Origin of the sequence: Streptomyces sp. NPDC026092 (assembly GCF_040638605.1) — a bacterium.
Taxonomy (GTDB): domain Bacteria; phylum Actinomycetota; class Actinomycetes; order Streptomycetales; family Streptomycetaceae; genus Streptomyces.
In genome coordinates, this window is the sequence record NZ_JBEZYN010000008.1 from 54,276 (window position 1) to 162,759 (window position 108,484).

Annotated in this window: 113 protein-coding genes and 6 pseudogenes (2 of these 119 only partly in view); 57 read left to right on the forward strand and 62 right to left on the reverse strand. The window is 72.4% G+C overall.

The genetic code is table 11. From position 1 onward, the window contains the following. Both AB0F56_RS15165 and AB0F56_RS15170 read left to right on the forward strand, forming a co-directional pair. Window positions 1-577: the 3' portion of a hypothetical protein gene (locus AB0F56_RS15165; RefSeq protein WP_362008835.1), read on the forward strand. Its footprint begins 44 nt before the window's first position; 577 of the gene's 621 nt are visible here — the last part of the coding sequence; its start codon lies beyond the left edge, outside the window; the stop codon is at window positions 575-577. A gap of 110 nt (window positions 578-687) precedes the next feature. After that, on the forward strand, window positions 688-1,611 hold the full coding sequence (locus tag AB0F56_RS15170) for a universal stress protein (RefSeq protein WP_362008836.1): 924 nt from the start codon (window positions 688-690) through the stop codon (window positions 1,609-1,611). A gap of 36 nt (window positions 1,612-1,647) precedes the next feature. On the opposite strand, the gene xylB is transcribed toward AB0F56_RS15170, so the two are convergent. Continuing rightward, a complete protein-coding gene (gene xylB / locus AB0F56_RS15175) occupies window positions 1,648-3,135 on the reverse strand; it encodes a xylulokinase (RefSeq protein ID WP_362008839.1) in 1,488 nt (495 codons plus the stop codon). Window positions 3,136-3,276: 141 nt separating this feature from the next. Between xylB and xylA the strand changes: the two genes are divergently transcribed. Next, window positions 3,277-4,464, forward strand: coding sequence for a xylose isomerase (gene xylA, locus AB0F56_RS15180; protein WP_362008841.1), 1,188 nt, complete (start codon window positions 3,277-3,279; stop codon window positions 4,462-4,464). 117 nt (window positions 4,465-4,581) lie between these two features. Next, a complete protein-coding gene (locus AB0F56_RS15185; protein ID WP_362008843.1) occupies window positions 4,582-4,794 on the forward strand; it encodes a DUF4287 domain-containing protein in 213 nt (70 codons plus the stop codon). Between the two features lie 10 nt (window positions 4,795-4,804). Here AB0F56_RS15185 and AB0F56_RS15190 read toward each other — a convergent pair whose 3' ends face one another. Genes AB0F56_RS15190 through AB0F56_RS15200 form a run of 3 tightly spaced genes read right to left on the reverse strand, consistent with a single transcriptional unit; the run spans window position 4,805 to window position 5,967 of the window. Next, window positions 4,805-5,071 (reverse strand): hypothetical protein, encoded by a 267-nt coding sequence (locus tag AB0F56_RS15190; RefSeq protein ID WP_362008845.1) that lies wholly within the window; start codon window positions 5,069-5,071, stop codon window positions 4,805-4,807. A gap of 52 nt (window positions 5,072-5,123) precedes the next feature. Further along, complete coding sequence (locus AB0F56_RS15195) at window positions 5,124-5,633, reverse strand: DinB family protein (RefSeq protein WP_362008848.1); 510 nt, start codon at window positions 5,631-5,633, stop codon at window positions 5,124-5,126. 40 nt (window positions 5,634-5,673) lie between these two features. Next, the gene (locus tag AB0F56_RS15200) at window positions 5,674-5,967 is read right to left on the reverse strand and encodes a hypothetical protein (protein WP_362008851.1); all 294 of its coding nucleotides are present in this window, start codon (window positions 5,965-5,967) and stop codon (window positions 5,674-5,676) included. 243 nt (window positions 5,968-6,210) lie between these two features. Between AB0F56_RS15200 and AB0F56_RS15205 the strand changes: the two genes are divergently transcribed. Next, entirely contained in the window at window positions 6,211-8,625 is a 2,415-nt protein-coding gene (locus tag AB0F56_RS15205) for a SpoIIE family protein phosphatase (protein ID WP_362009500.1), read from the forward strand. A 91-nt stretch (window positions 8,626-8,716) separates the two neighbouring features. Next, window positions 8,717-8,971 carry a type B 50S ribosomal protein L31 gene (locus tag AB0F56_RS15210; protein ID WP_362008853.1) on the forward strand — a complete coding sequence of 85 codons (255 nt, stop codon included), beginning with the start codon at window positions 8,717-8,719 and terminating at the stop codon, window positions 8,969-8,971. A 223-nt stretch (window positions 8,972-9,194) separates the two neighbouring features. Here AB0F56_RS15210 and AB0F56_RS15215 read toward each other — a convergent pair whose 3' ends face one another. The 4 genes from AB0F56_RS15215 to AB0F56_RS15230 all read right to left on the reverse strand — a co-directional run bounded on the left by AB0F56_RS15215 (window position 9,195) and on the right by AB0F56_RS15230 (window position 12,088). Further along, entirely contained in the window at window positions 9,195-9,413 is a 219-nt protein-coding gene (locus tag AB0F56_RS15215) for a hypothetical protein (protein WP_362008856.1), read from the reverse strand. A 148-nt stretch (window positions 9,414-9,561) separates the two neighbouring features. Further along, window positions 9,562-10,062 (reverse strand): NUDIX domain-containing protein, encoded by a 501-nt coding sequence (locus AB0F56_RS15220; RefSeq protein ID WP_362008859.1) that lies wholly within the window; start codon window positions 10,060-10,062, stop codon window positions 9,562-9,564. 98 nt (window positions 10,063-10,160) lie between these two features. Continuing rightward, entirely contained in the window at window positions 10,161-10,865 is a 705-nt protein-coding gene (locus AB0F56_RS15225; protein WP_362008860.1) for a response regulator transcription factor, read from the reverse strand. Beyond that, a complete protein-coding gene (locus AB0F56_RS15230; RefSeq protein ID WP_362008863.1) occupies window positions 10,862-12,088 on the reverse strand; it encodes a sensor histidine kinase in 1,227 nt (408 codons plus the stop codon). Before AB0F56_RS15230 ends, AB0F56_RS15225 begins: the two co-directional genes overlap by 4 nt. A 133-nt stretch (window positions 12,089-12,221) precedes the next feature. Here AB0F56_RS15230 and AB0F56_RS15235 point away from each other — a divergent pair, with 133 nt between their 5' ends. Both AB0F56_RS15235 and AB0F56_RS15240 read left to right on the forward strand, forming a co-directional pair. Further along, window positions 12,222-13,139, forward strand: coding sequence for an ATP-binding cassette domain-containing protein (locus AB0F56_RS15235; RefSeq protein ID WP_362008866.1), 918 nt, complete (start codon window positions 12,222-12,224; stop codon window positions 13,137-13,139). Further along, window positions 13,136-13,987: an ABC transporter permease gene (locus tag AB0F56_RS15240; protein WP_362008867.1), complete on the forward strand. Its 852-nt coding sequence runs from the start codon at window positions 13,136-13,138 to the stop codon at window positions 13,985-13,987. The genes AB0F56_RS15235 and AB0F56_RS15240 overlap by 4 nt, the downstream gene beginning before the upstream one ends. An 18-nt stretch (window positions 13,988-14,005) precedes the next feature. Here AB0F56_RS15240 and AB0F56_RS15245 read toward each other — a convergent pair whose 3' ends face one another. Further along, window positions 14,006-14,890: a YhjD/YihY/BrkB family envelope integrity protein gene (locus tag AB0F56_RS15245; RefSeq protein ID WP_362008870.1), complete on the reverse strand. Its 885-nt coding sequence runs from the start codon at window positions 14,888-14,890 to the stop codon at window positions 14,006-14,008. Between the two features lie 256 nt (window positions 14,891-15,146). Between AB0F56_RS15245 and AB0F56_RS15250 the strand changes: the two genes are divergently transcribed. Next, a complete protein-coding gene (locus tag AB0F56_RS15250; protein WP_362008872.1) occupies window positions 15,147-15,635 on the forward strand; it encodes a PaaI family thioesterase in 489 nt (162 codons plus the stop codon). Between the two features lie 32 nt (window positions 15,636-15,667). Here AB0F56_RS15250 and AB0F56_RS15255 read toward each other — a convergent pair whose 3' ends face one another. Continuing rightward, complete coding sequence (locus AB0F56_RS15255; RefSeq protein ID WP_362008874.1) at window positions 15,668-16,036, reverse strand: luciferase family protein; 369 nt, start codon at window positions 16,034-16,036, stop codon at window positions 15,668-15,670. A gap of 182 nt (window positions 16,037-16,218) precedes the next feature. Then, a complete protein-coding gene (locus AB0F56_RS15260; RefSeq protein ID WP_362008877.1) occupies window positions 16,219-17,418 on the reverse strand; it encodes a PP2C family protein-serine/threonine phosphatase in 1,200 nt (399 codons plus the stop codon). Between the two features lie 297 nt (window positions 17,419-17,715). On the opposite strand from AB0F56_RS15260, the gene AB0F56_RS15265 reads away from it, so the two are divergent. The 3 genes from AB0F56_RS15265 (at window position 17,716) to AB0F56_RS15275 (ending at window position 20,428) form a co-directional block, all read left to right on the forward strand. Further along, window positions 17,716-18,585 (forward strand): MoxR family ATPase, encoded by an 870-nt coding sequence (locus AB0F56_RS15265; RefSeq protein WP_362008879.1) that lies wholly within the window; start codon window positions 17,716-17,718, stop codon window positions 18,583-18,585. Then, window positions 18,582-19,976: a VWA domain-containing protein gene (locus tag AB0F56_RS15270; RefSeq protein WP_362008880.1), complete on the forward strand. Its 1,395-nt coding sequence runs from the start codon at window positions 18,582-18,584 to the stop codon at window positions 19,974-19,976. The genes AB0F56_RS15265 and AB0F56_RS15270 overlap by 4 nt, the downstream gene beginning before the upstream one ends. 83 nt (window positions 19,977-20,059) lie before the next feature. After that, window positions 20,060-20,428, forward strand: coding sequence for a hypothetical protein (locus AB0F56_RS15275; protein WP_362008882.1), 369 nt, complete (start codon window positions 20,060-20,062; stop codon window positions 20,426-20,428). 24 nt (window positions 20,429-20,452) lie between these two features. Here the strand turns inward: AB0F56_RS15275 and AB0F56_RS15280 are convergent, their stop codons facing one another. Continuing rightward, a complete protein-coding gene (locus AB0F56_RS15280; RefSeq protein WP_362008885.1) occupies window positions 20,453-20,656 on the reverse strand; it encodes a cold-shock protein in 204 nt (67 codons plus the stop codon). Between the two features lie 79 nt (window positions 20,657-20,735). Here AB0F56_RS15280 and AB0F56_RS15285 point away from each other — a divergent pair, with 79 nt between their 5' ends. After that, on the forward strand, window positions 20,736-21,320 hold the full coding sequence (locus AB0F56_RS15285; RefSeq protein WP_362008887.1) for a nucleosidase: 585 nt from the start codon (window positions 20,736-20,738) through the stop codon (window positions 21,318-21,320). A 4-nt stretch (window positions 21,321-21,324) separates the two neighbouring features. Here AB0F56_RS15285 and AB0F56_RS15290 read toward each other — a convergent pair whose 3' ends face one another. After that, window positions 21,325-22,383: a helix-turn-helix domain-containing protein gene (locus tag AB0F56_RS15290; protein WP_362008890.1), complete on the reverse strand. Its 1,059-nt coding sequence runs from the start codon at window positions 22,381-22,383 to the stop codon at window positions 21,325-21,327. Window positions 22,384-22,435: 52 nt separating this feature from the next. Between AB0F56_RS15290 and AB0F56_RS15295 the strand changes: the two genes are divergently transcribed. Both AB0F56_RS15295 and AB0F56_RS15300 read left to right on the forward strand, forming a co-directional pair. After that, entirely contained in the window at window positions 22,436-22,858 is a 423-nt protein-coding gene (locus AB0F56_RS15295) for a cupin domain-containing protein (RefSeq protein WP_362008892.1), read from the forward strand. A 357-nt stretch (window positions 22,859-23,215) separates the two neighbouring features. After that, entirely contained in the window at window positions 23,216-24,046 is an 831-nt protein-coding gene (locus tag AB0F56_RS15300; protein ID WP_362008895.1) for a hypothetical protein, read from the forward strand. 36 nt (window positions 24,047-24,082) lie between these two features. On the opposite strand, the gene AB0F56_RS15305 is transcribed toward AB0F56_RS15300, so the two are convergent. Genes AB0F56_RS15305 through AB0F56_RS15315 form a run of 3 tightly spaced genes read right to left on the reverse strand, consistent with a single transcriptional unit; the run spans window position 24,083 to window position 27,391 of the window. After that, window positions 24,083-25,186 (reverse strand): PP2C family protein-serine/threonine phosphatase, encoded by a 1,104-nt coding sequence (locus tag AB0F56_RS15305; RefSeq protein ID WP_362008897.1) that lies wholly within the window; start codon window positions 25,184-25,186, stop codon window positions 24,083-24,085. Between the two features lie 58 nt (window positions 25,187-25,244). Continuing rightward, on the reverse strand, window positions 25,245-26,732 hold the full coding sequence (locus AB0F56_RS15310) for an MFS transporter (RefSeq protein WP_362008900.1): 1,488 nt from the start codon (window positions 26,730-26,732) through the stop codon (window positions 25,245-25,247). Between the two features lie 14 nt (window positions 26,733-26,746). Then, window positions 26,747-27,391, reverse strand: coding sequence for a TetR/AcrR family transcriptional regulator (locus tag AB0F56_RS15315; protein WP_362008903.1), 645 nt, complete (start codon window positions 27,389-27,391; stop codon window positions 26,747-26,749). A gap of 300 nt (window positions 27,392-27,691) precedes the next feature. On the opposite strand from AB0F56_RS15315, the gene AB0F56_RS15320 reads away from it, so the two are divergent. The 3 genes from AB0F56_RS15320 to AB0F56_RS15330 all read left to right on the forward strand — a co-directional run bounded on the left by AB0F56_RS15320 (window position 27,692) and on the right by AB0F56_RS15330 (window position 30,648). Then, complete coding sequence (locus AB0F56_RS15320) at window positions 27,692-28,276, forward strand: TMEM165/GDT1 family protein (protein ID WP_362008905.1); 585 nt, start codon at window positions 27,692-27,694, stop codon at window positions 28,274-28,276. Window positions 28,277-28,397: 121 nt separating this feature from the next. After that, the gene (locus tag AB0F56_RS15325; RefSeq protein ID WP_362008908.1) at window positions 28,398-29,015 is read left to right on the forward strand and encodes a TetR/AcrR family transcriptional regulator; all 618 of its coding nucleotides are present in this window, start codon (window positions 28,398-28,400) and stop codon (window positions 29,013-29,015) included. After that, window positions 28,999-30,648: an acyl-CoA dehydrogenase family protein gene (locus tag AB0F56_RS15330; RefSeq protein ID WP_362008911.1), complete on the forward strand. Its 1,650-nt coding sequence runs from the start codon at window positions 28,999-29,001 to the stop codon at window positions 30,646-30,648. Before AB0F56_RS15325 ends, AB0F56_RS15330 begins: the two co-directional genes overlap by 17 nt. A 67-nt stretch (window positions 30,649-30,715) precedes the next feature. Here AB0F56_RS15330 and AB0F56_RS15335 read toward each other — a convergent pair whose 3' ends face one another. From AB0F56_RS15335 to AB0F56_RS15345, 3 genes are all read right to left on the reverse strand, one after another. Further along, complete coding sequence (locus AB0F56_RS15335; protein ID WP_362008913.1) at window positions 30,716-31,048, reverse strand: hypothetical protein; 333 nt, start codon at window positions 31,046-31,048, stop codon at window positions 30,716-30,718. Further along, window positions 31,020-31,610, reverse strand: a complete 591-nt coding sequence (locus AB0F56_RS15340) for an RNA polymerase sigma factor (protein WP_362008915.1) — start codon at window positions 31,608-31,610, stop codon at window positions 31,020-31,022. The genes AB0F56_RS15335 and AB0F56_RS15340 overlap by 29 nt, the downstream gene beginning before the upstream one ends. Window positions 31,611-31,800: 190 nt before the next feature. Further along, window positions 31,801-32,142 (reverse strand): DUF5713 family protein, encoded by a 342-nt coding sequence (locus tag AB0F56_RS15345; protein ID WP_362008918.1) that lies wholly within the window; start codon window positions 32,140-32,142, stop codon window positions 31,801-31,803. 124 nt (window positions 32,143-32,266) lie between these two features. On the opposite strand from AB0F56_RS15345, the gene AB0F56_RS15350 reads away from it, so the two are divergent. Continuing rightward, a complete protein-coding gene (locus tag AB0F56_RS15350) occupies window positions 32,267-33,550 on the forward strand; it encodes an amidohydrolase (RefSeq protein WP_362008921.1) in 1,284 nt (427 codons plus the stop codon). On the opposite strand, the gene AB0F56_RS15355 is transcribed toward AB0F56_RS15350, so the two are convergent. Next, window positions 33,547-34,461: a LysR family transcriptional regulator gene (locus tag AB0F56_RS15355; RefSeq protein ID WP_362008924.1), complete on the reverse strand. Its 915-nt coding sequence runs from the start codon at window positions 34,459-34,461 to the stop codon at window positions 33,547-33,549. The genes AB0F56_RS15350 and AB0F56_RS15355 overlap by 4 nt on opposite strands. 91 nt (window positions 34,462-34,552) lie before the next feature. Here AB0F56_RS15355 and AB0F56_RS15360 point away from each other — a divergent pair, with 91 nt between their 5' ends. Both AB0F56_RS15360 and AB0F56_RS15365 read left to right on the forward strand, forming a co-directional pair. Then, the gene (locus AB0F56_RS15360; RefSeq protein WP_362008927.1) at window positions 34,553-35,842 is read left to right on the forward strand and encodes an MFS transporter; all 1,290 of its coding nucleotides are present in this window, start codon (window positions 34,553-34,555) and stop codon (window positions 35,840-35,842) included. Beyond that, window positions 35,839-36,156 (forward strand): cupin, encoded by a 318-nt coding sequence (locus AB0F56_RS15365; protein ID WP_362008930.1) that lies wholly within the window; start codon window positions 35,839-35,841, stop codon window positions 36,154-36,156. The genes AB0F56_RS15360 and AB0F56_RS15365 overlap by 4 nt, the downstream gene beginning before the upstream one ends. Before the next feature lie 17 nt (window positions 36,157-36,173). On the opposite strand, the gene AB0F56_RS15370 is transcribed toward AB0F56_RS15365, so the two are convergent. After that, on the reverse strand, window positions 36,174-36,683 hold the full coding sequence (locus tag AB0F56_RS15370) for a tetratricopeptide repeat protein (RefSeq protein WP_362009503.1): 510 nt from the start codon (window positions 36,681-36,683) through the stop codon (window positions 36,174-36,176). Window positions 36,684-36,899: 216 nt separating this feature from the next. Here AB0F56_RS15370 and AB0F56_RS15375 point away from each other — a divergent pair, with 216 nt between their 5' ends. From AB0F56_RS15375 to AB0F56_RS15385, 3 genes are all read left to right on the forward strand, one after another. Next, on the forward strand, window positions 36,900-38,540 hold the full coding sequence (locus AB0F56_RS15375) for a PHB depolymerase family esterase (RefSeq protein WP_362008933.1): 1,641 nt from the start codon (window positions 36,900-36,902) through the stop codon (window positions 38,538-38,540). Window positions 38,541-38,648: 108 nt separating this feature from the next. Further along, on the forward strand, window positions 38,649-40,076 hold the full coding sequence (locus AB0F56_RS15380; protein ID WP_362008936.1) for a threonine/serine exporter family protein: 1,428 nt from the start codon (window positions 38,649-38,651) through the stop codon (window positions 40,074-40,076). Between the two features lie 131 nt (window positions 40,077-40,207). Beyond that, window positions 40,208-42,715, forward strand: coding sequence for an ATP-dependent Clp protease ATP-binding subunit (locus tag AB0F56_RS15385; RefSeq protein ID WP_362008939.1), 2,508 nt, complete (start codon window positions 40,208-40,210; stop codon window positions 42,713-42,715). Between the two features lie 90 nt (window positions 42,716-42,805). On the opposite strand, the gene AB0F56_RS15390 is transcribed toward AB0F56_RS15385, so the two are convergent. The 4 genes from AB0F56_RS15390 to AB0F56_RS15405 all read right to left on the reverse strand — a co-directional run bounded on the left by AB0F56_RS15390 (window position 42,806) and on the right by AB0F56_RS15405 (window position 46,129). Then, the gene (locus AB0F56_RS15390) at window positions 42,806-43,111 is read right to left on the reverse strand and encodes a CU044_2847 family protein (RefSeq protein ID WP_362008942.1); all 306 of its coding nucleotides are present in this window, start codon (window positions 43,109-43,111) and stop codon (window positions 42,806-42,808) included. Window positions 43,112-43,177: 66 nt separating this feature from the next. Next, window positions 43,178-44,518, reverse strand: a complete 1,341-nt coding sequence (locus AB0F56_RS15395) for an Ig-like domain-containing protein (protein WP_362008945.1) — start codon at window positions 44,516-44,518, stop codon at window positions 43,178-43,180. Between the two features lie 184 nt (window positions 44,519-44,702). Next, complete coding sequence (locus tag AB0F56_RS15400) at window positions 44,703-45,497, reverse strand: metalloregulator ArsR/SmtB family transcription factor (RefSeq protein ID WP_362008948.1); 795 nt, start codon at window positions 45,495-45,497, stop codon at window positions 44,703-44,705. 62 nt (window positions 45,498-45,559) lie between these two features. Further along, complete coding sequence (locus AB0F56_RS15405; protein WP_362009506.1) at window positions 45,560-46,129, reverse strand: TetR family transcriptional regulator C-terminal domain-containing protein; 570 nt, start codon at window positions 46,127-46,129, stop codon at window positions 45,560-45,562. 176 nt (window positions 46,130-46,305) lie between these two features. Here AB0F56_RS15405 and AB0F56_RS15410 point away from each other — a divergent pair, with 176 nt between their 5' ends. From AB0F56_RS15410 to AB0F56_RS15440, 7 genes are all read left to right on the forward strand, one after another. Next, on the forward strand, window positions 46,306-47,520 hold the full coding sequence (locus tag AB0F56_RS15410) for an FAD-dependent monooxygenase (RefSeq protein WP_362008951.1): 1,215 nt from the start codon (window positions 46,306-46,308) through the stop codon (window positions 47,518-47,520). Between the two features lie 41 nt (window positions 47,521-47,561). Further along, the gene (locus tag AB0F56_RS15415) at window positions 47,562-48,152 is read left to right on the forward strand and encodes a PadR family transcriptional regulator (RefSeq protein ID WP_362008954.1); all 591 of its coding nucleotides are present in this window, start codon (window positions 47,562-47,564) and stop codon (window positions 48,150-48,152) included. 74 nt (window positions 48,153-48,226) lie between these two features. After that, on the forward strand, window positions 48,227-48,682 hold the full coding sequence (locus tag AB0F56_RS15420; RefSeq protein ID WP_362008957.1) for a peroxiredoxin: 456 nt from the start codon (window positions 48,227-48,229) through the stop codon (window positions 48,680-48,682). Window positions 48,683-48,789: 107 nt separating this feature from the next. After that, complete coding sequence (locus AB0F56_RS15425; protein WP_362008960.1) at window positions 48,790-49,185, forward strand: SHOCT domain-containing protein; 396 nt, start codon at window positions 48,790-48,792, stop codon at window positions 49,183-49,185. Between the two features lie 146 nt (window positions 49,186-49,331). Continuing rightward, window positions 49,332-50,156: a hypothetical protein gene (locus AB0F56_RS15430; protein WP_362008962.1), complete on the forward strand. Its 825-nt coding sequence runs from the start codon at window positions 49,332-49,334 to the stop codon at window positions 50,154-50,156. 36 nt (window positions 50,157-50,192) lie between these two features. Then, window positions 50,193-50,645 (forward strand): Rrf2 family transcriptional regulator, encoded by a 453-nt coding sequence (locus AB0F56_RS15435; RefSeq protein ID WP_362008964.1) that lies wholly within the window; start codon window positions 50,193-50,195, stop codon window positions 50,643-50,645. Window positions 50,646-50,725: 80 nt separating this feature from the next. Continuing rightward, window positions 50,726-51,913 (forward strand): globin domain-containing protein, encoded by a 1,188-nt coding sequence (locus tag AB0F56_RS15440; RefSeq protein ID WP_362008966.1) that lies wholly within the window; start codon window positions 50,726-50,728, stop codon window positions 51,911-51,913. Between the two features lie 91 nt (window positions 51,914-52,004). On the opposite strand, the gene AB0F56_RS15445 is transcribed toward AB0F56_RS15440, so the two are convergent. The 4 genes from AB0F56_RS15445 to AB0F56_RS15460 all read right to left on the reverse strand — a co-directional run bounded on the left by AB0F56_RS15445 (window position 52,005) and on the right by AB0F56_RS15460 (window position 54,930). Continuing rightward, complete coding sequence (locus AB0F56_RS15445; protein ID WP_362008969.1) at window positions 52,005-52,373, reverse strand: peptidase inhibitor family I36 protein; 369 nt, start codon at window positions 52,371-52,373, stop codon at window positions 52,005-52,007. After that, window positions 52,370-53,083 carry a hypothetical protein gene (locus tag AB0F56_RS15450; RefSeq protein ID WP_362008971.1) on the reverse strand — a complete coding sequence of 238 codons (714 nt, stop codon included), beginning with the start codon at window positions 53,081-53,083 and terminating at the stop codon, window positions 52,370-52,372. Before AB0F56_RS15450 ends, AB0F56_RS15445 begins: the two co-directional genes overlap by 4 nt. 403 nt (window positions 53,084-53,486) lie before the next feature. Further along, window positions 53,487-54,272 carry a polysaccharide deacetylase family protein gene (locus AB0F56_RS15455; RefSeq protein ID WP_362008974.1) on the reverse strand — a complete coding sequence of 262 codons (786 nt, stop codon included), beginning with the start codon at window positions 54,270-54,272 and terminating at the stop codon, window positions 53,487-53,489. Between the two features lie 232 nt (window positions 54,273-54,504). Continuing rightward, the gene (locus AB0F56_RS15460; protein WP_362008976.1) at window positions 54,505-54,930 is read right to left on the reverse strand and encodes a hypothetical protein; all 426 of its coding nucleotides are present in this window, start codon (window positions 54,928-54,930) and stop codon (window positions 54,505-54,507) included. 221 nt (window positions 54,931-55,151) lie between these two features. Between AB0F56_RS15460 and AB0F56_RS15465 the strand changes: the two genes are divergently transcribed. Then, window positions 55,152-55,583, forward strand: a complete 432-nt coding sequence (locus AB0F56_RS15465; RefSeq protein WP_362009509.1) for a DUF6328 family protein — start codon at window positions 55,152-55,154, stop codon at window positions 55,581-55,583. Between the two features lie 2 nt (window positions 55,584-55,585). Here AB0F56_RS15465 and AB0F56_RS15470 read toward each other — a convergent pair whose 3' ends face one another. From AB0F56_RS15470 to AB0F56_RS15480, 3 genes are all read right to left on the reverse strand, one after another. Continuing rightward, window positions 55,586-57,133, reverse strand: a complete 1,548-nt coding sequence (locus AB0F56_RS15470) for an ATP-dependent DNA ligase (RefSeq protein WP_362008978.1) — start codon at window positions 57,131-57,133, stop codon at window positions 55,586-55,588. 95 nt (window positions 57,134-57,228) lie between these two features. Beyond that, window positions 57,229-58,245: a DUF6397 family protein gene (locus AB0F56_RS15475; RefSeq protein ID WP_362008980.1), complete on the reverse strand. Its 1,017-nt coding sequence runs from the start codon at window positions 58,243-58,245 to the stop codon at window positions 57,229-57,231. 83 nt (window positions 58,246-58,328) lie between these two features. Beyond that, on the reverse strand, window positions 58,329-58,733 hold the full coding sequence (locus AB0F56_RS15480) for a roadblock/LC7 domain-containing protein (RefSeq protein ID WP_362008981.1): 405 nt from the start codon (window positions 58,731-58,733) through the stop codon (window positions 58,329-58,331). 185 nt (window positions 58,734-58,918) lie between these two features. On the opposite strand from AB0F56_RS15480, the gene AB0F56_RS15485 reads away from it, so the two are divergent. Continuing rightward, window positions 58,919-59,344: a PPOX class F420-dependent oxidoreductase gene (locus AB0F56_RS15485; RefSeq protein ID WP_362008983.1), complete on the forward strand. Its 426-nt coding sequence runs from the start codon at window positions 58,919-58,921 to the stop codon at window positions 59,342-59,344. 70 nt (window positions 59,345-59,414) lie between these two features. On the opposite strand, the gene AB0F56_RS15490 is transcribed toward AB0F56_RS15485, so the two are convergent. The 5 genes from AB0F56_RS15490 to AB0F56_RS15510 form a co-directional block, all read right to left on the reverse strand. Beyond that, the gene (locus tag AB0F56_RS15490; RefSeq protein WP_315889912.1) at window positions 59,415-60,032 is read right to left on the reverse strand and encodes an ATP/GTP-binding protein; all 618 of its coding nucleotides are present in this window, start codon (window positions 60,030-60,032) and stop codon (window positions 59,415-59,417) included. Then, window positions 60,013-60,429, reverse strand: a complete 417-nt coding sequence (locus AB0F56_RS15495; protein ID WP_362008985.1) for a DUF742 domain-containing protein — start codon at window positions 60,427-60,429, stop codon at window positions 60,013-60,015. Before AB0F56_RS15495 ends, AB0F56_RS15490 begins: the two co-directional genes overlap by 20 nt. Before the next feature lie 13 nt (window positions 60,430-60,442). After that, window positions 60,443-60,877 (reverse strand): roadblock/LC7 domain-containing protein, encoded by a 435-nt coding sequence (locus AB0F56_RS15500; protein WP_362008988.1) that lies wholly within the window; start codon window positions 60,875-60,877, stop codon window positions 60,443-60,445. Next, window positions 60,874-63,693, reverse strand: a complete 2,820-nt coding sequence (locus AB0F56_RS15505) for a nitrate- and nitrite sensing domain-containing protein (RefSeq protein WP_362008990.1) — start codon at window positions 63,691-63,693, stop codon at window positions 60,874-60,876. Before AB0F56_RS15505 ends, AB0F56_RS15500 begins: the two co-directional genes overlap by 4 nt. A gap of 132 nt (window positions 63,694-63,825) precedes the next feature. Beyond that, entirely contained in the window at window positions 63,826-64,767 is a 942-nt protein-coding gene (locus AB0F56_RS15510) for an MHYT domain-containing protein (protein ID WP_362008993.1), read from the reverse strand. Between the two features lie 151 nt (window positions 64,768-64,918). Between AB0F56_RS15510 and AB0F56_RS15515 the strand changes: the two genes are divergently transcribed. The 3 genes from AB0F56_RS15515 to AB0F56_RS15525 all read left to right on the forward strand — a co-directional run bounded on the left by AB0F56_RS15515 (window position 64,919) and on the right by AB0F56_RS15525 (window position 66,983). Further along, window positions 64,919-65,521: a methyltransferase domain-containing protein gene (locus AB0F56_RS15515; RefSeq protein WP_362008995.1), complete on the forward strand. Its 603-nt coding sequence runs from the start codon at window positions 64,919-64,921 to the stop codon at window positions 65,519-65,521. Window positions 65,522-65,725: 204 nt separating this feature from the next. Beyond that, window positions 65,726-66,031, forward strand: a complete 306-nt coding sequence (locus AB0F56_RS15520) for a hypothetical protein (RefSeq protein ID WP_362008998.1) — start codon at window positions 65,726-65,728, stop codon at window positions 66,029-66,031. 100 nt (window positions 66,032-66,131) lie between these two features. Then, on the forward strand, window positions 66,132-66,983 hold the full coding sequence (locus AB0F56_RS15525) for a hypothetical protein (protein ID WP_362009001.1): 852 nt from the start codon (window positions 66,132-66,134) through the stop codon (window positions 66,981-66,983). Between the two features lie 98 nt (window positions 66,984-67,081). On the opposite strand, the gene AB0F56_RS15530 is transcribed toward AB0F56_RS15525, so the two are convergent. Next, window positions 67,082-67,264 (reverse strand): hypothetical protein, encoded by a 183-nt coding sequence (locus AB0F56_RS15530; RefSeq protein WP_362009004.1) that lies wholly within the window; start codon window positions 67,262-67,264, stop codon window positions 67,082-67,084. Window positions 67,265-67,280: 16 nt separating this feature from the next. Continuing rightward, a complete protein-coding gene (locus AB0F56_RS15535; protein ID WP_362009007.1) occupies window positions 67,281-68,384 on the reverse strand; it encodes an acyl-CoA desaturase in 1,104 nt (367 codons plus the stop codon). Between the two features lie 274 nt (window positions 68,385-68,658). On the opposite strand from AB0F56_RS15535, the gene AB0F56_RS15540 reads away from it, so the two are divergent. Both AB0F56_RS15540 and AB0F56_RS15545 read left to right on the forward strand, forming a co-directional pair. After that, window positions 68,659-71,598, forward strand: coding sequence for a DEAD/DEAH box helicase (locus AB0F56_RS15540; RefSeq protein ID WP_362009010.1), 2,940 nt, complete (start codon window positions 68,659-68,661; stop codon window positions 71,596-71,598). After that, complete coding sequence (locus tag AB0F56_RS15545; RefSeq protein ID WP_362009013.1) at window positions 71,595-72,941, forward strand: SWF or SNF family helicase; 1,347 nt, start codon at window positions 71,595-71,597, stop codon at window positions 72,939-72,941. Before AB0F56_RS15540 ends, AB0F56_RS15545 begins: the two co-directional genes overlap by 4 nt. Window positions 72,942-72,987: 46 nt before the next feature. On the opposite strand, the gene AB0F56_RS15550 is transcribed toward AB0F56_RS15545, so the two are convergent. Then, complete coding sequence (locus AB0F56_RS15550; protein WP_362009016.1) at window positions 72,988-73,587, reverse strand: hypothetical protein; 600 nt, start codon at window positions 73,585-73,587, stop codon at window positions 72,988-72,990. A gap of 140 nt (window positions 73,588-73,727) precedes the next feature. After that, window positions 73,728-74,582, reverse strand: a complete 855-nt coding sequence (locus AB0F56_RS15555) for a bifunctional 5,10-methylenetetrahydrofolate dehydrogenase/5,10-methenyltetrahydrofolate cyclohydrolase (RefSeq protein ID WP_362009018.1) — start codon at window positions 74,580-74,582, stop codon at window positions 73,728-73,730. 291 nt (window positions 74,583-74,873) lie between these two features. Between AB0F56_RS15555 and AB0F56_RS15560 the strand changes: the two genes are divergently transcribed. Together AB0F56_RS15560 and AB0F56_RS15565 are read left to right on the forward strand one after the other, a co-directional pair. Then, window positions 74,874-76,160, forward strand: a complete 1,287-nt coding sequence (locus AB0F56_RS15560; protein ID WP_362009020.1) for a GAF domain-containing protein — start codon at window positions 74,874-74,876, stop codon at window positions 76,158-76,160. Between the two features lie 45 nt (window positions 76,161-76,205). Next, window positions 76,206-77,729: an aldehyde dehydrogenase family protein gene (locus AB0F56_RS15565; protein ID WP_362009023.1), complete on the forward strand. Its 1,524-nt coding sequence runs from the start codon at window positions 76,206-76,208 to the stop codon at window positions 77,727-77,729. 29 nt (window positions 77,730-77,758) lie between these two features. On the opposite strand, the gene AB0F56_RS15570 is transcribed toward AB0F56_RS15565, so the two are convergent. Both AB0F56_RS15570 and AB0F56_RS15575 read right to left on the reverse strand, forming a co-directional pair. Next, a complete protein-coding gene (locus tag AB0F56_RS15570) occupies window positions 77,759-78,997 on the reverse strand; it encodes an MFS transporter (RefSeq protein WP_362009025.1) in 1,239 nt (412 codons plus the stop codon). Between the two features lie 5 nt (window positions 78,998-79,002). Continuing rightward, window positions 79,003-80,367, reverse strand: a complete 1,365-nt coding sequence (locus tag AB0F56_RS15575; protein WP_362009028.1) for an FAD-dependent oxidoreductase — start codon at window positions 80,365-80,367, stop codon at window positions 79,003-79,005. A gap of 64 nt (window positions 80,368-80,431) precedes the next feature. On the opposite strand from AB0F56_RS15575, the pseudogene AB0F56_RS15580 reads away from it, so the two are divergent. The 5 genes and pseudogenes from AB0F56_RS15580 to AB0F56_RS15600 all read left to right on the forward strand — a co-directional run. Beyond that, a pseudogene (locus tag AB0F56_RS15580) lies at window positions 80,432-80,755 on the forward strand (NAD(P)-binding domain-containing protein); the annotation flags it as partial. 80 nt (window positions 80,756-80,835) lie between these two features. Beyond that, complete coding sequence (locus AB0F56_RS15585) at window positions 80,836-81,528, forward strand: NAD(P)-binding domain-containing protein (protein WP_362009029.1); 693 nt, start codon at window positions 80,836-80,838, stop codon at window positions 81,526-81,528. A gap of 41 nt (window positions 81,529-81,569) precedes the next feature. Next, on the forward strand, window positions 81,570-81,938 hold the full coding sequence (locus AB0F56_RS15590; RefSeq protein ID WP_362009032.1) for a metalloregulator ArsR/SmtB family transcription factor: 369 nt from the start codon (window positions 81,570-81,572) through the stop codon (window positions 81,936-81,938). Then, window positions 81,935-82,432 carry an N-acetyltransferase family protein gene (locus AB0F56_RS15595; RefSeq protein WP_362009034.1) on the forward strand — a complete coding sequence of 166 codons (498 nt, stop codon included), beginning with the start codon at window positions 81,935-81,937 and terminating at the stop codon, window positions 82,430-82,432. The genes AB0F56_RS15590 and AB0F56_RS15595 overlap by 4 nt, the downstream gene beginning before the upstream one ends. Before the next feature lie 167 nt (window positions 82,433-82,599). Next, window positions 82,600-83,415 carry a sulfite exporter TauE/SafE family protein gene (locus AB0F56_RS15600; RefSeq protein ID WP_362009037.1) on the forward strand — a complete coding sequence of 272 codons (816 nt, stop codon included), beginning with the start codon at window positions 82,600-82,602 and terminating at the stop codon, window positions 83,413-83,415. A 46-nt stretch (window positions 83,416-83,461) separates the two neighbouring features. On the opposite strand, the gene AB0F56_RS15605 is transcribed toward AB0F56_RS15600, so the two are convergent. The 3 genes from AB0F56_RS15605 to AB0F56_RS15615 are packed head-to-tail and all read right to left on the reverse strand — an operon-like array spanning window position 83,462 to window position 85,651. Continuing rightward, a complete protein-coding gene (locus AB0F56_RS15605) occupies window positions 83,462-84,517 on the reverse strand; it encodes an ArsO family NAD(P)H-dependent flavin-containing monooxygenase (RefSeq protein ID WP_362009040.1) in 1,056 nt (351 codons plus the stop codon). Continuing rightward, window positions 84,514-85,296, reverse strand: a complete 783-nt coding sequence (locus AB0F56_RS15610) for an MIP/aquaporin family protein (RefSeq protein WP_362009042.1) — start codon at window positions 85,294-85,296, stop codon at window positions 84,514-84,516. Before AB0F56_RS15610 ends, AB0F56_RS15605 begins: the two co-directional genes overlap by 4 nt. Window positions 85,297-85,336: 40 nt before the next feature. Then, window positions 85,337-85,651 carry a metalloregulator ArsR/SmtB family transcription factor gene (locus tag AB0F56_RS15615; RefSeq protein WP_362009045.1) on the reverse strand — a complete coding sequence of 105 codons (315 nt, stop codon included), beginning with the start codon at window positions 85,649-85,651 and terminating at the stop codon, window positions 85,337-85,339. 103 nt (window positions 85,652-85,754) lie between these two features. Here AB0F56_RS15615 and AB0F56_RS15620 point away from each other — a divergent pair, with 103 nt between their 5' ends. The 7 genes and pseudogenes from AB0F56_RS15620 (at window position 85,755) to AB0F56_RS15650 (ending at window position 89,177) form a co-directional block, all read left to right on the forward strand. Then, window positions 85,755-86,174 carry an arsenate reductase ArsC gene (locus tag AB0F56_RS15620; protein WP_362009048.1) on the forward strand — a complete coding sequence of 140 codons (420 nt, stop codon included), beginning with the start codon at window positions 85,755-85,757 and terminating at the stop codon, window positions 86,172-86,174. 17 nt (window positions 86,175-86,191) lie between these two features. Further along, window positions 86,192-87,172, forward strand: a complete 981-nt coding sequence (gene trxB / locus AB0F56_RS15625) for a thioredoxin-disulfide reductase (protein WP_362009512.1) — start codon at window positions 86,192-86,194, stop codon at window positions 87,170-87,172. Between the two features lie 9 nt (window positions 87,173-87,181). Next, a pseudogene (locus AB0F56_RS15630) lies at window positions 87,182-87,493 on the forward strand (carbonic anhydrase); the annotation flags it as partial. Between the two features lie 99 nt (window positions 87,494-87,592). Further along, on the forward strand, window positions 87,593-87,766 hold the full coding sequence (locus AB0F56_RS15635) for a hypothetical protein (RefSeq protein WP_362009050.1): 174 nt from the start codon (window positions 87,593-87,595) through the stop codon (window positions 87,764-87,766). A 76-nt stretch (window positions 87,767-87,842) separates the two neighbouring features. After that, on the forward strand, window positions 87,843-88,097 hold the full coding sequence (locus AB0F56_RS15640) for a hypothetical protein (RefSeq protein ID WP_362009053.1): 255 nt from the start codon (window positions 87,843-87,845) through the stop codon (window positions 88,095-88,097). Next, window positions 88,094-88,252 (forward strand): DUF6126 family protein, encoded by a 159-nt coding sequence (locus AB0F56_RS15645; protein WP_362009055.1) that lies wholly within the window; start codon window positions 88,094-88,096, stop codon window positions 88,250-88,252. The genes AB0F56_RS15640 and AB0F56_RS15645 overlap by 4 nt, the downstream gene beginning before the upstream one ends. A gap of 361 nt (window positions 88,253-88,613) precedes the next feature. Then, on the forward strand, window positions 88,614-89,177 hold the full coding sequence (locus AB0F56_RS15650) for a DinB family protein (RefSeq protein ID WP_362009058.1): 564 nt from the start codon (window positions 88,614-88,616) through the stop codon (window positions 89,175-89,177). 373 nt (window positions 89,178-89,550) lie between these two features. Here AB0F56_RS15650 and AB0F56_RS15655 read toward each other — a convergent pair whose 3' ends face one another. The 9 genes and pseudogenes from AB0F56_RS15655 to AB0F56_RS15695 form a co-directional block, all read right to left on the reverse strand. After that, a complete protein-coding gene (locus AB0F56_RS15655) occupies window positions 89,551-89,886 on the reverse strand; it encodes a metalloregulator ArsR/SmtB family transcription factor (RefSeq protein WP_362009060.1) in 336 nt (111 codons plus the stop codon). Between the two features lie 177 nt (window positions 89,887-90,063). Next, complete coding sequence (locus AB0F56_RS15660; protein ID WP_362009062.1) at window positions 90,064-90,285, reverse strand: alkylphosphonate utilization protein; 222 nt, start codon at window positions 90,283-90,285, stop codon at window positions 90,064-90,066. A 44-nt stretch (window positions 90,286-90,329) separates the two neighbouring features. Further along, on the reverse strand, window positions 90,330-90,740 hold the full coding sequence (locus AB0F56_RS15665) for an STAS domain-containing protein (RefSeq protein ID WP_362009065.1): 411 nt from the start codon (window positions 90,738-90,740) through the stop codon (window positions 90,330-90,332). 16 nt (window positions 90,741-90,756) lie between these two features. Beyond that, a complete protein-coding gene (locus AB0F56_RS15670; protein WP_362009515.1) occupies window positions 90,757-91,161 on the reverse strand; it encodes an ATP-binding protein in 405 nt (134 codons plus the stop codon). Between the two features lie 17 nt (window positions 91,162-91,178). Then, window positions 91,179-91,601, reverse strand: a complete 423-nt coding sequence (locus tag AB0F56_RS15675; protein ID WP_362009068.1) for a pyridoxamine 5'-phosphate oxidase family protein — start codon at window positions 91,599-91,601, stop codon at window positions 91,179-91,181. Beyond that, the gene (locus AB0F56_RS15680; RefSeq protein ID WP_362009517.1) at window positions 91,598-93,250 is read right to left on the reverse strand and encodes a SulP family inorganic anion transporter; all 1,653 of its coding nucleotides are present in this window, start codon (window positions 93,248-93,250) and stop codon (window positions 91,598-91,600) included. Before AB0F56_RS15680 ends, AB0F56_RS15675 begins: the two co-directional genes overlap by 4 nt. A 74-nt stretch (window positions 93,251-93,324) precedes the next feature. Further along, the gene (locus AB0F56_RS15685; protein WP_362009071.1) at window positions 93,325-93,666 is read right to left on the reverse strand and encodes a metalloregulator ArsR/SmtB family transcription factor; all 342 of its coding nucleotides are present in this window, start codon (window positions 93,664-93,666) and stop codon (window positions 93,325-93,327) included. A 465-nt stretch (window positions 93,667-94,131) separates the two neighbouring features. Then, window positions 94,132-94,527: a hypothetical protein gene (locus AB0F56_RS15690; protein ID WP_362009074.1), complete on the reverse strand. Its 396-nt coding sequence runs from the start codon at window positions 94,525-94,527 to the stop codon at window positions 94,132-94,134. A 33-nt stretch (window positions 94,528-94,560) separates the two neighbouring features. After that, window positions 94,561-94,671: pseudogene (locus tag AB0F56_RS15695) on the reverse strand (IS5/IS1182 family transposase); the annotation flags it as partial. A gap of 34 nt (window positions 94,672-94,705) precedes the next feature. Between AB0F56_RS15695 and AB0F56_RS15700 the strand changes: the two are divergent. Then, the gene (locus tag AB0F56_RS15700; RefSeq protein WP_362009076.1) at window positions 94,706-95,251 is read left to right on the forward strand and encodes a GrpB family protein; all 546 of its coding nucleotides are present in this window, start codon (window positions 94,706-94,708) and stop codon (window positions 95,249-95,251) included. 40 nt (window positions 95,252-95,291) lie between these two features. Here AB0F56_RS15700 and AB0F56_RS15705 read toward each other — a convergent pair. The 3 genes from AB0F56_RS15705 to AB0F56_RS15715 all read right to left on the reverse strand — a co-directional run bounded on the left by AB0F56_RS15705 (window position 95,292) and on the right by AB0F56_RS15715 (window position 100,229). Beyond that, window positions 95,292-96,127, reverse strand: a protein-coding gene (locus AB0F56_RS15705) for an IS5 family transposase (protein ID WP_362009519.1) whose coding sequence is annotated in 2 segments (ribosomal slippage) — window positions 95,292-95,789 and window positions 95,792-96,127 — 834 coding nt in all. Because the reading frame shifts where the segments join, the coding sequence is not laid out codon by codon here. A 1,361-nt stretch (window positions 96,128-97,488) separates the two neighbouring features. Then, window positions 97,489-98,121 (reverse strand): hypothetical protein, encoded by a 633-nt coding sequence (locus AB0F56_RS15710; protein WP_362009078.1) that lies wholly within the window; start codon window positions 98,119-98,121, stop codon window positions 97,489-97,491. 119 nt (window positions 98,122-98,240) lie between these two features. After that, the gene (locus AB0F56_RS15715; RefSeq protein ID WP_362009080.1) at window positions 98,241-100,229 is read right to left on the reverse strand and encodes an RICIN domain-containing protein; all 1,989 of its coding nucleotides are present in this window, start codon (window positions 100,227-100,229) and stop codon (window positions 98,241-98,243) included. Window positions 100,230-100,815: 586 nt separating this feature from the next. On the opposite strand from AB0F56_RS15715, the pseudogene AB0F56_RS15720 reads away from it, so the two are divergent. Continuing rightward, window positions 100,816-101,174, forward strand: a pseudogene (locus AB0F56_RS15720) (CGNR zinc finger domain-containing protein); the annotation flags it as partial. A 338-nt stretch (window positions 101,175-101,512) separates the two neighbouring features. Here AB0F56_RS15720 and AB0F56_RS15725 read toward each other — a convergent pair. Continuing rightward, a pseudogene (locus AB0F56_RS15725) lies at window positions 101,513-102,062 on the reverse strand (aldehyde dehydrogenase family protein); the annotation flags it as partial. 187 nt (window positions 102,063-102,249) lie between these two features. On the opposite strand from AB0F56_RS15725, the gene AB0F56_RS15730 reads away from it, so the two are divergent. After that, a complete protein-coding gene (locus AB0F56_RS15730) occupies window positions 102,250-103,068 on the forward strand; it encodes a DUF427 domain-containing protein (protein ID WP_362009083.1) in 819 nt (272 codons plus the stop codon). Between the two features lie 377 nt (window positions 103,069-103,445). On the opposite strand, the gene AB0F56_RS15735 is transcribed toward AB0F56_RS15730, so the two are convergent. Then, entirely contained in the window at window positions 103,446-104,045 is a 600-nt protein-coding gene (locus tag AB0F56_RS15735; RefSeq protein ID WP_362009085.1) for an NUDIX domain-containing protein, read from the reverse strand. Between the two features lie 220 nt (window positions 104,046-104,265). Here AB0F56_RS15735 and AB0F56_RS15740 point away from each other — a divergent pair. Together AB0F56_RS15740 and AB0F56_RS15745 are read left to right on the forward strand one after the other, a co-directional pair. Then, window positions 104,266-104,542, forward strand: a pseudogene (locus tag AB0F56_RS15740) (alpha-ketoglutarate-dependent dioxygenase AlkB); the annotation flags it as partial. A 69-nt stretch (window positions 104,543-104,611) separates the two neighbouring features. Then, complete coding sequence (locus AB0F56_RS15745; RefSeq protein WP_362009088.1) at window positions 104,612-106,399, forward strand: serine/threonine-protein kinase; 1,788 nt, start codon at window positions 104,612-104,614, stop codon at window positions 106,397-106,399. Window positions 106,400-106,865: 466 nt separating this feature from the next. Here the strand turns inward: AB0F56_RS15745 and AB0F56_RS15750 are convergent, their stop codons facing one another. Both AB0F56_RS15750 and AB0F56_RS15755 read right to left on the reverse strand, forming a co-directional pair. Continuing rightward, window positions 106,866-108,434: a glycerol-3-phosphate dehydrogenase/oxidase gene (locus AB0F56_RS15750; RefSeq protein ID WP_362009090.1), complete on the reverse strand. Its 1,569-nt coding sequence runs from the start codon at window positions 108,432-108,434 to the stop codon at window positions 106,866-106,868. After that, a protein-coding gene (locus tag AB0F56_RS15755) for a helix-turn-helix domain-containing protein (RefSeq protein WP_362009092.1) crosses the window boundary here: on the reverse strand, window positions 108,431-108,484 show its 3' portion. 546 nt of this gene lie beyond the right edge of the window; 54 of the gene's 600 nt are visible here — the last part of the coding sequence; its start codon lies off the right edge, out of view — the gene reads right to left on this strand; its stop codon occupies window positions 108,431-108,433. The genes AB0F56_RS15750 and AB0F56_RS15755 overlap by 4 nt, the downstream gene beginning before the upstream one ends.

Sequence of the window (108,484 nt, forward strand, 5' to 3'; positions counted from 1 at the left end):
GGTCGCGCACGGCGCGTACGCGGCGCACACCACGCCCGCAGCGCGCGGCGCCCAGCCGACGCACGCTGTGCACGAGGCTCACGAGGTACACGACGACGAGTGGGCCGGCGAGACCCGCGCCGCCGCCGGATGCGCGGCGCTGCTGCTCGCCCTGTCCCTGACGATCGACGCCGGCACGGGCTCCCTGAACACGGCTCGCGTGGCGCTGTGGATCGGGCTCGCGGCCCTGCTGTTCGTGATCCTCATGCCCTCGCGGGTGTCCGCAGCCCCCGGCCGGCTCACGGTCCGCGGCCTGTGGACCCGGCACACCGTCCACACCGACCGCTTGCGGTCCGTCCGCTGGTCGAACGGTGTCTCCCAGCGCCTCGTGCTGCGTGACACCGAAGACAACAGAGCCGAGATCGACCCCCGCGTCCTCATCGCCAACCCCGCCCTCTGGCACCGTGTGGCGGGGGACGCCCGGATCTCCTCGGCCCAGGGCACGCTGCTCTGCGGGGCGACCGCCCTTGACCAACTCTCCCGCCGCATCGACCGGGAGACCACTGAGACCGTCTTCAAGGTCTCCGGCCTGCGGTAGCCGACCCGCCCCGGGTGCGCCCGCCGCGCCCGATCCCGTCCGGTCCCGGCCGGTCGCACGTCCGGTCACGTCCGGGCGCGGAGATCCGGTATCGGGGTGATCATTCCCCTATGGACGAAAAGCCGGTTGTCGTCGGAGTGGACGGGTCGGAGCACAGCCACCTCGCCCTGACCTGGGCCCTGGGTGTCGCGCAGCGGCTCGACGCGCCCCTGGTCGTCGCGCACGTGCGTTCCGAGGCGCTTCAGCTCGGGGAAGCCCGGATCGCCTCCCTCGGCCCGAGCCCCAACATCCCCGACACCGTCCTGAACGGAGTCGGCGCCTGGATCGAGGGGCAGGACGCGCGCGTGCCGGTGCGCTACGAGTCGCTCGACGGCACGGTCCCCGACGCCCTCCTCGACGAGGCCCGGTCGGCACGCCTGCTGGTGGTCGGCTCGCGTGGGCGCGGCGGCTTCGCGAGCCTGCTGCTCGGCTCCGTCAGCCGGTCCCTGGCCGCGTCCGCGCCGTGCCCTGTCGTCGTGGTGCCGCACGAGGAGCGGACCGTGCCGCCGGAGAGCGAGGCGGAGGCGGGGCGGGTCCTCGTGGGGCTCCACCCGGAGGAGACCGCGGACGAGGTCCTCGACTTCGCGTTCCACGCGGCACAGCAACGGGGCACCGTCCTGGAGGTGGTGACGGCCTACCGGCTGCCGCCCTCGGCGGTCCTGATGGTCGCACCGCCCGCGCCGGCCCTGCAGGTGCCGCCCTCGATGCCCTTGGACGACGAGACTCCCGAGCTCGTCCGTGAGACCGCGCGTCTCCAGGAGGAGCGGCTGCGGCCCTTCACCGAGCGGTACGGGGACGTCCAGGTCTCCCCCACCGTCGTACCGGCGGACGCGGCGGGGCGGCTGGTGGAGGGTTCACGCAGCGCGGACCTGGTGGTGGTGGGCCGCCACCGGAGGCACCGGGTCGCGACGCTCCTCATGGGCTCGGTCGCCCACGCCGTACTGCATCACGCCCACTGCCCGGTCGCGGTGGTCCCGTCGCCCACCCCTTCTTGAGGACTTCGCCCACCCCTTCCTGAGGGCGCCGAAGCGTCAGCCCAGGAGGCTCGGAATCGCGCGGGTCAGGACCGAGTCGATCCGGTTCCAGGTCTCCTCGTCGCGGGCCACCGGCGGGAGGGTCTCGCCCTCGCCCGTGCCCCACGTCGTGGCGAGACGCACCGGGTCCTCGCCGGTCGCGGCGGAGGCGGCGAGGGCGGCCGCGCCGAGGGCGACGAGCTCGGTCGCGGCGGGGATCACCACGGGCCGCCCGGAGAGGCACCGGATCGTCTCCCGCCAGGCGTGGCCCTGGGCGCCGCCGCCGATCAGGCGCAGCGGGCGGTCCCGTACGGCCGAGTCGGAGGGGTCGAGACCGCAGGCGACCAGGAGGTCGTCGAGGGCGCGCAGCACGGTGAACGCGGCGCCCTCGTAGGCCGCGCCGAGGACGGCGCGCGGGGTGGTGGTGTGGCGCAGGCCGGTCACGAGGCCGGTGGCGTGCGGAAGGTCGGGCGTGCGTTCGCCGTCGAGGTAGGGCAGGACGACCACGCCGTCGCCGGGTGCGGTGTCCTCGCGGTCGAGACCGAGCAGGCCGGCGAAGTGGTCCACGGCCTGCGAGCAGTTGAGGGTGCAGCCGAGCGGGAGGTACGTGCCGTCGGCGGCGGCGAACCCGGCGAGTCCCGCGGCGGCGGGGCGGGTACGGGTCGCGGCGAAGACGGTGCCCGAGGTGCCGAGGCTGACGACCGGGTGGTCGAGGAGTCCCGCGCCGCCGAGACCGAGGCCTACGGCGGCGGCCATGTTGTCCCCCGTTCCGGCGGCGACCGCGACACCGGCCGGCAGTCCGAGCGCGCGGGCCGCGTCCGGGGTGAGCGTGCCGACGGGGGTGGCCCCGCTCGTGGCGACGGCGGGCAGCAGGGCCGGGTCGAGGCCGAGGAGGCGGAGGATCTCCGGGTCGTAGGCGTGGGTCGCCGTGTCGTACCAGCAGGTGCCGGAGGCGTCTCCGGGGTCGGTCGCGGCGAGGCCGCAGAGGCGCTCGGTCAGGTAGTCGTGGGGCAGCCGGACGGCCGCCGTGGCCTCCGCGACGGAGGGTTCGTGGGCGCGCAGCCACTGCCAGGTGGTGGCGGTCATGGAGGCGACCGGCACCGAGCCGGTGCGGGCGAGCCAGCGGTCCGGGCCGCCGAGCGCGGCCGTCAGCTCGGCGGCCTGCGGCGCCGACCGGGTGTCGTTCCAGAGCACGGCCGGGCGGAGCGGGCGGCCCGCGCGGTCGAGGACGACGAGGCCGTGCTGCTGGCCGGCCACGGCGATGCCGGTGACGGCGCTCGGGGGTACGTCCGCGGTGGCGAGGGCCGCCGCGACCGCCTCGCAGAGGGCGGACCACCACTGCTCGGGGTCGCTCTCGCGGGCTCCGTCCTCGCCCGTGACCGTGTGCGCGGCCCGCCCGACGGCGCGTACGGCGCCGGTGGCCACGTCCACGACGGCCGCCTTGGTGGACTGCGTGGAGCTGTCCACGCCGATCACGACCGGGGGTGCGGTGCGCGTCGCCGCCATCGGTGTCACCTTTCGTCGAACCGCGTGACCACTGGCGCGGGATCGTCCCGTGCCGTATTAGTTATCTCAGAAAACAAATAGAGGGGCCAGACCTCGCCGCGCCCCTCTCCTCCCCGTGGACGCGCAGAAGAGGGACAGATCATGACGGAAGCCTTCTCCCCCGAGCCCTTCTCCCCCACCCCCGGCGACCGGTTCACCTTCGGTCTGTGGACCGTCGGCTGGCAGGGCCGCGACCCGTTCGGCGAGGCCACGCGCCCCGCGCTCGACCCCGTGGAGTCGGTCGAGCGGCTCGCCGCGCTCGGGGCGTACGGCGTCACGTTCCACGACGACGACCTCATCCCCTTCGGCGCCTCGGAGGGCGAGCGCGAGGCCGTGGTCAAGCGCTTCCGCGCCGCCCTGGAGCGCACCGGCCTGGCCGTGCCGATGGCCACGACCAACCTCTTCACCCACCCCGTCTTCAAGGACGGCGCCTTCACGGCCAACGACCGTGACGTGCGGCGCTACGCCCTGCGCAAGACGCTCCGCAACATCGATCTCGCCGTCGAGCTCGGTGCGTCCACCTATGTCGCCTGGGGCGGCCGCGAGGGCGCCGAGTCGGGCGCCGCCAAGGACGTCCGGGTGGCCCTCGACCGGATGAAGGAGGCCTTCGACCTCCTCTGCCAGTACGTCACCGAGCAGGGCTACGCGCTGCGCTTCGCGATCGAGCCGAAGCCGAACGAGCCGCGCGGCGACATCCTGCTGCCGACGATCGGTCACGCCCTCGCGTTCATCGAGCGTCTGGAGCGGCCCGACCTGGTGGGCGTGAACCCGGAGACCGGCCACGAGCAGATGGCCGGGCTCAACTTCCCGCACGGCATCGCCCAGGCGCTGTGGGCGGGCAAGCTCTTCCACCTCGACCTCAACGGCCAGTCGGGCATCAAGTACGACCAGGACTTCCGCTTCGGGGCCGGGGATCTGCGCCAGGCGTTCTGGCTGGTGGACCTGTTGGAGACGGCCGGCTACCAGGGGCCTCGGCACTTCGACTTCAAGCCCGTGCGCACGGACGGCTTCGACGGCGTGTGGGAGTCCGCGAAGAACTGCATGCGCAACTACCTGATCCTGAAGGAGCGCGCCGCCGGATTCCGCGCGGACCCCGAGGTCCAGGAGGCGCTGACCGCGTCCCGTCTGCCCGAACTCGCCCTGCCCACGGCCCCCGACGGTCTCGCCGGCCTGCTCGCGGACACCGGCGCCTTCGAGGACTTCGACGTCACGGCGGCGGCCGAACGGTCGATGGCCTTCGAGCGGCTCGACCAACTCGCCCTGGAACACCTGCTGGGCGTACGCCGCTGACCCCGACCGATCCCCACCCAAGCCGAGTGATCCACATCACTCCGCCGCGCCGATGATTCCTCGGGCTGCCCACCGTCTTCCTTACGAGAGCACACCGCACCGGAAGGAACACGCGCCATGACCGAGACCGTCAAGGGCCCCGCCAGCTACTTCCCCTCGATCGAGAAGAAGTACGGCCGTCCCGTCGCCGAGTGGAAGGAGCTCATCCACGCCTCGCCGCTCACCCAGCACATGGAGCTGGTCGGCTGGCTGAAGACCGAGCACGGCCTCGGTCACGGCCACGCCAACGCCCTCGTCGCCCACACGCTCGCCGAGTCCAAGGACCGCTGAGGCGCCGCGCCTAGCGCGTGTCGCCCTCCCAGTCCCAGTGGAGGTCATCGCCCTCCCGGGGGCCGTAGCGGGCGTGGCCCCCGGGGCCGTACGCGCCTATCTCGGTGGCGAGGGCGGCGCCCTCGTCCAGCTGGCCACGCGTCCAGCCGGTGACGTCCAGGAGGAGGCCGTCCAGGGGGCCGGCCACCAGCTCGCGGTAGTCGTGGCCGGGTAGGGGGCCGGGGTAGGGGTCGTCATGGTCGGCGCCGTACACGCGGCCTCGCATCAGCTCGTCCATACTCCGCAGCATCGCACCCGGCACTGACACTCGCCCCGTCACGGAGGTCCGTTCAGGCGCCGACGGTGCCGTCCACGCCCTCCCGCAGGAAGTCCGCATGACCGTTGTGGCGCCCGTACTCGAGCAGCACGTGCACCATGACCATCCGCAGCGAGACCTCCTTGTCCCACCGGGGCTGGTACCCGGCGAGGTCGAGGGAGCCGGCCTCCCGTTCGATACGCCGGGAGTTCTCCACCTCCGCCTCCCAGGCCGTGAAGGCCTCCGCGCGCGTCGAGCGGCTCGCGTCGTACGCAGCCTGGAAGTCGACCTTGTCCGACCAGACCATCGGGGCCTCGCCGTCCTGGAAGACCCGGCGGAACCAGGCCCGCTCGACCTCCGCCATGTGCCGGACCAGGCCGAGCAGCGTCAGCGTGGACGGGGGCATCGACCGCTCCCGCAGCTGTGCGTCGTCGAGCCCCTCGCACTTCCTCGCGAGCGTCGCGCGGTGGTAGTCGAGAAAGGCGCGCAGGGTCTCGCGTTCGTCACCGAAGTGGGGCGGCGAGACGCGCGGGTCGGCGGTCACGGGCATGGCTCCTCGTCACGATCCTTCGCGGGCCGCGAACTTACCTCGGCTCTCCGGGTGGGCGCTCCTCGTTCACGCGCCCGCGCTCCGCCGTGAGGGAGGCGACCAGCACGCCGGCCAGACCTGCCCACACCAGCACGGCGCCACCGCCGACGGTCGCCCAGCCCACGGCGCCGAGCACGCACGCCACCCCGAGCCCTGTGCCCAGTGCGCGGCGGTCGGTGGCGAAGGCCCAGACCCGTCGGCCGGCGCCGGGCGTACGCATCTCGAGCACCGCCGCGCGGCACACCAGGGCCAGGGCGGCGAGCATCGCGGTCATCACGGACGGGTCCATGCCTTCGCCCTCCCCGAACATGGTCGCGCAGACCGGCCGGATTCGCTCCGGATCGCCCGAAGGACGGCGGACGCCTCCTCGATAGCCTCCTCGGATGTCTCCTCGGCAGCCCCTCGGCGGTCCGAGATGCGGGGCCCCTTCGCCGGGGAGCATGCTGGCAGTGTGATCCCGCACGGCGTGGCCGGACAGGACCCGTCGACCGAGAACGAGGAAGCGCCCGGGAGCGTGGACACCGACGGGAGGCTGCTCGACGCGCTGCCGCTGGTCGTGGCCGAGGCCGCGCTGCGGACGATCGAGGCGGTCGGCGGCTACGCGGGATGCGTGTACTTGCGCTCCGGGACCCCGGGGCTGCTGCGGATGACCGTGCTCGCCGGGCTGCCCGGCTCCCTGTTCCGCCCCTGGTGGCGCATGCACGTGAACCGGCCGTTCCCCGTCGCGGAGGCCCATCGCTCGGGCCAGCCGGTGCACCTGGCGGACGTCGAGGAGGCCATGCGGAAGTTTCCGCAGCTCGTGGCCAGTCTGCCGTTCCCCTTCGCCTCCCTGTACGCGCCGATCGTCAGCGGCCGCGAGCGGTTCGGCGTGCTCGTGGTGCTGCGTACGCCGACCCCCGGTGTGCCGGTGAACGCCCGGGACCGGAGCCGGATGGCACGGGAGGCCCAGCGGCTCGCGGCGGCCCTGAAGGACCTCGCGGACGCCGGTACGACCGTGGAGTGGCCCGATGAGCCGGTGTGCGTCCAGCTCCCGTCCGCTGGCACGAAGCCGGTGCGGATCGGCACCTTCGACTGGGACCTGAACACCGGCGAGGTCCTCGCCGACGAGGGGCTGCGGGCGATCCTCGGCGACGACGACACCGTCCCCGGCACGATCGAGGCGCTCACGGCCCGCCTCGCCCCGGAGGACGCGTACGCGCTGTGGACGATGGCGCGCCGGGCGGCCGAGTCCGGTTCCCGGGTCGCGCGCCGGATCCGGCTCAAGGGCCCCGACGGCGGGCTGCATCTGCTGGAGGTCTCGGCCCGCGTCGCGCCGGGCGGGCCCGCGGGGCGGCTGGCCGGCTCGCTGGTCGACCTGGGCACGGGCCTGGTCGGCTCCGACGCCGTCGACCGGCTGCCCCGGGCGATCCTGGCGATCGACCGGCTCGGCCGGGTCACCTATGTGAACCATCTGACCGAGGCGCTCCTCGGCGTCCCCCGCGCCTCGCTCGCCGGGCGGAGCATCTGGGAGGTGCTGCCCTGGTTCGGCCAGCCCGCCTACGAGGAGCATCTGAGGGCCGCGCTGCTCTCGGACGAGCCGGTGCACTTCCTGGTCCACGCGGCCGAGAAGGAGTGGCTGTCGGTCTCGCTCTACCCGGGACACGACGGCGTGACCCTGGTGCTCGTACCGGAGGGGGATCCCGCCTACGAGCCCGCCTCGGTATCCCGGCCGGACGTGGGGCTGGGCTCTCCGGCGGACAAGGCGTCGGCGCTCTACCGGCCCGTGGCGCTGGCCATCGCGCTGACCGAGGCGATCACCGCCCGCCAGGTGTCTGCGGTGGTGACCGACGAGCTCCTGCCGGCGTTCGGCGGCAGGCAGCTTGCCATCTACCTGCTGAGCGACCGGCATCTGTACCTGGCGTGGGAGACCGGGTTCCCGCCCGGGTTCCTGGAGCCGTTCGACGGCGTGGGGCTGGACGCCCACATGCCGGGTGTCGAGGCGCTGACGACGGGCCGCCCACTGTTCTTCGAATCGATCGAACAGATGAGCCGGGCCTACCCGGACCTCCCGCTGGACGCACTCTCGGGTGCGCGTGCGTTCCTGCCGCTGATCGCCTCGGGCCGGCCGGTCGGCTCGTGCATCCTCGGCTTCGACCGGCCGCGCGGCTTCAGCCCGGAGGAGCGCACGGTCCTGACGGCGCTCGCCGGGCTCATCGCCCAGGCCCTGGAACGGGCCCGCCGGTACGACAGCGAGGCGGCGCTCGCCCGCGGCCTCCAGGACGCCCTTCTGCCCGCCCGGCTGCCGGTCCGCGACCACGTCGACACGGTGGCGCGCTACCTGCCCGGCACGCAGGGCATGGACGTGGGCGGCGACTGGTACGACGTCGTGGAGACCAAGCGGGGCCTCCTGGCCCTGGTGTGCGGCGACGTGCAGGGGCACGGTGTCGCCGCGGCGGCGACGATGGGGCAACTGCGCAGCGCGGTGCGGGCCTTCGCGCTCGGCGGCCATGCCCCGGAGGAGGTCTTGAAGGGCACGAACCGGCTGCTGATCGACCTCGACCCCGGGCAGTTCGCCAGCTGCTGCTACGTGGTGCTCGACCCGGCGACGGGCGTGGCCGAAGCCGTACGCGCCGGGCATCCGCAGCCCCTCCTGCGGCACCCGGACGGGACGGCGGAGGTCCTGGAGCTGGCGGGCGGTCTGGTCCTGGGCATCGATGCCGACGCCACGTATCCGGTCACGGAACTGCAGCTGGAACCCGGGGCGGTGCTCGCCCTGTACACGGACGGCCTGGTGGAGCGGCCGGGCCACGACATCGACGAGGGGATCGAATGGCTGCGCCGTACGTTCTCCGTGACGGGGTCGATCGCGCTGACGGAGACGGCGGACCGGCTGATCCGGGACGCCCGGCAGGCCAGCGACCGGCCGGACGACATCGCCCTGCTGCTCGCCGCCCGTTGGACGGACTGACCGCCCTCACCCGGTCGGCGGCGCGGCGCTGGTCGGCGGGTCCGGGGCCGGGAAGGCTGGGGCCATCGAGCAGGCATCCCGAGGAGGACGTGTGCAGCAGGACAAGCAGCCGGAGTACGGCCCCGTGGTCTTCCGTGACCGCTCCGCCGGGTTCGCCTTCCTGACCCGGTCGACGGCGACGAGCGAGCAGACCATCGAGTGGGACGACGGCAACACCTATCCCGTGGTCGACGTCGAGATCTCCTCCGAGAGCCACCCGTTCTACACGGGCAAGGCGCGGACGGTGGACGCCGAGGGCCGGATCGCGAAGTTCGAGCGGCGCTTCGGGGAGGAGTCGCCCTCCTGAGGTGACTTTCTGACGCCGCCGACAGAAACGGCCGACCGCCCCCACGTGGTGCTCTGCGGGGGCGGTCGTGCGAAGGGGTACTCCTCAGGGCCTCGGCTCGTCCTCCGGCCGCACCAGCGCCAAGATCACTATCGCCGAGTCCGGCGTCATCGAGGGCTGAGCCGTACGGCCTGCATTTCCGTCATTCCCGGTCACGCGGCGCACGCACGGGCTGCCCTTCGAGTCACGCCACCCCGCCGATGTCCGGCGTCTGGGGGAGCGCCTCGCTCACCAGGGGAGCCGCCCCGTCCAGGAGCGGGGTGACCGGGTTGTCGTTCTGCAGGAGACCCGTGGGGCCGGCCGTGCCGTGATCGGCGGCGGAGGCGTGGGGCGGCGGGGTCACGAGGGCCGTGACGACACCGGCGGCGAGGGAGGCGATGGCGAGCATGCTGCGCTTCTTCATGCCCTGGTCAACTGTTGGGACGCTCCGGGGTTACGGCCTGCGGACCAGGTGAACGGATTCGCCGGGAGCGCGCTCCACGCGCGCGTGCGCCCCGCGCGAAGGCCGTCGTGGGGACGGCCTCCGTTCACGCCTTGCTCACCGGCCCCGCTCAGAGGTCGGTGCCCGTCTCCACGTACACCGTCGTGCCGGAGCGCCGGGCGCGGTCGATCTCAGCGAGCCGGGCGAAGTTCCTCGGTGCCATCTCCCGCTCCCACTCGGCCAGGGTCCGCACGCGGAACTCGCTGTGCTCCTCGGGGTCGAGGACGACGCCCGCGAGCTGCTCGTCCGTCAGGACACCGCCGTCGAAGATGAAGCCGATGTGATTGGCGGGCCAGTCGTCGCCCCGGTGGGAGACGAAGTGGGTGCCGAGGAGCCTCGGCTCGCCCCGGAAGACGATCCCGGTCTCCTCGTGGCACTCGCGGACGGCCGTCTGCCAAGGGGTCTCCCCCGGGTCCATGTTGCCGCCGGGCCACTGCCAGAGTTCGGTGGCGTACGTGGCGCGGAGTTGGAAGGGCCTGCCGTCGGTGTCGGTGAAGTACAGGCAGGCGTACGCCGTCGCCCTCGGCAGCGTCGCGATGTACTCGGCGGGCGGCAGCCAGGTGTTCGCCATGGGTCGGCTCTCCTTCGACCGGGTGGGTGGAACCTCCATCCAATCGGTCGCGGTCGCCCGGCCCCGCTCACGACGATCATGTCCACCGGATCGTGTGATCACGGCGTCACCAGCCCCGTCTCGTACGCGATGATGACGAGCTGGACCCGGTCGCGGGCGTCGAGTTTGGCCAGCAGGCGGGTCACGTAGGTCTTGGCGGTGGCGACGCTGATGACGAGTTCGTGGGCGATCTCGGTGTTGGACAGGCCGCTGCCGATGAGGGTCAGGACCTCGCGCTCCCGCTCGGTGATCGAGGTGAGTTCGCCCCGCCGCGGCGCGCCCGTCGCCGGGCGGCCCGCGAAGTCCTTGATGAGGCGCCGGGTGACGCTCGGCGCGATCAGCGCGTCCCCGGCGGCGACGACCCGGATCGCGGCGAGGATCTCGTCGAGCCCCATGTCCTTGACGAGGAAGCCCGAGGCGCCGGCGCGCAGCGCCCCGTAGACGTAGTCGTCGTCATCGAAGGTCGTGAGGACGAGGACGCGAGTGGGGCCGGGCTCCGGCCCCTCCGGGCCGGGGTCGGACAGGATGCGTCGGGTGGCCTCGATACCGTCCATGCCGGGCATACGGAGGTCCATGACGATGACGTCGGGGCGGAGGGTCTCGGCCAGGGCGACGGCCTCGGCGCCGTCGCCGGCCTCGCCGACGACGGCGAGGTCGGGGGCCTCGGCGATGACCATCCGCAGGGCTGTGCGTACCAGGGGCTGGTCGTCGGTGAGGACGATGCGCACGGGGTGGTCGGCACGGTCGGCGGTGGGGGCGGTCATCGGACTCCTGTAGGGACGGGAGAGGCGGGAGGTACGGGGAGGCGGGCGGCGACCCGGAAGCCGCCTTCGGGGCGTGGGGCGGCGGAGAACTCGCCGTGCAGGAGGGCGACGCGTTCGCGCATGCCGGCGAGACCGTATCCGGGGCTCGTACCGGGACTCGTCCCGGATCTCTCGCCTCGGCCGTCGTCGACGACCTCGATGCGGAGCTCGTCCGCCTGGGCGTCGACGGTGACCCGGCAGGAGTCGGTGGCGGCATGGCGGACGACGTTGGTGACGGACTCCTGGATGATGCGGAACGCCGACAGGTCGATGTCCGGTGGCAGCGGGCGCCGTTCGCCGTGCCAGGTGACGTCGACGCGGACGCCGACGGCGGTCGTCGCGGCGGCGAGCCCCTCGACGTCGGCGAGTCCTGCGATGGGCTTCAGCCCGGCGCCGTCCGGCTGTTCGTGCTCGCGCAGGGCGCCGAGCATCCGCCTGAGCCCCGAGAGGGTCTCGCGGCTCGCGTGCTCCACGGCGGTCATCGCCTCGCGCGCCGCGTCCGGCTGGGTGGCGACCACCCGTGCCGCCGCGCCGGCCTGGAGGGCGATGACGCCGATGGAGTGGGCGACCATGTCGTGCATCTCCCGGGCGATCCGGAGCCGTTCGTCGGTGACGGCCCGCGCGGCGGCCTGGGCGGCCGCGTGTTCGCGTCCCACGCGGGCCTGGTGGGACGAGCGGCCGAGCAGCCAGGCGACGACCGCGGTGAGGGCCACCGCCAGCTCGGCGGAGGTGCCGGCCTCCCACCCCATCACCAGTCGGAACGACAGGAAACCGACGAGGACCGCGAGCGCGAGGGCCAGGGCGATGAACCCGGTGCGGCGGGGCCGCTGGGCGGCGATGGCGTACAGCGCCACGTCGACCGCGAGGAACTGGGCGAGGGGGATCTCCGCGACACCCAGCGGCATCGTCGCGGTCACGGAGGCGAAGAGCAGCATGCCGAGCGCCGGCAGCGGCCGACTGCTCAACAGGCGGGCCCCGGCGAGGGTTCCGGCGGTCGCAAGCGCCGTGGACAGCAGGCCGTCCCAGCGCAGATACAGGACCCCGATACGGACGGCCGGTTCGCTCTCTCCGGGCAGCCCGGTCCGCATCAGGTAGGCGAACAGCGCACCCGCGCACCACGCGAGCACCGTCCAGGTGGCGAGGGACACGCGTCTGACCAGGGGAAGCGGCGTGGTGCTGGGCATGATCCCGATCGTAGGCGGGTGCGGTCGCACGGTCATCGGACTCGGGGTGTACACCCCAAGTCGACAGCGGGCCGCGCCGAGTGTCCGCCCTGGGCCGACGACGCGCCGGCCTCCGCCCGGCACGGTGGTTCCCGTGATCGACGTCAACGAACTCACCAAGCGCTACGGCGCGACGACGGCCGTGAACGGGCTCACGTTCGCGGTCCGCCCCGGTCGCGTCACCGGCTTCCTCGGGCCCAACGGGGCGGGCAAGAGCACCACGTTGCGGATGGTCCTGGGGCTGCATGCCCCGACCAGCGGCTCCGTGACGGTCGACGGGCGCCCGTTCCGCGACCGGCCGCGCGGGCTGCGGCACGTCGGGGCGCTGCTCGACGCGGGCGATGTGCACGGCGGGCGGACCGCTCGCGCCCATCTGTCGCTCCTGGCCCGCAGCAACCGGATTCCGCCCTCTCGGGTCGACGAGGTCCTGGCGGAGGTGGGTCTCACGGGGGCGGACGGGCGGCGGATCGGCGGGTTCTCGCTCGGGATGCGCCAGCGGCTCGGGATCGCGGCCGCGCTGCTCGGCGATCCGCCGGTGCTGCTGTTCGACGAGCCCCTCAACGGCCTGGACCCGGAGGGCGTGAAGTGGGTACGGGGGCTGTTCCGGCGGCTGGCCGGCGAGGGCCGCACGGTCTTCGTCTCCAGCCATCTGATGTCGGAGATGGAGCACACGGCGGACGATCTGGTGGTCGTCGGCCGGGGCGAGCTGATCGCGGCGGAGAGCCTGGCCGCGTTCTCGGCCCGGGGCACGCAACGGGGCGTGACGGTCTCGACCCCGGACGCCGCCGCCCTGCGGGAGGTGCTTGTCGCCGAGGGCGCATCGGTCTCGACGCACGCATCGGGCGGCGAGCTGCTGGTCGTGTCGGGGATGCCGGCGGCCCGGATCGGCGAGCTGGCGCTGCGGCACCGCTTCCCGTTGCACGAGCTGACCACCCGTAAGGCCTCTCTCGAGGAGGCGTTCATGGAACTCACCGCCGACAGCGTCGAATACCTCGCAGGGGAAGGCCGATGACCTCTCTCGCCACCGTACGTCCGTCCGCCGAGGTCGCGATCGGGGAGCCGCGTCCGCGCTTCCGGGACCTGCTCGCCGCCGAGTGGATCAAGCTGTGGTCGTTGCGGTCGACCCCGTGGTCCCTGCTTCTCACGGAGCTGGTGGTCCTCGCCTTCAACGTGGGGACGGCGTACGACCACTACCGCTACTGGCCGACGTTCGACCCGGAGCATCAGGCCCTTTTCGTCGCGGACAGGATGGCGCTGTGGGACGCGTTCAACGGCAACGCTGCCCTGGTCGTCATGCTCGCCTTCGCCGCCTTCGGCTCGATGACGGTCGTCGGCGAGTACAGCAGCGGGATGATCCGTACGACGTTCGCGGCCGTCCCGGCCCGCCGGGCGGTCATGGCGGCGAAGGTGGTCGTGGTCGCCACGGTGACGACGGCCGTCGGCGCGATCGTCGCCGCCTCCTCGTTCGCCGCGACCCAGGGCATCCTGTCGGCGCGGGGCGCCGGCTTCCCGATCACCGAACCGGGCGCGCTGCGCCTGGTCGTGGCGTCGGCGCTGCTCGCGCCGGTGTCGGCGCTGGTGGGCATGGCGATCGGCGCGGTGCTGCGGCGCAGCGGGGCCACCATCGTCACCAGTGTGGTGGTGCTGCTCCTCGTCCCCGCCGTGATCACCGAACAGCGGTACTGGTCGGCTGTCGTCAGCCACACGCTCCCCTACGGGGCGTGGGAGCGGCTGGTGCAGGCCGGACCGTACGAGGTCCCCTTCCCCTGGTCACCGGGCGGGGCGTGGTGCGTGTACGGGGCGTGGGCGCTGGTCGCGGCCGTGGTCACGGTGACCGCGGTGCACCGAAGGGACCAGTGACGCCGACACTGCCGGGGCTCACGGGATCTCGTCGCCCGCCAGTTCGGCCGGCAGCCGGTCGATGCGGCGCAGGACCAGGTGCTCGTGGATCAGGCGCCCGACGAGGGCGCCGCCGTAGACCACGAAGCCGACGCCGACGAGCCAGGACTGGAGGACGAGGACGGTGCCGAACGGTCCGTAGGTGACCGCGTTGGAGGCGATCAGCGGGGAGAACACGAACTGGGAGAAGATCCGCAGCCCGAAGAGCCCCAGGGCCGTGCACAGCGCCCCTGGGGCCAGCGCGCGCCAGCGGATGCGTCCGCAGAGGAGGAAGCGCTGCGACCACCAGAAGAAGAGAAAGGCCCCGAGGACGTCCGCGACGGTGACCCCGAAGGTGACGGCGGTCGAGGACTCGGCGGGGACGGGGGCGGCGATGAAGAGGAGGAGGGCGGCGACGAGGACGGCGAGCCAGACGACGTGGCGCCACATGGTGTGCCAGCGGGCAGTCGGCAGGTCCCAGACCCGTTCGTATCCGGTCTGGACGGCCGATCCGAAGGTCACACCGAACGCGGCGAGGGCGGCGAGGCCGAAGGCGGTGGTGCGCTGCAGCGCCTCCCCCGGCTGGCCGAAGAGCATCTCGACCTCCTCCTGCGAGACCTCGGAGACGCCGAGCCCCTGGATGAGCCAGCGGGCGAAGCCCTGGCCGCTGGCGAGGTCGGCGGCGGCGACGACGATCAGGAGCGGGACGAGGGTGAGGAGGCTGAGCGCCGCGAAGCCCATCGCGCGGTGCATGAGCTCCACCTCGCGGCCTCGGTTCCAGGCGAGCCCGACGACCGACGTGAGGACGGACCGGTGGAGCCTCTGGAACCAGTGGCCGTGCTTGGCGGGGGCACCGTCGTGGGGCGCACCGGAAGTGGGGGGCATGCCACGGGGGTTACCCGCCCAGACGGTGCGACACCTCCGTCATGCCGCCGAACGGGGGGGTGGGGGCCGTCGTGGACAGAGGGTGCGCGGGGGTCTAGCGTCGATCTTCGCGTAGGTGCGCGGCGCGGGTGTGGGGAGTGAACCTCACGCTCAGGCTCAGCCTCAGCGTCAGGGTCGAGTTGAGGTTGAGAGTCGGGGTCGGGTCCGGGCTCGGCGGCAGGGTCGGTTCGGGGCGAGGGCGAGGAGTGGAGTGGGCATGAAGCGGTCACGGACGGTCGAGTGGGAGGACGCCACCGACACAGCGAAGGCGGCGGGGACGATGGCAGGGCTCGACTTCCTGCGGGAGATCGTGGCCGGGCGACTGGCTCCCGCCCCGCTCGGCTCCCTGCTGGGCTTCGCCCTCGAGGAGGTCGAGGACGGCCGCGCGGTCTTCGGCTTCGAACCGGCCGAACAGCACTACAACCCGATCGGCAGCGTGCACGGGGGCATCTACGCGACCCTGCTGGACTCGGCCGCCGGGTGCGCGGTGCACTCGACGCTCCCGCGCGGCATGGCGTACACCTCGCTCGACCTGTCGACCCGCTTCCTGCGCCCGATCACGGTCGACACGGGCAAGGTGCGCGCGATCGGGACGGTCATGAGCCGGGGCCGGCGCACGGCGCTCGCCGAGGCGGGTCTGTACGACTCCTCCGACCGGCTCCTCGGGCATGCCACGAGCACCTGCATGCTGTTCCCGACGGAGTGACCGGCGGCTGTCCGGCGGACAGCCCTCAGCCCTCAGACCCGCGCGGAGGCGAGGCAGGAGCGGGTGCAGCCGTCCGGTGCCGTGTCCGGGCGGCCGGTGGAGGCCTGCAGCGCGGCGCTCACCAGCGTCGCCAGCAGGTCGATGTCGGAGCCCATGTCGAGCCGGACCGTCACCCAGCCCGAGCCGGCGCGCAGGCGCACCGCGCTCGACCGGAGGAGTGCCGGGCGCAGCTTCGCGATCATGGCGCGCGTGAGGTGGACGTCCGCCTCGTGCTCGCTGTGGAAGTGCACGATGTCGTGCGTCGCCGTGTGCAGACCGAGCTCGGCGCCGCACTGGGCGCGGCCGGGGGCCAGCGAGGGCCAGCTCATCAGACGTTCACTGGCGTGCCGGGCGGTGTTCATACCCAGGAGCGTGCCGGGAGTGCGGGCCGTGCACAAGCGTCCTGCGCGATTAATCGCGCCCAGGCGTGAAACAGGCCTGCCCGTGGTGACGCAGCGCGCGTACGACGCCCCAAAAGCCCCTTGCGCGACGGAGGGTGGACTGCGGCGCCCCGGCGGCGACGGCCCGTCGGTTCACCCCACGTTCACTGGGCGGCCTGGCGTTCGCGGATCCGGGCGGCCAGGACGGCGACGTCGTCCTCGGCGTGGTGGGCGTCGAGGCGCTGCAGGACCTCCTCGACGAGTTCCTCGGGGTCGGATCCGGGGCGTACCCGGAGCGAGGACAGCCGGGCGAGCGAGACGTCGATGTCCTCGCCGCGCCGCTCGACCAGGCCGTCGGTGAAGAGCACGAGCGTGTCACCGGGGGCGAGGGTCCGGGTGACGGGTTCGTAGCCGCCGACGCCGGTGCCCAGGGGCGGGCCGACGGGGAGTTCGACGAGGTCGGCGGAGCCGTCCGCCGCGAAGACCGCCGGCGGGAGATGGCCGGCGCTGGCGAAGGTGGCCGAGCCGCGTGCCGGGTCGACCTGGACGAGCAGGCAGGTCGCGGGCCGCAGCCCACCGTCGTCGGCGACGACGGAGTCGAGCTGGCGGAGCACGCGGTGCGGCGGGAGGTCGGTGGAGGCCACGTCGCGCAGGGCGGAGCGGTACGCGTTCATGTCGACGGCCGCGTCCAGGCCGTGGCCCATCACGTCGCCGACGACGAGCAGGCTACGGCCGAAGTGGAGCCGTACGCTCTCGAACCAGTCGCCGCCCACCAGAGTCCTGGCGCCGACCGGCAGATAGCGGCCCGCGACCTCCAGATTGGGGTGCGGCCGGCCCGGCTCGGCCACGAGGGCCTGCTGGAGGTGGAAGGCGGTCCGCTCGGTGGCGGCGAGCCGACGGGCGTGGTCCAGGTGGACGGCGGCGAGCCGCGCCGCGTCGTGGACCGTGGCGGTCGCGTGCTCGCCGAGGGGGTCGGCCCGGGCGCTGACGGCGCTCACGTACCCGATGGCCCGGCCCTGGGACTCCAGGGGCGCCACGACCACCTGGACGTGGACGCCGCCGGGGGCCATGTCGGCGTACGCGAGGGGCGCTCCCTGCTCGTGCGGCGGGGCAACCCGGTCGATCAGCTTCGGGTCGCCGGCCACCGCCGCGCGTACCCAGCCGGGCCCGTCCTCGGGGCGGACGTCCACGGCCACCGCCTCGTACCCGTGCCGATACAGGAACCGGGCCAGATCCTCACAGACGCCCTGCTCGTCGGGGTGCGACCCGATCTCGTCGATCGCGTCCGTCACGGCTCTCAAGCGGTCCAGGACCGCCGCTTGCTCCTCGACCAGGGAGGCCTGTTCCCCCGCTCGCTCCGACAAGACACCTCCACCGCCGCTTCGGGCCCCGAGCAGCGCACACATCCATTGGACCAGCGGGGCGACGCGCCCGCCCGCCACACCGGCCGGACCAGGAGTCCATCACATTCCGTGACCCCGTAGCCAGATCTTCCGCCCCCACGCTACGCCGAGACGGTGATCTCGTCCGATCTTCACCAAATCCCCCGTGAGCTTGGCCGCACTGACGGTCCTGACGGTTGTGGAGCGGGGTGGGAGCTGATCGAGTACGCGCATGGCTACTCGCCAGTACAGGATGTCGAGGCTCCGGGGGAGACAACCATGACGACCGGGTACTTCAGCTCCGTCGACGACGTGGCGGAGCGGCTGGCCGCGACCGGCTACCTGGCCTCGCCCGCCGTCGCCACCACCGTCTTCCTCGCCGACCGGCTGGGCAAGCCGCTCCTCGTGGAGGGCCCGGCCGGTGTCGGCAAGACCGAGCTGGCCAAGGCCGTCGCCGAGGTCGCTGGCGCGCGGCTCGTACGGCTCCAGTGCTACGAGGGCGTCGACGAGTCGCGCGCCCTGTACGAGTGGAACCACGCCAAGCAGCTGCTGCGGATCACGGCGGGCCGCGACGAGACCTGGGACGAGACCCGCACGGACATCTTCAGCGAGGAGTTCCTGCTCCCCCGCCCCCTCCTCACGGCGATTCGCTCCGCCGAGTCGACCGTGCTGCTCGTCGACGAGATGGACAAGGCCGACATCGAGGTGGAGGGGCTCCTCCTGGAGGTGCTCAGCGACTTCCAGATCACCGTCCCCGAGCTGGGCACGATCACCGCGACCCGGCGCCCCTTCGTCGTCCTCACCTCCAACGCGGCCCGCGAGCTGTCCGAGGCCCTGCGCCGCCGCTGCCTCTTCCTCCACATCGACTTCCCCGAGGAGGAGCTGGAGCGCCGGATCGTCTCGACCAAGGTCCCGGGGCTCGGCGCGGCGCTGACGACATCGGTCGTACGGGTGGTGGGCGCGCTGCGGGCGATGGACCTGCGGAAGGCGCCCTCGGTCGCGGAGACCATCGACTGGGCCCGGACCCTGCTCGCCCTGGGCGCCGACGAACTGGACGAGACGGTGGTGCGGGACAGCCTGGGCGTGATCCTCAAGCATCAGGACGACATCCAGAAGGCGGCCGCCAAGCTCGACCTGGACGCGGTGTGACCACGCCGCCGGGCGGGGTGACGGACCGGCTCACCGGTCTGGTGCACGCGCTGCGGGCGCACGGCCTGTCGATCGGCACGGGCGAGAGCGTGGACGCGGGGCACGCCCTGGAGGCGGTGGGGTTCACCGACCGGGAGCGGGCGCGGGAGGCGCTCGCTGCGACGCTGCTCCACAAGGCCGGACAGCGGCCGCTCTTCGACCGGGTCTTCGACCTGTACTTCCCGCTGACCGCGGCCGCCTCCGACGGGGATCCGTCGTCCCCGGATTCCGCGCAGGCGTTCGACAGGGCGGCGCTGCGGGAGCGGCTCGCCGCCGCCCTGGCCGCCGACGACGGCTCGGCGCTGACCCGGCTGGCGGGCGAGGCGGTGGGCGGCCTCGGCGGCTACGGTTCCGCGCCGGGCTCGGACGGCTGGTCCTCGTACCAGACCCTCGATCGGCTCCGCCCGGAGACGCTGCTCGCCCGCGTCCGGGACATGCTCCGGGAGGCCGGCGGTGACGGGGCGGAGCCCGCGTTCACCGACCGGCTGACGGACGACGAGATCCGGCGGCGCATCGAGGCCTTCCGCGAACGGGTACGGGCGGAGGCCCGTCGGCGGGTCGCCGAGCGGCAGGGCCGGGACCGGGTCGCGCGGCGCGCGGTGGCGGGCACCCCGGAGAGCGTCGACTTCCTGCTCGCGGGACGGGCCCAGCTGGACGAGCTGCGCACGACGGTACGGCCGCTGGCGCGCAAGCTCGCGACCCGGCTCGCGGCCCGGCGGCGGCGCGCCGCGCGGGGCCGGATCGATCTGCGGCGCACGCTGCGCGGCTCGCTGTCGACCGGAGGCGTACCGATGCGGCCGGTGCTGCGGCGCCGCAGGCCCGCCCGCCCGGAACTCGTGCTGCTGTGCGATGTATCGGGCTCCGTCGCGGGGTTCGCGAACTTCACGATGCTGCTGGTGCAGGCGCTGCACGACCAGTTCAGCAAGGTGCGGGTGTTCGCCTTCGTCAACCGGGTCGACGAGGTGACCGACCTGATCGCGCGGGGCGCGGCGGACCCGGCAGGGCTCGGCGCGCGCATCCTCGACGAGGCCGTGGTGACGGGCTGGCACGGGCAGAGCGACTACGGGACGGCCCTGGGCGAGTTCGCGGAGCGGTACGCCGACGCCGTCGGCCCCCGTACGGCGGTCTTCGTCCTGGGCGACGCCCGTACGAACATGGCCGACCCGAACCTCCCGGCGCTGAAGCGGATCGCCGACCGCGCCCGAAGGGTCCACTGGCTCAACCCCGAGCAGCCGGCGCTGTGGTCGACGGGCGACTCGGTCGCGCACGCGTACGCCGAGCTGGTCGACATGCACTCCTGCCGCAACGCCCGGCAGCTCGGCGAGCTGGTCGGCCGCCTGCTGCCGGTGTGACCCGCCTGGCAGCTCCCCCGACTCGGCCCGACCATGGAGGGCATGGAGAAGAGCGGCACGGGCGGGACGGGTGGCGAGGTGTGATGGCGCGGGTGACGGTGGACGGCGACGACATCGTGGTCCGGCTGTCCGCGCGCGAGCGGCTCGCCGCGCGCCGCGGGCACGTGCGCGTGCCGGTGTCCGCCCTGCGCGAGGTACGGGTCGAACCGGACTGGTGGCGGGCGCTGCGCGGGCGGCGCGGACGGGGGTTGTGGATCCCCGACCGGCTGTGCGTGGGCGTCCGCGTCCTACCGGACGGCCGGGACTTCGCCGTGGTGAAGCCCGGCACGCCCGTGGTCTGCGTCGAACTCCGCGGTGACGCGCCCTTCCGTCGGCTGGCCGTCTCCGACCCCGATCCGGAACGGGCGCTCAATGATCTGCGCCCCCATGTCCCCACGGACCTGCTGGGGTGAGGCGCTGGTGACTGCTCCCGCCGATCAGCTGGGGGTGACGTTCTCGGCCTGGGGGCCCTTCGGGCCCTGCACGACGTCGAACGCGACCTTCTGGCCCTCGGCGAGTTCGCGGTAGCCGGTGCTGGCGATGGCCGAGTAGTGGACGAACACGTCCGGGCCTCCGCCGTCCTGCTCGATGAAGCCGAAGCCCTTCTCCGCGTTGAACCACTTCACTGTTCCAGTTGCCATGACGAGCTCCTCGGCTCTTGACTACACCTCCATGGTCTCTCGGGACGGGCGGGAAGTCCCGGCGGGTAGCGTGGCCGCCATGGAACTCATCGGAGACATCACCGCCGACCGGCCCCTGCTCGTCCTCGCCGTCAAGGAGGAGGCCCAGTTCCTCGACACGGATCTGCCGGTCCTGCTGGCCGGCATGGGGAAGGTCAACGCGGCGACGGCGCTGGCCACCGTCCTGGGGCGCGGCCCGCGCCCGTCCGGCGTCGTGAACCTGGGGACCGCCGGGGCGCTGCGTCCCGGGTGGACGGGAACGCACGTGGTGGGCACGGTGATCCAGCACGATCTGGACGGCGAGCTGCTGGCGACGCTGACGGGCGAGACGTACGGCGCCCCGGTCGTCCTGCCGGACGGCGGTGACGTCACCCTGGCCACCGGTGACGCCTTCATCTCGGACGAGGCGGCCCGGGTGCGGCTCGCCGCCCGTGCCGCGCTGGTCGACATGGAGGGCTACGCCCTCGCGACCGCCGCGGGCCTGGCCGGGGTGCCGATCCGGATCGTCAAGCACGTGAGTGACGAGGCGGGCGACGGCGCGGCCAGGACCTGGCGGGAGTCGGTCGCGGAGTGTGCCCGGGCGCTCGCGCGGTGGGCGGAGGAGAACACTCCGTACCGCTCGTAGCGGGTCAGGAGCGCGGCCCGACCGTCGGTGACGCCGTCGGGCCGAAGCGGCGGCGGTAGGCGGACGGGGAGAGGCCCGTCTCGCGGTTCATCAGGGCGCGCAGATGGGCCGCCGTGCCGAGGCCGCTGGCGCGGGCGACGACATCGAAGCGGGTCTCGCCGCGTTCGATCAGCCGGCAGGCGAGGGTCACCCGTTCGCCGGTGAGCCAGGCGAGCGGCGTGGTGCCGAGCTCCGCGCGGAAGCGGCGGTGCAGGGTCGCCGGGCTGACCGCCGCCCGGGCCGCGAGGTCGGCGACGGTGAGCGGGGAGCCAAGGCGCTCCTGGGCCCAGGCGAGGAGCGGGGCGAGGGACTCGTCGGGGATCTCGGGGACCGGACGCTCGACGAACTGCCGTTGCCCGCCGTCCCGGTGGGCGGCGAAGACGAGACGACGGCTGACCGCGTTGGCGGCCTCGGCGCCGTGGTCGCGGCGGACGACGTGGAGCCCGAGGTCGAGGGCGGCCGCGCTGCCCGCGGCGGTGAGGATGTCGCCGTCGTCGACGAAGAGGACGTCCGGTTCGAGGCGTACGGCGGGGAAGCGGGCGCGGAAGGCGTCGGCCCACTGCCAGTGGGCGGTGGCGCGCCGCCCGTCGAGCACGCCTGCCTCGGCCAGGGTGAAGGCGCCGCTGCAGAAGCCGACCAGCCGGGCACCGCGCGCGTGGGCGCGGCGGACGGCGTCGAGCACGGCGGGGCGGCGGGGCACCTCGACGTCGGGCCGGTTGGGGACGATCAGCGTGTCGGCGGTCTCGGCCGCGTCGAGTTCGGCGACACCGGTGAGGGTGAAGAAGCCGTCGCGCATGAGCGTGCGGGGCTCGGGCGAGCAGAGCCGGAAGTCGTACAGGTCGCGTCCGAGTTCGGGGCGGCGCAGGCCGAAGACCTCGGTGGCACAGCCCAGTTCGAAGGGGTTGGAGTTCGCGTCGACGATGACGACGACGCGGTGCGCTGTCTGTTGCGTGTTCCGGCGCGAGGGCTGCTGCTCGGACTGCTGCGAAGACGGTTGCGAGGGCTGCGAGGATCCTTGCGACATATGCTATTTCTAGCACTCACGCGGGGAGGCGGGCGCGGAGCACGATGGCCGCATGACCCAGACCCCCGCTGTGACCAGCGCTTCTCCCGCCCCGATCGCCCTCGCCACCGTGTTCGCGTCCTTCGAGGAACTGTGGAGCCCGCGCATCCTGACGCGCGTGAACGACTACGACGTCCGCGTGGCCAAGGTCGCGGGCGAGCACGTGTGGCACGCCCACGACCACACCGACGAGTTCTTCCTGGTGATCGAGGGCGAGCTCCACATCGCGCTGCGCGAGAACGGCACGGAACGGACGGTGTCCCTCCCCCGGGGGTCGGCCTTCACCGTCCCCAAGGGCGTGGAACACCGTCCGTACGCCCCCTCCGGCGCATCCCTGCTCCTCTTCGAGCCGACGGGCACCCTCACGGTCGGCGACCGCCACGACGCCGTACCCGAGCACGTGGACGCGACGACGGGTCACGCGCTGGAGGTATGAGTCCCCTGCCGGACCCTGCGAGCCGCTACGACAGAGGGCCGCCCCGGCCAAGCGCATTGCGGACAGAGCCACCAGAGAGCGCAGGAACAGCGCACGGGGCACCGAACCGGGCGTCAACGACACGCCTTGCCCGGATTTCCACGTTTCGGACGGGCGGCCCCGTGTGCCCACGCGCGCGTGACCGCCGGCCGTCCTCGCCGCTTGGCCGATGCCGGGACCATCCTTGAGGCATGGGCACCGTCCGGCAGCCGCTCCGCGGTGCGGGTGGTGCGCCTGTGCGCCCCCGATGAGGACGCGAGCGCCGGGTCGTGGTCCGCGCACGATGCCCACCTGGGGCCTTGGAGGGAGGCGGGACGCATGAGCGAGTCCGGCACAGAATGGTCCGGCGCGGGGGACACGGAGGGCATTGGCAGCAAGACACGGTTCGAGGACATCTACGACCGGCCCGACCCGAGGGCGTACTTCCGGCGCCTCGCCCCGCTGGAGTACGAGATACCGCAGCAGGCCCAGGCCGCCTTCCGGCGCGCGGCGGCCGAGCGGGACGGCGGAACGGTGCTCGATCTGTGCTGCTCGTACGGGATCAACGCGGCCCTGCTCAACCACGACGTCACACTGGCCGAGCTGTACGCGCGCTACACCGACCCCGTGGTGAGCGGGCTGACCTCGGCGGAACTCGCCGTACGGGACAAGGAGTTCTACGCGTCACGGCGCCGGCCGGACGCGGCCCCGGTCATCGGCCTCGACGTCGCGGACAACGCCGTGCGGTACGCGCGGGCGGTCGGGCTCCTGGACGACGCGTTCGCGGAGAACCTGGAGCTGGGCGTGCAGCCGAGCCCTCGGCTGCGTGCCGCGATGGCCGACGTCGGCCTGATCACGCTGACCGGCGGCGGCAGCTATCTCACCCGTCGCACGTTCGACGCGCTCCTCGGGTGGGCGGGGCGACCGCTGCGGGTGAGCGCGTTCGTCCTGCGGACGGTCTCGTACCGGCCGATCGCCGACTGCCTCGCGACCCACGGCCTGCGGACCGCCCACGACCCCTCGCGGACCTACCCGCAGCGGCTCTTCACCGACCCGGCCGAGCAGCGCTTCGCGGTGAAGGCGGTACGGAGACTCGGTGCGGACCCGACGGGCCGGGAGGAGGCGGGCCGCTTCCACACGGTGCTGTACGAGTCGGTCCCGGCGGACTAGAGGGTGTTCCCGGTGGTCTGTAGCTGGCGCTAGGAGCTACTCGCGGCGTACGACGAGCATCGCGGCCACGTCGTCGTCGAGGCCGTGGTCGCCGTAGGTGTCCAGCTCGGCGTGGAGCAGGGCGGGGACACGCTCGCCCGGCTCGTGCACCCACTGGGCCATCCGGTCCTCGAGCGGGTAGAAGGTGCCGGCCCGGTCGCGGGCCTCGCTGACCCCGTCGGTGTACAGGAGCAGCCGGTCCCCCGGCACGAAAGGAACCTCCTCGACGCGGTGGTGGGAGTCGAGGAGGCCGGAGAGGTTGATCGGCAGGGACGGGTCGGCGAACGGAACGAACCGCACCCGGTCGCCGTGCTGGAGCAGGGACGCCGGGTGGCCGCAGCTGAGGAGGCGGGCCACGGCCCCGTCGTCGGGGATCTCGACGAGGACGACGGTGGCGAAGCGTTCGGCCGCGTCAGTGTCGGGGTCCCAGGCGCCGTAGCGGACGAGGCCCTCCTCCAGGCGGTCGGCCAGGGCGGGCAGGTCGGGGGCGTCGTTGACGGCGGCGCGGAAGGAGCCGAGCAGGACGGACGCGGTCTCCACGGCGCCGAGCCCCTTGCCCTGGACGTCGCCGAGCATGAGGCGTACGGCTCCGGGTACCTGCACGGCCTCGTAGAAGTCGCCGCCGATCCGGGCCTTGGCGGCGGCCGCGACGTACAGCAGATGGAGGTCGACGGGGCCGAGCCGGGGCGCGAGGGGGCGCAGGACGACGCGCTGGACGACCTCGGCGACGGCGGTGACCTCGCGCAGGTCCCGCTCGTAGCGGGACCTCGCCCGGCTGACCCAGGCGGCGACCACGGTCACCACGCCGAGCGCCGACTCGTTCGTGGCGATGTCGGGGACCAAGGGGTCGCCGCTGGCCGTCCCTAGGATCACGCCGAGCACCATGGCGACCACACCGATCACGACGGTCCCCCGGACGCTCCAGGTGACGGCGGCGAGGGCGGGCGCCGCGGCAAGGAGCCGGTCGTAGCGCTCCTCGTTCTCGGAGAAAAGGTCGGCGAGCACCGTCAGGACCATGACCAGGACCGGCAGCGCCCGGCCGATGCTGATCTGCGTGCGCGACCGCCGCATGGGGCGGCCCCGTGGATCACCGGAGGTCATTGCGTGATCGTACGAGGCCGGGGCTGCGCGACCTCGGTGTCGCCGCCCCTCTGGCGTGTCAGGGCAGGGGCGCGGGCACCTCCGGGCGGGTCGCGGGTGCGGCGCGTCCGGGCAGCCCGAGCGCCGCGGCGACGCCGAGGGCCGCGACGGCCGCCAGGACCAGGAACGTGGTGCCCATCGCGGGGACGAGACCCGAGGGCGCGGTGACCGTCATCAGCAGGGTCGCGGCGGCGACGCCGAGCGCGGGGCCGACGTTCATGGCGGTCTGCTGGAGCCCGCCCGCGACCCCGGCGTCGGCCACGGGGGCCCGGTGCACGACGACGGCGGTCGCGGTGGCCATGACCGTACCGAAGCCGGCGCCCAGCAGGGCGAAGCAGACTCCGGTCGGCACCGCCGTCGCGGTCGCGTCGAGCCGGGACAACAGGAGCACGCCGAGGGCGAGCAGGGCGGCACCTCCGGCCGTCGTACGGCGCGGCCCGAAGCGGCGCTGCAGCAGGGCCGCGGCGGGCGCGCCGAGCACCATCAGCACGGCGAGAGGCAGGACCCACAGGCCGCTGGTGAGCGGGTCGAGTCCGCGGACGTCCTGGAGCAGGTACGTCGCCACGAACAGCGCGCCGAACAGGGCCGACGACGAGGCGACTAGGGTGGCGAGTCCGGCCAGGACGGGCCGGGACCGCAGGAGGGCGGGCGGCAGGAGCGGGCGGGCGGCGCGCCGCTCGTGCCGCGCGAGGACCACCCCGGCCGCGACGGCGGCGCAGAGGGCGAGCCCTGTAGCCGGGCTCCAGCCCGACTCCGGGACGGCGACGAGCACATGGACCAGACCGGCGAGCGTGACGGCGAGCAGCACGGCACCGGGCAGATCGAGCGCAGAGGCGGCCGAGGCCGCCGCTCGCGGCTGCGGCGGGACGGCCGACGCGGGCTCGGCGCTCGCGGTCTCGTTCTTCGCGGTCTCGGCCTGCGTGGGCTCGGCCTGCGCGGCCTCGTCCTGCATGGTCTCGTCCTTCGCAGGCGCGGCCGCCGGGGTGGTTGCCGCCAGGAGGGCGATGGCCAGGGCGGGAACGGCCGTCACGACGAAGACCGAGCGCCAGCCGTAGGCCGTGACGAGGGCGCCGCCCACGAGCGGGCCCGCCGCGGCCGCCAGGCCGATCGCGCTCATCCGGAGGGCGATCGGCATGGCCAGGCGGTCGGCTGGGAAGGCCGCGCGGAGCATGCCCAGGGTGGCCGGTTGCAGGAGCGCCCCGGCCACGCCCTGGAGGACCCGCAGGGCGACCACCCAGCCGATGCCGGGCGCGAGGGCGATCGCGGCCGAGGTCGCCGCGAAGCCGAGCGTGCCGAGGACGAAGAGCCGTCGGTGCCCGTACGCGTCGCCCAGCCGGCCCGCGAAGACGAGGAGGCTCGCCACCGCGACGAGATACCCCGTGCTGGTCCATTGGACCTGGCCGAAATCCGCGCCCAGATCGCGCTGGAGTGTGGGCTGGGCGATCGTCAGGACCGTGCCGTCGAGGGCCACGACGGCCGCGCCCACGACGCTGCAGGCGAGGGTCACCCACCGTTGACGTATCACCGCGCACCCCCGGCCGGGCCGAGGTGCGCGTCGAGGACAGCCCGCAGGAGCGGCTCGATGTCGTCGGTGCGCGTGGCGAGCCGGAGGCTCCCCCAGGCCCGGAGCTGGGCGATGCCGTGCAGGTTCGCCCAGAGGGCGGCCGCGACGACGGTCGGCTCCGGGTCCACGCCCGGACGGGCGCGGGCGACGAGCCGACCGAGGAGGTCGAAGAGCGGCAGGCTCGTCTCGCGCAGCCCGAGCCGGCCGCTCTCGAGGAGGTCGTGCCGGAACATCAGCTCGTACATCCCGCGCCGGGTCTCCGCGAAGTCGAGGTGGACCCGGGCGAGGGCGTCGAGCTGCGCACGCGCCCCCGCAGGCTCCCGCGCCTCCTCCCCCACCACGGCCGCCACCCGGTCCGCGAGCTCCGCGAAACCCTCGCGGGCGATGGCCGACAGCAGGTCGAGGTGGGTCGGGAAGTACCGGCGCGGCGCCCCGTGCGAGACCCCGGCGCGCCGGGCGATCTCCCGGAGGGACAGCGCCTGCGCGCCTTCCGCGTGCACGAGCTCGACCCCGGCCTCGACCAGTCGGCCGCGCACTCCGGCCTCCGACTCGGCCCCGGCCCCGGCCCCGGCCTGGGTCCCCGTATGCGTCTCCTCAGTCATAGACACTGTCTACCAGGTCGACGTAGACAGTGTCTACGTAGATCGATACGACTCTCCGCTACACTGTTCGACAGCGAAGGGGAGTAGCCCTGCGAACCGGTCGTCGACACACTGGAGCCCTCGGGCTCCCGGTGACCAGGTCCACGCGAACAGCGCGGACGGGCGAGACCTTCGGCCAGGCATTCGCCATGTCCGCGTTCCGTGGGCGTGGTCCGTCATGCCGGGCCGAGTGGTTCTCCCGTCGCCCACCGCGGTGCCGTGCAGATCCCGGGCCCGGAACGAGCAGAGAGCCCCCGGTACATGCATCTCGATCCCTTGGCGATTCTCACCGCCTTCGGACTGATCTTCCTCGCCGAGCTTCCCGACAAGACGATGTTCGCGTCCCTCGCCATGGGCACGCGCATGCGTCCGCTGTACGTCTGGTTCGGCACCTCGACCGCGTTCCTCGCGCATGTGGCCATCGCCGTGGGCGCCGGCAGCCTGCTCGGCCTGCTGCCGGACTGGATCGTCAAGCTCGTCTCGGCCCTCCTGTTCGGCTTCGGCGCGTTCATGCTGCTGCGCGGCGGGGGCGACGACGATGCGGACGAGGCCGGCGGCAGGACGGTGACCGGCTTCTGGCCGGTCTACTCGACCGCGTTCATGGCCGTGTTCATCAGCGAGTGGGGCGACCTGACGCAGATCACCACGGCCAACCTCGCCGCCACCAACGGCACCTGGTCCACGGCGATCGGCTCCGCCGCCGCCCTGATGAGCGTCTCCGCCCTCGCGCTCGTCGCGGGCCGGTTCATCGCCAAGCGCGTCCCGCTGAAGACCGTCCAGCGCATCGGCGGCCTGTGCATGGCCGCCCTGGCCATCTGGTCGCTCACCGAGATCTTCGTCGGCTGACCCTCCCGACCACCCACGACGCCCCGCCCGTGCGACGCCCCCGGATCGCCCCGATCCGGGGGCGTCGCGCATTCCGCGCCGAACCCTTGTTGAAGTACTGAATCGCTGCTTCACTTCTTCCATGCCCTACCGACGCACCCCCGCCGTCCAGGCCCGGCTCGACGGCCGGCGTGCCACCGTCGTCGACGCGGCGCTCGGGCTGCTCGCCGAGCACGGGTACGCGGGCTGCACGATGGCCGCCGTCGCCGCGCGCGCCGGGATCGCGACCGGCAGCGTCTACCACCACTTCCCCAGCAAGGCCGACCTGGCCGTGGAGCTCTTCCGCACCGTGGTCTCGCGCGAGGTGGCCGCCGTGGCCGAGGCGGCCGGCCGCCCCGAGCACGAGGGGGCGGCCGAGCGGGTCGTCGCGGTCATAGAGACCTTCGCCCTGCGCGCCCTGAAGTCCCCCCGGCTCGCCTACGCCCTCCTTGCCGAGCCGGTGGACCCGGCCGTGGACGCCGAACGGCTCGTCTTCCGGCGGGCGTTCCGCGATGTCTTCGCCGAGCGGATCGCCGAGGGCGTGCGGTCCGGTGAGCTTCCGCCGCAGGACGCCTCGCTGACGGCGTCCGCGCTGGTCGGGGCGGGCGCGGAGGCGCTCGTCGGTCCGCTGGCGGAGGGCACGGTCGGGCCCGAGACCGTACCCGCACTGGTCACCTTCACCCTGAGAGCCCTGGGAGTTCCCGATGCCGGCCACGCATGAGGTCACCAACCAAGTCCCGCCGCTGAGCGGTTACGACGTGTCGGCCGACCCGGCCCTCCTGGAGGGGCTGCACCGCGAGGGCGCGGGCTGGGCCGAGGCCGAGGTGCGCGAGCTCGGGGTGCGGGCCGGCGGCGAGGAGGCCCAGGAGTGGGGGCGCCTTGCCGAGCGGCACTCCCCGGTCCTTCACACGCACGACCGGTACGGCCACCGCGTCGACGAGGTCGAGTTCCACCCGTACTGGCACGAGCTGATGACCGTCGCCGTACGGCACGGGCTGCACGGGGCGCCGTGGCTCGACGAGCGACCGGGCGCGCACGTGGCGCGGGCGGCGAAGGTGTTCGTGTGGGGGCAGGCCGATCCCGGGCACCTGTGCCCGATCTCGATGACGTACGCGGCGGTGCCCGCCCTGCGCGCGGAGCCCGGTCTCGCCGAGGTGTACGAACCGCTCCTCTCCTCCCCCGTCTACGACTTCGGGCTGCGCGAGCCGACGTCGAAGGCCGGCATCATCGCCGGGATGTCGATGACCGAGAAGCAGGGCGGCTCGGACGTCCGCGCGAACACGACGCGTGCGGTGCCGACGGGCGAGGACGGCTTCTACGCGCTCACCGGCCACAAGTGGTTCACGTCGGCGCCCATGTCGGACGTCTTCCTCACACTGGCCCAGGCTCCGGGGGGCCTTTCCTGCTTCCTCGTGCCCCGGGTGCTACCCGACGGCACGCGCAACGCGATCCGGTTGCAGCGCCTTAAGGACAAGCTCGGCAACCGTTCCAACGCCTCCTCCGAGATCGAGTACGAGGGCGCGCTGGGCCGCCTCGTCGGCGAGGAGGGCCGCGGGGTGGCGACCATCATCCGGATGGTCAACATGACCCGGCTGGACTGCGCGGTCAGTTCGGCGTCCGGGATGCGGCAGGGTCTCGTCCAGGCGGTGCACCACGCCACGCACCGCAGCGCGTTCGGGGCGCGGCTGATCGACCAGCCGCTGATGACCAACGTCCTGGCCGACCTGGCGGTGGAGGCGGAGGCGGCGACGATCGCGGGCCTGCGGCTCGCAGGCGCCGTGGACCGGGCGGCTGCGGGTGACGCGGACGAGGAGCTGCTGCGCCGGATCGGGCTCGCGGTGACCAAGTACTGGGTGTGCAAGCGGGCTCCCGCGCACGCGGCCGAGGCGCTGGAGTGTCTGGGCGGCAACGGCTACGTGGAGGACTCGGGCCTCCCCCGGCTCTACCGCGAGTCCCCGCTGCCCTCGATCTGGGAGGGCTCGGGCAACGTGGCCGCGCTCGACGTGCTGCGCGCGATGGGGCGGCAGCCTCAGGCGGTCGAGGCGTTCTTCGCGGAGGTCGACCGCGCCTCGGGCGCCGACCACCGGCTCGACGCGGCGACGGCCCGGCTGCGGAAGGACGTCGGCGACCTCGGCGACGACCCGGCGGCCCTGCAGTACCGCGCGCGGCGCCTCGTCGAGCGCATGGCCCTGGTCCTCCAGGGCTCGCTGCTCGTCCGGCACGGCCACCCGGCGGTGGCCGACGCCTTCTGCGCCTCGCGCCTGGACAGCGACTGGGGCATCGCGTTCGGCACCCTGCCTCCCGGCCTGGACACGGCATCGATCATCAGCCGCGCCACCCCGCAGCCGGCCTGAGCACCGGTCCGACGCGGCGGACGGACGGTAGGTGTCTGCCGTGGCTTCTCCGAGCCACGGCAGACACCTACCGCGATATCGATGCGGTCCGGAGACGCTCCTCATGGTCCCGATCCGTATGGTCGTCCCGATCCGCGCGGGTCAGGCTGCACACCCCGTCCTCGCAGGAGCGCTGCAGGCGGCCCCGCGAGACGGTCTGGATCAGGCCGATGGTCCAGCACATCGGGCAGCCGCGCAGGGCCAGTACGCCGACCGGCAGGAGCAGCAGACTGACCGGGCCGACGACCGGAAGGAGCGCGAAGGCGCCGACGATACCGCCGAAGCCGAGTACGCCCCGGACCAGGTGGCGGGGCAGGGACGCACTCGCGAAATCAGGGCCGCCGGCACTGGTCGTCTTCATGGATGCCTCCGGGCGAGGGTTCGGGTGTGGGGTCGGTTGCGGCACGGAGCGAGCGCTGAACAGCGGTACGGGCACGGTGCAGTCGCGACTTCATCGCGGCGGTGCTGAGGCCGAGCGCGTCCGCGGTCATGCGTCCGCTGTAACCCTGGATGTCCCGCATGATCAGCACGTGGCGCTGGTCGGCCGGGAGCGCGGCGACGGCGGCCGCCACCCTGCCCGCCTCCAAGCGCTGCAGCACCACGTCCTCGGCCGAACGCACGGCGACGTCCGGCAGTGGAGCGGGTGCCCGCATCGCCCGTGCGCGCCGCAGGCATTCGTTGCGGACGATCCGGAACATCCACGACGCCAGCGCACCGGACGCCCGAAGCATCCCGATCTTCCGATAGAGGATGATCAGGGCTTCCTGCGCCGCGTCCTCGGCGTCCTCGGGAGTGGCGCAGAGCGAGCGGGCGAACCGTCGCACGTTCGGGTGCGCGCCCGAGACCAACGCGGTGAGCGAGTCGACGTCGCCGCGCTGGGCGGCGACGATCAACTGTTCACCGGGCCAGGTCGGGTCAGCCACGGGCTTGCTTCCACTTGCGGAGGGCGACGTAGCTGCACGTGCAGAGCAGCACGACTCCGACGGCGATGGCGATACCTGTGATCATGAAGACCTCCTCGTCACGTCCCGACGTCTGTCGGCACGTGTATAGGAGGCGCTGCCCCCCGGAAAGGATTCGGTCCGCGCCGGGAATTGTCGACGCGGCCGCCCGTCACCACTCGCGGGCGGCTATCAGCTCCTCCACGTCGGCGTCGGCGAAGCCGTAGGCCGTGGCGACGAACCAGAAGTTCTCGGCGATCTCCTCCCGGGCGACGGTCTCGATCTCGCTCCCGGCCTCGTCGAAGTCCGCCTCCAGGGCGTTGAACTCCTCGGTGGCCACCTCCGTGAGCGCGTACAGCGCGGTCAGGTCGGCCGGACGCTCCGCCTCGATCCGCCCGCAGAGCCGCAGCAGGATCGCCCGCCCCTTGTCGACCACGTGGTCCGGGTAGTACCCGTCCTCGTACAGCGCCTTGAGAAACGCGTACCCCGTCACCTGCTCGTTCGTGATCCTCATCCTGGCCCTTCCCCTGGTGATCACCGGACGTGTCCATCGTGCAGCACGCCACTGACAACGCCCCTGGAACGAGGTCGGGCTGGCACTCTGGAGGGGACGGTCCGACGACGACGAGGGGTGGCACTTGAGCACCGATCCGATCCACCGGGAACTGGACCGGCTCGCCGAGAAGACGGCCCCTCAGGTCGTCGCCTGGCGGCGGCATCTGCACCAGCACCCCGAGCTGTCCAACCGCGAGGCCGGGACCGCCCGTCTGATCGCGGATCACCTCCGGTCCCTGGGCCTGGACGAGGTCCGTACCGGGATCGCCGGGCACGGTGTGGTGGGTGTGCTGCGGGGCGGTGTGCCGGGCGGGCGCGTGATGGCACTGCGGGCGGACATCGACGCGCTGCCCGTCGAGGACCGGTGCGGTGAGGGCTTCGCCTCCCGGGTCGTCGACGCCGACTACCCCGGTGGCCCGTTCCCCGTCTCGCACGCGTGCGGACACGACTGCCACACCGCCATGCTCATGGGCGCGGCGACCGTGCTCGCGGGGGTACGCGAACGGCTGCCAGGGACCGTGCTGTTCGTTTTCCAGCCCGCCGAGGAGGGGCCTCCGGTCACCGAGCGGGGCGGGGCGCGGGCGATGCTCGACGAGGGCGCGTGCGCGGATCCGGTGCCGACGATGGCGTTCGGGATGCATGTCACGCCGTACCCCAAGGGGTACGTGGGCTACCGGGTGGGCAACCAGTACGGCGCCTCCACGCTGGTACGGATCGTCGTCACCGGCAAGCAGACGCACGGCTCCACGCCGTGGCAGGGCGTCGACCCCATGCCGGCCGTCGGCGCGATCCTGACGGGCATCGGGCAGCTGTACCGCCAGGTCTCCGCGTTCGACCCGATCACGGTCTCCATCGGCCACATCGAGGACGTCGGACGCTTCAACATCGTCGGCCAGACCGTCACTCTGTGGGGCACGATCCGCTGCGCGGTCGAGTCGGACATGGCGGAGGTCAAGCGCCGACTGGCCACCCTGGCGGAACACTCGGCGGCGGCGTACAACGCCTCGGCCGCGGTCGAGTACCTGCAGCCGGTCCCGCCCGTGCACAACAGCGCCGAGTGGGTCGCGGCGGGCCTCCCGACGATCCGGCGGGTGGTCGGTGAGGAGCGGACGGTGGAGACCGGGGCGACGCTCGGGTACGACGACGTGTCCGAGTTCATCGCCCGCTTCGGCGGCCTGTACGTGATGCTGGGCGTCCAGGACGCCGCACTGGACGCGGACGGCCACCCGGTCCCCGTACCGGGAGGCCGAGGCCTGGTCACCAACCACAATCCGCACTTCTACGCGGACGACGACACCCTCGTCACCGGCGTCCGGCTGCACGCGCACATGGCGTACGACCATCTGACGGGCAGCGCGACCATCTAGGGACCTTGGGAATCCCGGCCCCGCGCCGCGGCGACCGTCGCGACCTGGGCGGCGAAGGCGCGGAGGAGCGCGTTCTCGGCGGCCGTCGGCCAGACGAGTCCGTACGCGAGGGGTGGGGCGTCCCGCAGCGGTACGTAGGCGATGCCGGGGCGCGGGTGGTACGCGGCTCCGCGTGCCGCGCCGGGCGAGACGCCGCGTCCGGCGCTCACGTGGGAGAGGACCTCCTGCCAGGTGGAGGCGACGGGCCCGCGCGGGATGGCGGCACCGGAGGGGGTGCGCCGGGGGTAGTGGGCGTCCAGCCAGTGGCCGGGGTGGGCGCCCGCCGTGGTGACCATGGGGACGCCCGCGAGGTCCTCGAGGCCGACGGAGTCCCGGCGGGCGAGGGCGTGGCCGGCGGGTACGAGCAGGACTCGGGGTTCCTCGGCGAGGACCGGTCCGGCCGTGAGTCCGGGTTCGCGGGCGGGGAACACCGTCAACTGGACGTCGAGCGCGCCGTCGAGGAGCGGCCGGAAGCCGGCGTCGAGCGGTACCTCGCGCACGGTGACCTCGCAGCCGGGGTGGCCGGCGAGGAGCTTGTCGGCGGCGGCGCTGAGCAGTTCGCCGTCCCAAGGGGTGCCGAAGCCCACGCGGAGAGTGCCCCGCACACCCCGTCCGGCCGCCGTGGCCCGTTCGAGGGCGGCAAGGATCTGACGGTGGGCGGGGAGGAGTTCGTCGTAGAGGCGGCGGCCCACCGGGGTCAGCAGGACACGGCGGCTGGTGCGCTCGAACAGCGGTGTCCCGACCCTGCGTTCCAGCTTCTTGACGGTCTGGCTGATCCGGCCGGTGGAGACGCCGAGCCGCTCGGCCGTGCGGCCGAAGTGCAGCTCCTCGGCAAGCGTCAGAAACGTCTCCATTTCGTACCGTTCGAGCACCTGACACCTCCCTCATCGTTGAGCCCTGCTAAACGCCGATTGCATTGTCGCACCTTGATGGGGCGGTTCGGCGGGCAGGAGGGTGAGGGGCATGGATCTGCTGACCGGCCGCCGGCCACCGAAGGCCCCACGGCCCGAGCCCCGCCGCCTCACCCGCACCGACGTCCTCGTCATCGCGGTGGCGGGCGCCGTCACCGTGGCCAACCTCTACTTCCCGCAGCCGCTGCTCGACGCGATCGCCAGGGGGCTGCGGGTCTCGCCGCACACGGCGGGGCTCGTCGCCTCCGCCGCGCAGCTCGGCTACGCGCTCGGCATCCTGTTCCTCGTACCGCTCGCGGACACCGCCCGGCTCCGCCGGCTGACCACCGTGCTGCTCGCCCTGACCAGCGGCGGGCTGCTCGTCGCCGCGGCGTCGCCCAACGTCCTCACCCTCGCGCTCGCGACCCTGGCGGTCTCCACCACGACGGTCCTGCCGCAGATCCTCACCCCCGTGGCGGCGGCGCTCGCGGGGCCCGGCCGGCGTGGCCGGGTCGTCGGGCTCGTCGGGCTCGGCCTCACCCTGGGCTCGACCCTCTCCCGTACCGTCTCCGGCGTGGCCTCCGACGCCGGCGGGAGCTGGCGTACGGCCTACGTGCTGGCCGCGGCCGCGACAGCGGCCCTGCTGTGGTTCGTCCCGCGCGCCCTGCCGGAGCGCCTCGGCACGACCGGGGACCGGCTGCCGTACCGAAGGCTCCTCGCGAGCCTTCCGCGGCTGTTCGCCGAGCATCGGGAGGTACGCGAGTCGGCGCTGACCGGGGCCGCGGTCTTCGCCGCCTTCAGCGTCTTCTGGGCGACCCTCGCCTTCCATCTGGCCTCCGACGGCCTCGCTCTCGGTCCTGGCGTGGCGGGTCTCTTCGGGGTGCTGAGCCTGCCCGGGGCGCTGCTGTCGGCGTACGCGGGACGGCTGGCCGACCGCTGCGGAACGGGGCCGGTCCGCGCCGGTGCGCTGCTCTGCCTGGCCGCAGCGTTCGCCGTCGTCTGTCTCGGTGCGTACGAGCTGGTGGCGCTGGTGGTGGGGGCCAATCTGCTGGTCCTTGGCACGAGCGTGGCCCAGGTGACGAACCAGGCGCGGATCTTCGAACTGGATGCGCGGATCGCGGCCCGCGTGAACACGGTCTTCATGCTGTTCACCTTCGGCGGCGGGGCACTCGGCTCGCTCACGGCGGCGTGGCTGTACGGGGCCTACGGCTGGACGGCGACGGTCCTCGCGTCAGTCGGGTTCACGGCCCTGGCCGCACTGGTGGTGGCGGCAGCGCGGCGGACGGCGGCTCCGAGTTGCGGCGCGCGGGACAGGCGCGAGGCTGGGAATCGGACCCGCGTACCCCGCAGGGAGAGACGATGAAGGATCTCGCAGACCTCGCCGACGAGCATCTGGCCGCCGCGCGCAGCGCCCCGCACGGCCGGAGCGCCCAGGTGGTGATGCACGACGGGGTGCTCCGGCAGAGCGTGATCGCGCTCCTGGCCGGAACCGCGCTCGACGAGCACAACGCGCCCCCGGCGGCGAGCCTGATGGTGCTGCGGGGACGGGTGAAGCTGACGACCGCGGGATGGTCCGACGAGTTGTCGGCGGGCGAGCTGAAGATGATCCCCAAGGAGCGGCACGGCCTCCTCGCCGTGGAGGACGCGGTCGTCCTGCTGACCGCCGTCAACGACTGAGCCGTATCCCCTCCCGCTCACTCGATCGCGTCGAGGTCCTCGGCGTAGTGCTCGATGGCCCGTCGGTACCGCCGTACGGACGGGTCGTCGCTGGTCGCCGCGAGCAGCCGCAGGAGCAGCCGGGCCGACTCGTGGTGGTCGCCCGTGTTGTACAGGGCCATCGCCAGGAAGGTGCGCAGGGCGCCGTCGTCGGGGAACTCCCCGACCGCGCCGCGCAGGGTGGTGACGGACTCCTCGTACCGGCCGAGGGTGCGGAAGGTGCTGCCGAGGCCGAGGAGCGCGCCCCTGCGGTCCGCCTCGGAGAGGCCGGCGGGGCCGGTCGTCTTCAGGGCCCGCTGGTAGTGGGGGACGGCTTCGGCCTCCAGGCCGAGCACATCGTGCACCCAGGCGGTCTGGTAGGCCACCTCGGTGTCGTCGGGCCGCCGCGCCGCGAGTTCCACCAGCCGGTCCCGGGCCTCCTCCGGCCGGCCCTGCTCGCGCAGGCCGACCGCCGCCGCCAGGAGGCGGTCCCGCTCGTCGTCGCTCATCGGGGTGGTGTCCATGTCCATGGACGGCATCCTCGCAGGTCGTCGCGGAGTGCCGGGCGGCGGCTGCCAGGTGACGGAACGCCATACTCCAGGCGGCCGGTTGTGGCTGCCGGGCCCATAGGGCGCCCGCGCGGACCGCCCCTACTCTCCCGGCAACCACCTGCCATGCCCAGGGCCACGACCTTGGGCCGGCCCGAGCCGCCGGGAGATCCCCCTATGCGTCCACACCGCCCCCTCCACCCACGTCGGCGCAGGCTGACGGCCCTGCTGCTGTTCGCCGCCGTGGCCCTCTTCCCGACCGCGGCACCGGCGGCGGCCGCCGGATCCGCCGTGGTCGCGGCGCCCGCCGCCGCACCCGCCGCCGTCGCGCCCGTTCCCGGTCAGCTCAAGCCGTACGCCATCGACGCGGTCTACAGCGCCGGCATCTCGTCGGGCGGCTACATGGCCACGCAGCTCCACGTCGCGTACTCGGGGACGTTCAGCGGTTCGGCGGTGTTCGCGTCGGGCCCGTACAACTGCGCCCAGAACACGCTCTCCACCGCCCTCAACGCCTGTATGAACACCGTGCAGGACCTTCAGCTCGCGCAGTTGGAGCAGACGACCCGGACCTGGTCGTCGCAGGGGCTCGTCGACCCGGTCGCGAACCTCTCCGGCGATCCGGTGTACGTCTTCAGCGGCTCGGGCGACTCGACGGTGAAGCGTCCGGTGGCGGACGCGCTGGCCGACTACTACGGGCGGTTCGGCGCCCAGGTCCGGTACGACCGCTCGACGGCGGCCGGCCATGCCTGGATCAGCCCGCTCGGCCCCAACTCCTGCACGGTCACGCAGACTCCGTTCATCAACAACTGCGGCTTCGACGCCGAGCGTGACCTCCTCGGCCATCTGCGGGGCTCCGTCGCCGCGCCGAGCGCCACGCCCGGCGGCACCCTGACCCGCTTCGACCAGAACGCCTACGCCCCGGGCGGCGCGGCGGCGATGTCACTGGGCGCCGAGGGATTCGTCTACGTACCGAAGTCCTGCTCCGAGGGCGCGACCTGCTCGCTGATGGTGGCCCTCCACGGCTGCAAGCAGGGGTACGCCTACCAGGGCTTCGGGACCCAGTTCGTCGACCGGGCGTACCTCAACGAGTACGCCGACACCAATGACATGATCGTGCTGTACCCGCAGGCGGCGGCGACGGGCACGCTGGAGAACCCCAACGGCTGCTGGAACTGGTGGGGATACCTCGGCGACTCGGCGTACGCCCGGCACGGCGGCAAGCAGATCGAGGCGATCATGGGGATGGTGCGGGCGCTGCGCGGCTCCACTCCCCCGCCCGCGGCCGACCGGGTGACGCTGTCGAGCGTGGACGCGCAGGACGGCTACGTGAAGGCCGCGGCCGACGGCACTGGCGCGGCGGTGGGCCCGCTGGAGGACACCTACGGCCTGGCCCTCGGCCGGGGCACGGACGCCAAGGTGAACCGGACGCTGCTCTCCTTCGACACGTCCGGGATCCCTGCGGGCAAGGAGATCACGCGCGCGTACCTGACGGTGGCGCGCAGCAGCGGCTCCGGCGATCCGTGGGCGTCCCCGGCGGGCAACCGCCTCCTTGTGGACGTGAGGACGGGGTGCTTCGGCGGGTGCGCGGTCGAGCCCTCGGACTGGTCGGCGGCGCCGACGGTGGCGGGCGGGGCGACGATCGCCGCCTTCTCCTCCGGTTCGGCGACCACCACGGATCTGTCGGCGCCGGCCCTGGCGGCGCTCAACCGCGGTGGGACGACACAGGTGCGGTTGGGTTTCGAGTCCGCCCCGGCGTCGACCGCGTACCTCTTCGTGAACAAGGACACCCCGGTGACGCTGACGGTGGAGTACCGCTAGCGACGGGACCTCCGTCGGCGGCCACGCGCGCGTGCCGCTCGGGGCGCGGCTCGTGTCCCGCTGTTACGTTGCGCGAATGGGACGAATCGGCGGCGGGAGCGAGGCTCGATGAGGGCACCGCGCCTCGACGTGCGCGGCCTCGTCCGCAGGGCGGTGTCGCGGCTGCCCTGGCGGAGGCGGCGCGCGGCCACGGTCACACTGCCCGAGGCGGCCGACGTCGAGCGGGAGCGGCTGCGGGAACTCGCCGCGCTCCTGTGCGAGCTGGGGTCCGAGCTGCTGCGGGCCGGTGACCGGACGGCGGAGGTGGAGCGCGTACTGCACGACATCTCCGCCCGGTACGGCATGAGGGCCCGCTGCTTCGTCGTCCCGACCGGCCTCTTCGTCCGGGTCGGCGGCGGGCCCGACGGGCGGGGCGGGGAGCTGGACTTCGCCCCGGTCGAAGGGCCCGACCTGCGTCTGGACCAGGTGCAGACGCTGCACTCCCTGGTGGACCGGATGCGCGCGGAGGCGATGCCCTTCGAGGACGTACGGCGGGCCCTGCGAGCGGAGCGGGAGCAGCCGGAACGGTTCAGCCCGTCCGCCACCGTGCTCGGCTACGTCCTGCTCACCGTGGGGCTCGGGGTGATGCGGCACGCGACCGTGGCGGCCGTCGTCGGGTACGCGGTGCTCGGCGCCGGGGTCGGTCTGTTGCGGCTCTTCGGTGACCGGCTGCCGGCCGCGCGCACCGCGCTGCCGGTCGTCGCCGCGGTCCTGGTCACGGCGGTCTCGCTGCGCTGGGCGGGACCGCTGCTGCACGAGGTGCCGACCGTGCTCTACGTCCCGCCGCTGATCGCGTTCCTGCCGGGTGCGGCCCTCACGCTCGGCGCGATCGAACTCGCCACCGGCGCCGCCCTGTCGGGCATCGCCCGGCTCGCGGGCGCCGTCAACGTCCTGCTGCTCCTCGCGCTCGGCATCCTGGTCGGCACCGAACTGGTGAGGCCCCGCCCGCCCGGCGGCCCGCAGTCGGAGGCGCTCGGCGGGTGGGCGCCGTGGGTCGGCGTACTGCTCCTCGGCTTCGGGTTCCTGCTGTACCACTCCGCGCCGCCCCGGGTCACCGGCTGGCTCCTCGGCGCTCTGCTCCTGGAGCGCTTCGTGCAGTCGGCGGCGACGGACCTGGCCGGGGCGACGTTCGGCGCGTTCGCCGCGGGGATGCTGCTGCCGCCGATGGCCGGCTGGATCGAGCGCCGCTCGCGCACCCCGGACCAGGTGGTGTTCCTGCCCTGCTTCTGGCTTCTCGTGCCGGGAGCCGTCGGTCTCACGAGCGTCTCGGAGCTCATCGTGGAGCGCGGCACGGCCGGGCTGTCCAACCTCGTGGAGACCGTGATCACCGTCGCGGCCATCGCGCTCGGCATCCTCGTCGGCGCGGGCCTCCAGCGCCGGCCGCGCCTGCTGGTCGGTGAGCCGCTACCCAGCGGCGGCGGGCAGGCCGAGGGCGGAGTCGCTCACCCGATCGGCGGGCCGGAGGGCGGGGACGTCCCGGCGGGCGAGGCGCGCTGAAGCCGCACGCCGACGCGTCAGGGCCCTTCGGGGCCACGCTCCGTAGTCGGGCCCCGCCGGGTGGGGGTCGCCGGGATCTGGTCCAGTGAGGGGAGCAGTGCCCGGACGTCGACGCACCTGGACGGCATCACATGACCATGTCTCCCTTCGGCTCCCTCGGTGGGTCGGACCCGTTCAACGAGCTGCTCAACCGTTTCTTCGGGATGTCGCCCGCCGCTTCTCCCCCGGCTGTCCAGCGCGTGCCGATCGGCCGGCTCCTGACGGACTCGGCGCGGGACCTGATCGGCCGGGCCACCGTCCGCGCCGCCGAGGACGGCAGTGCCGACCTGGACACCGAGCATCTGCTGTGGGCGTGCACCCAGATCGACCCGGCCCGTTCCCTGCTCGCCCAGTCCGGTGCCGACCCCGACCAGCTGGGCGCGTCGATCGCCGAGGTGCTGCCCGGTGAGAGCGGCGTCCCCTCGGCGGAGCCCGGGCTGACCCCCGCGGCCAAGCGCGTCCTGCTGCGGGCGTACGAGCGCTCCCAGGAGTCGGGGGTCTCGTACATCGGACCCGAGCACATCCTCGGCGCCCTCCTCGACGACCCGAACTCGGCGGCGGCGAAGCTGCTCACGGCGTACGGGACGGACGTCGGGGGCTTGCGGTCCACGGCCGACCGCGCGACACGGGCCGCGCGGGCGGACGGTACGCCGACGGCGAAGCCGGAGAGCAGGACGCCCACGCTCGACGAGTTCGGCCGCGACCTGACCGAGGAGGCGAGGGCCGGGAAGCTCGACCCGGTGGTGGGACGGGCCAAGGAGATCGAGCAGACCGTCGAGATCCTCTCCCGCCGCGCGAAGAACAACCCGGTCCTCATCGGTGAGCCGGGCGTGGGAAAGACCGCGATCGTGGAGGGGCTCGCCCAGCGGATCGTGGCGGACGAGGTCCCGAAGACGCTGGAGGGCAAGCGGGTCATCGCCCTCGACCTGTCGGGACTCGTGGCCGGCGCGCAGTACCGCGGCCAGTTCGAGGAACGGCTGAAGAACGTCATCGACGAGGTGAAGGCCGACGCGGAGTCGACCGTGCTCTTCATCGACGAGCTGCACACCGTGGTCGGCGCGGGGGCGACGGGCGAGGGCGCGATGGACGCCGGCAACATGCTCAAGCCCGCCCTCGCCCGCGGTGAGCTGCACGTCGTCGGCGCGACCACCATCGACGAGTACCGGCGGTACGTGGAGAAGGACGCCGCTCTGGAACGGCGCTTCCAGCCCGTGCTGATCCCCGAGCCCTCGGTGCCGGAGACCATCCAGATCCTGGAGGGGCTGCGCGACTCCTACGAGGCCCACCACCAGGTCCGCTACAGCGACGCCGCGCTCGCGGCGGCCGCCGAGCTCTCCGACCGGTACGTCTCCGACCGCTTCCTGCCCGACAAGGCCATCGACCTGATGGACCAGACCGGCGCCCGTGTACGGCTGCGCTCGCTCGGCAAGTCGACCGAGGTGGTCGACCGCGAGGACCGGCTTGCGAAGCTGCGCCGCGAGAAGGACGAGGCGGTCTCCGCCGAGGACTTCGAGAAGGCGAACGAGTACAAGAAGGACATCGCCCGGCTCGAGGGCGAGCTGGCCGGGCTCGTGGAGCGCCGCGAGGGCGTGATGGAGGTGACGGTCGACGACATCGCGGAGGTGCTGTCGCGCCGTACCGGCATCCCCGTCGCGCAGATGACGCAGAGCGAGAAGGAGAAGCTCCTCAAGCTGGAGGACGCCCTGCACAGCCGGGTGGTGGGTCAGGACGAGGCCGTCACGGCCATCGCGCAGGCGGTGCGCCGCAACCGGGCGGGCATGGGCGACCCGAACCGTCCCGTGGGCTCCTTCCTCTTCCTCGGTCCGACGGGGGTCGGCAAGACCGAGCTGGCGAAGGCGCTGGCGGAGCTGCTCTTCGGCGACGAGGGCCGGATGATCCGTTTCGACATGGGCGAGTTCCAGGAGAAGCACACGGTCTCCCGGCTCGTCGGCGCGCCGCCCGGATACGTCGGTCACGAGGAGGCGGGCCAGCTCACGGAGAAGGTGCGCCGCCAGCCGTACAGCGTGCTGCTCTTCGACGAGGTGGAGAAGGCGCATCCGGACGTCTTCAACACCCTGCTCCAAGTCCTGGACGACGGCCGGCTGACGGACGCCCAGGGCCGGACGGTCGACTTCCGGCACTGTGTGGTCATCATGACGTCGAACATCGGCGCGCAGCGGATCCTGGCCCACCACGGTGACGTCTCGGAGATCCGCGACGACCTGAAGCAGGATCTGCGCGGCTACTTCACTCCGGAGTTCCTCAACCGCATCGACGAGACGATCATCTTCCACGGTCTCGGCGAGGACGATCTCGGCGACATCCTCGATCTGCTGCTGCGGCAGAGCGAGCGCCGGGTCCATGCCCAGGGTCTGGAGCTGGAGGTGACGGAGGCGGCGAAGAAGCTGCTGGTCGCCCACGGTCACCAGCCGGAGTTCGGCGCCCGGCCGCTGCGCCGGACGATCCAGGCGGAGTTGGACAACCGGATCGCGGACCTGCTGCTCGGCGGGGAGGCCGATCCCGGCGACACGATCGTGGCGGACGTCCAGAACGACGCCCTGGTGTGCCGGGTGAAGTCCCCCCGGTCCACCTCGGCCTGACCGCGGGCCGCCTCGGCCCGCCCCGGAACGCCGCGGGGCCTGAAGGGTGTTGTCCCCCGCTTCAGGCCCTGCGGCCATGTCCGGGCTCGGCTAGGAGGATTTGGTCCATTCGAGGGTGACGCGGAGGTTCGCGTGGCTGCTGCCCTTGACGATGAGGGCGGTCAGACCGCCCGCGTCCAGGCCCAGTTCGCAGCCGAACTCCACCGTCGCCCGGTCGGGCGCCGCCTGGTGCAGGGCCTGGCTGAGTTGGCCGGCGAACGAGGACAGGGCGCGCGTGACCCCGGAGAGGTCCGGGACGCGGTCGCCGAGGCCTTCGAGGTCCGAGTCGGGGCCGAGCCGCTCCGTCTCCACGTAGAGAACGGCGTCGTCGACCTCGACCCTGGTGATGTCCCGCATCACGGATCCCTCCGGAGTGGCTGGTTCACGGTGCTCCAGCAGAGCGCCAGTATCACCGAGCAGAGGTCAGAGGGCGGGCAGCAGGCTTCCCGAGGCGTGGCGGGTGTGCCCGGGCCCCGACGCGAGCGCGCTGCCGCGCTGCCAGTCCGGCCAGGTCAGGTTCCAGTCTCCGTAGCCGTTGTCGAAGGGCGTCATCGGTTCGCCGTAGCCGTTGACGACCTCGACGAGGTCGCCCTCGCGGACGGTGCGGAAGAGCCAGGCGGCGTCCTCGGTGCTCATGCCGGTGCAGCCGTGGCTGACGTTCTCGCTGCCCTGCACGTCCGTCGACCAGGGCGCCGCGTGCAGGTACTCGCCGCTCCAGGTGACCCGGGTCGCCCAGCGGACCTTGAGGTCGAAGAAGTCGTCGCTGCCGCGCGCGATGCCGATGGAGTCGCCGCGCATCCGCACCAGGGGCTCCTTGCCTAGGACGACCTTGACGCCGCCGCGGGTGCGGTAGCCGGCCTTGCCGGTGGTGACCGGGATGGTGCGGACGACACGGCCGTTGCGCAGGACGGTCATCCGGAGGGACGCCACGTCGGTGACGGCCTCGACGCGGTCGCCGGTGGTGAAGGTGAGCGGCGTCGAGGGGCCGCCCTGGAGCCGGTCGTCCACCTGTACGGCGTCGAGTCCGCTGCGGACCCGGACGGTGGCGTGGGCGGGCCAGTATCCGCGCGGCCGGTAGTGCAGGGTGGTGGGGCCCACCCAGTGCCAGGCGCCCTCGACGGCGGGCTCGGAGCGTACGACGAGCGCACGTTCGACGGTGCGGCGGGCGTCAAGGGCGGACTCGGGCACGGGGTGGCTGAGTTCGGCGGTGACCGGCTGCCCGACCCCGTACGTCCGCCCGGACGACGGTCCGAAGCTCGCGGTCAGCCGCTCCCCCGCCGGTGTCCGGCCGGTGCGGAAGTCCAGGCGCGCCGCTCTTCGTACGGAACCGCCGGGGCGGGCCTCCTCGACGGTGAGGCGCGCGGTGTAGCGGGCGTCGGCCCGGAGCGCGCCGGTCGTGGTCCAGCGGGTGCCGTCCTGGCTCGCGCTGCCGGGCACTCCGCGTCCGCGCTGGTCGGTCACCGTGACATCGGTCAGTCGGCCCGGTGTCCTGAGCGTGATCCCGACCGGTCCGGACGCCTCGCGGCGGTCGAGCACGAACGCCCGGCCCGTCAGGGCGGACGCGCCGGAGAGCAGCACGGTGTGGCGGACCGGGGCGCACGGGCCGCCGCCCGTCCCGCAGCCGCTCACCGTGACGAGCGCGGAGCCCGTGGCGGAGCCTGGTGGGAGCTGCACGGCCGGGTGCTGACCGGCCGTCGTGACGAGGACGGCCCCGATGGCCAGCGACAGCGCGCCCCAGCCCTTGATGTTCCTGCGTGACGGCACGACGCGACACTCTCCCCTTCTCGGATCCGTGGCGGTATCGGGCATCAAAACGGATCAAGAGAAGAAACGATGATCACATTTCCGGGCGTGGCGCCGGAGAGGGGCGGTAGACGACTCGAATGAACCAATCCGCCGCCCTCGTACCCCTCGTCCCGCCGGGCCTATCGCCGTGGGTCCGGTCGGCTCAGCGCGGGGGTTCCGGCAGCTCCTCGCCCGTCTCCAGGAGGGACTTGAGGCTGGAGAGGAGAGCCGGCCAGCCCTCGCCGATCATGCCGCGCATGGTGCCGTCGGGCTCCAGGTCGTCGTGGACGACGGTGAGCTTGACCGTGTCCCCGGCCGGTTCGATCTCGAAGGTCACCTTCGAGCGGCGCTCCGTGGCGAGCTTCGCGTACACGTCGTCGCCGATGCCGACCGCCTCGGCCCACTCGGGCGTGAAGGTGTGCCAGGTGTAGGAGAGCTTGCGGCCGGGCACGGCCGCGAGGACGACCTGCTCGGGGTCGCTCGTTCTGCGGCCACCCTCGTCCCAGACCATCGGCGATCCGGCGGTCCAGGTCGTCTCGAACGCCACGCCCCAGTAGCGCTTGGTGAAGGCGGGGTCGGTCAGGGCCTGCCAGAGCTCCTCGGGGGTGGTGCGGATGTAGGTGGTGTAGACGAACGCGTTGCTGTCCATCGGGTTCTGCTCCAATGCTGACTTCAGGTCGGCGAGCGCGCTGACGCGCTCGCGGGCGTACCGGCTCATCCAGCGGTCCCCGATGGCGTGGATCGGAGCGGCGTTCAGGTAGTGCAACTTCTCCCGTCCCCGCCGCACCGTGACCACCAGCCCCGCCTCCTCCAGAAGCGCCAGGTGCTTGCTGACGGACTGCCGTGCCATGTCCAGCCCCGCGCAGAGTTCGCGCAGGGTCTGGCCGTTGTGGGCGTTCAGGCTGTCGAGCAGCCGTCGCCGACTGGCATCGGCCAGCGCCTTGAACACCTCGTCCATCGCCCCACCTCAACATGCAGCCTTTTAGCTGCCTCTACGATAGGCAGCCTCCTGGCTGCATGTCAACGACCGTCCGTCGTGCCCGCACCCCGGGCAGGCCGTAGGGCCGCCACCACCAGGCCTTCCACCTCCTCCGCCGAGACGTTCCCGCCGCGGACCACCCGGTCGAGCACGAGCCCGTCCACGCACGCGAGGAGCGCGAGCGAGCGCCCCTCGGGGTCCTCGACCCCCTGGGCGGCGAGGAAGCGGCGGACCGCGTCGCGCCCCGGGTTCTCCCGTGGAACCAGGATTTCGCGGAGTTCGGGGTCGCGCACGCTCTCGACGGCGCAGGCGTAGCGGGCGAGTGAGCGGCGCCGCCCCTCGCCGGTGAGCCGCGCGGCTACGAGCCCGAGGACGCTTTCGGCGAGTTCGGCCGCCGAGCGCGGTTCGGGCAGGCGTTCACCGGCGGCGCTCAGCTCGGCCTGATCGAGGTCGACGAGCCTGCGGACGAGCGCGGTCAGCAGGGCCGAACGGGTGCGGCAGTACGCGGAGGTGGTGCCGGCCGGGAGTCCGGCGGCGGCGTCCACGGCGCGGTGGGTCAGCCCGCGCATCCCGGCGTCGGCGAGCACGCCGAGCGCGGCGTCGGCGAGCAGGGTGCGGCGGTCGGAACGGCCGGAACGGTCAGGGCGGTCGGAACGGTCAGCGCGCTTCGGGGCGGGGTGGCGTGGAGTCTCGGGAGTCACACCCCATTTCTACACCTGTAGAAGGCGCGCGCTACTCTTCTACACCTGTAGAAGCAGGTGGGACGGAGCGGGAGGGGCTGGTCGCCATGGGGAACAACGCTGTCGTCGTCGGCGCGGGCATCGGCGGACTGGCCGCGGCCATCGGGCTGCGGCGGGTCGGCTGGGAGGTGACGGTCGTGGAGCGCGCGCCCGTCCTCGACGACGCGGGCGCCGGGATCTCCCTCGCCGCCAACGGCATCCGCGCCCTCGACGCCCTCGGGGTGGGGGCCGCCGTACGCGCCGCCTCGCGGGGCCAGTACACCGGCGGCACCCGTACACCGGACGGGAACTGGCTCGCCCGTATGGACGGCGCCGCTCTCGAACGCGCCCTCGGCACGCCCATCGTCGGCATCCCGCGCGCCACGCTGCACCGACTGCTGCGCGAGGCCCTGCCTGCGGAGTGCCTGATCGTCGGGGCGGAGGTGACCGGCCTGGACCGTACGGAACGGGGGCGGGTCCGTGTCCGGGCGGCCGGCTCCGCGGACGTCGGGCTCGACACCGATCTGATCGACGCCGATCTGGTCGTGGCCGCCGACGGCGTCAACAGCCGTACGCGGGCCGCCCTCTTCCCCGACCACCCCGGCCCCGCCTATAGCGGCTCGACCGTGCTCCGCGCTCTCACGGACCGGCCGCTGGACCTCTCCTCGGACTTCGAGATCACCTGGGGGCACGGGGCCGAGTTCGGGCACATCGCCTTCGCCGACGGGCGTGCGGAGTGGCACGCCGTCCTCAACTCGCCCGCCGGGGTCCGGTACGCCGATCCGCTCGAGGTGGTCCGGGAGCGGTTCGCCGGCTGGCACCGGCCGGTCCCCGAGCTGCTCGACGCCGCCCGCCCGGAGGCCGTCCTCCACCACGACATCCACGAGTTGACGACCCCGCTGCCCTCCTTCGTCGTCGGCCGGGTCGCCCTGCTCGGCGACGCCGCCCACGCCATGACCCCGAATCTGGGCCAGGGCGCGTGCCAGGCTCTGGAGGACGCGGTCGTCCTCGCCGCGGCGCTGGCCGAGAGCCCGGACGTCGACTCCGCTCTGCGCGCGTACGACGCCGAGCGGCGCCCCCGCGCCCAGGCGGTCACGGTCGCCGCCCGCAAGGCCGGGCGGATGGGGCAGCAGCTCTCGGCGCCGGGAGCCGTGGCGCTGCGCAATGCCGCCATGCGCCTCGCGCCGTCGGGCGCGACGCTCCGGATGATCCTGCGACACGCGGACTGGACGCCGCCGAGCCTTCCGGGGCCGCCGTCCGCGCGGGTGCCCGTCGTTGAATAGGTGCGAAACCACCTGATCAACGGTGCTGCTAGCGTGTCCGGATGTCCCTGAAGCACGCTGTCCTCGCCGCCCTCCTGGAGGGCGAGGCATCCGGATACGACCTGGCCAAGATCTTCGACGTGTCCGTGGCCAACTTCTGGGCCGCCACACCGCAGCAGCTCTACCGCGAGCTCGACCGGCTCTCCGAGGCCGGTCTGATCGCCGCTCGCGTCGTGGAACAGGAACGGCGCCCCAACAAGCGGATGTTCTCCCTCACCGACGCGGGCCGACAGGACCTCACGGCATACACGGCCCAGCCGCCGCGGCCGAGCGCGATCCGCGACGAGTTGATGGTCCAGGTGCAGGCCTGCGACGAGGGCGACACCGAGGCCGTCCGGGGCTTCGTGCAGGAGCGGATGGACTGGGCGCAGGGAAAGCTCGCGCGGTGGGAGAGGCTCCGCGAGTGGATGCTCGCCGGGCGGGACGAGGCCACGTACCTGCGCGAGGCGGAGCGGATCGGCCCGTACCTGACCCTGATGCGCGGCCGTTCCCTGGAGGAGGAGAACCTGCGCTGGGGCGAGCAGGTCCTCGCGATCCTGGACCGGCGGCTGGCCGCGCGCGAGCGGGCCGAAGCGCCGCGCACCTCCCGGTGACGGGATTCCCTACCCTGCGGTAGCGTCACCGGTCGTTGACCGGAGCAGCCGGTCGGAGACAAGGGGCGGGCCGGATGAACGTCGGTGACATCGTCGAGGACTTCACTCTTCCGGATGAGACGGGGACAGCCCGTTCGCTGGTCGGCCTGCTCGCGGACGGGCCGGTCGTCCTCTTCTTCTACCCGGCGGCCATGACCGCCGGGTGCACGGCCGAGGCCTGCCACTTCCGCGACCTGGCCGCCGAGTTCCGGGCGGCGGGGGCGCAGCCGGTCGGCATCAGCTCCGACAGCGTCGCGCGCCAGCAGGAGTTCGCCGACCGCCACTCGCTCGGCTACCCACTGCTCTCCGACCCGGAGGGCACGATCCGCGAACGCTTCGGCGTCACGCGCGGCTTTTCGCTGGCGCCGACGAAGCGGGTCACCTTCGTCGTCGACGAGGAGCGGCGGGTCGTGGAGGTCGTCCGCAGCGAGCTGCGCATGAGCGTCCACGCGGATCGCGCCCTGGCGGCACTGAAGGCACGCATCGCCTGACCGCGGAGCCGCGCACGCTCTCCCCGACATGCGGGCGGGCCAAGGCTGGGCGACACTCGCTCGTATGCCCGGTCCTCCGGTGGCCGTGGCCGGAACGGAGTGCTGGCATGGACGACTATCCCCTCCTCAACGTCTTCTGGACCATGCTCTGGTTCTTCATCTGGATCATGTGGCTGTTCCTGCTGTTCAAGGTCATCAGCGACATCTTCCGTGACCACGAACTGCACGGCTGGGGCAAGGCGGGCTGGCTGATCCTGTGCATCCTGCTCCCCTACATCGGCGTGTTGATCTATGTGATCGCGCGCGGCAAGGGAATGAGCCAGCGGGACGTCAAGCAGGCGAAGGAGAGCGAGGCCGCGTTCCAGTCGTACATCCGCAAGACGGCGGGTACGGGCGAAGGCAAGAGCCATGCCGACGAACTCGCGCGGCTGGCGGAACTCAAGGACAAGGGCGCCATCACGGACGAGGAGTTCGAGAAGGCGAAGGCCAAGGTCCTGTCCTGACGAAGAACGGCACACCGGACGAACCGGCCCCGGCGGAACCGGCCCGCACCGAACCGGCCCCGGCGCTCTCCCGCTCGCTGCTGCGGGACGCACGGGCCGACCCGGGCCGGTTCCCCGAGCTGCTCGCCGCCTTCGCCCTGCGGCACATGGGTCCGGCGGCCGGGCGGAGCGTGGATCGGCTGCGCAAGGCGCGCCCGGGAGCGACCCCCGCCGAGCTCCGGGCCCTGGTCACGGAGCGCGGACGGCGCGCGGTCACCACCGAGGGGGCATTCGTGGGCGGGCCGTTCATGCTGCTCATCCCCTTCGCCTTCTGCGGGGCGCTCCTGCTCGAGGCGCGGACGATCCTCGAGCTGGCGGGCCTCGACGGCCGGGACACCACCGCCCCCGAGCGGGCCGCCGAACTGCTGGTCCTGCAAGGGGTGTACGAGGACCCTGAGGCCGCCTTGGCCGGTCTGCGCGCCCGCCCCGAGCCCACCGACGGAGAACGCCCCGGCCGGATGGCCGCGCTCTGGCGCCTGGTCCTGCGGATGGCCCGCCTCCTCGGCATTCTGACCCCGGACGACGGCGGAGTCCGTCGGGGCCGAGTGGCCCGGATCGGCCAGTGGGTGCTCCTGGTCGTGGTGATCGTGGCCGGTTTCGTGGCGCCGCTGGTGTGGCTGCCGTACATGGCGGTCTCGTACCACCGCGCCACCACCGTGCTGTTGGACCGGGCGACCCTCTTCTACTTCGGTGTCCGCGACCCCCGGGAGCCGCGTACCGGGCGGCTCCAGCCGGACATGGTGGTGGCCGGGCTGCGGGCGCTGGTGTCGATCCTGATCCCGGTCGTCGGGGTGGTCCTGATCGTCGTCACGGACATCCGGCTCGCCGGTGCGCACTGGCCTCTGCTGCTCATCGTGCTCGTCTCCACTCCCCTGGTCGTGGGCGGCCTGTGGCTCTGGCGCCGGCACTCGTCACGACGCACGCACCCTTAATAGGTGTCCGAAATGCTCATTTGATACGGTCATGGCGTGCGGTTGACAAGATTCACCGACCTGGCGCTGCGTGCCGTGATGCGCCTGGCGGTTCCCGGAGCACCTGGGCAGGAGCCCTCGGCCACGACGCGCGAAGTGGCCGAGGTGATGGCGGTCCCCTACGCCCACATGGCGAAGGTCGTCACGCGCCTGCAGCACCTCGGCGTCGTCGAGGCGCGGCGCGGGCGCGGTGGCGGCCTGGTCCTGACCGAGACCGGACGGCGCGCCTCCGTGGGCTGGCTGGTCCGGACGCTGGAGGGCGAGGAGGAGGTCGTCGTCTGCGAGGGCGACACCCCCTGCCCACTGCGGGCGGCCTGCCGGCTGCGCGGTGCGCTGCGCCAGGCGCAGGAGGCGTTCTACAGCACGCTCGATCCGCTGACGGTGGCGGATCTGGTCGAGTCGCCCACCGGACCCGTGCTCCTGTCGTTGAGCACGCGACGCGAGGACTGACGACCGTACCTTCCCGCCGAGAGCCCTCCCCCTCAGCCACACCTTTAAATACGTAGATCATCTACCACAATAGGAGTCCGATGCTGTCCGCGCAGGCCACCCCCATCGTCCGAGCCACCCTCCCCGTCGTCGGGGCCGCGCTCGGCGAGATCACCGAACGCTTCTACACGGGTATGTTCACGGCCCGCCCCGAGCTGCTCCGCGACCTCTTCAACAGAGGCAACCAGGCCAGCGGCGACCAGCGGCGGGCGCTGGCCGGCTCGATAGCGGCCTTCGCCGGGGCGCTCCTGGAGCACCCGGACAGCCGGCCGGACGTCATGCTCGGCCGGATCGCACACAAGCACGCCTCGCTGGGCGTCACGTCCGAGCAGTACAAGATCGTCCACGAGCACCTGTTCGCCGCGATCGTCGACGTGCTCGGTGACGCCGTCACTCCCGAGGTCGCGCAGGCCTGGGACGAGGTCTACTGGCTGATGGCCAACGCGCTGATCGCCCTGGAGTCCCGGCTCTACGAGGTGGCCGGCGTGCCCGAGGGCGAGGTCCGCCGCCCGATGGAGATCGTCGAACGGCATCGGCAGACGGCCGACACGGTCTCCTTCACGCTGCGGCACGTCGACGGACGCCCGACGGCGTCGTTCCGGCCGGGACAGTACGTGAGCGTGCGCGTCGAACTGCCCGACGGCGCACGGCAGATCCGCCAGTACAGCCTCTCGGCTGCGCCCGGTCGGCCGGACTGGCGGATCACGGTGAAGCGCGTGGACGGCGACCCCGCCGGTGAGGTGTCGACCTGGCTGCACGAGCACGCGCCCGTGGGCGACACGGTCGAGGTGTCCGCTCCCTTCGGCGACCTGGTGCTGCCCGAGGGCGACGGGCCGCTCCTCCTCGCCTCGGCGGGGATCGGCAGCACACCGATGCTGGCCATGCTCGACCACCTCGCCACCACCGGTTCGCGCCGCCCGGTGACCGTCGTCCACGCCGACCGCTCCCCCGCCGACCACGCGCACCGCGAGGAGCTGCTCGGCCTGGTCGACGCCCTGCCGAACGCCTCACTGCACCTCTGGTACGAGCAGTCGGGTGCCTCGGAGGCGCGCCCCGGCCGCGCGGACGTCACCACGCTCGACCTCCCCGAGGGGGTGACGGCCTACCTCTGCGGCCCGCTGCCCTTCATGCGCCAGGTCCGCGGCGACCTGCTGTCGTCCGGTGTCGCCGCCTCGGACGTCCACTACGAGGTCTTCGGCCCCGACCTGTGGCTGGCCGGCGAGAACTGACGGCGGCACGCGGCACGACCGGGACGAGCGGAAGCGGAGGGCCCGCGGCCCCACACCCTGCGCGGGTGCGGGGCCGTGGGCACGGCGTGGGTCAGCAGCTCATCGCCCAGGTGTGGGAGTCGCCGCGGTCGTTGGCGGCTCCGTTGTACCCGACCTCCTGGCCGGGGGCCAGACAGATCGTCATGGAGCCGCCCTGGTGGGCGCTCTCGTAGACGCGGACGTGGTCCTTGATGCCCGGCCCGGAGATGCCGTGGTTGGCCCAGGAGGAGTCGGTGTCGGCGATCCAGCTCTCCCACCAGCCGTCGTCGCCGCTCCAGTTGGCCCGCTGGCCGCCGAAGTCGGCGTCCTGCCAGACGCAGAACTCGCCGCTCCGGCAGTCGGCCGCCTGGACGGGAGCCGCCAGAGCGAGGCCACCGGTGAGGGCGAGGAGCGCTGCGGCGGCGGTGAGGATGCGCTTCATAGGGCGTTGGTGCCTTCCTGTGGGGTGACGGGTGCGGACAGTTCGACTGCCCGCCGCAGCGCGCGGGTGCGCAACTGCTGGTAGGTGGTGAGCTGGTCGCCGCGCAGGGCGCGCGCCTTCGCCAGCTCGACGGGTTCCAGTCGCGCCCGTACCTCGGCGAGTCCGCTCTCCTTGTCGCAGCGGGCGACGACTGCGGCGCCCGGCCGTTCGACACGTGCGGCGCTCGGGGTTCCCGGAGGTGTCGCGCACCGGTTCCAGCGGGCGAGGGCGGCCTGGTGCGCGGGGTCGCCCTTCATCCGCTGCTGGGCTTCGGCGCGCAGGTTGTCCACGGTCACCTGGGCGCGGAACCAGCGCGTCTGGTCGCCGTATAGGGTCTGCCGGGCCCGGGCGAGACAGCCGTCTGTGTGGGCGGTGACGGTGTGGCCGGTGGCGAGGGTGAGTGACAGCTCTCGGGGGCCGGCGCCGAACAGGGCCGACTGGAGGCGTCGGTCCTCCTCCGCGGTGTCCGGCCGGTGCGCGAGGGTGAGTCCGCGGGCTTCGAGGCAGCGGTCGACGAGGGTGCGCTCGGCCGTTCTGAGCAGGGCGTCCTGGGCCTGGGGTGTCGGCGGGACGGCCGGTCCGGGGACGGCGGTGACACACCCCGTGAGCAGGAGTCCGGCGGCAAGCACGCCGGCGGCGGCGCGCCGGATGCGCGTGGCGATGTCCTGCATGGCGGCCCCCTCGTGACGTCCCCGCTCGGCGGGCCGCCGACATGATCGTCACAGCCCGTGACGATCACTGCCCGGGTGGTGTGGGGGCAATGCGCGAGGTCACTCGAAGGGGTCGAACGCGCCGGAGCGTGCGCCGCCCGCGAGCGGCCCGCGCCTGTGCGCGGCTTGAGAAACAGCCCCGGCCCGACCCCGGGAACGACAAAGCCCCGGTTGGACGGGGGATTCCAACCGGGGCCGATTGCCGCGACGACGAAGAGCGGTCACCTCAAGGGGGGGACCTGGGGACCGGGCCCCTTCACCGTCACACATTGATGAACGATAAACCTTCGCGAGGCGTTCCGCCGCGCCCGAGGTGACCGATGTGAGACACCTCACCCCATTTTCACCGTTCGTGCCGCGCACGTCACGGACGGTAGACGGCTCCCGGTTCGGCCTTGCCGGGGGCGAGGAGCTGGGGCACCGTCACGAAGGTGAAGCCCCGGTTCTTCAGCTCATCAATGATGCCGGGCACCGCGGGAACGGTGCCGTCGTAGATGTCGTGGAGCAGGATGATGCCGTCCCCCTGCGACGCATCGAGCACCCGCTGCCGTATGAGCTCCGAATCTGTCGTGGAGTAGTCCTTGGCCGTGACGCTCCACAGGACCTGCGCGAGACCGAGGTCGCGGCTCACCTCGGAGACCGTGTCGTCGGTGCGCCCCTGCGGCGGCCGCATCAGGGTGGGCCGCTTCCCGGTGATCTTCTCTATCGCGTCCTGGGTGCGGGAGAGTTCCTCGCGCACCTCGCCCGGCTCCAGGTCGGTGAGGATGCGGTGGGTCCAGGTGTGGTTGGCGACCTCGTGCCCCTCGTCGGAGATGCGCTTGACGACCTTGGGGTACCGGTCGACGTGCTTGCTGCCGAGCAGGAAGAACGTGGCCGGGACCTTCTTCTCCTTGAGCACGTCGAGGAGGTGAGGGGTGTCCTTGCCGGGGCCGGCGTCGAAGGTCAGCGCTATGCACTTCGCCTTCGCGCAGTCGACCGCACCGGCCCCACCGGCCGCGCCCGCCTTGTCGTCGGACGCCGCGGCCTTGCCCCTGGCATCACCCGGGCTGATCGAGTCGACCCCGCAGCCGCTGAGCGCGAGCACGAGAGAGGCCGCCGCCAGAAGGGCGACGGCCGGAGCACGGCGCTTCCCCGTTTTCGTTCGGAACATGTTGCTGCAGACCCGCTTTCCCCGTCGATGGCATCGGAACGCCACGAACGCCTGGTCAGGGGCGTCTCCACGTGACACTCGAGCACTCTACACACGGTGTATACACACCATGCATAGGGGGGTCGGGGCAGAGATGTGCCCCGGGCGGCGCCCGTCCGCTCCGCCCGGGGTGTCAGGGTGCCGGCGGGGAAGCCGGCAGGTCAGCGGGTCAGCAGTCCGGCACGACGGCCGGTCAGCGGGAGGAGAGCAGCAGCCGGGCCTCGGTCTCCTGGTCCCCCGAGACGGACTGCATCGACTGGATGTCGAAGGTGGCCGCGAGGGTCTTCTCGACCTCGTCGACCGCGCGGTAGCCACCGGTGAGGAGCGCTCCGACCATGCCGGTCAGATGCACGGGGCCGCTCTCCTCGTGACGCCCCTCGGCCGTGTCGAACGTGGCCATCCAGACGGTGGGGGCAGGTGCGGTCGCCGCCCGCGGTCCTGGCGCCGTCATGTCCTCGAGCCGGTAGACGTGGTCGAGGACGTCGAAGACGGCCTTCGCGTCCTCCCGGTCGCAGTCGCTCAGCTGCACGGTGACGTCGGTGTCGATGTGCCTGTCGTACACGTCGCTCATCTCCTCGCTGCCGGGCGTACGGATGTCGTCCCGCCACGCTTCCAGCATCCCTCGCGGCGGGGTGTCACGCGACGTTCGGGGATTGAAGTCGCCACATGCGGATACTCGCGAGGTGGGCGACCACAGGAGGTCACGTGTCCACTCGACCGAACCAGGACCAGGACCAGGACCAGGACCAGGCACCGGACCAGGACCGGGCGGGGAGCGACAATCTCCACCGCGGTCGGCACGAGACGCCGGAGGAACGCGCGGACCGCCGGTGGGCGGAGCTGATGCAGGAGATCAGGGTCGCTCAGACCGGCGTGCAGATCCTGTTCGGCTTCCTGCTCACCGTCGTCTTCGCACCCCGGTTCACCGACCTGTCGGACACCGACCGGACCATCTACGTGGTCACGGTTTCGCTTGGCGCGGCGGCCACCGGGGCCCTGATCGGGCCGGTGTCCTTCCACCGCATCGTGGCGGGGCGCCGGATCAAGCCCGAGACCGTGGTCTGGGCATCGCGGCTGACCTTCGTCGGGCTCGTCCTGCTGCTCCTGACGCTGACCTCCGCGCTCCTGCTCGTCCTGCGGGTGGCGATGGACGACTCGTTCGTGCCCTGGCTGGTGACGGGCGTGGCCGCTTGGTATCTGCTCTGCTGGTACGCGCTGCCCCTCTGGGTCCGCAGCCGGTACACCGACCGGCCGGAGGAACCCGGGTCCTGACGTCACGCTCCGCCGAGGACCCGCTCCACCGTGTCGGCCTCGGAGGCCACCTTGTCCGGCCGGTGCCGTACGACACGGGCGAAGCGGAGCGTCACTCCGGCCGGGTAGCGGGTGGAGCGCTGCAGACCGTCGTAGGCGATCTCGACCACGAGTTCGGGCCGCACCCGCACGGTGAACCCGTCGTCGTCCACGGCGAGTTCGCCGAGCTTCTCGGTCTGCCACCGGAGCATCTCGTCGGTCAGGCCCTTGAACGTCTTGCCGAGCATCACGAACGTGCCGTCCGCGGCCCGGGCGCCGAGGTGGAGGTTGGAGAGCAGACCGGTACGGCGGCCGTGGCCCCATTCGACGGCGAGGACGACGAGGTCGAGGGTGTGCACCGGCTTCACCTTCAGCCACGTGCGGCCCCGCCGGCCCGCCACGTAGGGCGCGTCCAGAGCTTTGACGAGGACCCCTTCATGGCCCCTGGACAGGGTGTCGGTGAAGAACCGCTCCGCCTCTTGGACCTGTTCGGCCTCGTCCGCGTTGTCGACGACGAAGCGGCGCACGCGGCGCTCCTCGGGGAGCAGCCGGACCAGCGCGGCGTGGCGCTCCTGGCCCGGCCGGTCGATGAGGACCTCTCCGTCCGCCGCGAGCACGTCGAAGAAGACGGGCGAGAGAGGGACCGCGGCGCTGGCGCGCTCGACGTCGACTCGGGAGCCGACCCGGGAGGCGATGTCCTGGAACGCCATCGGCCGACGCGTGGCGGGGTCGAGCGCGATGACCTCCCCGTCGAGGATGAACGGATCGCCGGGCGTCTCCCGTGCCACGGCGACGACTTCGGGCAGCCGGCCGGTGATGTCGTCCAGGGAGCGGGTGAACACCCGCACGTCCTCTCCTCTCCGGTGCACCTGGATGCGGATGCCGTCGAGCTTCTCCTCGACGGCACACGCGCCGAGACCGGCGACGGCCTCGGTGACCGAGCCGGCGGTGTGGGCGAGCATGGGCAGGACCGGGCTGCCGACGCGCAGCGCGAAGGTGTCGAGGGCGGCGTGCCCCTCGGCGAGCACGGCGCGCGCGACGCGCGGCAGGGACCCTTCGAGCATCACGGCCCGGCGCAGCTCGTCCGAGGGCACGGTGGCGGCCCGCGCGACGCCTTCGAGCGCGATCGCGTCGAGGGCGCCCTGCCGCACCTCACCGGAGAGCAGCCGGATCAGGAACTCCTGCTCCTCCTGGGTGGCGGCGGCCATCAGTTCATGGACGAGCCGGGCGCGCTCGGCCTGCGACCCGGCCCCGGAGACGGCCGCGAGCTCGGCCATGGCTGCGTCCGTGCCGTCCAGGGTGAGGGTGGGCCGCCCGGCAGGCGGCACCGCGGGCGGGATCAGGTTCTTGAGCACGCTCCAGCCGACCCCGATCCGTCCCTGCGGGAGCCTGCCGGAGAGGTAGGCGATGACAAGCGGGCTCTCCTCGGGCGCGGCCTCCGAGAAGAGTTCGGCCAGGACCGCGATCTTCCGCGAGCGGGCGGAGACCGCGGAGACCTGGAGGGACGCGTCGGCGAGACGGGCCAGCAGCATGCGACCATCCTCCACCTGCCGGGAGCGGAGCCGCACGTCGGGTGGCCGTACCCGGTGACACCCGACCCGAGCCGTCCCCTCCCGCCAGCCTCCCGCTAGCCCTGGGTCGTCACCTCCGCCTCTGCCCCCGCGACCGCCTTGCGGCGCCGAAGGCGGTCGAGGAGTCCCAGTCGGGTGCGGCGCGCGGGTGGGCGGAAGAGCGTCGCCGCACGGGGCGGCCGCGCCGCACCCACGCCCGGCACACCGGCACCCGGCACGTCGACGGGCGGCAGCCCCGCGACCGCTCCCACGGCGCCCTCCGGGCGCGGGACCGGCCGGTACACGCGCGCCTCGTTCACGGCGAGGGCGAGGCTCATGCGGTGCCAGAGGATCTCGTCCGGGTCGTCCGCCAGCGTCAGCCGCTCCGCGATCTCGCGGGAGGCCGCCGACTCCGGCAGTCCCGAGGGAGGTTCCGGGCGCAGCCGGTAGAGGTGGGTCCGTTCGTACGGGTCGTCGACCACCTCGGCCAATTGGGCCGGGTCCAGGAGTGAGGCGATGGCCGCCGCCCGGACCCAGGGGTCCTCGGTGGCCCTGAGGAGGAGCCCGAGACGCCGGGCACGCCAGTTGCGCGGCCGGCAGTCCTCTCCTCCATCGACGCGCTCCCTGATCTCGACCGGCAGCCTGCCGGTCAGCAGGGCCGGCTGGGTGAGCGCGAACTCGCCCACCTCGGCGGCGAGATAGAGCCAGACCACCGCGCGGTAGCGGTTGAGGTAGAACCGCACCGGGCTCAGGTGCCCCGTCCTGGCAAGTCGCGTGAAGCGCTCAGGCGGTACGGAGAGCAGCGCGGCCGCCTCTGTCGTGCCGACCGTCCGGACCCGCTCGCGCAGCCCGGACGGGAAGTCCGGTGCGGCTTTGAGCCGGTCGATCTCGCCCTGCGCGACCCTGCGCCCGCCGCCCCGCGCTCCGGAGGCCGCCGGCGCGGCGCCCAAGGCCCTGGGGGTGCCGGACGCGGCCCCCGGCACGGTCCTCACCAGGCCCAGCTGCACGGCGAGCCGGAATTCGTCGCGCCTCAGCTCCAGTTCCTGCGCCGCTCGCGTCGGTGCCAGCGTGCGGGTGTCCTCTTCTCCTGCCATGACGGTCTCCCCCGTGAGTGGTGATTACTCTCGGTGACGACCGTAGCGCGGAGGAGTTCACTCCCGCTCGCCCTGTGGACAACTCAGAGGTCGGCGCCGCCCGGCTGCCGTGCCGCCACGCCGAGGTGCTCGCCGACCCGGTTGACCAGCAGCGTCATCTCGTAGGCGACCTGGCCGACATCCGCCTCCGCGCCGCTCAGGACGCAGAGGCAACTGCCCTCGCCCGCCGCCGTGACGAAGAGCAGGGCTTCGTCGAACTCGACCATCGTCTGCCGGGCGCGCCCGGCCTGGAAGTGCCGGCCCGAGCCGCGCGCGAGGCTGTGCAGCCCGGAGGAGACGGCGGCCAGGTGCTCGGCGTCCTCCCGGGCCAGGCCGCTGCTCGCGCCGGTGACCAGCCCGTCGTTGGACAGCACCAGCGCGTGTTGTATGTACTCGACCCGGCGGGTCAAGTCGTCCAGGAGCCAGTCCAGTTCCGTGTCCAGCGCCATGCGTCGGTCCTTCCCCCTGTGTGTTGCGTCCCCGTCGACCCGAAGTCCCCGCGGTCCGCGTGTCGCGGCAAGCCTTACGCACTGTCGTGGACAGGGCAAGCACCCCCGGCCGCCCGGTGTCCCATGGGGCAACGCGGAAGGCGGCGGAGTACCACGAAGGACGGCCGGTGGCGGAGCATGGGGACATGGCAAAGATGACCGAGGAACAGTGGCGGGCCTTCGTCTCCGACGGAACCCGCACCGGCAAGCTGGCCACCGTCCGCGACGACGGCAGTCCGCACGTGGTCCCGATCTGGTTCGTGCTCGACGGCGACGACATCGTCTTCAACACCGGCAAGGGCACCGTGAAGGGCCGCAATCTGGCCCGCGACGCGCGCGTGGCGCTGTGCGTCGACGACGACCGGCCGCCGTTCGCGTACGTCTCGCTCCGCGGCCGCGCCGAGATCAGCGAGGACCCGGCGGAGCTGCGCCGCTGGGCCGCGCGCATCGGAGGCCGGTACATGGGCGAGGACCGCGCCGAGGAGTTCGGCGCCCGCAACGGAGTCCCGGGCGAACTCCTCGTACGCGTACGGATCGAGAAGGTGACGGCCGAGGGCGGCGTCGCCGACTGAGCCCTCGCGCCGCGTGATGCCGACGCCGTACACGCGCGGGAGCGCGGCACCGGCATCACGGAGCGTGGCGTCACCCGACCGAGTCCAGCAGCCGCGCCGTGTGCATCCGGCCCGCGTACTCGACCAGCCTGATCAGCACCTCCTTGCCCGAGTCCCGGTCCCGCGCGTCGCACAGCACCACCGGCGTGCCCCGGTCCAGGTCAAGGGCGCGCGAGACCTCGTGCGCGCCGTAGTTCCGCGCGCCCGCGAAGCAGTTGACGGCGACGACGAACGGGATCTTGCGGTGCTCGAAGTAGTCGACCGCCGGGAAGCAGTCCTCCAGCCGCCGCGTGTCGGCGAGGACGACGGCCCCGAGCGCCCCCTGGGACAGCTCGTCCCAGAGGAACCAGAACCGGTCCTGTCCGGGCGTGCCGAAGAGGTACAGGGAGAGGCCGGACCGGATCGTGATCCGGCCGAAGTCCATGGCGACCGTCGTGGTCGTCTTCTGGTCCACGCCCCCGGTGTCGTCGACCGACTCCCCCGCCCGGCTGAGCTGTTCCTCCGTCCGCAGCGGCCGGATCTCGCTGACCGCGCCGACCAGGGTGGTCTTGCCGACGCCGAACCCGCCGGCGACCAGAATCTTCAACGCGAGGGCCGTGGAGTCCACGCCACCGCCCGCACCCGTGCTCTCAGAGCGCTCGTAGGCCATCGATGACTTCCCTCAGGATCCGTTCGTCGGGCAGCTGCGCGGGCGGCACGGGTCGGCTGACCTTGACGAAGCCCGCTTCGAGGAGGTCGCCGAGGAGGACCCGGACGACTCCGATGGGCAGGTCGGCGTCGGCGGCGAGTTCGGCCACCGACTGCGTCTCCGCGCGGCACAGGGTGAGCAGGGCCCGGTGTTCGGGGCCGAGGAGCGATTCCTCGGCCCGGCCGGGCGGGTTGTCGTCGACGACGACAAGTGCGATGAGGTCGAACCGTACGTTGCTGGGTCCCGGCTTCGTACGGCCACCGGTCATGGCGTACGGCCGGACGAGCGGACCGGCGTCCGCGTCGTACCACTGACTGCCCGGCGCGGGCTGGCCGTCGCCGGTGCTGTCCACGTTCATGGGGTGTCTCCGGTCAGCCGGCGGCCGGCGGGGTCGCGGTGAGCCGCGGCGGGGTGTGCAGATGCTCGCCGACCCGCTTCACCAGGCGGGCCATCTCGTACGCGATGAGTCCGATGTCGGCGCTCGCGGAGCTGAGGACGGCGAGGCAGGAGCCGTCTCCCGCGGCGGCGACGAACAGGAATCCGTCGTCCATCTCGACCATCGTCTGCCGGACTCCGCCGGTGTGGAACTGGCGGCCGGCGCCCTTGGCGAGGCTGTTGAAGCCGGAGGCGATGGCGGCCAGGTGCTCGGCGTCCTCGCGGCTGAGCCCGCTGGAGGAGCCGACGGCGAGGCCGTCGTTCGAGAGCACGACCGTGTGCCGTACTTCGCGGACTCTGACGACGAGGTCGTCGAGGAGCCAGTCGAGTTCACCGGAGCGGTGGTGGGACATCCTCTCGTGGTCGATCATGCGTGGTCTCCTTCACTGCCGGGGTCGCGGCCGTGGTCGGGGCCGAAGTCGCGTCCGTGGTCGGGGGCGTTGCCGTGGTCATGGCCTGAGCCGGTTCCGAGGGGGCGTCTGGTGCCGGGGGCCGCGCCGCCGCCCCGCGTCCAGCCGTCGCGGTAGGCGGTCATCCGGTCCCTGACCTGTTCGGGGGTGCGTTCGCCCGCGCCCTGGACGGTCGGCGTGGGCGGAAGGTCGGTCGACGGAGCCTCGCGCAACTGCGGTACGAGGCTGGCCTGACGGACCCGCCGGGGCAGGTCCCCGGAGTCGTCGGCGGGAGTGCCCTCCTGGGCCGGGACGGGCGGAGTCCGGGGCGCCGACCGAGTCTGCGGGGGCGGCGCGCTGTGCGGGGCCTGCTGGCCCTGCGGGGAGGGGCGGCCGCGCCCGCGGAGACTGGTCACCCCGGCTTGGGTCTGGTCGGGCGCGCCCTGATCCGCCCCGTCCGGCTGCCCCGCCAGGGCGGGGATGCGGGGCGGGCGAGGCAGCGGCGGGGGCGCAGGCGCGGCCTTGGGGCGGGACGGGGGCAGGGACTGGGCGGATACGGAGCCCGCGGTGACGGACTGCTGCTGCGGGTGCTGGTGGCGCGGGAAGGCGGAGTCCGGACGCTCCCGGTGGACGGTGTGCCCGTACGACCCGTCCCCGAAGGCCGGTTCGGACGTCCGGGCGTTCGGGACGCCCTTCCCGGGCGGGAGCGCGCCCTGCAACACGTCCATGGGCAGCAGGACGACGGCGGTCGTCCCCCCGTACGGCGAGGTCCGCAGGTGGACCTTGATGTCGTGCCGGGAGGAGAGCCGGCTGACGACGAAGAGGCCGAGCCGGTCGCTGTCGAAGAGGTCGAGAGCCTCGGACTGCGCGATCCTCGTGTTGGCCTCGGCGAGGCTCTCCTTGCCCATGCCCAGGCCCCGGTCCTCGATCTCCAGGGCGTAGCCGTTGCCGACGGGTTCGCCGCTGATCCGCACCTTGGTGTGGGGCGGCGAGAACTGGGCGGCGTTCTCGATGAGTTCGGCCAGCAGGTGGGTGAGGTCGGCGACCGCGCCGCCGACGACGGACGTCTCCGGGAGCTGGCGCATCTCCACGCGCGCGTAGTCCTCGATCTCGGAGACGGCGGCGCGTACGACGTTGGTCAGCGGAACGGGCATCCGCCAGGCGCGTCCGGGGGCGGCGCCGGACAGGATGATCAGGCTCTCGGCGTGGCGTCGCATGCGGGTGGTGAGGTGGTCGAGCCGGAAGAGGTCGCCGAGTTCGGAAGGGTCGTCCGCGCGGCGCTCCATGCTGTCGAGCAGGTTGAGCTGACGGTGGACCAGGACCTGGCTGCGGCGGGCGAGGTTGACGAAGACCCCGGAGATGCCGCTGGCGAGCTCGGCGCGTTCTACGGCGGCGGAGAGGGCGGCGCGGTGGACGGTGGTGAGCGCCTCGCCGACCTGGCCGATCTCGTCCTGCGGGGCGGGTCCGGGTGGCGCCTCGGCCTGTACGTCGATCTCCTCGCCGGCCCGCAGCCGGCGCATGGCAGAAGGAAGCTTTCGCCGGGCGATGCCGAGGGCCGTGTTGCGGAGGCTGATCAGCTCGATGACCAGGCCGCGGCCGATGCGTACGGAGATCACCAGGGAGGCGGCCACGGCGGCGAGACCGAGCAGGACGGCGGCGCCACCGGCGGTGAAGACGCCGCCGCCGAAGGGGGCCGCGCGGTCGGCCGCCGCGTGCCGGGCGTCGGTCTCGATGGTCGCAAGCCCGCCGCGTACGACGGCCATCGCGTCGTCCCAGGTGGTGGCGGGCACGGCTTGGAGCGCCTTGCGGCCCGGGGTGGCGGCGCCGATCCGGTCCTCGGCGGCGGTGAGCTGCAGGTAGCCGCGCTCGTCGGCGAGCTTCTCCCAGGCGGCCCGCTCGGGGCCGCGCAGGTCGGCGGTGGCGGACTCGGTGAGGGTGCGCCGGGTGGCGACGGCGCCGGTGAACAGCCGTTGCCTCTCCGCGCTCAGTTCGCCGCCGAGGTACGCGGAGCCGAGCAGGGCGTCCTCGCGGGCGAGCATCTCGCCGACCCGGCCGAATTCGAGGAGCACGCGCGCGTGGGCACCGACCTCGGCGTCCTGGATACCGGCCAGGGCGCCGCCGACCGCGAAGGCGGCCGTGATCGTGGCCGTGTACTCCGTGTACACCTCGTTCCAGTCGGCCTTCCCGGCCGCGGCGGCGGTGCGCAGCGCGGCCAGACCCTCGACCTCGGTCACGAAGCGGCCGACCCGCTCGGCGACCTCGCGGGGAAGGTCGCCCGTGGCGCCGACGGTGTGCCGCTCGTCGAGCCGGAGCCGGGCGACCGCGGCGTCGGTGCGCCGCGCCTGGTCCTTGAGCTCCGTGGCGCGCCCGGTGCCGGGCGAGGCGACCTGCCGGACGGCGGCCCGGCGTTCGGCCTGCAGCGCGGTGACGGTGGCGGCGACGGGTTCACGGATCTCGGCGTCGACCTGCTGGAGCTGGCGCAGCCGGGCGATGTCCTGGGCGGTGGTGACCGTGGCGAACCCCCAGAGGGCCAGCAGCGAGACCACGGGAACCATCAGCAGCGAGACGATCTTCGCCCGGACGGTACGGGGGCGCAGTCCCCGCCGCCGTGGTGGGGCCGGGGCGGGGCTGACGGGCGGTGTGCCCGGGCCGAACGGGTCGGCCGCCCCGGGCGGGGCTTCGGGGGCGCGCTCGGACGGTTCGTCGGCGGGCGGCCCCGCGTGCGCGCGCCGCCCCCGCGCCGCCTGCTGCTGCGGCGGCGTCGTCCCGGCGTCCTGGGTCTTGCGGGGAGTTCGCATGGCCTCCTCGTTCCGGCTGCGTCTGTCGTGCTGCGGTGTGCGTCGGGTGCGTGGGTGGCGTCGGTTCCGTGGCGTGGCGTCAGTTGCGCCGAGTGCGGCGGGCGGTCTGCGGCGGCGCGGGACCGAGGAGTCCTACGTCCCGGGCGGACCGGCGTCCACGGGTCCCGCCGGGTAGGCGTACGACGGAGTGGCACCGGACGACGAGCCGGACGAGGTCCCCGCGGCCGCCGTCTGCGGTCGGCCGGCCTCCGGCACCCGTCCACCGCCCGCCGCGCGGAAACCGGGCGGGGCCACGTCCACCGCCCGCTCGTCCGGTTCGGTGAGCAGTTCGGCGGAGGCGTACGCGGCACGCTCCCTGGCGGTCGGGGAGAGCGCCACGAAGGCCGACGTGATGAAGAGGTAGGAGCCGAGGCCCACGGCGAGCGGGAAGATGAACTGCATCGCGGTGGCCCCGGGAAGCTCCGCCGAGGAGGGCGCCACCTCCACGTCGACCGCGAGCATCCCGGTGTAGTGCATGCTGCTGACGGCCACTCCCATGACCAGGGAGGCGAGGGCCACGGCGGCCGGCGCGTGGATGTTGAGCGCGGCCCACAGCGCGGCCGTCGCGGCGACGACGGCGATGGCGACGGAGAGCCCGACGAGCATCGGGTCGTACGTCACCTGGCCGTGCAGACGCAGGGCGGCCATGCCCATGTAGTGCATGCTCGCGACGCCGATGCCGGTCGTCAGACCGCCGATCAGCAGGGAGCGGCCCCGGTCGCGGCCGTAGCCGACCGCGAAGACGCCGACGCCGACGACGGCCATGGCGATGAGCAGGCTGAGGATGGTCAGCGGAACGTTGTAGCGGATGTCCGTTCCCGTGACGCCGAAGCCGAGCATCGCGACGAAGTGCATCGTCCAGATGCCGGTGCCGATGGCGGACGCGGCGGTGAGGAGCCAGTTGCGGCGCGAGCGGCCGGTCGCGTCGAGCGCTCGTACGGTGCAGCGCAGCCCGAGGGCGGCGCCTATGCAGGCCATCGCGTACGACAGCACAGGTGTCAGCCAGCCGAAGGCGGCGTGGTCCAGGTGTCCCATGACTCAGGGACGCTAGTCCGGACAAGGGGGCGCATCAGGGGCGCATTTCGAAAGCTGATGGAATATGACGCAGAGATGTTCCAGAACGATCGTGCCGCGCTCGAACGTGGACACAGGACGTTCACCCCAGGGACTGAGGCATCATGCACGCATGAGCGATGACCCCACCCATGTCCAGGAGTTCTTCGGCCCCCGCGCCGCCGGCTGGGACACCCGCTTCCCCGACGACGCCCCCGCGTACGCGGCGGCCGTCGCCGCGCTCGGCCTGCGACCCGGTGCCGCCGTGCTCGACGCGGGGTGCGGGACCGGACGGGCGCTGCCCGCGCTGCGCGCGGCCGTCGGCCCGACGGGGACCGTCGTCGGCGCGGACCTGACCCCCGAGATGCTCGCCGCGGCGGTGCGCGCCGGGCGCGACGGGGCCGGCGCCCTGCTCCTGACCGATGTCGCCCGGCTGCCGCTGCGCACGGGGGCGCTCGACGCGGTGTTCGGCGCCGGGCTCGTCTCCCATCTGGCGGATCCGGCCGCGAACCTGCGCGAACTCGCCCGGGTCGTACGCCCCGGCGGACAGCTCGCCCTCTTCCACCCCGTGGGCCGGGCCGCGCTCGCCGCCCGCCACGGACGCCTCCTCACCGAGGACGATCTGCGGGCCGAGCACAATCTCCGCCCCCTTCTGTCGGGTTCGGACTGGCGGATGGTCAGTTACGTGGACGAGGACGACCGTTATCTGGTGCTCGCCCTACGCCAGGACCGGTGAGCGCGCGCGAAGCGCAGGAGGTCGGCCGGGCGCGAACCAGACATGAGCGGAGCATGAGCGGGGTGTGAACCGCGCGTGAGCCGGACCTGAGCTGACCCGAGCCTGACCTGATCACGCCAGCCGTGCTCCGCGCCCTTCTGTCCCGGCACCTCCCTGTCTACGGTGGAGAGGCCGGGCAGCCGTGTCCGGGAAAGGTGGCAGGCCATGGCCCGTGTCCGAGCGCTCCTGAACTCCCTCCTCCCCTCCGCGCGCCGGACACCGGGCGAACGGCGCGAGCGCGGCGAGGTGCGACGGCAGCACAACATCTTCGAGGCCGCGGCGACCTACGTCACGGGATGCGTGGAGGACGACCAGGACCGGATCGACGAAGCCGTCACGTGGGTGTCGCCCGAGGCCCTCACCTTCGGCATCAACGAGCTCGCCTGCCGGGCGGTGATCGCGCTCGCCCGCGAGCGGGACGAATCCCCGGAGACCGTGGCCCGGCACCTGCTCGGGCTTCCGCCCGCCTGACCTCGGGCGGAACGGGCCGCGCCACTTTCCTTCCGAAGACTCTCGACGGGCGGGTTACCCACTGGTTAAGGTGCGCCGACGACCAGATGGGGAGGCTGCCGTGGCTACCGCCGACGACGACGCGCTGTATGTGCTGACCGCCGTGCTGCTGACGCCCGCGCAGTTCCCGAGCGTGCTCGGCGACGACTACCCGGCGGCGTGCGCGGCGCTCGGCCTCGAACCGTACGCCGAGGGGTACGGCCTCGTCCTCGGCCAGGACGGCGCGGGCGCCCGGTGGACGGTGATCATCGACGACGTGTCGCTGGTCGCCGTGGCGATCGCCTCCTGGGACTGCGGGATGGAGTACGACCTCTCCCCCGACGAGCGTACGGTCGTGGCGGCGCTCCCCGGCTGGCCGCTCGACGTGGCCACGGCCGCGCCCGGCCTTCCGGCCCCGCACGACCCGGAGCACGAGGAGGGCGACCGCGCTCCCCTGTCCCCGCCGGACGGCGAGGGCTGGGGCCCGGCACAGCGTCGGCTCGGCGCCGACGAGGTCGCCCTGCAGTGGGCGGACTGGCGGGCGCAGATGGGCGCGGACCAGGGGCAGGACCAGGAATCGGACACGGCCTCGGAGTCCGCATCGGACGGCGACGGCGCTTCAGAGGCCTCCCCGTCCGCCGCCGGGACCGTTCCCGTACGCGACCCCTACGACGGTGTCCGGCGCGCGCTCGTCGAGCTGCGCGGCTACCTGGAGGACGCGCCGCCGGTGGGCCGGGTGCGCTCCGCCTTCGCCACGGGTGAGGCGCGGATGCTCCGCGCCGACGGGCCGGGCTGGTCGCTGGTCGCCCGGACCGACGACATGGCCTTCGTCCTCCTGGACGACGAACCCCGCGAGGTCCTCCCGGTGGCTCGCGGCCCCAAACTGCCCGCGCTCCTGGAGGCCCTGGACGCGATGGCCGTACGCCCCTCCTGATTTCGCGCCGCTCGCACGTCCCCCCGGACGCCGGGACCCGCGAGCAGCGTGATGCTGTCGCGGGTCGGCTTCGTGCACGAAGAGCGGTGTGAGTGGCGTCAGCGATTGATCTCCTTGCGGGAGATCCGGCGGAGCCTGCGCCGCTGACTGGGGTCGAGGGCGAGGTAGGCGACGGCGGGTACGCCGAGCACCACCAGCAGGGACAGCCAGAATCCGATGAGAGGCATCAGGAGGAGGCCGACGGCCACTCCCCCGATGACGACCTTCGTCCGTGTCGACATGTGCGACGCCTCCTTCTCACGCTGCCGAGCGCAGCGGCTCGCCGACCTCGTGCAGATGTCCGAGCGCCTGTCGGTAGGACTCGACGAAACCGGTCTCTGTGTAGGGGATACCCACCGTACGGCAGTGCGCACGCACGGCGGGCTGGGCGAGTCGAAGATGCGGGCGCGGCATGCTCGGGAAGAGGTGGTGCTCGATCTGGTAGTTCAGTCCGCCGAGGAACCAGTCGGTCAGGAACCCGCCCCTGATGTTGCGCGAGGTGAGCACCTGGCGGCGCAGGTGGCCCCAGCTGTCGCCGTCGGGGTGGGCGTCGGGCGTCTCCATGCCCTTGTGGTTGGGGGCGAAGGCCATCCCGAGGTGGAGGCCGAGGAGCATCTGGTGGATCAGGGCGAAGAGCAGCGCCTGGACGGGCGTGAGGGTGGCCAGCAGGAGAGCCGCGTAGCCGGCGACGTGGGCGAGGAGGAGGGCACCTTCGACGACCCGCTCGCGCCGGGTCCGGAAGGGCCCGTCCTTGGAGAACAGCGCCTGGAATCCGTACACCTTGAGCGCGATGCCCTCCAGGGTGGTCAGCGGGAAGAAGAGCCAGGCCTGGTGGCGGGTGAGCCAGCGGCGGAATCCGGTGCGGTCGGTGGTCTGGGCTTGCGCGAAGACGAGGATGTCGGCCGCGACGTCCGGGTCCTTGTCGAGGTGGTTGGGGTTGGCGTGGTGACGGTTGTGCTTGTCGTTCCACCACTCCTGGCTCATCCCGAGGAGGAGGTCGGCGTGGACGAGCTGGATGATGCGGTTCCAGCGCCGGTCCGCGCATATCTGGGCGTGTCCCGCGTCGTGACCGACGAAGGCCACGCGCGCGGAGAGCAGCGCGAGCGGTACGGCGAGGAGGAGGGCCCACCAGGAGGGGCCGAGCAGGACCAGACCGGCGACTACGGCGGCGAGTCCCAGGAAGTTGACCGCCATACCGCGCGCGTACCAGCCGGTCCTCCGCTCCAGGAGTCCCTGTTCCTTGATGGTGCGCAGCAGCGGCCCGAACTCGCTGCCCCGCGGGGTGGTTCCCTGTGCGCCCGCCGGACCCGCGGTGGCGGCGATCCGATCGGGCTCCGTGAGCGTTGCGGTGGCCTGGGGCATGGCGGTCTCCGGGGTCCGTGGGCGGGGTCCCGGCGCGTACCGCCCGGACTCCCTCGAACCTACGGACCGGTGATCCTCCGCAACCATGACGTCACCCCCCGAGATTCCAGGGGGATTCCCCGGGGGCGGGGGTAGGGCTGGCTCCACCCCTCGTGCGGCGCCGGGCGGCCGGCGATCGGAACGTGATCCAGGTCACCGCGATTTCGCTCACGGGTGGGCCGGGCGTTCCTGTACCCTCGGCCGCTCGGCCCAGTAGTCAAATTTGAGGAATGTGTTGTCGCCGTCCCTGAGACTCGATGAACTCGTCCGTTGTTCCACCGTTTTCCTGCCCGCCGACCCGCCGCGCACCGGGCGCATCGCCTTCTGGTCCCCCGAGCACCTCCCGGCGACGGCCGACCGGCTGACCGTGGTGGCCGACGACGTACGCCCGCGGGAGGTTCCGGCCGTGCTCGTACCCGTACGGGACGCCCTGCCGCTCCTCACCCGCGCCCGGTTCTCGGACGTGGCCTCGCCCGCGGCCGCGTTCTGGGGCGCCGCCTCCCTCTTCGCCCTGCACCTGGCGGCGAAGGGGCTCCTGCTGCCCGGCCTCACGCCCACCGACCGCGACGCCTGGCGCGCCGGGCCGCTGGGCGCCGAGGAGTTGACCGACCTCCGGTCCCTGGCAGCCTCGATGCCGCCGGCCGCCCATGCCGTACCGCTCTCCGCCGACAAGCCCGTGCTCCTCCCTGAGCCGGAGGGGCTGCTGCGCGCCTTCGTGGACGCGGTCGTGGACGGGCTGCCCCGTACCCCGGCCGCCCCCCTGGCCGCCGGCGGGCCCGCCTTCGCGGCCGACGAGCCCCAGGAACTGCCCGCGCAGCGGGCCTGGGCGGCGGACGTGGCGGCCGGTCACGACGCCGGCGTACGGCTCTCCCTGCGCCTTGAGCTGCCCGGTCTGAGCGAGGGGGCGGCCCCGGCCTTCCGCGCCGTGCTCCAGATGCACAGCGTCGCCGACCCGACGCTGGTCGCGGACGCGGCGGAGATCTGGGCCGGCTCGGGCCCGGCGGCCGCGACCTTCGGGCCCCGCGCCCGGATGGACGCCCTGCTCGCTCTGCGCCGCGCCGCGCGCGCCTGGGCCCCGCTGGCGCCGCTGCTCTCGGCGGCCGTCCCGGACGCGGTCGACCTGGCCGACGACGAGGTCACGGACCTGCTCCGCCCGGCTGCCCGGGCGCTCGCCGCGACAGGCGTCCAGATCCACTGGCCGCGCGACCTGGCCCACGGGCTGACGACAAGCGCCGTGATCGGCCCGGCGGGCGGCGACACCGCCGAACCCACGCGCGGCACCGATCCCCGAGGCGCCACCACCGAGGGCACCGGCTCCGATGCGGACGGGGACTCCGGACGGCGGTCGTCCGCGCTCCCCTCCTTCCTCTCCGCCGACGCCCTCCTCGCCTTCAACTGGCGCTTCGCCATCGGCGACCAGGACCTCACCCGCGCCGAGCTGGACCAGCTCGCCGAGGCCGCTCGCCCGGTCGTCCGGCTGCGCGACCAGTGGGTCCTCGTCGACCCCGCGGAGGTCCGCCGCGCCCGCGCGTCCCAGGACCGCAAGGTCACCCCGGTCGACGCGCTCGGAGCCGTACTCACCGGGACGGCCGACGTGGACGGCACGCGCGTCGAGGTCCGGGCGTCGGGCTGGCTGGAGCAGTTGCGCGCCCGCCTCGCCGACCCGGAGGGCGGTCCGCAGGAGGTTCCCCAGCCCGCCGCTCTCGCCGCGACGCTCCGCGACTACCAGCTGCGCGGGCTCAACTGGCTGCATCGGATGACCTCGCTCGGACTCGGCGGCTGTCTCGCCGACGACATGGGTCTGGGCAAGACCATCACGCTCATCGCGCTCCATCTGCACCGGCAGAGCGACCCGTCGGCCGCCGGTCCCACCCTCGTCGTCTGCCCGACCTCGCTGATGGGCAACTGGCAGCGGGAGATCGAGAAGTTCGCGCCCGGCACTCCCGTGCGCCGCTTCCACGGCCCGTCGCGCAGTCTGGAAGACCTGGCCGACGGCGAGTTCGTCCTCACGACGTACGGCACGATGCGGCTCGACACCGACCGGCTGGCCGAGCGGACCTGGGGCATGGTCGTCGCAGACGAGGCCCAGCACGTCAAGAACCCGTACTCGGCCACCGCCAGGCAGCTCCGCACGCTCGGCGCCAAGGCGCGCGTCGCCCTGTCGGGCACCCCGGTCGAGAACAACCTCTCCGAGCTGTGGGCCATCCTCGACTGGACGACTCCCGGACTCCTCGGCCGGCTCGGCACGTTCAGGACCCGCTACGCCTCGGCCGTCGAGGGCGGCGAGGATCCGGCGGCCGCCGAGCGCCTGGCCGCCCTCGTCCGCCCGTTCCTGCTGCGCCGCCGCAAGTCCGACCCGGGCATCGCGCCCGAGCTGCCGCCGAAGACCGAGACCGACCGCGCCGTCGCCCTCACCGAGGAGCAGGCGGGGCTCTACGAGGCGGTGGTGCGCGAGACCCTCGCTGCGATCGCCGAGGCGGACGGGATGGAGCGGCGCGGCCTGGTCGTGAAGCTGCTGACCGGGCTCAAGCAGATCTGCAACCACCCGGCGCAGTACCTCAAGGAGGAGCGGCCCCGGATCGCGGGCCGTTCCGGCAAGCTGGAACTGCTCGACGAGCTGCTCGACACGATCCTCGCCGAGGAGGCGAGCGTGCTGGTCTTCACCCAGTACGTCCAGATGGCACGGCTGTTGGAGAGGCATCTGGCAGCGCGGGGCGTGCGCACGCAGTTCCTGCACGGCGGCACGCCGGTCGCCGAGCGCGAGCGGATGGTCGCGCGCTTCCAGAGCGGTGAGGTGCCGGTCTTCCTGCTGTCGCTCAAGGCGGCGGGCACGGGCCTCAACCTGACCCGGGCCGGACACGTCGTGCACTACGACCGCTGGTGGAACCCTGCCGTGGAGGCCCAGGCCACCGACCGCGCGTACCGGATCGGGCAGACCCAGCCGGTGCAGGTCCACCGGCTGATCGCCGAGGGGACGGTGGAGGACCGGATCGCGGACATGCTGCTGCGCAAGCGCGCGCTGGCCGACTCCGTGCTCGGTACGGGCGAGGCGGCGCTGACCGAACTGACCGACTCCGAGCTGGCGGACCTCGTGAGCCTGCGCGGGACCGGGGCCGGGAGCGGGGAAGGCACCGGAAGCGGCAACGGCAACGGCAACGGGGAGGACGGTCGATGAGCGACTACGGATTCGGCGACGAGCACGAGCACGACCGCGGTGACACCCACGGCGGCCGCCACCACCGTCCCGACGAGGAGCGGACTTTCGCCGCGCTGCCGCCCGCCCCGGGCTCGGCCTTCGCCCGCACCTGGTGGGGCCGCGCCTGGCTCAAGGCCCTGGAGGACACGGCCCTCGACGGCCAGCAGGTCAAGCAGGGGCGCCGGCAGGCACGCGCCGGCGCGGTGGGCACGGTGTCGGTGCGCCCGGGCCGGATCACGGCGGTCGTCAAGGACCGTGACGGTTCCTCGTACCGCAGCGATGTCCTCCTCCAGGAGCTCTCGGAGGGCGACTGGGACCGGCTGCTCGACCTGGCCGTGGAGAGCGCCGGGCACATCGCGGCGCTGCTCGACCACGAGATGCCGCCGCACCTGGTGGAGGACGCGGCGGCGGCCGGGCTCGAACTCCTGCCGGGCATCGGCGACCTGGACCCCGAGTGCGGCTGCGAGGCGTGGGACCACTGCCCGCACACGACCGCCCTCTGCTACCAGGTGGCACGGCTGCTGGACGAGGACCCGTTCGTGCTGCTCCTGATGCGGGGGCGCGGTGAGCGGGCGCTGGTGGACGCGTTGCAGGAGCGCAGCGCGGCGCGGGCGGCGACGGGATCGGAGACGGGCCCGAGCACCCGCCGGTCCGCCGCGGGCGTACCGGCCGAGGAGGCGTTCGCCGGGCGGGACATCCTGCCGCCGCTGCCCGCTCCTCCGGTGCTTCCGTCCGCCCCGGGCGAGCCGCCCTCGCTGGACACCGAGACCGAGCCGGCGCCGGGGCTCGACCCGGCGGCGCTGGAGTTCCTCGCGGCGGACGCGGCCGCCCGTGCCCACCGGCTGCTGGCCGAGGCGCTCGCACCGGGCGGCCATGAGCGCCCCTGGCCGGAACCGTTGCTGACGCCCGCTCAGGACGCCGTGCGGATGGCGGCCACGGGGGCTCCGCCGTCCTGGGTCGCGGCGCGGCTCGCGGAGGGGACGGGGCGGCGCCGGACGGACCTCGGCGCGGCCACGCGCGCGTGGCGGTTCGGGGGCACTGCCGCCCTCTCCGTACTGGACGAGGAGTGGACCCCGGGTCCCGAGGCGCTGGCCCGCGCGAAGACGGTGCTCGCGGAGGCCTGGGAGGAGGCCGAGCGGCCGGCTCTGCGGCAGTCGGGGGCGGCGCGCTGGACGGTGGTGGACGCGGACGCGCAGCTGCGCGTCGGCGCCGACGGCCGCTGGTGGCCCTTCCGCAAGGAGCGCGGCTCCTGGGTCCCGGCGGGCCCCGCCGACCAGGACCCCGCCGCCGCGCTCGCGAGCCTTGCGGCGCGAGAGGACTGACGGCGCCTCCGGACAGCACGGGCAGGCAGTCAACGCCGTCGGGTGATCAGCGCAGGCGGGCCGTGAGCGGGCGGGCGGCCTTGCCGGGGGCGGCGTGCGCGGTGAGGCTGCAGGCCACGGTGTCGGCGCCGAGGAGGTAGCCGGAGCGGTACGGGTACTGGACGAAGGTGGTCCAGCGGGTACCGCGCGGCTGGGCGGAGGCCTTGCGGCGGAGCGGCTCGCGGCACAGGGCCGCCGCCGCGTCCCGGATCTGCCGGTCGGTGCGGTGCTCGCCGGTCAGGCGGACCACGGTGACGAGCTGGGCGTCGTGCGGCCGGTCGCACCCGCGCCGTACGACGGAGCCGGGGGCGGCCCGGTCGATGTCGAAGCACTCCCCCGGCTTGAGGCGGTGGTACGGGAGGACGGCGGCGGTCCCGTCCGTTCCGCCCTGCGCGGCGAGCTGGTCACCGGCGGCCGGCGCACCCACGGCGGTCGCGCCGACGGTCGCGCCGGCCCGCTGCCGCGCGGTCGCGTCCCACCGGCTCTGGCCCTCTTGGCGGACGGCGAAGGCGAGGGCAGCGACCAGGACGAGGATCGGCACGATGAGGTAGCGGGCCGGCGAAGGCGAAGCGATCGACGGCGATTTCTCGCCGGAGAACGGGGACATGGTGACCAGGGTCACCCGAGAAGCCTCAACAGGGTTGGTTCGACTCCGAGTTGAAGCACGGCCCGTACAGAACTGTGACACTTCCCGCTCCTGTACGGGCCGTTCGGAACCCCTCGCCGTGCTATGAGGCCGCGGCCCGTCTACAGACCGAGCTGACGTTCGGCGCCCTCGACCGTCTGGGCGAGGAGCACGGCGATCGTCATCGGGCCGACACCGCCGGGTACGGGGGTGATGAGGGAGGCCCGCTCGGCGGCGGTGTCGAAGTCCACGTCACCGACATTGCCGGGGTTGTAGCCGGCGTCGATCACGACGGCGCCGGGCTTGATGTCCTCGCCCCGGATGAACCGGGGCTTGCCGACGGCCGCGACGAGGATGTCCGCCTCGCGGACGACCTCGGACAGTTCCGTGGTGCGCGAGTGGCAGTACGTGACGGTGGCGTCGCGGCCGAGGAGCAGCAGACCGGCGGGCTTGCCGAGGATCGCGGAGCGGCCGACGACGACGGCACGCTTGCCGCGCGGATCGACGTCGTACGCGTCGAGCAGCCGCATGATGCCGCCGGGCGTGCAGGAGACGAAGCCGGGCAGCCCGAAGCCCATGGCGGCGAACGAGGCCATGGTGACTCCGTCGACGTCCTTGGCCGGATCGATCGCCTCGAAGGCGGCCCGCTCGTCGATGTGGGGACCGACCGGGTGCTGGAGCAGGATGCCGTGGACGTCGGGGTCCTGGGAGAGCGCGGTGATCGCGGCGACGAGTTCCTCGGTCGTCGTCTCGGCGGGCAGCTCGACGTGCTTGGAGCGGATTCCGGCCTTCGCGCAGCGGTTCTGCTTCATCTTCACGTACGTCACGGAGGCGGGGTCCGCCCCGACGAGCACCGTGGCGAGGCAGGGCGTGACGCCGGTGCGGCGGGTGATCTCGGCGGCGCGCGCGGCGGTCTCCTCGACCGTACGGCGAGCGAGGGCGGTGCCGTCCATGAGGGAGGCGGTACTGGTGGACATGGGCCACTCCTGGGCGTCGTCGAGGACAGGGTGATCGCCCAGGCGCACGGCAGCGTCGGATCCGCGCGGGTGCGCGGGGTCCGCGGGGCCGCTCCCCGGTGGTGATCCACCTCAAGCGCCAGTCACGGCCCGAGCCTCACTCTACGCGAGGCCTGGGCAGGGCCCCAGGGCGGTGTTCGGACAGGGCGCATATGCCGGGGTGTCGGGACGCTTGTCGGCGACCGCGGCGAGCACGACGATGACGACAACCAGGCACACCCGGAAGCCTGGGACCTCGACGTGGAGGCCGAGTTGAGCGATGCATGGCCGGCGGCGGAGCCGGACGCCGGGGCGCTGCGGCGGGCGCACGAGGTGTTCACCGGCGGCAACGGCGGCCAGGTCCCCCTCCCCTCGGTGCGGCCGCTTGTCGCGGAGTCGTGGCGGCGCTCGGCGCGGGCCCGGGTGAGTCCGGACGGCGCGGCCTGTGTGGAGCTGGCGGACGACGAGCTCGCCGACCACCGCGCGGGGCATCCGCTGTCCGCCGCCATGCCGGTGATCCGGGAGCTGATGGGCACGTACGCGGCGGACGGCGAGCACCTCCTGGCGGTCTGCGACGCGTCGGGCCGGATGCTGTGGGTGGAGGGCCATCCGGGGACGCTGCGGCGGGCGCGGGCGATGAACTTCGTCGCCGGGGCCCGCTGGTCGGAGTCGGTGGCCGGGACGAACGCTCCGGGGACCGCGATCGCGGTGGATCGCCCGGTGCAGGTGTTCAGCACCGAGCACTTCCAGCGGCCGGTGCAGGCGTGGACCTGCGCCGCCGCTCCCGTACACGATCCGCACACCGGGCGGCTGCTCGGCGCCGTCGACATCACCGGCGGAGACGGCCTCGCACACCCGCACAGTCTGGCGTTCGTCCAGGCCGTGGCGCGGGCGGCGGAGTCGCAGTTGGCCCTGCTGTCGCCGCCGCGCGCCACGGACCGGATACGGCTGACCGCGCTCGGCCGGGACGAGGCGCTGCTCACCGTGACGGGCCGCCGACTGCGGCTGAGCCGCCGACACAGCGAGATCCTGGTGGTCCTGGCCCATCGCCCGGAGGGGGTGGGCGGCGACGAACTCCTCACGCTCCTGTACGAGGACGAGTCGGTCACCCCGGTCACGCTGCGGGCGGAGCTGTCCCGGTTGCGCGGGCTCCTGGGGCCGGAGGCGCTGCGCTCGCGCCCGTACCGGCTGGCGGCCGAGGTCGACGCGGACTTCGCGACGGTGGACCGGCGCCTGGGCTCGGGTGCGGTGTCGGCGGCGCTCGCCGACTACGCGGGGCCGCTGTTGCCGGCGTCCCGCGCCCCCGGGGTCGTACGGCTGCGGGAGCGGCTCGCGGGCAGGCTGCGGGCCTCGCTGGTGGACCGGGGCGACGCGGCGCTGCTCGCGGACTGGACGTACAGCGCGTGGGGCGAGGACGACGTGGAGATGTGGCGGGCGCTCGCGGAGGTGGTGCCGGCTTCGGGCAGGCCTCCGGTACTGGCCCGCCTGCGCGCCCTGGACGAGGAACTGTCCGCGGGCGCAACGGGGTTGCAACGTAGGGCTCCGCAGACTCGGCGGTGAGCGCCGGCCAGGGACGGCCGGCGCGGTCCGAGGGAGGCCATGTCCATGACCCGTTACGCCGCGCCCGGTACCGAGGGCGCGCTCATGTCGTACCTGCCGCGCTACGACCACTGGATCGGCGGTGAGTACGTGGCCCCGGCGCGGGGCCAGTACTTCGAGAACCCGAGCCCGGTCGACGGCCGCCCCTTCACCGAGGTCGCCCGCGGCACCGCGGAGGACGTGGAGCGGGCCCTCGACGCGGCGCACGCGGCGGCTCCGGCGTGGGGTCGTACGGCGCCGAACGAGCGGTCGAACGTCCTTCTCAGGATCGCCGACCGGATGGAGGCGAAGCTGGCGGAGCTGGCGGTCGCGGAGAGCTGGGAGAACGGCAAGCCGGTCCGCGAGACGCTGGCCGCCGACATCCCGCTGGCGATCGACCACTTCCGCTACTTCGCGGGGGCGTTGCGCGGCCAGGAGGGCGCGCTGAGCGAGATCGACGACGACACGGTGGCGTACCACTTCCACGAGCCGCTGGGGGTAGTCGGGCTGATCATCCCGTGGAACTTCCCGATCCTCATGGCGGTATGGAAGCTGGCGCCCGCGCTCGCGGCGGGCAACGCGGTGATCCTCAAGCCTGCCGAACAGACCCCGGTGTCCGTGCACTTCTGGATGAGCCTGATCGCCGATCTGCTGCCGCCGGGCGTGGTCAACATCGTCAACGGCTTCGGAGAGGAGGCGGGCAAGCCGCTGGCGTCCTCGCCGCGGGTGGCGAAGATAGCGTTCACGGGCGAGACGGCGACGGGGCGGCTGATCATGGGGTACGCCTCCGAGAACCTCAAGCCGGTCACGCTCGAGCTGGGCGGCAAGTCCCCGAACATCTTCTTCGACGACGTGTGGGCGTCGGACGACGACTTCCGGGACAAGGCGCTGGAGGGCTTCGCCATGTTCGCCCTGAACCAGGGCGAGGTCTGCACCTGCCCGTCGAGGGCCCTGATCCAGCGCGGCCACTACAGCGAGTTCCTGGAGGCGGCGGTCGCCCGCACGGAGCGGATCGTCCCGGGTCACCCGCTGGACACCGACACGATGATCGGCGCCCAGGCCTCCGACGACCAGCTGCGGAAGATCCTGTCGTACCTGGAGATCGGCCAGCAGGAGGGCGCGAAGATCCTCACGGGCGGTCAGCGCATCGAGTACGACGGCGAGTTGGCGGGCGGCTACTACGTCCAGCCGACCATCTTCGAAGGCGACAACCGCATGCGGATCTTCCAGGAGGAGATCTTCGGCCCGGTCGTCGCGGTCACCTCCTTCACGGACTTCGACGACGCGATCCGCACGGCGAACGACACCCTCTACGGCCTCGGCGCGGGCGTCTGGACCCGCGACACCAACACCGCCTACCGCGCGGGCCGCGCGATCCAGGCGGGCCGCGTCTGGACGAACTGCTACCACGCCTACCCCGCCCACGCCGCCTTCGGCGGCTACAAGCAGTCGGGCATCGGCCGCGAGACCCACAAGATGATGCTGGACCACTACCAGCAGACGAAGAATCTGCTGGTGAGCTACTCGCCGAAGAAGCTCGGGTTCTTCTAAAGCGGCAAGTCGACCTCCTGGAATAGCCATTACCCTCCCGGCGCCCGTACCGGCACGACACCCTTCGGCGCGGACCCGAGGGCTGTGACGGCGGCAGCGATCGAGAGTCCGGCGAGCAGCGAGAACAGCGCGGGGTAGCCGCCCAAGGGCCCGGCCAGGACTGCGCCGGCGAAGGGGGCGAGGGCGGCGGCTGCGTGGGATGGCGCTCCGAGGAGTCCGGAGAGGCGGCCGTAGTGGGTGGTTCCCCAGCGGTCGGTGACCGCGGTGGCCTGGAGGAGGGTGAGGTTGCCTCGGATGATCCCGGCGAGGATGGATACGGCCACGAGTACGGCGTAGGGGCCGGCGACGGTGGCAAGGGCTGCGGTGGTGAGGGCGCCGAGTGCGATCAGGCTGATGGTGCGGGCGGTGACGCCGAGATGGCGGGCGAGGGCTGCGTACAGGGTGCGGCCGAGGGTCTGCCCCGCGCCGCCGAGGCCGAGGGCCCACGCCGCCTGGGTGGTGGTGTAGCCGCGTTCGAGGAAGAGGGGGACGAGGCCGATGACGACGGCATACATCGCGAAGGCGGACAACGTGAAGGTGATGGCCAGCATCCAGAATGCCCGGCTGCGCACGACTCGTTCGTGGCCGCCGGCGACGTGCGGCGGGCTCGGAGGGGCCGGTGGCCAGGGTGCTTTGAGGGCGAGGGCGTGGGCCGGGACGGTCAGGGCCGCGAGGATGCCGGCGAGTACGGCGTAGGTGGCGCGCCAGGACAGTTGGTCGGCGAGGACGGCGGTGAGCGGTGCGAAGACTGTGGAGGCGAGCCCGCCGGCGAGGGTGACGATGGTGAGGGCGCGGACGTGGTCGGGGGCCCACCAGCGGGTGAGGGCGGCGAAGGCGGGCTGGTAGAACGTCGCGGCCATCGACGCCCCGGCCAGCAGCCACCCGGCAGTGAAGACGACGAGGTTGGGGGCGGCGGCCACGACGAGGAGGCTGAGGGGGCCGAGGACGGACCCGGCCGTCATGACGCCGTGGGGGCCGCGGTGGTCGAGGATGCGGCCGACGTAGATGCCGACGATGGCGGAGACGATGAGGGCTGCGGAGAACGCAGCGGCGGTCGCTCCTGCGGGCCAGCCGGTGTTCATCGTGATGGTCGGGTTGAGGACGGGGAAGGCGTAGTAGAGGACGCCCCAGCTGGTGATCTGCGTGGCGCAGAGGGCGGGCAGGACGGCGCGTGGCCGCGACCGGACCCCCGTCCCAGTCGCGGTCACGTCGGCCTCGGTGTCGGGCATGTGGGTCAGCAGCCGCCGGAGGAGGCGGGCGCGCCGATGGTGAGGGTCGCGGGCGCTGCGCAGCAGCCGCCGCCGGCCGGTTCGGTGGTCTCGGGCTGGTCGAAGAGGCCGGCGCCGCCGCAGACGCCGGTCTCGGGGAGGATCAGCTCGACGCGCTCGGCGGCTTCCTGGTCGCCTGCGAGGTGGGCGGCGATGGAGCGGACCTGCTCGTAGCCGGTCATCGCGAGGAAAGTGGGGGCGCGGCCGTAGGACTTCATGCCGACGAGGTAGACGTCCTTCTCGGGGTGGGAGAGCTCGTTCACACCGTGCGGGTAGACGGTGCCGCAGGAGTGCTGGTTGGGGTCGATCAGCGGCGCCAACTCGACAGGGGCCTGCAGGCGCTCGTCCAGGCCCAGACGCAGCTCCTCGAGGAAAGTGAGGTCGGGGCGGAAGCCGGTCAGGACGATGACCTCGTCCACGACGTCCAGGCGGCGGCCATCCTCGCCGACCAGGACAAGGCGCCCGTCGCCGTCGCGCTCGATGGCGTCGGTGCGGAAGCCGGTGACCGCGTCCGCGTACCCGTTGTCGACGGCGGCCTTGGCCGCCAGGCCGAGGGCGCCTCGGGCGGGGAGCTGGTCGGCTTCGCCGCCGCCGAACGTGGAGCCCGAGATGCCGCGCCGCAGGACCCACAGCGCCTTGGTGCCCGCGCTGTCCTCGGCCTTGGCCAGGTCGGCGAGGTAGGCGAGAGCAGTGAAGGCGGAGGCACCGGAGCCGATCACGGCGGTGCGCTTGCCCGCATAGCGGGCTCGAACGGCGGGGTCCTTGAGGTTGGGGACTCGGTAGGTGATCCGGTCGGCGGCCGACTTCTCGCCCAGGGCGGGCAGTCCGCTGCCGCCTGCCGGGCTGGGGGTGGACCAGGTGCCGGAGGCGTCGATGACGGCGCGGGCGAAGAGGCGCTCCTCACGGCCGTCGGCGTGCTCGACGTGGATGACGAACGGCTGGGTGTCACGGTCGGCGTCGACGATCCGGTCGCGGCCGGTACGCGAGACGCCGGTGACGCGGGCGCCGAAGCGGACGCGCTCGCCGAGGACGCGGGCGAGGGGCTGGAGATAGCGCTCGGCCCAGTCCCCGCCGGTCGGGTAGGCCGTCGGATCCGGCTTGACCCAGCCGGTGGACGCGAGGAGCCTCTCGGCGGCCGGGTCGACGACCTCACCCCAGCGGGAGAAGAGGCGTACGTGGGCCCAGTCGCGGGTGGCGGCGCCGGCGTGTGGGCCCGCCTCGAGGACGAGGAAGTCCAGGCCGCGGTCTTCGAGGTGGGCAGCGGCGGCCAGACCGGCGGGACCGGCCCCGATCACGACGACGGGCAGGTCGGGAGTGGCAGGCGCGGTCATGGTCGGCTCCTCATTGATTCGATGTCTGTCGATGGCTTGCGCGATCAGCATGACACCTGTTTCGATGTACGTCAACATAGACATTCATCGAATCCGTGGGGTCGTGGAGTACGTGGAAGCGGTCGTCATCGGGGGCGGACAGTCAGGCCTTGCCGCCGCGCACGCGCTGGTCAAGCAGGGTGCGGCGCCGGTCGTACTGGAGGCGTCGGACCGGGCTGCCGGATCATGGCCGCGGTACTACGACAGCCTGACCCTGTTCTCCCCGGCCCGGTTCAGCTCACTGCCGGGCCTGGCGTTCGGCGGAGATCCGGAGCGGTACCCGCACCGGGACGAGGTCGTCGACTATCTCGACCGCTACGCCGCACGCCTGGACGCCGACATCCGCACCCGCAGCCAGGCCGTTCACGTCGAGTCCGATTCCGGAGGCTTCGGCGTCGACCTGGAGGACGGGGCGAGCATCAGGGCAGGGTGGTGGTCGCCGCGTCCGGGAGCTTCGGCCGCCCGTACCGGCCCTCGCTGCCGGGGCTGGAGGCTTTCACCGGGCAGGCGCTGCACGTCGCCGACTACCGCGATCCCGCCGAGCTCGCCGGGCAGCGGGTCGTCGTGGTCGGCGCGGGCAACTCCGCGGTCCAGGTCGCCGCCGAGCTCTCCCGGGCGAGTCGCACGACGCTGGCGACGCGGGCGCCGGCGAAGTTCGCCCGCCAGCGACTGCTGGGGCGCGACCTGCATTTCCGGCTCATCCGCACCGGCCTCGACACCGCCCCGCTCGGCGGGCTGCTGCGCACCCCGCCCGCGCAGCCGGTGCTGGACGACGGCCGCTACCGGGCCGCGCTCGCTGCCGGTCTCCCGGACCGCCGCCCGATGTTCACCGGTCTGGACGGCGGCAAGGTCACGTGGGCGGACCGGAGCACGGAAGCCGTGGACTCGATCATCCTCGCTACCGGTTACCGCCCCGACCTCCCGTACCTCGCTCACTTGGACGAGGCCCTCGACGCCTCTGGCCGGCCCCGGCACCGCGACGGCGCCTGTCTCGCGCATCCGGGACTGGCGTTCGTGGGTCTGGAGTGGCAGCGCAGCCTGTCCTCGAACTCCCTGCGCGGGTGCGGGCGGGACGCCGAACGGGCGGCCCGCCGTCTGGCCGGCCACCTCGCCCGATCCTGAGGCCCTTCCCGCATTGGTTCGACGTATGTCAACATAGACGTATGTCGAATGCGAAGGTGTTGCCGCTGCTGGAGCCCGAGGCCGTCGCCGCGTGCTGCCCGCCGCTGAACGAGCGCCCGATGTCGGCGGACGAGGCCGAGGTCGCGGCGAAGATGTTCAAGGCCCTCGGCGATCCGGTACGCCTGCGCCTGTTCTCCGCCGTCGCTTCCCACGAGGGCGGCGAGGCGTGCGTGTGCGACATCTCGGACGTCGGTGTCTCCCAGCCGACGGTTTCCCACCACCTGAAGAAGCTGAAGGAAGCCGGACTGCTGTCCTCCGAGCGGCGCGGTACTTGGGTGTACTACCGGGTCGAGCCCTCCGTGCTCGCCGCCATGGGCGCGCTGCTGGCCGGCGCTGCCAAGGCGGCATGACCCCAGTGCGCATCGCCCCGCTGCTGCCCGAGCACGCCGACCAAGTCCTCGCGATCTACCAGGCCGGAATCGACGAGGGCAACGCCACCTTCGAGACGACGGCACCCCAGTGGGCGGTGTTCGACACCGCGAAACTGGCCGAGCACCGCTTCGTCGCCTTGGACACGGACGGGGCGGTGCTGGGTTGGGTGGCGGCGAGCGCGGTCTCGGACCGCTGCGCGTATGCCGGGGTGGTCGAGCACTCCGTCTACGTCCACCCCGATGCCCGCGGCCGGGGCGTGGCCGGCGCCCTGCTGGACACGCTGGTCTCCTCCACAGAGAAGGCGGGGATCTGGACGATCCAGTCCGGGATCTTCCCCGAGAACACCGCCAGCCTCGCCCTCCACGCCCGCGCCGGCTTTCGGGTCATCGGCACCCGCGAACGAATCGGCCGCCACCACGGCGCCTGGCGAGACGTAGTCCTGCTGGAGCGCCGCAGCGCCGTCCTGGCATAGCGCGGTTCGCGCCGGCGCAGCGTGTCGGCTGAGGGCTGCGGGCCGAGCAGGGCAGTCGAATCCTGGGCTCGGAGGTCCCCACCAACCACCGTCAGACGCCTGATGGGATCCCTGGAAGCTACCGGCTGACCGTAGCAGGTGGGCCATCGACCGGCGAGGATGCCGTGATGCGCACCGAAACGGACCTCGACCGCCTCCGCCCGACACACACCGCACCCGTGGTGTTCGCGACGGGAGCGGCGATCGGCGTTCTCGGCGGGATGATCGGGCTGGGCGGCGCAGAGTTCCGTCTGCCGCTGCTGATCGGGCTGTTCGGGTTCGCGGCGCTCTCGGCGGTCATCCTGAACAAGGCGATGAGCCTGGTCGTTGTCCTGGCCGCGCTGCCGGCCCGGCTGGCTGCGGTCCCGGCCGCCGAAGTGGCCGCCCGCTGGCCCGTCGCGGCCAACCTCCTGGCCGGCAGCCTGCTGGGCGCGTGGGCCGGAGCCTCCTGGGCCGTCCGGATGCGCTCCGCCACCCTCTACAAAGTCCTGGCCGCCCTCATGGTGCTCATGGCGGCCGCCTTGGTCCTCACGCACACCACCGCACTCACCACGCTCGATCTGCCGCTGGCGGCACAGATCCCCGCAGGGATCGTGGCCGGCTTCGGCATCGGCGTCGTCTCGGCCATCATGGGCGTCGCCGGCGGCGAACTGCTGATCCCGACGATCGTGCTGCTCTTCGGCCAGGACATCAAAACGGCCGGCAGCCTCTCCCTGCTGGTGTCCCTGCCGACCATGCTCGTCGCCTTCGCCCGCTACAGCCGCGACGGCAGCTTCGCCGTCCTGGGCGCCACCCTCCGGTTCACCACGACCATGGCCGCTGGCTCGATCGCGGGCGCGGTCCTGGGCGGGCTGCTGCTCGGTGTGTTCCCGGACGTGGTCCTGATCCCCGCTCTGGCCGCGGTCCTGATCGTGTCCGCGTACAAGCTGGCCCGGCACGACTGATCACACAGGACGCCTCAGTACTTCACGGCGGGCGGGGTGGTGGGCGTCAGGTGAGCAGGTCGCGGATCTGCCGGGCGGCGTCGCGGGCCGGGCGGCCGACGCCGATGAGGGTGGCCGAGGCGGGGCCCGTCCAGTCGCCGTAGCCGAGCAGGTGCAGGCGCGATTCGTCGAGGGACCGGGTGCCGCCGGTGGCGATGTGGCCGCGGGTGCCGCGCAGGCGCAGGCCGACGAAGGGAGCAAGCGCCGGGCGGAAGCCCGTGCACCAGATGACCGTGTCCGCCCCGGCCTCCGTGCCGTCAGCCCATCGCACACCAGTGGGGGTGAGCTGGCAGAACATCGGCCTGGCCGTCAGGAGCCCGGCGTCCCGGGCCGCGCGGACCGGGGGTACGGCGACGATGTCGCCGAGGGAGGCGACGCCCCCGGTGTCGGTGCGGCCTTCGTCGAGGGCGCGGCGGCGGGCGGTGGCGTGGTCGAACAGGGCGCGGCCGTCGATGTCGTCGGCCAGGTAGCGCGGCGGGCGCTGGGTCACCCAGGTCAGCTCCGCCGTACCGGCGAGGTCGGCGGCAACCTGCGCGCCGGAGTTTCCACCGCCCACGACCATCACGCGCTGTCCTGCGAACTCGGCGGGGCTGCGGTACTGGACGGTGTGGAGCTGGCGTCCGGTGAACTCGCGGCGGCCTGGGACAGAGGGCAGGAACGGGCGGGTCCAGGTCCCGGTAGCGCTGATGACGGCACGGGCCTGCCAGTCGCCGCACTCGGTCTCGACCCGCAGGAACGCGCCGTCGCGGTGGACCGCCTCCACCCACACGCCGCGCTCTACCGGGAGCTCGTACCGCTTCTCGTACTCCGCGAGGTACGACACCACATGGCCGGCATCGGGGTAGAGGTGCCCCTGCTGCACGGGCATCAGCCGGCCGGGCAGCGAGGAGTAGGCGGCCGGGGAGAACAGCCGCAGCGACTCCCAGGTGTGCTGCCAGGCCCCGCCGGGTGCCGTCTGGGCATCGAGGATGACGTGCTCGATGCCCAGACGGCGCAGGTGGTAGCCGGCGGCGAGCCCGGACTGGCCGCCGCCGATCACCACCACATCCGTACGTCGGCTCATGCCGTCGGCGCCCCGGTGTGGGCCCTACCGCGCATGAAGATGACCGCCACCAGCGCCAGGCCGACGATCCCACCCAGCAGCTGCATGCCGACGAAGCCGGCCACCGACGACGGGGCGATGCCCGCGAAGGTGTCGGTGAAGGCGCGCCCGATGGTGACGGCGGGGTTGGCGAAGGACGTGGAGGAGGTGAACCAGTACGCGGCGCCGATGTACGAGGCGACCGCGACTGGCGCGAACCGCAGCCGGTCGGTCTTCGCCAGCCCGAAGATCAGCAGGATCAGCCCGGCGGTGGCAACGACCTCGCCGAGCAGCAGGTTCCCGGCGGACCGGTCGTGGGTGGACCACTTCACCAGCGGCTCGCCGAACATCGCGTCCGCCAGGATCGCGCCCGCGACGGCTCCGGCGATCTGGGAGGGCACGTACACGGCGAGCTCGCGGGCGTTGACGCCGGCGCCGCCGCGGCGGGCGGTCCACCACTCGGCCAGCGTCACGACCGGGTTGAAGTGCGCGCCGGAGACCGGGCCGAGCAGCGCAATGAGAACGCCGAGGCCGAAGACGGTGGCGGTGGAGTTGGCCAGCAGCTGCAGCGCTACGTCGTCGGTGAGCTCGGTGGCCTGGATGCCGGAGCCGACCACGATCGCCACCAGGGCGGCGGTGCCGACCAGTTCGGCCGCGGCGCGGGCGATCAGCGGGGTGCGGGGCGGGGTCGCGCCGGGGGCGGGCTGCGGCGACGTGTCGGCGGCTATGGCGTCGCTCGCGGCGGGCTCGGTGGCGGTCAAGGCGGGTTCTCCTCGGGCAGGTGAGGCAAGACGCGGGATGCTACGGGCAGGACCGCTTGAGGTTCGCTTCGGCGGTGGCGCGCGCGGTCGCCGCGAGGTTGGCGAACTGACCGGCGAGCAATTCGATGACTTCCGGACGCAGGCGGTAGTAGATGTACCTCCCGCACGGCTCGGTCTCCACGACCCCGGCTTCGCGCAGCACCTTCAGGTGGTTGGAGAGGTTCGTCTGCTTGGCACCCGTCTCCTCCACGAGGTGGGTGGTGCACAGCGTCTCCTTGGCGAGGAGGGTCACGATCTGGAGCCTGAGCGGGTCGGCCAGAACCCGGATCAGATCAGTGTCGACTGACGTCATCATGGACTGATACTGTCACATCACCAAGGGCTGACACCAGTCCGGGCTGAACCATGCCGCAGATCTGTGGCATGCCGTAGTCGTGCCTGCCATGAAGGAAAAGCCGATGTCCGCGAACCCGCTCGCGTCCGTTCTCTTCGTCTGCATCCACAACGCCGGCCGCTCCCAGATGGCCGCAGGCTTCTTGCGCCACCTCGCCGGCGACCTCGTCGAGGTCCGCTCCGCCGGCTCGATGCCCGGCGACCAGATCAATCCCTCTGCGGTGGCCGCGATGGCCGAGCTGGGCATCGACATCTCTGACCAGACCCCGAAGGTCCTCACCCCCGAGGCCGCCCAGGCGTCGGACTACATCATCACCATGGGCTGCGGGGACGCCTGCCCGTACTTCCCCGGCAAGACCTACCTCGACTGGCAGCTCGAGGACCCGGCCGGCCAGGGCGTCGAGGCCGTCCGCCCCATCCGCGACGAGATCAAGGGCCTTATCGAGGGCCTGATCGCTGAGATCGACGCCAAGGCGAAGGCGTGACCCAGGTGACCGACACGATCCCCGCCGACGGCATACGCGACGTCGTCATCATCGGTTCCGGCCCCGCCGGATACACCGCCGCCCTCTACACCGCCCGCGCCCAGCTGAGGCCGCTGCTGTTCGGCAGCTCGATCTTCGTCGGTGGCTCCCTGACCACCACGACCGAGGTCGAGAACTTCCCCGGCTTCCCCGACGGTGTCGACGGCCCGGACCTGATGGCGAACATGCGGGCCCAGGCCGAGCGTTTCGGCGCCGAGATGATCGACGACGACATCGTCTCCGTCGACCTCACCGGCGACATCAAGCTCCTGACCGACTCCGAGGGCACCGTCCACCGCGCGAAGACGGTGATCATCGCGACCGGATCCGGCTACCGAAAGCTCGGTCTTGCCAAGGAGGAAGAGCTCTCCGGCCGCGGCGTGTCCTGGTGCGCCACCTGCGACGGGTTCTTCTTCCGCGACCGGGACATCGTCGTGGTCGGCGGCGGCGACACCGCCATGGAGGAAGCCACCTTCCTCACCCGCTTCGCCCGCTCGGTCACCGTCGTCCACCGCCGCTCCGCCCTGCGCGCCTCCAAGGTCATGCAGAACCGGGCGTTCACCGACGACAAGATCTCCTTCGCCTTCGACAGCGAAATCGCCGAGATCAAGGAGACTGGCGGCATGCTCTCAGGCGTCGTCCTGCGCGACACCTTCACCGGCAAGCTCCGCGACCTGGACGTCACCGGCCTGTTCATCGCGATCGGACATGACCCCCGCACCGAGCTGTTCACCGGCCAGGTCGACCTCGACGACGAGGGCTACATCACGGTCGCCTCCCCCTCGACCCGTACGAACATTCCTGGCGTCTTCGCCGCCGGCGACGTCGTCGACCACGCCTACCGCCAGGCCATCACCGCTGCCGGTTCCGGTTGCGCTGCGGCCCTGGACGCCGAGCGCTACCTCGCCGCCTTGAGCGACAGCAGCGCAGAGGTGGACATGGTGCAGGCCAACGCCTGACCGGCAGTCTTAGACATCCCACTCGTCGTTGTCCTGGGGCATCAGTCGTGCGGCGCCGTCACGGCCGTGGTCCATGACGCTCAGGCCGGGGAGGTGTTGCCCGGCCATATGCAGTACCTGGCGGACCAGATCCGTCCGGCGATCGACCCCGCCGTGCGCGGTGCGGCTCGGGTGGATGCGGCCATCACCGCGCACGTGAGATTGGTCCGTTCCCGCCTGGCATCCGAGCCGACACTTGCACCCAGGGTCACGGCGGGCACGCTGGCAGTGGTCGGGGTACGGTACGAACTGACCAGCCAGCGGGTCCACCGGATCCGCTGACCCCCGCCGATCGTGAATGCCGTCGGCGGACCCGCAGCAGCTAGACTTGCAGAGTTATGCAATTTACTAGTTCTGGATTCGGTGGACGGGGGTCGCGGTGTGGCCGGGTTCGAGGAAGCGGCGCTGGAACGGGTCCGCATGGCACGGGCTCGCCTCCAGGCTGCGCGGGAAGCTGACGATGCCTTCGAGGAGGCACAGGCCGCGGAGGAACTGGAGGACGCGCTACGGGTGGCCCACGATCACGGCGTGGCCGCTGAAGGGGACAGCCGGTGAACCGGCTGACACCCTCGGTTCCTCCCAGGCATCGGTGATGGCCCGCCATCCCAGCAGGCGCCCGGCAACGACACAGGTGCGCAAGCACACGTGGACGCTGCCGCTGGCGCCGGGCTCGGTACGGGCAGCACGCGAGCGCACCGAACGCTCCCTGGTGCTGTACGAGATCACCTACCTCGGTGCCGGCACCGAGCCGGATGTCCGTACGGTCGAGGCCAGAGAGGTCGCGGCCGTCATCGAGCACGCCGGTGCGCACGGCATGCAGATCCTCGTCCGTCCATGCCCCCGCCCGCTCCACGAGCCGAACACCAGGAAGGAAGACGCGTCATGACCGAGAACCCACCCGAGAGGGACACGGCAGCGGACCAGGAGAAGTGGAAGGAGAAGGGTGTCGCCATGCGAGCCTTCTTCTACATCTTCGGCACCCACGTGTTCGCCGGGTTCATCTGGCTTCTGTTCTACCTGGGCCAGCACGCCCAGAAGTGAGGTCCCGGCAGGCAGGACATGGCAGGCGCAGGGGCGCTGTGATGCCCTGTCCCGGGCAGGCTTGGCCGAGCCGCCGCACCGCAGTCGGCCTGGGGGTACGGTGGCGGTCAGGAGCCGGGCAGGTCTGCGGTCTTGATCAGCCGTCATGTCATTGGTTGAGGCTGTCACATTTGGGTCATTGAACCCAACCCAGCCAGCCGGGTTGTCAATGTCAAACAGTCGCTCGCGGCGGCGCGGCCCGAAGGGCACATCAGCCCCCGGCGTCATCGCCCGGTGCCGTACGCTCTCGCGGCCCACGGCCGGCCGGCGACGGCGTCCGCAAGGGTCGCAGCCAGGTTTCCGTTGTACGTAGTGTGCGGACATGACAAGAAGCGAGCGGCTCGCGGACCAGCTGGACTGGTACTGGCACAAGAACCTGCGTCCCCGGCTGGACGGTCTTACCGATGAGGAGTACTTCTGGGAGCCGGTGCGCGGCTGCTGGAGCATCCGCCCCCGTGGCACGTCGGCCGCACCGATGTCGGCAGGTTCAGGGGAATGGACGATGGACTTCGCGTCCCCTGCCCCGGTGCCGGCGCCGGTGACCACGATTGCCTGGCGGCTGGCCCACATCATCGTCTCGTGCTTGGGCTATCGGGTCGGATGGCACTTCGGCGGCCAGGACGTCGACTCCGAGACATTCGCCTACGCGGGGACCGCTGACGAGGCGCTGAAGCAGCTCGATGAGATGTATGGGAGATGGAACGCGGGGGTCCGCGAGCTCTCGGACGCTGACCTGGAGCATCCGCCCACGGTGGGTCCCGAGCGGTTTCCCATGGAGAACAGGGTCCTGCATGTCAACAGAGAGCTGATCCATCACGGCGCCGAGATTTCCCTGCTGCGCGACCTCTACCGATGGCAGGACGGAGCCGTACCGCGCCGAATATGACTTTCTGGCAACCGGCGATCGAGCTTCGGAATCCTGCGCGGACTCCGTGCCGCTCCGTGGGGCCGAGCTCCAGAGCTCATCGGCCGCTCGGCCAGCGGCGTGAGTCGTGGGTGGCTTTGTTCACGAGAACCGGTTCTCGTGAACAAAGCCAGTGGGCGAACCTGCGGTTCTGACTGCTGATGCGCTGAACGGGCTCCTCGGCCCTGACGCCTGGGCAGCGGGGCTGACGCTCATACCACCCCGCGCGCGATCGTAGGGGGAATGAGGAAGCGGCCGCCTTCCGGTGTCAGAAGCGCGTTGAACCCGCACTAACGGAAGACGGCCGCCGTTTAAGGGGGCGCGGACCGGGGCGGTCTGCGCCGTGGTGTGCCGGCTAGGCGTGGCTGGTCCCGCGGAGGTCTTCCAGGAGCTCGGCCTGGCCCTGGAGGACGCCGGAGAGGATGCCGCGGGCGACCCGCAGGAGTTCGGCGATCTGGGGGTGGGTGAGGCTGTAGTACACGTTGGAGCCCTCGCGGCGGGTGACCACGAGGTTGGCCTTGCGTAGGACGGCGAGCTGCTGGGAGAGGCTCGCGGCCTCGACCCCGACCTGGGGCAGCATCTCGGCGACCGCGTGCTCGCGTACGGACAGGAGTTCCAGGACGCGGATGCGGACCGGATGCCCCAGCGTTTTGAAGAACTCCGCCTTCAACTGGTACAGCGGTGTGCTCACCTGGGTACCTCTGCCGTGATTGCCCATCTCATCCACCCGGATCCGTTCCTTCGCTGGGGCATCCGTCCACCCCTCTTCAACCCTTGCGACCTCTACAATTGCAGATCCCTGCAACTCGTGGGAACCGGTGGGCGGCCTACGTGACGTTCGGACCGCCCCCAGCGGGTCTTTCGCTGGTCAGGCTTTCTTGAGGAACTCGGTTTTCAGGACCAGGCCCTTGACCTTCTTCGTGTTGCACTCGACCTCGCCGGGGCGGGAGGTGAGGCGGATGTTCTTGAGCAGGGTTCCGCGCTTGAGGGTCTCGGAGGTGCCCTTGACCTTCAGGTCCTTGATCAGGGTGACTGAGTCCCCGTCCTGCAGCACGGCGCCGTTGGAGTCCTTGAAGATGGTGTCGCTCATGGTGCCGGTGTCCTTCGTCGTGCTCGTAGATGGTGGTGCTGGTCTCAGGTGAGGGCGGGTTCTTCCGGGTGCCGCGAGGAAGGCCCTTCATCGGTGGTCCATTGCCTGTCCGTGCCGTGGACGCCGTGGGCGGCGAGCGCGGCGGCGAGGTCGCAGTGGACCGGGACGGGCGGGCAGGTAGCGTCCGGGACGAGGGAGCCGTCCGCGGGTATCGCGGCGAGCTCCAGGCGGCGGCCGTGGCGGGCGAGGCGGCGGGCGGCTTGGGCGACCGCGATCTGTCCGCCGACCGACCAGCCCAGCAGGCCGGTCAGGTCGAGGATGACCGGGCCGGTGCCCCGGGCGAGGGTCCAGCCGATCGCGCCGGTGAACCGGTCGGTGGCGTCCGCGCCGAGATACCCGGCCAGGGACAGCACGCCCAGGTCCTGGCGGGTGGTGTAGCGCCATTCGATCGTCATCGTCATGTCCTCGGCTTCACAGGGGGAGGGTGATCCAGATGGCCTTGCCGCGTCCGTCCGCGTCCGCCCGTACGACGGCGGTGCCGTCGAGCTCCATTGTCATTTCGGCCACGGTGGCCAGGCCGCTGCCCGGGGCGGTGGCAAGCGCGCCGAACAGGGCGGGCTGGTAGGGGTGGCGGTCGTGGACGGCGAACGCGAACGAACCCGGCCCGTGCGCGTAGGTGACCGTGATCGTCGGAGACAGGACGGCGGCGTGGCGCACGGCGTTGGTGACCAGCTCGGCCACGATCAGCAGAGTCGGCCCGACACTCGGATGGCGAAGGCCCACCCCGCACTCGACCAGCACGAGCTCGGTGGTCTCGCGGGCGATGCGGACGGCCGAACCCATGGCCGGCACGGTGAGCACGTGCCGGTAGGGCATCGTCTCGACCTGGACGCTCACCGGCCCGCCCCCGAAACCGTGCGGGCCAGACGGAACCCGGACACCTGCTGCGGGTGCAGCCGCAGCAGGGTGTCGTGCGGGCCGTGCGCCCAGCCGGGCAGGGTGCGCCGGTAGTGGGCGGCCTCGTCGGGGTCGGCGATGACGTCCGCCGGACCGTGAGCGGTCACCGTCCATCCGGTACCGGCCGGGCTGCGGATCTCGTCGACCTGGTAGGTCAGCAGCGCACGCCCGGGAATGGTGGCCGCCTGCACGGGCGAGCGGACGACCAGGCGTCCGTACTCCATTACATGGGCGGCCGGGCGGACGACGGCCAGCTGCCGCTGGACGTAGACGAGCCGGCCCTGGCTGGAGCCTTCGAGGAGCCACAGGGCCTCGGTGCCGGATACCTCGATCATGCGGCGGTCGGCGTGGACGGTCATCGGGGAGCCTTCCGGATGCGGTGCGGTCGGTGCTTGAGCGGCAGCAGGCCCGCCTGCTCCAGGTACTTGCGGGCGCCGGCGATCGCCTCCGGGGTGGTGGCGTACTCACGGCCCTCAAGGCGCAGCAGGTCCAGGGCGCCCACCGCGTCCAGGGCCTGGCGCTGGCCGGGCCGGATGCCGGAGGTCATCACGGCGATACCGCGCCGGTTCAGCTTCTCGACAGCGTCCTTGAGGACGAGGGCGCCGGTGGCGTCCAGGGTCGTCACCCTCGCCATGCGCAGGATCACCACCTTCACGTCGGCGACCTCGGAGAGTTCGAGGAGGAAGCGGTGGGCTCCGGCGAAGAAGAGGGGCCCGTCGATGCGGTAGGCGACGATGTGCTCAGCCAGCAGGGCATGTTCCTCGTCGCTGTGCTCGCCGGGCACGTCCGGGCGGAAGTCGACCTGCTCCATCCGGGCCTGGCTCGCCACCGCCTTCAAGGCGAGGGCTCCCGCGACGACCAGGCCGATGATGACGGCGTAGACGAGGTCGAGGACCAGGGTGGCGGCGGCGGTCAGGACGAGGACGGCCGCGTCGGAGCGGGTCGCCTTCGTCATCGCGCGCAACGAGCCGACTTCCACCATCCGGATCGCGGTCGCCAGCAGCACCCCGGCCAGGGCGGCGAGGGGGATCTTCGAGACGAGGGGGGCTGCGGCGAACACGATCAACGCGAGCACCGCGGCGTGGGTGAGTGCGGCAAGGCGGGAGGAGGCGCCGGTGCGGACGTTGACGGCGGTCCGCGCGATCGCGGCAGTGGCGGGGACGCCGCCGAACAGCGGGGCCGCCAGGTTGGCGATGCCCTGCCCGAAGAGCTCCTTGTCCGGGTCGTGCTGCTGCCCCACCGTCATCCCGTCCGCCACGGTCGCCGACAGCAAAGACTCCAGCGCGGCGAGCGCCGCGACCGCAACCGCCGGAGCCAGCAGCGAGCCGAACGCCGCAGCGTCCAGGAACGCGAGGGAAGGCGTGGGAAGCCCCGAGGGAAGGTTTCCGATCGGGGCCGCCGCGTCGAGATGAAAGACCTGCGTGATGACGGTCACGGTGATCACCGCGACGATGGAGAAGGGAACGGTCGGCTTCCACCGGGATCCGGCCAGCATGACGGCCGCGACCCCGGCCGCGAGGCCGAAAGCGGTCCAGTTCGGAAAGGCCACGAAGTCGACGATTGCCCGCCAGGCCACGACAAGGACCTTCTCGCCCTCGGGCTTGTCGACGCCCAGCGCGTTGGGTATCTGCTGGAGGCCGATCACGCACGCGATCCCGAGGGTGAAGCCCTCCACCACCGGTGCCGGCACGTACCGCATGTACTGCCCGGCCCGCAGCAACGCGAGACCGATCAGCAGGACACCGGCCATCAGACCAACGGTGAGTACGCCGCCGGTCCCGTACTGGGCGACGATCGGCACCAGGACCACGGTCATCGCACCGGTCGGGCCGGACACCTGGAGATTCGACCCGCCGAACAGCGCGGCGAGCGCACCGGCCACCACCGCGGTGGCCAGCCCCGCCTCCGCGCCCAGGCCCGAGGACACCCCGAACCCGAGGGCGAGCGGCAAAGCCACGATCGCCACGGTGAGTCCGGCCAGGAGATCGCGGCGGGGGCTGCGGCCCATGACCGTGTAGTCAGCCCGGGCAGGCAGCACGGCACGGACCCGGCCCAGCACGGTCGTCAGCGCAGTATTCACGGTCACGGCGCCGGTACCTCGGACTCCCGCAGTTCCTCCAGCAACTCGCTCTGACCTGCCAGGACCTCGGTCAGGATCCGCCGGGCCGCCCGCATCAGCTGGGTGACGTCCCCGCCCGCGAGCTCGTAGACCACGGTCGAGCCGTCACGGGTCGAGGTGACGATCCCCGATCGGCGCAGGACCGCGAGCTGCTGGGACAGGGCGGACGGCTCGATCTCGATCGCGGCCAGCAGGCCCCGCACCGGCATCGGCCCGTCCTGCAGCAGCTCCAGCACCCTTATCCGCACGGGGTGCCCGAGCATGCGGAAGAACTCGGCCTTGGCCTGATACAGCGGAACCGGCACGGGCTCGCACCCTTCTCACCACCCCGGGCGGGGCAAACGGCTGGCGCTGTGCCCGCGGCTACCTGCGGACACAGCAATCACAGCATCTATGAAATTGCAGACTTTTGCAATTCACGGATACTGCGAACCGGTGCCGACTGCGGAGGTGCCGTTCGGAGTGGGACCTCGCCGCATCCCCCGTCGGCGAGGTCCCGCCCGCGGACACGCGCCACTCCCCTGTGCCCGCGTCCTGGCCGCAGCTCGCGACGTTGACCAGCTCCGACAGGCCTTCGAATCGGCAGACAGACGCAGTGGCCCCACTACAACACCCACCTCGTCTTGGGGCAGCTTGAATCTGTCTCATGAGGTGTCGCCTGGGCTGGTCTCGCCGAGAAGACCCGTGAGTGCACCGTCGCGAACCGGCGACTGGAAGCGGCGGCCATCGCTATCGCGGCCGTCCACCACGACAACATCTAAGACGCCGTCTCATTTGGTGAGGTGTCGCCGGATGAACGGTGCCGTTCCTAGGATGAGTGCGGCGAAGACGGTCAGTCGTTGAAGGCCAGGCTGGACGGCGAAGCTGCTGTGTTGGATGCCGTAGACCGCGTACCAGTTGGCGGCGAGATCGGTCGCCATGATGGCGCAGGCGAGGTCGGTTCCTAGACGCTCACCCCTGATCAGGAACACAGCGGCAAGCGTGTCGAAGAGCGCCAGCGACGACCAGTAGAGGTTGAGCCAGCTCGGTGCCCAAGCGTAGGGGTGCAGACCGTGGCTGAGAAGGTCGGCTACATGCGCGGAAGCGCCGACGAAGAGCAGCACGGCCGCGATCACCCAGACCGAAATGACCGCCCAGCGCGGGGTGTGACACATCCATCCGATCACGCTGTGGATCGTCCCATTTCCGGGCGCTGCCCGTCAGGCCACCAGCTTGCGATTGCAGATGAGAACGGCTGCGATGCCGGCGGAGGCCCGGAAGCGCTCGGCCTTGTGCTCGTAGCGGCGGTGCAGACGTCGGCAGCCGCACATCACGATTACGGCAAGCCCTGCAACACTTCTCAGCATGGGAGAGCCAGTCGAGATCATGCCTTACGACCCTGCGTGGCCAGCCATGTTCGCCAAGTGGGGCACGTCCCTGCGTGTCGCCCTCGGTGATGCTGTGGCTCGTATCGACCACATCGGGTCCACCTCGGTGCCAGGACTGGCGGCCAAGCCGGTGATTGACATCCAGATCTCAGTGGCATCGTTGGAAGCGACGGATGTATTTCTGCGCCCGCTGACAGAGATGGGGCTCGTGTACCGGGCGGACAATCCCGAACGGACCAAACGATACTTCCGGGAACCTCCAGGTCAGCGCCGGACCCACGTGCACGTGCGGCAAACGGGCAGCTTCTCACAGCAGTTCCCACTACTGTTTCGCGACTACCTCCGGTGCCACACGGCTGCCGCGAACGAGTACGCGGCAGCCAAGAAGCACTGCGCAGCCAGATTCTGCAACGACCGTCTCGGCTACGTCCAAGCAAAAGATGCCTTCGTATGGGACATCATCCGACGCGCTGACGCCTGGGCCCAGCACAACGGCTGGGCTCCCGGTCCCAGCGACGCCTGACCAAGCTTTCCGGTCACAGTCGAAGCCAAGGCCGTCGGAGTCACAAGACAACCCTTACGGCAGGAGTCACCTCATTTCGCGAGTTGAGTCTGCGGTAGCAAATCAGGGTGCAGGCGATGCTGGTGAAGGCGAGGAAGTGCTCGGCCTTACGTTCGTAGCGTCGGTGGAGTCGTCGGCAGCCGGCGAGCCAGGACATGGTTCGCTCGATGGTCCATCGGTGTCGTCCGAGTCGCTGGGAACTCTCGATGCCTTTACGGGCGATGCGGTGGCGGATGCCTCGGCCGGATAGCCATTTCCGCAGGTGGCGATAGTCGTAGCCCTTGTCGGCGTGAAACTTGCCGGGCTTGCGCCGGCGCCGGCCGCGGCGTGAACGGATCGGGGGTATGCCTTTCACCAGCGGGATCAGGGCCTGACTGTCGTGGAGGTTGGCGCCGGAGATCCCGACGGAGATAGGCAGACCGGTCCGCTCAGTGATCAGATGGATCTTCGACCCGTACTTGCCCCGATCGACAGGATTCGGACCCGTCAGCTCCCCCTTTTCATCGCCCGCATGTTCACCGAGTCGATCGCACACCTCGACCAGTCCAGATCGCCTCGGGCGCCGAGCTCGTCGAGGACCAGGCGGTGCAACTTGGCCCAGACTCTGGCCTTCGACCACTCGGCAAACCGGCGGTGGGCCGTGGCCCCGGACGGCCCAAACGATGCGGCGGGCAGCTGCTGCCACGTGCACCCGGAAGTCGCCACGAAAACGATCGCGGCCAGCACCTCACGATCGCCATGCCGACGCCGGCCACCACCCTGGGGCCGCGAGGGTGCATCGGGCACCACCCGCTGAAACAGCTCCCACAACTCATCCGGAACCAGCCGCTCAACGATCCCCGCCACGGCCCGCAGCCTACCGAGCCAATTGAGATGACGTCTAAGCCCTGGCGCTGCCGCCATGAGGCGTGCGGGCGAGAAGTGACACCGCGGCTGGGCAACATCGCTGCGGGCCGGCAGGGCGGCTGCCGGTACTGCTCAGGCACGGCGCCGATTCCTCCTGAGGAGGCGGTGGCGTTGATGCGCTCGGCCGGCCTGGAACCGCTGGAGCCGTATCCCGGGGCGACACCCCCTTGGCGCTGTCGGCACGTGCCGTGCGGTCGGGAGGTCAGGCCGCGCTACTCGTACATCAGGCGCGGAGGGGGACCGTGCCGATGGTGCGCGCCGAACGCGCCGGTCGATCCCGACCAGGCCGCCGCGCTCATGAGGTCGGCGGGTCTGGAACCCCTGGAGCCCTATCCCGGTACCGACATCCCCTGGCGGTGCCGCTGCACAGCCTGCGGCACGATCGGGACGCCCACCCATGGGTCGGTCAAGGGCGGACAAGGAGGCTGCGGCCCATGCGGGCGCAAGAACGCCGGGCGGGGCATCAGCCCGGCATGGTCGCGTCGCCGCGAACTGCCCCGCACGGACGGCGACCGGGCCGCAGCTGAGGCGAAGGGCTTCGACCTGGAGCCGCTGGAGTCCTACCCGGGACCGAGCGGGCTGTGGCACTGCCGCCACCTCGCGTGCGGCCGAGACGTCGAGATCAGGTTGAGCAACCTCAGGCGCGGCCTCCGGGCCTGCCCGTACTGCTCCCCCTCCCCAGGTGGCCGACGCCGTTGGCCCGCGGACGAAGCCGAGGCACTCATGCGCGCCGCCGGCCTGGAACCGCTCGAACCGTACGCCGGGCGTCGGGACAAGCCGTGGCCGTGCCGTTGTAGCGGCTTTGGACGCGAGACGTCACCGAGTCTGGGTGGCATCCTCGCGGGCAGACCTGCTCCGCAGCCCGCATCACGGCGGCCGAGGTCTGGGCCATGGTCGACGAGGAAACACGGAGCGCGGAGGAACCGTACAGGCCCCGAGTGGGATGCCGACCCCGTGCCTTGGTCCTCATCGACGCGGAGGCCGCAGCCGCCGAAATGCGGGCCTGCGGATACGAGCCACTCGTGCCGTATCCCGGCCGTACCACGGGCCGTTGGCGCTGCCGCTGTTCCTGCGGGAACGAGGTCGCGGCGCGCCTGTCCTCCGTCCGGTCAGGAACGACCGGCTGTAAGAAGTGCCCCCGATCCGGTGGCCGAACCGATCCCGCGACAGCCGCCTCGGAGGCGCGCGCCGCCGGGGTTGAAGAAGATCTCCCCCTGGGCGGGCGGGTACCCATTGCCCATCCTGCAGATGGCCGTGGGGCACGAGCCTGTACGTGATCTTCAAGAGGCGGATCAACGCCTGCGGGCGCGGGCCCGTCTTACGAGCAGGCCGACCGCGGCGCCGACGAGTGCGAACCCGGCCAGACCGGCCACGGTCCACTCGATCGTACGGCCAACCCGTTCGCCTGCCGGGCTCGCGGAGGGAGAGGACGGCGTGGGCGCCGACGCGGACGGGACCGGAGCGGCAGCTGTCGTGGGGGCCGGAGCGGGCGTGGTGGGGGTGGGGCGGAGGCCGGGCGGTGACGGGTCGACCACGGGGACCGAGATCTCCCCTTCCCCGTGGCCGAGGGCGGGGAAGCCCACGTCGACGGTGACCTTCCACGTGCCGGGGGTGAGGACCTCGGCGGTGCTCCAGCCCGTACGCGAGCCCGGGTCGCGGACCAGCGGCCACGGGCCCATGGAACGAGATCCGTCGGGGCTGGTCGCGTTCACCATGGCGGCGACGGCCTCGTCGACGGCGTCCCCGTCGTTCTCCCAGGTGATCTCGGTCGTGACATGACCGTCTCGCTGGCCGGTCACCACCACCTCGATGGTGTCGCCGTGGGCCTGCGCCGTGGTCGGCAGCGCCAGGACCTGGGCGAAGAGCGTGAGCATCAGCAGGAGGCCGAGGCCCGTGCCTACGCGGAAGAGACGGTGTGTACGCATCGTTGCGGTGCTCCTGGTGCGTGAGTGCGGTGCGGTGCGGTGGCGCCGGTGGAGGCCGCGGGGGCCGCCCACCGGCGCCGGGGCGAACCCGGAGGTCGCCGTCGGGGTTCAGGCCGAGGTCAGGAGACCTTCTGGACCGACCATGCCTGTGTGGCAGCGCCGTTGGTGCGCTCCATGTCGAGCAGCCAGCTCCCGTAGTACGGGCGGTTGCTCACCGTCAGGGCGTAGCCGCCGCTCGGGTCGGTGACGGTGACCGCTCCGTTGCGGCTGGACAGCTTCCACCTCTGTGTGGCGGCGTTGCCGCACGCCTGCTGGGCGATCCACATGCCCTGGGTCGGAGCTCCGCCCGTCTGCAGGCACTTGCCGGAGACGGCGGAGCGGATGCGGACCAGTCCGCTGCCCGCGTCGTCGAACAGCCACTGCTGCTGGGCGTAGCCGGTGGCCCGCGCCCCGACGAGCACCGTGCCGTCGGCGGAGCGCCCGCCCCAGACCTCGGCGGCCATGCCGGTACCCGCGTTGCCGAGGGTGTAGCGGCTTCCGGGGGTGGTCGTGCCACCGCCCGCTCCGGCCGTCCGGAAGGTGGTCGTCCGTCCGGCACCGCTGTCACGACCGGACCGGTCACGGACGGAGACTGCGACCTTGTACTCGGTGCCGGGCTGGAGGTTGTAGATGCGCAGAGTCTGCGACTGCACCCAGGTCAGGTGCCTGCCGTTCAGCAGGACCTGGTACCAGGCGGCGCCGTCGACCGCGGGCCAGCTCACGACGGCGGCCGTGGACTGGATCTGACCGACGGTCGCGTCCGGTCCTCCGGTGGGCTGCCTGGTGGGCGTCGGGGTTGGCGTGGGGGTGCGGGTGGGGGTAGGCGTCGGGCTGGGGTTCGGCGTGGGGCCTGCGCCGCCCGCGGACCGCATCAGGAACTGGTTGTCGGCGGTGTTCCAGTGCGTGGCCAGATAGCTGCCGGCCCTGGGGTTGGTGTGGAAGTAGTCGTCGTGGTTGCAGTCCAGGATGTTCTCGGCCGCCTGGTTGGAGCACACGTACCGCATCTGGGGGTAGTACGGGGTGTCCGAGTAGCACATGACGTCGTACTCGTCCGTGCAGTGGGCGCCGCGGCTGGTGTTGGGCGCGCTGTTGTTGACCGCGCCGAGGTTGTGACCCAGTTCGTGCGCCGCAGTGTGGCCGCCCCAGCAGCCGGCGTCGGTGCGGCCGTAGGAGGGGCCGAAGTTGCTCTGGTTGTTCTGGCCCGGTCGCTCGTCACCGGCGAATGTGCCGATGCCGCAGTAGACCTTGGTGTCCGCGAAGATCATGTACTTGCGGTCGCGCCGGTCGAGGCCCTTGTCGGCGAGCGCCCTGTTGGTGGCGCTGAACTCGGCGAGTGCGGAGGCCGGAAGCTCGATGTTGAGCACGGTCGGCGTGCAGTCGGCTGCGGTCACATAGCGTATGTGCCGCACACCGCCGGTTTCCTTGGCGCTGGTCGCGTAGATGAGGTCGGCGTCAGCCGCCCACTTGCGGAACGAGGCGACGTATTCGGCGTACCGGTCACGGTCGGAGCCGTGCACGTACACGACCTGCACACGATTGCCGGTGCTGCCGTCACCGTCGCACTGGACGGTCTGCCCCGCGGGACCCGCGGCGACGGCCTGCTTTCCGGACGTCGCGGCCGGCTCCGGGGCCGCGGCAGCCGCGGTCCCGGCACGGGTGGCGTCGGCGGCAGGCGCGTCCTGCGGGCGTGCGGCCTCGGGCGCCTTGGCTCTCACGGCGGGAGCCACGTCCGCTTTGATGTCCACGCCCTTGGGCGGAGCGTCGGGGCCATGGGTGCACAGTCCGGCGTCGGTGCGGTAGACGCCCGCACAACGGTCCCCCTTGGCGGCCGCCTTGAGCCCGTCGTAGACCATGCCCCGCCGGCTGTCGTTGGCGGGATTCCCGATGATGGGCTCCGGCTCTTCGTCCCTGGCCGGCACGGCGGCCGGCGCGAGGGGTGCCGTCGCGGATCCGGCCTGCGCGGGTATGCCCGCTGCGGGCATACCCGCCTGAGCGTCACCCCCTATGCCGGCGTAGGCGACACCTGCCGCGATCGCCGCCGCTGACGCCACGGCGACGGTGGCGAGCATCAACCCCCTGGGCTTGCGTCTGTGTTCACGCTTCCTGCGATGCCTAGTCATGCGCACCTCAAATCCTTGGTCGGAGGAGTGGGTGGCGGAAGCCTGCCAGACACGCACGGTGGAGAATTCGGGCAAACGGGAACGGCGGTCGAGATATCAGTCCGTTACCTCCAGGGCTGATCTGATGAACACTCAATCTCTGCACACAAAAAGCCAGTTGACGATGTCGGCGAGAAAGGTCCAGGCTTTTCCGGGAATCTCGTTACCGAATCGAGATATGCGGATCGAGCCTGTTGACGGCAATTCAGTATGGGATTCACCTAATTACTACCTCGTGAATTCCCTACGTCACCGGCCGTGAGGGATCTCGGCTTCCGTAACGCAGCCGACCACCTCACTTCCAGCGCGCACGCTCAACGACCCGGCGCCAGGGGCACTTTGCCGACCGACTTGAGCGCCGCGCCATCAGTCAGCTATGCATCTCAAGGAGCCGAACGGCCGTGGCGGGATGCACGGCACCGCGAACGACCACGCGGGCCACCTCGCCGGGCGTCCTGTACTCAGAACCGGCCCCGCAACTGCTGCTCGACCAGCTGATGTCCGGGAGGCGATCACGGTGCGCGAGGCCGTGTACCGACTCGTCACCGGCGTCCGCCTCGGTGAGGACTTCGACCGCCAGGCGCTCGCGGTGCTCAACGCCGCCGCGCCAGGTCCCGGCGACTCCAGAACTCACACCGGCGGGCCGGCACACCGACGCGACACCCTCGCAGGCACTGGCGACCGTCGCCCGACAGGCCGTCGATCTGCTCGGCGGCCCCGGAAGTCCCATTCCTCAAGGAGTGCGGCAACCCCGAGTGCACGCGCGTCTACGTCGACCGCTCCCGTGGGGAACGGCGGCAGTGGTGCGGCATGGAGTCCTGCGGCAACAAGATCAAGGCCGCGGCCTACCGCGCGCAAGAAGACGGCACCGGTCGCAGCCGGGAGCTGACCCGGCCGACAGCCGGCGCCGCAGGACGGGACAGGCCAGGCAAGCCGACGACCACCTGAAGCCTGCCCGGCGGACCTGGGTCGGTCACCCTGGGGTGCCAGGTCGAGGCGAGGCACGATGAGTTCTTCCACGAACCCTCGGGGTCGTACGAGGCGGTCGCCCCGCCGGGCGGACCCTCCGCCTCCTCGGTCACGTCCTCGAAGCGAACGCGCTCGGGGAGCCGGCCGTAGCGCGTGCCGTGTCGCACCAGCGTCGGCTGCAACCGTGAGTTCCAGGCCGTGACGAGCAGGTCTTCGGCTGCTCGTCAGACGGGGATGGTCTTGTACTCGGTATAGGTGGCGAGGCCCACCACGCCGTACTCGCGCCCGCTTCCGCTGACCTTGAAGCCGTCGAGGGGGCCGTCGAAGGCGACGGGAGAGCCGTTGACCGTGACGGTGCCGGTACGGATGCGGCGGGCGACCTCCAAGGCGTGCCCCTCGTCGGCGGACCAGACACCGCCGGACAGGCCGTACGGCGAGTCGTCGGCGATCCGTACGGCGTCTTACGTCGTCGCAGGGGATGACTACCAGGACCGGGACGAAGATCTCCTCCTGCGCGATGCGCATCGAGTTGTCCATGTCGAAGACGGTGGGAGTGACGTAATTGCCCTTCTCGAGCCCCTCAGGGACCTGCGGACCGCCCGTGACCAGACGGGCGCCCTCCTCGATGCCGAGCTCGATGTTGTAGGCACGCACCCGCTGCTGCTGATCGGGGCGGATCATCGGACCGAAGAAGGCATCGGGGTCGATCGGATCGCCCACCTTGAGCGACCGGACGAGTTCCTTCAGCGCCGCGACGACCTTTTCGTGTGCTTGCAGCAGCGCACCGCGATGGCTTCCGCCACTGGTCCGAGGACCGATTTCACGGTGCCAGCGGGAGCAACGGCGGGTCGTTTGCCATCCGCCGATATCCGGAGCAGCGTGGACCACACCGGCCGCCGCCGGTACCGCGACACGGGGTCCGGGCGACCGGAGGCAGGAACCGGAGCGAGAGGAGAGACCGATGACCGCACCGAATTCCGGCCCGGAAGCCGTGCCCGTCGTACGCCGCCAGGACGAGTCCGACAGCGTCTTCTGGGAGCCGAGCGAGCGCTGGGTGCGTGCGACGGCAGGGGGGCTCACGATCGTGGACAGCCGTAGACCGGTTCTCGTGTGGGAGCCCGGTCGCCCCGTCCCCCTCTACGCGTTCCCGACCGAGGACGTCCGGACGGACCTGCTGCGGCGGACGGAGCGGCCTGCCGGCCGGCGGCGTCACGCGGGAGCGACGGTCTTTTACGACCTCGTGCTCCCCGACCGGACCGTCGGGGCGGCAGCCTGGACTTACCCCGGAGAGGAGCTGGCCCACCACATCAGCTTCGAATGGTTCGGGCGCGACGTTCTCGACCACTGGTACGAGGAGGAGGAAGAGATTTTCGTGCACCCGCGCGACCCGCACAAGCGGGTGGACGCCCTGCCCAGCGCTCGACACGTCCAGGTCGAGATCGAGGGCACGGTCGTCGCGGACACGCACACGCCGGTTCTGCTCTTCGAAACGGGCCTGCCGGTGCGCTTCTACCTGCCGCGGGAGGACGTCCGCCTCGACCTCTTCACCCGTACCGACGGGCGTACCCGCTGTCCGTACAAGGGCGTGGCGAGCGAGTACTGGTCCTGGGCCGGCGACGCCGACGTGCGGCCTGACATCGCGTGGAGCTACCCCGACCCCCTGCCCTCCGTAGGGATCATCAAGGACCGGGTGGCCTTCTACGACGAGTCCGTCGATGTCGTCGTCGACGGAGTACGGCGGGAACGGCCGGTCACGTTCTTCAGTCGGCCGTCGCGGTAGGTCCGCACAGGGCCTGGCCCTTCGGATGGCGCCATCCGAAGGGCCAGGCCGCCCTGCATCTACGGCCCTTTCCTCGCCGGCGTCCTGCGAGCTTCCTGCGGCTGCGGCGGCGGAGCTACGTCATCGCACCCCTCACCCCCTGGATGACATCGCGCCGACTGCAAGGTCTCCTAGCCCGCCGTCCATCTGCACTGCAGCCGCACCATTGCGGGCCGGCCGATCGTATGGGGCACGCGGCTCGGGCTGCTCATCGCCGGCCGACACACCCCGACGGTCACCGTGCGGCCGCTCCGGCTCGCCGCTGCTACGGGCTATCGGTCGGCGGCCCACTCCGTGCCGACCAAGCTCCGGACCATCCCCGGACCAGCCGCCTGCAGCTAGGCCGAATCGTGACCGTTTCCGCTGGTCAGCGGCCGCGCGAGGCGTATACCGGTCCGCCAGGTACTGCGCCAGCAACTCGGGCGCGTCGGCTCGAAGTCGATGTACGACACCACCAGCAGCGACCTCGCCCGCCGGGCCGGACTGGACGACGCCCGCCTAGTGGTGGACCTGTGCGGCGGGGCCGGCGCAACGGCCCGCGCGATCCTCGACCGGCTCCCCGCCGATGCCCGGCTCCTCTCCGTGGACAACGCCGCGGCGATGCAGCGCGTCGGCCAGCGCACGCTGTCCGAGCCCCGGCTGTCCTGGATCACGGCCGCGGCCGAGCAACTCGCCGCCCATGCCTCGGCCGGCATGCGCGGCGCCTCGCCGGGCTCGACCTTGCCACCGGGCGGCACCCATCCACGAACACGGTGCTTGACCAGCAGCACGAGTTCACAGGCAGGGTCGGTAACCCAGACCTCGGCCGCCAACGGCTCCATCGGGCGCCGACGGGCTTCCTCCAGCCACGCGCGCGCGTCGTCGAATTCCCACGAGGCGTGGCAGGCATCCGCGGCTGCCTCGTCCATGACCAGCGGAACAACGTCACCTTGGCTCACGGAGGCCACCCTAGGCCGGTCCCCACCGCCGTGGCACACGGCCGCTCTCCTGACGTCGTGCGTGTCCTGCCGGAACCGCGCTTCAGCCAGGGAGAACAGCTCTGCGGAACCGCCGCGACTTCCTGGAAGGCACCGGACCATGAACTCCGGTAGGAGTCCCCCGCGATCCTGGGTAGTGCTCGGTGGGGTCCACCTTCTCAACCGCACCGCCCCTCGAAGCCCCTTCGTGACCGCCGGTCTCTGCCTGTACCGCGACGGCCGCGACAGCGGCGCGTGGCACGGCGACCGGACGGGACGCTCCGCCACCCACGACACCATGGTCGCCATCCTCTCCCTCGGAGACCCCCGCGACCTCGCCCTCCGGCTCCCCCTCGGGCATGGCGATCTCGTGGTCATGGGCGGCTCGTGCCAGCGCACCTGGGAGCACGGTCCCCAAGACGAGCCGCGCTGTCGGGCCGCGCATCAGCGTCCAGTTCCGCCCCCGGGGCGTGGGCTGACCCGCGTGCACGGGCGGCCGGCGACCGCCGACGTACGCCTGTCACCGGCACCGCATACCATGACCGCTCATGAGCGCGAGCGAGGACCGAAGACCCCTGGTCGACGGGCGTTTCCACCTGATCTCCCGACTGGGCAGCGGCGGCATGGGCACCGTCTGGCGAGCACGCGACATCGCCTTGGAGCGCGATGTTGCCCTCAAGGAGGTACGTCCGCCCGACCCCGCCATCGAGGAGGCGAACCCCGGACTCGCCGCCCAGATGCGAGAGCGCGCCGTCCGCGAGGCACGGGCGCTGGCGCGGCTCTCCAATCCCCACGTCGTGACGATCCACCACATCGTCGAGCCCCAGGACGGCTCGCACCCCTGGATCGTCATGGAGCTCGTCGAGGGATGCTCGATGTACGACCGACTCGCCGTGGGACCCATGCCCGTTCCCGAGGTCGTCACGCTCGGGCGGCAGGTTCTGTCCGCCCTGCGCGCCGCGCACTCCGCCGGCATCCACCACCGCGACGTCAAACCCGCCAACGTGCTGCTCCGCCCCGACGGCAGCGCCGTCCTCACCGACTTCGGCATCGCCGTGATCAGCGAGGCGACGTCGAGGCTCACGGCCACGGGCGACCTGATCGGCTCGCCCGAGTTCATCGCCCCCGAGCGGGTGCGTGGCGAGGAGGGCAACCCGGCCTCCGACCTCTGGTCCCTCGGAATGCTCCTATACGTCGCCGCCGAGGGCCACCACCCGCTGCGCCGGTCCACCAGCCTCGCGACGGTCGTCGCCGTGCTCGACGACCCGATCCCGGCGCCGGTGAGGTCCGGTGCGCTGGCTCCCGTACTCGCCCAACTCCTGGTACGCGACCCGGCGTCGCGTCCCGACGCGGCGCGCCTGGAACAGCTGCTGGCCGAGGCGGCGACCGGGCACTCCGGCACGAGCGCACCGGCGGAGGCGACCCCCGGCCCCTTCGGCCCGCCGCACCCGCAGCCCCACCCCCACCCCCAGCCGCGTCCCACGTCGCAGCCCCACCCCGCGTACGCGCAGCCGCAGCAGCAGCCAGTCGCGCAGCCGTGGGGCACCCCCACCGTCCCCTCGCACGCCTCCCCGCAGGCCGCCGGATTCGGTGGCGGGTTCGGTGGCGGGTTCGGGCCGCCCACGCGGCCCGCTTCACCCTCCGGGCCCCGCACACCCCCCACCCACCGCCGTACCGCCGTGCTCGCCGTCTCGCTCGTCCTCGCGGCGGCCGTGGTCGCCGTCGGCATCGTGAATCTGCTCCCCGACGGCGGTACGGGTTCCGAGGGCAAGAGAGGCACGACTCCCACGACAGCGGGCCGGACCCCGGGCGCCGGTGTCTCGGCCACCGGCGCCGGGAAGGGCGGCGGTACGCAGACCGACACCGCGCCCACGCCCCGCGGCACTCTTCTCACGACGGCGAACGTCCGCGCCGTCATCGCGGCGCTCCGTGAGGCCAGTGGCTCGGCCACGATGAAGGAGCTGACGATCTACGAGGAGTACGCCCTCGCCGAGATCCCGACCCGGCCCGGCGCGAAGACCTACGACGAATACGAGTACCGCAACGGCGTGGCCCGGAGGACCGGCCCCGGCGGAATCATCTCCGCGGACGCCGCCGACGAGCAGCCGTTCGACGTCTCGGCCATGGCCTGGGACGGTCTCCCCGCGCTCATGAAGCAGGGGGAGAAGGACCTGAAGGTCGACAACCCGAACATGCGCTACGTCATCGTCGACCGCTGGACCTTCAACGACGACCGCCCGACCCTGCGCTTCTACCTCATCAACGAGTACAGCGCGGTCGGCTACCTCGCCGCCGACACCGGCGGAAAGGTCGTGTCGAGCCACCCGGCGTCCTGAGCCGACGTGCACCGGCCCGTCTTCAAGGGCCGGTGCACGGCAACGAAATCCGCACCTGAAGCGCTTAATAACCACTGATTCATAAGTTACTTCACGGTTTCACTTCAAAAAGCATGGTGCACCGTCTTGCGTGGTGCCGGGCACGTCCGCCAGGATCGGTGTCGGCCCGGGTCTCATGGCCCCGGCCCGACACGCCTCCATGTCTGGACGCCTGGCCGCGCACCGGTAATCCCGTGCCGCCAGCCGGTGAACCGCCCGATCAGCGCGGCCGCCCGGATGCCCCCTTCGAGGCCTTCCCGCGCGACCGGCGTCGCGCCTTCTCATTCACCTACCCTCAGGCAAGGCAGAGATGGCACCACTGGCTGTCGGCGGCGTGGGCGTCGGACCGCCCGGCAGCCCGTGCACGCTCCGCCCGGCGGGAGACTTCCCGCCGGGCGGAGCACCGGGCTTCGCGGGCGCCCGGACGTCAGGCCGTTCGGGCCGTTCCGGCCAGCGCGTCGAGCGCCGCCGCCTCAGCCGTGTCACGGTCCTTGGCGACGAGCCCGATGCGGGTGCGGCGGTCGAGGAGGTCGGAGGCGTCCAGCGCCCCTTCGTGACGGACGGCCCAGAGCAGTTCGGCGCAGGTGACCGGATGGTCGGGAACGACCGGCCGGGCGAGCTCCGGGTTCTGGACGCCGAGCTCGTGCACGGCCGTCGCCTCGGTGCCGTACCGGCGGACGAGGCGCGCGGGCACGTCGAGCTGGGCGAGGGTCCGCGGCCGTGCCGCGCCGACGAGCGGCGTGGAGGCGGTGCGGCAGGGGCCGGCGGTGAGCCCTCGGGCGGCCACGGCGGCGTCGACGGCGTCCTGCGCCATGCGCCGGTACGTGGTGAGCTTGCCGCCGACCACCGTGACGATCCCGTCGGGTGAGGTGAGCACCGCGTGCTTCCGTGAGATGTCGGCGGTGCGGCCTCCCTCCCCGCGGGTGTCGAGGAGGGGCCGCAGACCCGCGAAGGCGCCGACCACGTGCGCGCGTCGGACGGTGACGTCGAGGGCGGAGCCGAGGACGTCGAGAAGGAAGCCGATGTCGGTCTCCGGCACCTCCGGCACGTCGGGTACGTCGCCGTCGACGGGCTCGTCGGTGAGCCCGACGTACACCCGCCCGTCATGCTGGGGGAGGACGAGGACGAATCGGTTGGTCTCGCCCGGGATCGGGATGTGCAGGCCCGCGGAGAGCCGGCCGAGGTCCACGTCGCGCAGCACGAGATGGGTTCCGCGGGAGGGCCGCAGCCGTACGTCCTCGACGAGGCCGCCCGCCCACACGCCGGTCGCGTTGACGACGACGCGTGCGCGGATGCGCAGCTCCTGGCCGGTCGTCTCGTCGCGTACCCGGGCGCCGTCGCCGGTGAGTTCGAGGGCGCGGGTCCGGGTGAGGACACGGGCGCCGTGCGCGGCGGCCGTGCGGGCGATCGCGGTGACCAGCCGGGCGTCGTCGGTGAGCTGGCCGTCCCAGGAGAGCAGTCCGCCGCGCAGTCCCGTGGGGCGCAGGGCGGGGGCGAGGTGGCGCGTCTCGACGGCGGAGAGCGTGCGCGGGGCCGGCAGCGTCGTGCGCGCCGTTCGGGCGGAGACGCGCAGCAGGTCGCCGGCGAGGAACCCGGCGCGCGCGAGGGCCGCCTGCCCGCGGCTGACGAGCGGGGTGAGGGGGAGGACGAAGGGTTGGGCGCGGACCAGGTGGGGAGCGGTCCGCTCCATCAGGATCCCGCGTTCGACGGCGCTCTCGTGGGCGACGTCGAGCTGTCCGCTCGCGAGGTAGCGCAGCCCGCCGTGGATCAGCTTGGAGCTCCAGCGGGACGTGCCGAACGCGAGGTCGTGGGCGTCGATCGCGGCGACGGAGAGCCCGCGGGTCGCCGCGTCGAGCGCGGTTCCCGCGCCCGTGGCGCCGAGTCCCACGACCAGGACGTCGACCTCGGCGCCGTCGGCGAGTTCGGCGAGCTCACGGCTCCGGCGCTCCGCGTCGAGCGAGGAGCCGGGCAGGGAGGGGCTGCTCTGGGAGTTCATGGGGTGAGGGTCCTCTCCAGCAGGGTGCGCAGCTCGTCGAGGAAGGCGGC

Bases quoted from the DNA above. Each gene is read 5' to 3' on its own strand.
- AB0F56_RS15370 (WP_362009503.1), bottom strand. From the start codon at position 36,683: ATGAGCGACGACGAGCGGGACCGCCTCCTGGCGGCGGCGGTCGGCCTG.
- AB0F56_RS15510 (WP_362008993.1), bottom strand. From the start codon at position 64,767: ATGGGACACCTGGACCACGCCGCCTTCGGCTGGCTGACACCTGTGCTG.
- AB0F56_RS15515 (WP_362008995.1), top strand. From the start codon at position 64,919: ATGAGCGATGACCCCACCCATGTCCAGGAGTTCTTCGGCCCCCGCGCC.
- AB0F56_RS15290 (WP_362008890.1), bottom strand. From the start codon at position 22,383: ATGTCGCAAGGATCCTCGCAGCCCTCGCAACCGTCTTCGCAGCAGTCC.
- AB0F56_RS15420 (WP_362008957.1), top strand. From the start codon at position 48,227: ATGAACGTCGGTGACATCGTCGAGGACTTCACTCTTCCGGATGAGACG.
- AB0F56_RS15400 (WP_362008948.1), bottom strand. From the start codon at position 45,497: ATGGACGAGGTGTTCAAGGCGCTGGCCGATGCCAGTCGGCGACGGCTG.
- AB0F56_RS15530 (WP_362009004.1), bottom strand. From the start codon at position 67,264: ATGTCGACACGGACGAAGGTCGTCATCGGGGGAGTGGCCGTCGGCCTC.
- AB0F56_RS15240 (WP_362008867.1), top strand. From the start codon at position 13,136: ATGACCTCTCTCGCCACCGTACGTCCGTCCGCCGAGGTCGCGATCGGG.
- AB0F56_RS15230 (WP_362008863.1), bottom strand. From the start codon at position 12,088: ATGCCCAGCACCACGCCGCTTCCCCTGGTCAGACGCGTGTCCCTCGCC.
- AB0F56_RS15445 (WP_362008969.1), bottom strand. From the start codon at position 52,373: ATGAAGCGCATCCTCACCGCCGCCGCAGCGCTCCTCGCCCTCACCGGT.
- AB0F56_RS15430 (WP_362008962.1), top strand. From the start codon at position 49,332: ATGGGTCCGGCGGCCGGGCGGAGCGTGGATCGGCTGCGCAAGGCGCGC.
- AB0F56_RS15550 (WP_362009016.1), bottom strand. From the start codon at position 73,587: ATGTCCCCGTTCTCCGGCGAGAAATCGCCGTCGATCGCTTCGCCTTCG.
- AB0F56_RS15280 (WP_362008885.1), bottom strand. From the start codon at position 20,656: ATGGCAACTGGAACAGTGAAGTGGTTCAACGCGGAGAAGGGCTTCGGC.
- AB0F56_RS15425 (WP_362008960.1), top strand. From the start codon at position 48,790: ATGGACGACTATCCCCTCCTCAACGTCTTCTGGACCATGCTCTGGTTC.
- AB0F56_RS15305 (WP_362008897.1), bottom strand. From the start codon at position 25,186: ATGACCTCCGGTGATCCACGGGGCCGCCCCATGCGGCGGTCGCGCACG.
- AB0F56_RS15670 (WP_362009515.1), bottom strand. From the start codon at position 91,161: ATGCCCTACCGGCACGTGCTCACCGTGCCGGCCATGGGTTCGGCCGTC.
- AB0F56_RS15710 (WP_362009078.1), bottom strand. From the start codon at position 98,121: ATGCGTACACACCGTCTCTTCCGCGTAGGCACGGGCCTCGGCCTCCTG.
- AB0F56_RS15660 (WP_362009062.1), bottom strand. From the start codon at position 90,285: ATGAGCGACACCATCTTCAAGGACTCCAACGGCGCCGTGCTGCAGGAC.
- xylB (WP_362008839.1), bottom strand. From the start codon at position 3,135: ATGGCGGCGACGCGCACCGCACCCCCGGTCGTGATCGGCGTGGACAGC.
- AB0F56_RS15645 (WP_362009055.1), top strand. From the start codon at position 88,094: ATGACCGAGAACCCACCCGAGAGGGACACGGCAGCGGACCAGGAGAAG.
- AB0F56_RS15575 (WP_362009028.1), bottom strand. From the start codon at position 80,367: ATGACCGCGCCTGCCACTCCCGACCTGCCCGTCGTCGTGATCGGGGCC.
- AB0F56_RS15665 (WP_362009065.1), bottom strand. From the start codon at position 90,740: ATGACGATCGAATGGCGCTACACCACCCGCCAGGACCTGGGCGTGCTG.
- AB0F56_RS15545 (WP_362009013.1), top strand. From the start codon at position 71,595: ATGAGCGACTACGGATTCGGCGACGAGCACGAGCACGACCGCGGTGAC.
- AB0F56_RS15365 (WP_362008930.1), top strand. From the start codon at position 35,839: ATGAAGGATCTCGCAGACCTCGCCGACGAGCATCTGGCCGCCGCGCGC.
- AB0F56_RS15700 (WP_362009076.1), top strand. From the start codon at position 94,706: ATGGGAGAGCCAGTCGAGATCATGCCTTACGACCCTGCGTGGCCAGCC.
- AB0F56_RS15555 (WP_362009018.1), bottom strand. From the start codon at position 74,582: ATGTCCACCAGTACCGCCTCCCTCATGGACGGCACCGCCCTCGCTCGC.
- AB0F56_RS15450 (WP_362008971.1), bottom strand. From the start codon at position 53,083: ATGCAGGACATCGCCACGCGCATCCGGCGCGCCGCCGCCGGCGTGCTT.
- AB0F56_RS15190 (WP_362008845.1), bottom strand. From the start codon at position 5,071: ATGGACGAGCTGATGCGAGGCCGCGTGTACGGCGCCGACCATGACGAC.
- AB0F56_RS15535 (WP_362009007.1), bottom strand. From the start codon at position 68,384: ATGCCCCAGGCCACCGCAACGCTCACGGAGCCCGATCGGATCGCCGCC.
- AB0F56_RS15250 (WP_362008872.1), top strand. From the start codon at position 15,147: ATGAAGCGGTCACGGACGGTCGAGTGGGAGGACGCCACCGACACAGCG.
- AB0F56_RS15300 (WP_362008895.1), top strand. From the start codon at position 23,216: ATGAGCGAGTCCGGCACAGAATGGTCCGGCGCGGGGGACACGGAGGGC.
- AB0F56_RS15265 (WP_362008879.1), top strand. From the start codon at position 17,716: ATGACGACCGGGTACTTCAGCTCCGTCGACGACGTGGCGGAGCGGCTG.
- AB0F56_RS15650 (WP_362009058.1), top strand. From the start codon at position 88,614: ATGACAAGAAGCGAGCGGCTCGCGGACCAGCTGGACTGGTACTGGCAC.
- AB0F56_RS15200 (WP_362008851.1), bottom strand. From the start codon at position 5,967: ATGGACCCGTCCGTGATGACCGCGATGCTCGCCGCCCTGGCCCTGGTG.
- AB0F56_RS15570 (WP_362009025.1), bottom strand. From the start codon at position 78,997: ATGCCCGACACCGAGGCCGACGTGACCGCGACTGGGACGGGGGTCCGG.
- AB0F56_RS15680 (WP_362009517.1), bottom strand. From the start codon at position 93,250: ATGGGCCGCAGCCCCCGCCGCGATCTCCTGGCCGGACTCACCGTGGCG.
- AB0F56_RS15460 (WP_362008976.1), bottom strand. From the start codon at position 54,930: ATGCTGGAAGCGTGGCGGGACGACATCCGTACGCCCGGCAGCGAGGAG.
- AB0F56_RS15315 (WP_362008903.1), bottom strand. From the start codon at position 27,391: ATGACTGAGGAGACGCATACGGGGACCCAGGCCGGGGCCGGGGCCGGG.
- AB0F56_RS15750 (WP_362009090.1), bottom strand. From the start codon at position 108,434: ATGAACTCCCAGAGCAGCCCCTCCCTGCCCGGCTCCTCGCTCGACGCG.
- AB0F56_RS15480 (WP_362008981.1), bottom strand. From the start codon at position 58,733: ATGGCGCTGGACACGGAACTGGACTGGCTCCTGGACGACTTGACCCGC.
- AB0F56_RS15500 (WP_362008988.1), bottom strand. From the start codon at position 60,877: ATGATCGACCACGAGAGGATGTCCCACCACCGCTCCGGTGAACTCGAC.
- AB0F56_RS15590 (WP_362009032.1), top strand. From the start codon at position 81,570: ATGTCGAATGCGAAGGTGTTGCCGCTGCTGGAGCCCGAGGCCGTCGCC.
- AB0F56_RS15455 (WP_362008974.1), bottom strand. From the start codon at position 54,272: ATGTTCCGAACGAAAACGGGGAAGCGCCGTGCTCCGGCCGTCGCCCTT.
- AB0F56_RS15440 (WP_362008966.1), top strand. From the start codon at position 50,726: ATGCTGTCCGCGCAGGCCACCCCCATCGTCCGAGCCACCCTCCCCGTC.
- AB0F56_RS15620 (WP_362009048.1), top strand. From the start codon at position 85,755: ATGTCCGCGAACCCGCTCGCGTCCGTTCTCTTCGTCTGCATCCACAAC.
- AB0F56_RS15275 (WP_362008882.1), top strand. From the start codon at position 20,060: ATGGCGCGGGTGACGGTGGACGGCGACGACATCGTGGTCCGGCTGTCC.
- AB0F56_RS15605 (WP_362009040.1), bottom strand. From the start codon at position 84,517: ATGAGCCGACGTACGGATGTGGTGGTGATCGGCGGCGGCCAGTCCGGG.
- AB0F56_RS15470 (WP_362008978.1), bottom strand. From the start codon at position 57,133: ATGCTGCTGGCCCGTCTCGCCGACGCGTCCCTCCAGGTCTCCGCGGTC.
- AB0F56_RS15170 (WP_362008836.1), top strand. From the start codon at position 688: ATGGACGAAAAGCCGGTTGTCGTCGGAGTGGACGGGTCGGAGCACAGC.
- AB0F56_RS15320 (WP_362008905.1), top strand. From the start codon at position 27,692: ATGCATCTCGATCCCTTGGCGATTCTCACCGCCTTCGGACTGATCTTC.
- AB0F56_RS15185 (WP_362008843.1), top strand. From the start codon at position 4,582: ATGACCGAGACCGTCAAGGGCCCCGCCAGCTACTTCCCCTCGATCGAG.
- AB0F56_RS15225 (WP_362008860.1), bottom strand. From the start codon at position 10,865: ATGACCGCCCCCACCGCCGACCGTGCCGACCACCCCGTGCGCATCGTC.
- AB0F56_RS15715 (WP_362009080.1), bottom strand. From the start codon at position 100,229: ATGCTCGCCACCGTCGCCGTGGCGTCAGCGGCGGCGATCGCGGCAGGT.
- AB0F56_RS15330 (WP_362008911.1), top strand. From the start codon at position 28,999: ATGCCGGCCACGCATGAGGTCACCAACCAAGTCCCGCCGCTGAGCGGT.
- AB0F56_RS15345 (WP_362008918.1), bottom strand. From the start codon at position 32,142: ATGAGGATCACGAACGAGCAGGTGACGGGGTACGCGTTTCTCAAGGCG.
- AB0F56_RS15285 (WP_362008887.1), top strand. From the start codon at position 20,736: ATGGAACTCATCGGAGACATCACCGCCGACCGGCCCCTGCTCGTCCTC.
- AB0F56_RS15410 (WP_362008951.1), top strand. From the start codon at position 46,306: ATGGGGAACAACGCTGTCGTCGTCGGCGCGGGCATCGGCGGACTGGCC.
- xylA (WP_362008841.1), top strand. From the start codon at position 3,277: ATGACGGAAGCCTTCTCCCCCGAGCCCTTCTCCCCCACCCCCGGCGAC.
- AB0F56_RS15745 (WP_362009088.1), top strand. From the start codon at position 104,612: ATGAGCGCGAGCGAGGACCGAAGACCCCTGGTCGACGGGCGTTTCCAC.
- AB0F56_RS15375 (WP_362008933.1), top strand. From the start codon at position 36,900: ATGCGTCCACACCGCCCCCTCCACCCACGTCGGCGCAGGCTGACGGCC.
- AB0F56_RS15415 (WP_362008954.1), top strand. From the start codon at position 47,562: ATGTCCCTGAAGCACGCTGTCCTCGCCGCCCTCCTGGAGGGCGAGGCA.
- AB0F56_RS15565 (WP_362009023.1), top strand. From the start codon at position 76,206: ATGACCCGTTACGCCGCGCCCGGTACCGAGGGCGCGCTCATGTCGTAC.
- AB0F56_RS15215 (WP_362008856.1), bottom strand. From the start codon at position 9,413: ATGAAGAAGCGCAGCATGCTCGCCATCGCCTCCCTCGCCGCCGGTGTC.
- AB0F56_RS15385 (WP_362008939.1), top strand. From the start codon at position 40,208: ATGACCATGTCTCCCTTCGGCTCCCTCGGTGGGTCGGACCCGTTCAAC.
- AB0F56_RS15475 (WP_362008980.1), bottom strand. From the start codon at position 58,245: ATGGCAGGAGAAGAGGACACCCGCACGCTGGCACCGACGCGAGCGGCG.
- AB0F56_RS15295 (WP_362008892.1), top strand. From the start codon at position 22,436: ATGACCCAGACCCCCGCTGTGACCAGCGCTTCTCCCGCCCCGATCGCC.
- AB0F56_RS15595 (WP_362009034.1), top strand. From the start codon at position 81,935: ATGACCCCAGTGCGCATCGCCCCGCTGCTGCCCGAGCACGCCGACCAA.
- AB0F56_RS15490 (WP_315889912.1), bottom strand. From the start codon at position 60,032: ATGGCCTACGAGCGCTCTGAGAGCACGGGTGCGGGCGGTGGCGTGGAC.
- AB0F56_RS15600 (WP_362009037.1), top strand. From the start codon at position 82,600: ATGCGCACCGAAACGGACCTCGACCGCCTCCGCCCGACACACACCGCA.
- AB0F56_RS15335 (WP_362008913.1), bottom strand. From the start codon at position 31,048: ATGAAGACGACCAGTGCCGGCGGCCCTGATTTCGCGAGTGCGTCCCTG.
- AB0F56_RS15390 (WP_362008942.1), bottom strand. From the start codon at position 43,111: ATGCGGGACATCACCAGGGTCGAGGTCGACGACGCCGTTCTCTACGTG.
- AB0F56_RS15380 (WP_362008936.1), top strand. From the start codon at position 38,649: ATGAGGGCACCGCGCCTCGACGTGCGCGGCCTCGTCCGCAGGGCGGTG.
- AB0F56_RS15220 (WP_362008859.1), bottom strand. From the start codon at position 10,062: ATGGCGAACACCTGGCTGCCGCCCGCCGAGTACATCGCGACGCTGCCG.
- AB0F56_RS15360 (WP_362008927.1), top strand. From the start codon at position 34,553: ATGGATCTGCTGACCGGCCGCCGGCCACCGAAGGCCCCACGGCCCGAG.
- AB0F56_RS15495 (WP_362008985.1), bottom strand. From the start codon at position 60,429: ATGAACGTGGACAGCACCGGCGACGGCCAGCCCGCGCCGGGCAGTCAG.
- AB0F56_RS15730 (WP_362009083.1), top strand. From the start codon at position 102,250: ATGACCGCACCGAATTCCGGCCCGGAAGCCGTGCCCGTCGTACGCCGC.
- AB0F56_RS15245 (WP_362008870.1), bottom strand. From the start codon at position 14,890: ATGCCCCCCACTTCCGGTGCGCCCCACGACGGTGCCCCCGCCAAGCAC.
- AB0F56_RS15675 (WP_362009068.1), bottom strand. From the start codon at position 91,601: ATGACCGTCCACGCCGACCGCCGCATGATCGAGGTATCCGGCACCGAG.
- AB0F56_RS15615 (WP_362009045.1), bottom strand. From the start codon at position 85,651: ATGATGACGTCAGTCGACACTGATCTGATCCGGGTTCTGGCCGACCCG.
- AB0F56_RS15325 (WP_362008908.1), top strand. From the start codon at position 28,398: ATGCCCTACCGACGCACCCCCGCCGTCCAGGCCCGGCTCGACGGCCGG.
- AB0F56_RS15505 (WP_362008990.1), bottom strand. From the start codon at position 63,693: ATGCGAACTCCCCGCAAGACCCAGGACGCCGGGACGACGCCGCCGCAG.
- AB0F56_RS15485 (WP_362008983.1), top strand. From the start codon at position 58,919: ATGGCAAAGATGACCGAGGAACAGTGGCGGGCCTTCGTCTCCGACGGA.
- AB0F56_RS15255 (WP_362008874.1), bottom strand. From the start codon at position 16,036: ATGAACACCGCCCGGCACGCCAGTGAACGTCTGATGAGCTGGCCCTCG.
- AB0F56_RS15520 (WP_362008998.1), top strand. From the start codon at position 65,726: ATGGCCCGTGTCCGAGCGCTCCTGAACTCCCTCCTCCCCTCCGCGCGC.